The 93,248-nt window shown below is 34.5% G+C and carries 95 protein-coding genes and 1 pseudogene (1 of these 96 only partly in view); 26 read left to right on the top strand and 70 right to left on the bottom strand.

The genetic code is table 11. The features are described from left to right. Positions 1–121: 121 nt before the first annotated feature. The 9 genes from EGI22_RS03990 to EGI22_RS03950 all read left to right on the top strand — a co-directional run bounded on the left by EGI22_RS03990 (position 122) and on the right by EGI22_RS03950 (position 11,306). Positions 122–1,360: an HD domain-containing protein gene (locus tag EGI22_RS03990; protein ID WP_255066565.1), complete on the top strand. Its 1,239-nt coding sequence runs from the start codon at positions 122–124 to the stop codon at positions 1,358–1,360. Between the two features lie 30 nt (positions 1,361–1,390). Next, a complete protein-coding gene (lpxD, locus tag EGI22_RS03985) occupies positions 1,391–2,389 on the top strand; it encodes a UDP-3-O-(3-hydroxymyristoyl)glucosamine N-acyltransferase (protein ID WP_255066564.1) in 999 nt (332 codons plus the stop codon). Positions 2,390–2,393: 4 nt separating this feature from the next. Continuing rightward, a complete protein-coding gene (locus EGI22_RS03980; protein WP_255066563.1) occupies positions 2,394–3,785 on the top strand; it encodes a bifunctional UDP-3-O-[3-hydroxymyristoyl] N-acetylglucosamine deacetylase/3-hydroxyacyl-ACP dehydratase in 1,392 nt (463 codons plus the stop codon). A gap of 185 nt (positions 3,786–3,970) precedes the next feature. Next, positions 3,971–4,762, top strand: coding sequence for an acyl-ACP--UDP-N-acetylglucosamine O-acyltransferase (gene lpxA, locus EGI22_RS03975; protein WP_255066562.1), 792 nt, complete (start codon positions 3,971–3,973; stop codon positions 4,760–4,762). A gap of 2 nt (positions 4,763–4,764) precedes the next feature. Beyond that, complete coding sequence (locus tag EGI22_RS03970) at positions 4,765–5,388, top strand: ATP-binding cassette domain-containing protein (protein ID WP_255066561.1); 624 nt, start codon at positions 4,765–4,767, stop codon at positions 5,386–5,388. 142 nt (positions 5,389–5,530) lie between these two features. Continuing rightward, the gene (locus EGI22_RS03965) at positions 5,531–5,908 is read left to right on the top strand and encodes a hypothetical protein (protein WP_255066560.1); all 378 of its coding nucleotides are present in this window, start codon (positions 5,531–5,533) and stop codon (positions 5,906–5,908) included. 109 nt (positions 5,909–6,017) lie between these two features. Continuing rightward, positions 6,018–9,449: a gliding motility-associated C-terminal domain-containing protein gene (locus EGI22_RS03960; RefSeq protein WP_255066559.1), complete on the top strand. Its 3,432-nt coding sequence runs from the start codon at positions 6,018–6,020 to the stop codon at positions 9,447–9,449. 9 nt (positions 9,450–9,458) lie between these two features. Next, positions 9,459–9,911, top strand: a complete 453-nt coding sequence (locus EGI22_RS03955; RefSeq protein WP_255066558.1) for a DUF4920 domain-containing protein — start codon at positions 9,459–9,461, stop codon at positions 9,909–9,911. 105 nt (positions 9,912–10,016) lie between these two features. Continuing rightward, positions 10,017–11,306 (top strand): dienelactone hydrolase, encoded by a 1,290-nt coding sequence (locus tag EGI22_RS03950; RefSeq protein ID WP_255066557.1) that lies wholly within the window; start codon positions 10,017–10,019, stop codon positions 11,304–11,306. Positions 11,307–11,420: 114 nt separating this feature from the next. On the opposite strand, the gene EGI22_RS03945 is transcribed toward EGI22_RS03950, so the two are convergent. The 11 genes from EGI22_RS03945 to EGI22_RS03895 all read right to left on the bottom strand — a co-directional run bounded on the left by EGI22_RS03945 (position 11,421) and on the right by EGI22_RS03895 (position 18,085). Continuing rightward, positions 11,421–11,666 carry a hypothetical protein gene (locus EGI22_RS03945; RefSeq protein WP_255066556.1) on the bottom strand — a complete coding sequence of 82 codons (246 nt, stop codon included), beginning with the start codon at positions 11,664–11,666 and terminating at the stop codon, positions 11,421–11,423. Beyond that, on the bottom strand, positions 11,663–12,025 hold the full coding sequence (locus EGI22_RS03940; RefSeq protein WP_255066555.1) for a hypothetical protein: 363 nt from the start codon (positions 12,023–12,025) through the stop codon (positions 11,663–11,665). Before EGI22_RS03940 ends, EGI22_RS03945 begins: the two co-directional genes overlap by 4 nt. A 71-nt stretch (positions 12,026–12,096) precedes the next feature. After that, entirely contained in the window at positions 12,097–12,387 is a 291-nt protein-coding gene (locus EGI22_RS03935; protein WP_255066554.1) for a YtxH domain-containing protein, read from the bottom strand. 26 nt (positions 12,388–12,413) lie between these two features. Further along, positions 12,414–12,572: a lmo0937 family membrane protein gene (locus EGI22_RS03930; RefSeq protein WP_255066553.1), complete on the bottom strand. Its 159-nt coding sequence runs from the start codon at positions 12,570–12,572 to the stop codon at positions 12,414–12,416. Between the two features lie 84 nt (positions 12,573–12,656). After that, the gene (locus tag EGI22_RS03925) at positions 12,657–13,163 is read right to left on the bottom strand and encodes a hypothetical protein (protein ID WP_255066552.1); all 507 of its coding nucleotides are present in this window, start codon (positions 13,161–13,163) and stop codon (positions 12,657–12,659) included. 145 nt (positions 13,164–13,308) lie between these two features. Then, positions 13,309–14,199: an MlaD family protein gene (locus EGI22_RS03920; protein ID WP_255066551.1), complete on the bottom strand. Its 891-nt coding sequence runs from the start codon at positions 14,197–14,199 to the stop codon at positions 13,309–13,311. A gap of 13 nt (positions 14,200–14,212) precedes the next feature. Next, positions 14,213–15,046, bottom strand: a complete 834-nt coding sequence (locus EGI22_RS03915; RefSeq protein WP_255066550.1) for an ABC transporter ATP-binding protein — start codon at positions 15,044–15,046, stop codon at positions 14,213–14,215. Positions 15,047–15,053: 7 nt separating this feature from the next. Then, the gene (locus EGI22_RS03910; RefSeq protein ID WP_255066549.1) at positions 15,054–15,818 is read right to left on the bottom strand and encodes an ABC transporter permease; all 765 of its coding nucleotides are present in this window, start codon (positions 15,816–15,818) and stop codon (positions 15,054–15,056) included. Next, positions 15,815–16,216, bottom strand: coding sequence for a low affinity iron permease family protein (locus EGI22_RS03905; protein ID WP_255066548.1), 402 nt, complete (start codon positions 16,214–16,216; stop codon positions 15,815–15,817). Before EGI22_RS03905 ends, EGI22_RS03910 begins: the two co-directional genes overlap by 4 nt. 1 nt (position 16,217) lies before the next feature. Then, on the bottom strand, positions 16,218–17,051 hold the full coding sequence (locus EGI22_RS03900; protein ID WP_255066547.1) for a universal stress protein: 834 nt from the start codon (positions 17,049–17,051) through the stop codon (positions 16,218–16,220). 164 nt (positions 17,052–17,215) lie between these two features. Beyond that, positions 17,216–18,085 (bottom strand): diacylglycerol kinase family protein, encoded by an 870-nt coding sequence (locus EGI22_RS03895; RefSeq protein WP_255066546.1) that lies wholly within the window; start codon positions 18,083–18,085, stop codon positions 17,216–17,218. A gap of 47 nt (positions 18,086–18,132) precedes the next feature. On the opposite strand from EGI22_RS03895, the gene EGI22_RS03890 reads away from it, so the two are divergent. Beyond that, positions 18,133–19,098, top strand: a complete 966-nt coding sequence (locus EGI22_RS03890; protein WP_255066545.1) for an App1 family protein — start codon at positions 18,133–18,135, stop codon at positions 19,096–19,098. Positions 19,099–19,101: 3 nt separating this feature from the next. Here the strand turns inward: EGI22_RS03890 and EGI22_RS03885 are convergent, their stop codons facing one another. The 9 genes from EGI22_RS03885 to uvrB form a co-directional block, all read right to left on the bottom strand. After that, a complete protein-coding gene (locus tag EGI22_RS03885; protein ID WP_255066544.1) occupies positions 19,102–20,070 on the bottom strand; it encodes an MlaD family protein in 969 nt (322 codons plus the stop codon). Further along, positions 20,060–20,821, bottom strand: a complete 762-nt coding sequence (locus EGI22_RS03880) for an ABC transporter ATP-binding protein (protein WP_255066543.1) — start codon at positions 20,819–20,821, stop codon at positions 20,060–20,062. Before EGI22_RS03880 ends, EGI22_RS03885 begins: the two co-directional genes overlap by 11 nt. Positions 20,822–20,828: 7 nt before the next feature. Then, positions 20,829–21,617: an ABC transporter permease gene (locus EGI22_RS03875; protein WP_255066542.1), complete on the bottom strand. Its 789-nt coding sequence runs from the start codon at positions 21,615–21,617 to the stop codon at positions 20,829–20,831. A gap of 32 nt (positions 21,618–21,649) precedes the next feature. Further along, positions 21,650–22,180, bottom strand: a complete 531-nt coding sequence (locus EGI22_RS03870; protein WP_255066541.1) for a heme-binding protein — start codon at positions 22,178–22,180, stop codon at positions 21,650–21,652. A gap of 73 nt (positions 22,181–22,253) precedes the next feature. Next, entirely contained in the window at positions 22,254–22,727 is a 474-nt protein-coding gene (locus EGI22_RS03865) for a Dps family protein (protein WP_255066540.1), read from the bottom strand. Positions 22,728–22,961: 234 nt separating this feature from the next. Beyond that, complete coding sequence (locus tag EGI22_RS24100) at positions 22,962–23,093, bottom strand: Thivi_2564 family membrane protein (RefSeq protein WP_369010864.1); 132 nt, start codon at positions 23,091–23,093, stop codon at positions 22,962–22,964. A 177-nt stretch (positions 23,094–23,270) separates the two neighbouring features. After that, positions 23,271–23,930: a BON domain-containing protein gene (locus EGI22_RS03855; protein ID WP_255066538.1), complete on the bottom strand. Its 660-nt coding sequence runs from the start codon at positions 23,928–23,930 to the stop codon at positions 23,271–23,273. A 181-nt stretch (positions 23,931–24,111) separates the two neighbouring features. Then, positions 24,112–25,131: a 2-hydroxyacid dehydrogenase gene (locus tag EGI22_RS03850; RefSeq protein ID WP_255066537.1), complete on the bottom strand. Its 1,020-nt coding sequence runs from the start codon at positions 25,129–25,131 to the stop codon at positions 24,112–24,114. A gap of 197 nt (positions 25,132–25,328) precedes the next feature. Continuing rightward, entirely contained in the window at positions 25,329–27,353 is a 2,025-nt protein-coding gene (gene uvrB / locus EGI22_RS03845) for an excinuclease ABC subunit UvrB (protein WP_255066536.1), read from the bottom strand. Between the two features lie 186 nt (positions 27,354–27,539). On the opposite strand from uvrB, the gene EGI22_RS03840 reads away from it, so the two are divergent. After that, positions 27,540–28,265: a hypothetical protein gene (locus EGI22_RS03840; RefSeq protein ID WP_255066535.1), complete on the top strand. Its 726-nt coding sequence runs from the start codon at positions 27,540–27,542 to the stop codon at positions 28,263–28,265. 72 nt (positions 28,266–28,337) lie between these two features. Continuing rightward, the gene (locus tag EGI22_RS03835; protein WP_255066534.1) at positions 28,338–28,907 is read left to right on the top strand and encodes a hypothetical protein; all 570 of its coding nucleotides are present in this window, start codon (positions 28,338–28,340) and stop codon (positions 28,905–28,907) included. A 1-nt stretch (position 28,908) separates the two neighbouring features. Here EGI22_RS03835 and dprA read toward each other — a convergent pair whose 3' ends face one another. The 3 genes from dprA to EGI22_RS03820 are packed head-to-tail and all read right to left on the bottom strand — an operon-like array spanning position 28,909 to position 31,740. Next, positions 28,909–30,015, bottom strand: coding sequence for a DNA-processing protein DprA (gene dprA / locus EGI22_RS03830; RefSeq protein ID WP_255066533.1), 1,107 nt, complete (start codon positions 30,013–30,015; stop codon positions 28,909–28,911). Between the two features lie 7 nt (positions 30,016–30,022). Beyond that, positions 30,023–30,331: a MerR family transcriptional regulator gene (locus EGI22_RS03825; protein WP_255066532.1), complete on the bottom strand. Its 309-nt coding sequence runs from the start codon at positions 30,329–30,331 to the stop codon at positions 30,023–30,025. Continuing rightward, positions 30,328–31,740, bottom strand: coding sequence for a leucine-rich repeat domain-containing protein (locus tag EGI22_RS03820; RefSeq protein ID WP_255066531.1), 1,413 nt, complete (start codon positions 31,738–31,740; stop codon positions 30,328–30,330). Before EGI22_RS03820 ends, EGI22_RS03825 begins: the two co-directional genes overlap by 4 nt. 131 nt (positions 31,741–31,871) lie before the next feature. Between EGI22_RS03820 and alaS the strand changes: the two genes are divergently transcribed. The 4 genes from alaS (at position 31,872) to EGI22_RS03800 (ending at position 38,386) form a co-directional block, all read left to right on the top strand. Then, positions 31,872–34,550: an alanine--tRNA ligase gene (gene alaS / locus EGI22_RS03815; protein WP_255066530.1), complete on the top strand. Its 2,679-nt coding sequence runs from the start codon at positions 31,872–31,874 to the stop codon at positions 34,548–34,550. A 132-nt stretch (positions 34,551–34,682) separates the two neighbouring features. After that, positions 34,683–35,315 (top strand): gluconate 2-dehydrogenase subunit 3 family protein, encoded by a 633-nt coding sequence (locus tag EGI22_RS03810; protein ID WP_255066529.1) that lies wholly within the window; start codon positions 34,683–34,685, stop codon positions 35,313–35,315. Between the two features lie 28 nt (positions 35,316–35,343). After that, positions 35,344–37,050, top strand: coding sequence for a GMC oxidoreductase (locus tag EGI22_RS03805; protein WP_255066528.1), 1,707 nt, complete (start codon positions 35,344–35,346; stop codon positions 37,048–37,050). Between the two features lie 232 nt (positions 37,051–37,282). Continuing rightward, a complete protein-coding gene (locus EGI22_RS03800) occupies positions 37,283–38,386 on the top strand; it encodes an OmpA family protein (protein WP_255066527.1) in 1,104 nt (367 codons plus the stop codon). 63 nt (positions 38,387–38,449) lie between these two features. Here the strand turns inward: EGI22_RS03800 and EGI22_RS03795 are convergent, their stop codons facing one another. The 9 genes from EGI22_RS03795 to EGI22_RS03755 all read right to left on the bottom strand — a co-directional run bounded on the left by EGI22_RS03795 (position 38,450) and on the right by EGI22_RS03755 (position 52,022). Continuing rightward, entirely contained in the window at positions 38,450–39,964 is a 1,515-nt protein-coding gene (locus EGI22_RS03795; protein ID WP_255066526.1) for a glutamate synthase subunit beta, read from the bottom strand. Positions 39,965–39,995: 31 nt separating this feature from the next. Further along, positions 39,996–44,543 (bottom strand): glutamate synthase large subunit, encoded by a 4,548-nt coding sequence (gene gltB / locus EGI22_RS03790; protein ID WP_255066525.1) that lies wholly within the window; start codon positions 44,541–44,543, stop codon positions 39,996–39,998. A gap of 295 nt (positions 44,544–44,838) precedes the next feature. Then, on the bottom strand, positions 44,839–46,089 hold the full coding sequence (locus EGI22_RS03785) for a sulfate adenylyltransferase subunit 1 (RefSeq protein ID WP_255066524.1): 1,251 nt from the start codon (positions 46,087–46,089) through the stop codon (positions 44,839–44,841). Between the two features lie 3 nt (positions 46,090–46,092). Next, positions 46,093–46,995, bottom strand: coding sequence for a sulfate adenylyltransferase subunit CysD (cysD, locus tag EGI22_RS03780; protein ID WP_255066523.1), 903 nt, complete (start codon positions 46,993–46,995; stop codon positions 46,093–46,095). A 24-nt stretch (positions 46,996–47,019) separates the two neighbouring features. Then, positions 47,020–47,700 carry a phosphoadenylyl-sulfate reductase gene (locus EGI22_RS03775; RefSeq protein WP_255066522.1) on the bottom strand — a complete coding sequence of 227 codons (681 nt, stop codon included), beginning with the start codon at positions 47,698–47,700 and terminating at the stop codon, positions 47,020–47,022. A 31-nt stretch (positions 47,701–47,731) separates the two neighbouring features. Beyond that, positions 47,732–48,511, bottom strand: coding sequence for a uroporphyrinogen-III C-methyltransferase (gene cobA, locus EGI22_RS03770; RefSeq protein ID WP_255066521.1), 780 nt, complete (start codon positions 48,509–48,511; stop codon positions 47,732–47,734). Beyond that, positions 48,504–50,582, bottom strand: coding sequence for a nitrite reductase (locus tag EGI22_RS03765; RefSeq protein WP_255066520.1), 2,079 nt, complete (start codon positions 50,580–50,582; stop codon positions 48,504–48,506). Before EGI22_RS03765 ends, cobA begins: the two co-directional genes overlap by 8 nt. Before the next feature lie 115 nt (positions 50,583–50,697). Next, entirely contained in the window at positions 50,698–51,603 is a 906-nt protein-coding gene (locus EGI22_RS03760) for a ribonuclease Z (protein ID WP_255066519.1), read from the bottom strand. Positions 51,604–51,617: 14 nt separating this feature from the next. Then, positions 51,618–52,022, bottom strand: a complete 405-nt coding sequence (locus EGI22_RS03755) for an STAS domain-containing protein (RefSeq protein ID WP_255066518.1) — start codon at positions 52,020–52,022, stop codon at positions 51,618–51,620. A 215-nt stretch (positions 52,023–52,237) separates the two neighbouring features. Here EGI22_RS03755 and glgB point away from each other — a divergent pair, with 215 nt between their 5' ends. After that, a complete protein-coding gene (gene glgB, locus EGI22_RS03750) occupies positions 52,238–54,172 on the top strand; it encodes a 1,4-alpha-glucan branching protein GlgB (protein ID WP_255066517.1) in 1,935 nt (644 codons plus the stop codon). Positions 54,173–54,211: 39 nt separating this feature from the next. Here the strand turns inward: glgB and thrC are convergent, their stop codons facing one another. Continuing rightward, positions 54,212–55,522: a threonine synthase gene (gene thrC, locus EGI22_RS03745; RefSeq protein WP_255066516.1), complete on the bottom strand. Its 1,311-nt coding sequence runs from the start codon at positions 55,520–55,522 to the stop codon at positions 54,212–54,214. 12 nt (positions 55,523–55,534) lie between these two features. After that, positions 55,535–56,635: a glutamine-hydrolyzing carbamoyl-phosphate synthase small subunit gene (carA, locus tag EGI22_RS03740; RefSeq protein ID WP_255066515.1), complete on the bottom strand. Its 1,101-nt coding sequence runs from the start codon at positions 56,633–56,635 to the stop codon at positions 55,535–55,537. 221 nt (positions 56,636–56,856) lie between these two features. Here carA and EGI22_RS03735 point away from each other — a divergent pair, with 221 nt between their 5' ends. Continuing rightward, positions 56,857–57,681, top strand: a complete 825-nt coding sequence (locus EGI22_RS03735; RefSeq protein ID WP_255066514.1) for a universal stress protein — start codon at positions 56,857–56,859, stop codon at positions 57,679–57,681. A 65-nt stretch (positions 57,682–57,746) separates the two neighbouring features. Here the strand turns inward: EGI22_RS03735 and rplQ are convergent, their stop codons facing one another. From rplQ to rplC, 29 genes and pseudogenes are all read right to left on the bottom strand, one after another. Continuing rightward, positions 57,747–58,364, bottom strand: a complete 618-nt coding sequence (rplQ, locus tag EGI22_RS03730; protein WP_255066513.1) for a 50S ribosomal protein L17 — start codon at positions 58,362–58,364, stop codon at positions 57,747–57,749. Between the two features lie 93 nt (positions 58,365–58,457). Then, positions 58,458–59,447, bottom strand: coding sequence for a DNA-directed RNA polymerase subunit alpha (locus tag EGI22_RS03725; RefSeq protein ID WP_255066512.1), 990 nt, complete (start codon positions 59,445–59,447; stop codon positions 58,458–58,460). 93 nt (positions 59,448–59,540) lie between these two features. Next, positions 59,541–60,146 carry a 30S ribosomal protein S4 gene (gene rpsD / locus EGI22_RS03720; protein WP_255066511.1) on the bottom strand — a complete coding sequence of 202 codons (606 nt, stop codon included), beginning with the start codon at positions 60,144–60,146 and terminating at the stop codon, positions 59,541–59,543. Between the two features lie 62 nt (positions 60,147–60,208). Further along, positions 60,209–60,604: a 30S ribosomal protein S11 gene (gene rpsK, locus EGI22_RS03715; protein ID WP_255066510.1), complete on the bottom strand. Its 396-nt coding sequence runs from the start codon at positions 60,602–60,604 to the stop codon at positions 60,209–60,211. A gap of 64 nt (positions 60,605–60,668) precedes the next feature. Then, on the bottom strand, positions 60,669–61,043 hold the full coding sequence (rpsM, locus tag EGI22_RS03710) for a 30S ribosomal protein S13 (RefSeq protein ID WP_255035164.1): 375 nt from the start codon (positions 61,041–61,043) through the stop codon (positions 60,669–60,671). A 5-nt stretch (positions 61,044–61,048) separates the two neighbouring features. Then, positions 61,049–61,165, bottom strand: coding sequence for a type B 50S ribosomal protein L36 (ykgO, locus tag EGI22_RS03705; RefSeq protein WP_013408562.1), 117 nt, complete (start codon positions 61,163–61,165; stop codon positions 61,049–61,051). A 27-nt stretch (positions 61,166–61,192) separates the two neighbouring features. Next, entirely contained in the window at positions 61,193–61,411 is a 219-nt protein-coding gene (gene infA / locus EGI22_RS03700) for a translation initiation factor IF-1 (protein ID WP_255047508.1), read from the bottom strand. Between the two features lie 3 nt (positions 61,412–61,414). Next, a complete protein-coding gene (map, locus tag EGI22_RS03695; RefSeq protein ID WP_255066509.1) occupies positions 61,415–62,218 on the bottom strand; it encodes a type I methionyl aminopeptidase in 804 nt (267 codons plus the stop codon). Between the two features lie 5 nt (positions 62,219–62,223). Beyond that, positions 62,224–63,549 (bottom strand): preprotein translocase subunit SecY, encoded by a 1,326-nt coding sequence (gene secY, locus EGI22_RS03690; RefSeq protein WP_255066508.1) that lies wholly within the window; start codon positions 63,547–63,549, stop codon positions 62,224–62,226. A 362-nt stretch (positions 63,550–63,911) separates the two neighbouring features. Further along, positions 63,912–64,355: pseudogene (gene rplO / locus EGI22_RS03685) on the bottom strand (50S ribosomal protein L15); the annotation flags it as partial. 45 nt (positions 64,356–64,400) lie between these two features. Then, a complete protein-coding gene (gene rpmD, locus EGI22_RS03680) occupies positions 64,401–64,580 on the bottom strand; it encodes a 50S ribosomal protein L30 (RefSeq protein ID WP_255066507.1) in 180 nt (59 codons plus the stop codon). Positions 64,581–64,603: 23 nt separating this feature from the next. Continuing rightward, positions 64,604–65,107: a 30S ribosomal protein S5 gene (gene rpsE, locus EGI22_RS03675; RefSeq protein ID WP_255066506.1), complete on the bottom strand. Its 504-nt coding sequence runs from the start codon at positions 65,105–65,107 to the stop codon at positions 64,604–64,606. 10 nt (positions 65,108–65,117) lie between these two features. Then, complete coding sequence (gene rplR, locus EGI22_RS03670) at positions 65,118–65,465, bottom strand: 50S ribosomal protein L18 (protein ID WP_255066505.1); 348 nt, start codon at positions 65,463–65,465, stop codon at positions 65,118–65,120. Positions 65,466–65,491: 26 nt separating this feature from the next. After that, positions 65,492–66,049 (bottom strand): 50S ribosomal protein L6, encoded by a 558-nt coding sequence (gene rplF, locus EGI22_RS03665; RefSeq protein ID WP_255066504.1) that lies wholly within the window; start codon positions 66,047–66,049, stop codon positions 65,492–65,494. 44 nt (positions 66,050–66,093) lie between these two features. Further along, entirely contained in the window at positions 66,094–66,495 is a 402-nt protein-coding gene (rpsH, locus tag EGI22_RS03660; RefSeq protein ID WP_255066503.1) for a 30S ribosomal protein S8, read from the bottom strand. 112 nt (positions 66,496–66,607) lie between these two features. Then, entirely contained in the window at positions 66,608–66,877 is a 270-nt protein-coding gene (gene rpsN, locus EGI22_RS03655) for a 30S ribosomal protein S14 (RefSeq protein WP_255035152.1), read from the bottom strand. Positions 66,878–66,896: 19 nt separating this feature from the next. Beyond that, positions 66,897–67,445, bottom strand: a complete 549-nt coding sequence (rplE, locus tag EGI22_RS03650) for a 50S ribosomal protein L5 (RefSeq protein WP_255066502.1) — start codon at positions 67,443–67,445, stop codon at positions 66,897–66,899. A 38-nt stretch (positions 67,446–67,483) separates the two neighbouring features. Continuing rightward, positions 67,484–67,822: a 50S ribosomal protein L24 gene (gene rplX, locus EGI22_RS03645; RefSeq protein ID WP_255066501.1), complete on the bottom strand. Its 339-nt coding sequence runs from the start codon at positions 67,820–67,822 to the stop codon at positions 67,484–67,486. Between the two features lie 35 nt (positions 67,823–67,857). Next, positions 67,858–68,226: a 50S ribosomal protein L14 gene (rplN, locus tag EGI22_RS03640; protein ID WP_255066500.1), complete on the bottom strand. Its 369-nt coding sequence runs from the start codon at positions 68,224–68,226 to the stop codon at positions 67,858–67,860. A gap of 36 nt (positions 68,227–68,262) precedes the next feature. Continuing rightward, on the bottom strand, positions 68,263–68,517 hold the full coding sequence (gene rpsQ / locus EGI22_RS03635) for a 30S ribosomal protein S17 (protein WP_255066499.1): 255 nt from the start codon (positions 68,515–68,517) through the stop codon (positions 68,263–68,265). Positions 68,518–68,569: 52 nt separating this feature from the next. Then, positions 68,570–68,755 (bottom strand): 50S ribosomal protein L29, encoded by a 186-nt coding sequence (rpmC, locus tag EGI22_RS03630; protein ID WP_255066498.1) that lies wholly within the window; start codon positions 68,753–68,755, stop codon positions 68,570–68,572. 31 nt (positions 68,756–68,786) lie between these two features. After that, complete coding sequence (rplP, locus tag EGI22_RS03625; RefSeq protein WP_255066497.1) at positions 68,787–69,206, bottom strand: 50S ribosomal protein L16; 420 nt, start codon at positions 69,204–69,206, stop codon at positions 68,787–68,789. A 33-nt stretch (positions 69,207–69,239) separates the two neighbouring features. After that, entirely contained in the window at positions 69,240–70,043 is an 804-nt protein-coding gene (gene rpsC, locus EGI22_RS03620) for a 30S ribosomal protein S3 (RefSeq protein ID WP_255066496.1), read from the bottom strand. A gap of 44 nt (positions 70,044–70,087) precedes the next feature. Continuing rightward, positions 70,088–70,444 carry a 50S ribosomal protein L22 gene (gene rplV / locus EGI22_RS03615; protein WP_255066495.1) on the bottom strand — a complete coding sequence of 119 codons (357 nt, stop codon included), beginning with the start codon at positions 70,442–70,444 and terminating at the stop codon, positions 70,088–70,090. A 38-nt stretch (positions 70,445–70,482) separates the two neighbouring features. Continuing rightward, positions 70,483–70,761 (bottom strand): 30S ribosomal protein S19, encoded by a 279-nt coding sequence (rpsS, locus tag EGI22_RS03610; protein WP_255066489.1) that lies wholly within the window; start codon positions 70,759–70,761, stop codon positions 70,483–70,485. Between the two features lie 10 nt (positions 70,762–70,771). Continuing rightward, on the bottom strand, positions 70,772–71,596 hold the full coding sequence (gene rplB / locus EGI22_RS03605; RefSeq protein ID WP_255066485.1) for a 50S ribosomal protein L2: 825 nt from the start codon (positions 71,594–71,596) through the stop codon (positions 70,772–70,774). Between the two features lie 43 nt (positions 71,597–71,639). After that, the gene (rplW, locus tag EGI22_RS03600; RefSeq protein WP_255066484.1) at positions 71,640–71,927 is read right to left on the bottom strand and encodes a 50S ribosomal protein L23; all 288 of its coding nucleotides are present in this window, start codon (positions 71,925–71,927) and stop codon (positions 71,640–71,642) included. A gap of 11 nt (positions 71,928–71,938) precedes the next feature. Then, positions 71,939–72,568 (bottom strand): 50S ribosomal protein L4, encoded by a 630-nt coding sequence (rplD, locus tag EGI22_RS03595; RefSeq protein WP_255066483.1) that lies wholly within the window; start codon positions 72,566–72,568, stop codon positions 71,939–71,941. A gap of 41 nt (positions 72,569–72,609) precedes the next feature. Further along, positions 72,610–73,227, bottom strand: coding sequence for a 50S ribosomal protein L3 (rplC, locus tag EGI22_RS03590; RefSeq protein ID WP_255066568.1), 618 nt, complete (start codon positions 73,225–73,227; stop codon positions 72,610–72,612). A gap of 707 nt (positions 73,228–73,934) precedes the next feature. Between rplC and EGI22_RS03585 the strand changes: the two genes are divergently transcribed. The 4 genes from EGI22_RS03585 (at position 73,935) to EGI22_RS03570 (ending at position 79,743) form a co-directional block, all read left to right on the top strand. Then, positions 73,935–74,981, top strand: coding sequence for an agmatine/peptidylarginine deiminase (locus EGI22_RS03585; RefSeq protein ID WP_255066482.1), 1,047 nt, complete (start codon positions 73,935–73,937; stop codon positions 74,979–74,981). A 134-nt stretch (positions 74,982–75,115) separates the two neighbouring features. Next, the gene (locus EGI22_RS03580) at positions 75,116–77,443 is read left to right on the top strand and encodes a peptidylprolyl isomerase (protein ID WP_255066478.1); all 2,328 of its coding nucleotides are present in this window, start codon (positions 75,116–75,118) and stop codon (positions 77,441–77,443) included. Next, on the top strand, positions 77,440–78,756 hold the full coding sequence (locus EGI22_RS03575) for a peptidylprolyl isomerase (RefSeq protein ID WP_255066477.1): 1,317 nt from the start codon (positions 77,440–77,442) through the stop codon (positions 78,754–78,756). Before EGI22_RS03580 ends, EGI22_RS03575 begins: the two co-directional genes overlap by 4 nt. A gap of 21 nt (positions 78,757–78,777) precedes the next feature. Further along, entirely contained in the window at positions 78,778–79,743 is a 966-nt protein-coding gene (locus EGI22_RS03570; protein ID WP_255066475.1) for a MoxR family ATPase, read from the top strand. A gap of 26 nt (positions 79,744–79,769) precedes the next feature. Here the strand turns inward: EGI22_RS03570 and EGI22_RS03565 are convergent, their stop codons facing one another. From EGI22_RS03565 to EGI22_RS03535, 7 genes are all read right to left on the bottom strand, one after another. Beyond that, positions 79,770–81,443 (bottom strand): DNA polymerase/3'-5' exonuclease PolX, encoded by a 1,674-nt coding sequence (locus EGI22_RS03565; RefSeq protein WP_255066474.1) that lies wholly within the window; start codon positions 81,441–81,443, stop codon positions 79,770–79,772. A gap of 97 nt (positions 81,444–81,540) precedes the next feature. Next, positions 81,541–81,900: a preprotein translocase subunit SecG gene (secG, locus tag EGI22_RS03560; RefSeq protein WP_255066472.1), complete on the bottom strand. Its 360-nt coding sequence runs from the start codon at positions 81,898–81,900 to the stop codon at positions 81,541–81,543. An 87-nt stretch (positions 81,901–81,987) separates the two neighbouring features. Beyond that, positions 81,988–82,335, bottom strand: a complete 348-nt coding sequence (locus tag EGI22_RS03555) for a hypothetical protein (protein WP_255066467.1) — start codon at positions 82,333–82,335, stop codon at positions 81,988–81,990. Beyond that, entirely contained in the window at positions 82,329–82,832 is a 504-nt protein-coding gene (locus EGI22_RS03550) for an LptE family protein (protein WP_255066466.1), read from the bottom strand. The genes EGI22_RS03555 and EGI22_RS03550 overlap by 7 nt, the downstream gene beginning before the upstream one ends. Next, the gene (locus EGI22_RS03545; RefSeq protein ID WP_255066465.1) at positions 82,822–84,135 is read right to left on the bottom strand and encodes a sigma 54-interacting transcriptional regulator; all 1,314 of its coding nucleotides are present in this window, start codon (positions 84,133–84,135) and stop codon (positions 82,822–82,824) included. The genes EGI22_RS03550 and EGI22_RS03545 overlap by 11 nt, the downstream gene beginning before the upstream one ends. 2 nt (positions 84,136–84,137) lie before the next feature. Next, a complete protein-coding gene (gene miaB / locus EGI22_RS03540; protein ID WP_255066463.1) occupies positions 84,138–85,544 on the bottom strand; it encodes a tRNA (N6-isopentenyl adenosine(37)-C2)-methylthiotransferase MiaB in 1,407 nt (468 codons plus the stop codon). Between the two features lie 166 nt (positions 85,545–85,710). Further along, positions 85,711–88,230: a BamA/TamA family outer membrane protein gene (locus EGI22_RS03535; protein WP_255066459.1), complete on the bottom strand. Its 2,520-nt coding sequence runs from the start codon at positions 88,228–88,230 to the stop codon at positions 85,711–85,713. Between the two features lie 20 nt (positions 88,231–88,250). Between EGI22_RS03535 and EGI22_RS03530 the strand changes: the two genes are divergently transcribed. From EGI22_RS03530 to hemL, 4 genes are all read left to right on the top strand, one after another. Beyond that, complete coding sequence (locus EGI22_RS03530) at positions 88,251–88,991, top strand: RNA methyltransferase (RefSeq protein ID WP_255066458.1); 741 nt, start codon at positions 88,251–88,253, stop codon at positions 88,989–88,991. A 164-nt stretch (positions 88,992–89,155) separates the two neighbouring features. Beyond that, positions 89,156–90,997 (top strand): membrane protein insertase YidC, encoded by a 1,842-nt coding sequence (yidC, locus tag EGI22_RS03525; protein WP_255066457.1) that lies wholly within the window; start codon positions 89,156–89,158, stop codon positions 90,995–90,997. Between the two features lie 68 nt (positions 90,998–91,065). Then, positions 91,066–92,718 (top strand): ABC transporter substrate-binding protein, encoded by a 1,653-nt coding sequence (locus tag EGI22_RS03520; protein ID WP_255066456.1) that lies wholly within the window; start codon positions 91,066–91,068, stop codon positions 92,716–92,718. Between the two features lie 3 nt (positions 92,719–92,721). Further along, a protein-coding gene (gene hemL, locus EGI22_RS03515; protein WP_255066455.1) for a glutamate-1-semialdehyde 2,1-aminomutase crosses the window boundary here: on the top strand, positions 92,722–93,248 show its beginning. It continues 772 nt past the right edge of the window; the window shows 527 of its 1,299 coding nt (coding positions 1–527); the start codon lies at positions 92,722–92,724; its stop codon lies beyond the right edge, outside the window.

Below are 93,248 nucleotides of genomic sequence, written 5' to 3'. Positions count from 1 at the left end.
CCTCTTCAAATTTGAAGAGTTTTTTTTTATTAATAAAGTTAAGGTAAAAGTTAATGCCTTAATTTCCCCTTTTTTTTAGAACTTTGTACTGTAAATTTTCTCCAAAACATTTTAATCTATTTTGACAAACAAACGCAAAATATTCAATGATCCAGTTTATGGTTTCATAACTATACCTTCGGATTTTATATTTGAAATAGTACAACATCCATATTTTCAAAGACTTCGTAGGATAAAACAATTGGGTATGGCGGAATTGGTTTATCCAGGGGCCTTTCATTCGAGGTTTCAGCACGCATTAGGAGCTATGCACTTAATGAATGAGGCTCTGAATACTTTGCAAAGCAAAGGTTTGCTAATTATGGAAGTTGAAAAAGAAGCTGCACAAGTGGCGATTCTTTTGCACGATATTGGCCATGGCCCTTTTTCACATGTTTTAGAATATGCTTTACTGAAAGGTGTCAATCATGAAGCCATTTCCTTATTATTAATGGAAGACCTAAACAAGCAATTTGATGGAAAATTAAGCTTGGCAATTGAAATGTTTAAAGGAACCTATAATAGAAGTTTTTTTCATCAATTGATTTCTAGCCAGTTAGACATGGACAGGATGGATTATCTAAATAGAGATAGTTTTTATTCGGGCGTGGCTGAAGGAAAAATCGGAGCAGAAAGAATCATAAAAATGCTAAATGTAGTTGATAATGAGTTGGTTGTTGAAGAAAAAGGACTCCTAAGTGTCGAGAACTTCTTGGTAGCTAGAAGGCTAATGTATTGGCAAGTATATCTTCATAAAACTTCGATTTGTTCCGAAACTATGGTTTTGAAGATTTTCGAAAGGGTAAAAGACCTAATAGCCGATGGAATTACAATTGAAATCCCAAGAAATCTGGAAGTATTTATTAAGGAAAATATAAGTTTGGATGATTTCAAAAACGATAATAAGTATTTGCAGAATTTCATTCAATTAGACGATACAGATATATGGTATGCATTAAAATCATGGCAATCCCACAGTGACCAAACGCTTTCTTTGCTTTGCAAAAATTTGATAGAGCGAAATCTCTTCAAAATAAAAATCGAAGTGGGCCTAAATACAGAAGAAATAGAGAGAGGATTTCTAGAAAAATTACACAATAAAAACATTCCAAAATCTCTCCAAAAATACTACTATAAAATAGGTAATATAAGCAACAGTGGATATGCTTCTCAAAACGAAAATATAAAAATTCTCATGAAAAATGGGACAATATTGGACGTTTCAGAGGCATCGGACTTGCCGACCATCAAGGCTATGAGTAATATTGTCAAAAAAAATTATATTTGTTATGCCAATGACGTATATTTACCGTCAATTTAGTGGCCATATATCTCATTTTAAATAAAATAAATGGAGTTTTCTATAAATCAAATTGCTCTTCTTTTAGGTGGTGAAGTGGTAGGAAATGGCGAGGCCAAAATCAACAATTTTGCAAAAATAGAAGAGGGATCTGAGGGCTGTATTTCATTTTTAGCCAACCTAAAATATGAAAATTTCCTATATTCTACACAATCGACTGCCGTTTTAGTATCTAAATCCTTTGAGCCAAAACAATCTTTTACAAGTAGTTTAATTAAAGTAGACGACCCTTATTTAGCTATTAGTAGTTTAATGGCAGAATATAAAAAAATCACTTCTAAAATAGCTGGAGGAATAAGTGAACAAGCATCCATTGCAGAAAATGCAAAACTTGGTGTTAATTGTTTTGTAGGTGCATTTAGTTTTATTTCACAAAATGTTGAAGTTGGTCAAAATGTTCAGATTCATCCTCAGGTTTTTATTGGTAAAAATGTAAAAATAGGAGATAATACTATACTATATACTGGTGTCAAAATTTACGAAAATTGCGAAATAGGAAGTGATTGCATAATTCATGCTAATGCTGTGATTGGAGCCGATGGTTTTGGTTTTGTGCCTAACGAAGACGGCATCTATCAAGATGTACCTCAGCTTGGAAATGTAATCATAGAAAACAATGTAAGTATTGGTGCCAATGCAACGATAGATAGAGCAACAATGGGTTCTACAAAAATATGTAAAGGTGTAAAGATTGACAATTTGGTACAAATTGGCCATAATGTAGAAGTAGGAGAAAATACCGTGATTGCAGCTCAAACAGGCGTAGCTGGTTCTACAAAAATCGGCAAATCTTGTATTATTGGAGGTCAGGTAGGCTTTGCTGGCCACTTAAAAATTGCCGACGGCACTCAGATTGGAGCCCAAAGTGGTGTTGGAAAAAATATAAACGAGCCCAAAGGAGCCTATTCTGGAAGACCTCTATTGCCTATTAAAGATCACTTGAAACTTTTGGTGAATTTGCGAAGGCTGAATGATAATTTAAAGAAATAAACATATGAATTTAAAACAACATACCATTAATGAAACAGTAGCGATTGCGGGCAAAGGCTTGCATTCGGGTGAGTTTGTAAGTGTTACGCTTAAACCTGCCGCTATCAATCACGGTATTGTGTTCCAAAGAATAGATTTAGAAAACAAACCGCTGATTCCTGCTTTGGTTGACTACGTAGTAGACACCAGCAGAAGTACGGTTTTAGAAAAAGATGGTGGTAAAGTTGGGACCATAGAACATTTAATGTCAGCATTGGCAGGTTTACAAATAGACAATGTTTTAATAGAACTTGATGGTCCAGAACTCCCTATTTTGGATGGTTCGGCTTTACCATTTTTAGAATTAATTGAAAAAGCTGGCCCTATTGAACAAAATGCACTTAGAAATTATTTTTCAGTTCCTGAGGCAGTTCATTTTAAAAATGAAGATAAGAGCATAGAATTAGCGGCATTACCACTGGACGATTACAGATTAACTGTAATGGTTGACTTCAACTCTAAAGTTTTACATAGCCAACATGCCCAATTGCATGAAATCGGTTTATATAAAGAGCATATTGCTCCTTGCCGTACCTTTGTTTTTGTGCATGAGCTAGAGCATTTGGCCAAACAAGGTCTAATAAAAGGCGGTGACTTGAGCAATGCCGTTGTAATAGCTGAAACAGATTTGAGCCAAGAAAGAATTGATGAACTTTCAAAATTATTAGACAAGAAAGTAGAAAGTGAAGGAAAAGCAGGCATAATGAATGACGAGAAGCTGAAGTTCCATAACGAACCTGCTAGACACAAATTACTAGACCTCATGGGTGACTTGGCCTTAATTGGTCGACCGATAAAAGCCCATATATTGGCTGCAAGACCAGGTCATGCCTCAAATGTGGAGTTAGCAAAACTGATTAAAAAACAAATTGCAGCCACTTCAAGTGCGGCTCCTTATTTCGATGCCAACGCCGAGCCTGTTTTCAACGTATTAGATATAGCGAAGCTTTTACCGCACCGTTATCCTTTCCAATTGGTGGATAAAATAATGTCTTTGGATGGAACAACTGTGGTAGGTATCAAAAACATAACAATGAATGAGCCTCAGTTTACGGGTCATTTTCCTGACAACCCAGTTATGCCTGGGGTTTTACAAGTTGAGGCTATAGCTCAAACAGGCGGTGTTTTGGTATTAACTTCGACGGGAGAACCTGAAAAATACTGGCCATATTTAGTTGGAATAGAAAATTGTAGGTTCTACAAAAATGTTTTACCAGGAGACTCGTTAGTAATAAGATGCTCACTTTTGGCTCCTATCAGAATGGGCGTTGCAAAAATGCATGGAGAAGCTTGGGTAGGTAAAAATATGGTATGTTCAGTGGACATGACAGCTAGATTGGTAAAAAAAGCAGTTTAAAAAAAGGTTAAAAAGCAATTAAAAAATACGATAATCGAACGCCAAAAGCTCTTTTATTGTTAATTTTTAAATTTACCAATCGAATATATATAATTACATATATTAATATAATTTGCCTTTAATAGGGCACACAACTTGAGCTTTTCGAGGTTTAGGAAAGCTCAGATAATTAAAACTATTATTCTATGAATCAGCCATTGGCTTATGTACATCCAGGTGCCAAAATTGCTCAAAACGTTGTGATTGAGCCTTTTGTAACCATCCAAAATGACGTCGAAATAGGTGAAGGTACTTGGATAGGACCAAACGTTACCATATTTCCTGGTGCTAGAATTGGTAAAAACTGCAAAATTTATCCAGGAGCGGTGATTTCAGCAGAACCACAAGATTTGAAATTTAAAGGTGAATATTCCACTGCTGAAATAGGCGATAATACTGTAATTAGGGAATGTGTTACTATAAACAGAGGAACTGTAGATAAAAACAAAACCGTTGTAGGTGCTAACTGCTTGATTATGGCCTATGTACACATTGCTCACGATTGTATAGTTGGCAACAATGTCATATTGGCAAACGGTGTTCAGCTTGCTGGGCATATTAATCTTGGCGACTTCGTTTTTGTAGGAGGCACAAGTGCAGTACATCAATTTGTAAACATTGGCCCTCATGCCATGGTTGCTGGCGGCTCATTGGTAAGAAAAGACGTACCACCATTCTTAAAAGCTGCAAGAGAACCATTATCCTATGCTGGAGTAAATTCTATCGGATTAAGAAGAAGAGGGTTTTCGAGTGAAAAAATCGAAGAAATACAAGATATATATAGAATAATCTATCTTTCTGGATTAAACAATTCAGCGGCAATTGACAAAATTGAAATTGAATTGGCCGCAACTGCAGAAAGAGACGAAATCATCAATTTCATCAGAAACTCAGAAAGAGGAATTATAAAATCTGGAACTTCTAAAAACGTAGATTAAGTTTGACGAATATTTCCCTTGAAAATATTGGCAAGAAATTCAAAAACGAGTGGATTTTCAGAAATTTAAGTTTTGAATTCAGTAAAAATGAGCCAATTGCCATCATAGGACCAAATGGCTCGGGAAAATCTACCCTTATGCAGGCAATTGCTGGCATGATACCTGTTAATGAGGGTTTTGTTAGATATTTTGAACATACAATAGAAATTCCAGAAGAAAGCTGGCACAAACTCCTCTCCTTTTCTTCACCTTATCTCGAACTTATTGAAGAATTCACGCTTCAAGAAACTGTAAATTTCCACGTAAAATTTAAGCCATTTATCAATGGGCTTTCAACTGAAGAATTCCTTCAGATTATTGAATTAGAAAATCACAGCAACAAGCCAATCAAGAATTTTTCCTCAGGCATGCGTCAAAAACTTAAATTGGGTTTGTCATTTTACAGCCAAAACGAAATCATTCTTTTAGATGAACCCACTGCTAACCTTGACCAAAAAGGCTTTGAATGGTATCAGAAACAAGTATTGAATGCATTAAACAACAAAATAGTATTGGTATCAAGCAACGAACCTAAAGAATATGATTTTTGTAAAAAGCATTTAAATATTTTGAATTTTAAGAAGTAGTGGTTTAAAAACTATTTTTAAAAAATTTGACACCCGTTTTATAAAAGAATTCGCTTTAAAAACCATTTCGTATTTAGATATATCAATTTTCAAATAAAGAAATCTCAAAACAATTTTATAGATTTACAAAAAATATTTATTTATGTCAATAATCAAGCAACCATTGTTATTTGCCGGTTCAATTGGCGAAAAACATATTTATACATTATACGACTCTGGAGCAAATCTTTCTTGCATAAATCCTGATATGTTAGCTGACTTAGAAACGCCTGTTTCTTTAGGCAGAGTAAGAAAGATAGCAACAGCAGCGGAAGGGCACTTTATTGAAGTTTCTCAAAGAGTAAGTCTAGATTTTTATATGAATGATGTTTTATTATCTGACGAGTTTTTGGTGATACCGGGATTGAGTGAAGACGCAATAATAGGTGCTGCTACGATGCAAAAGTGGAGAATAAAACTAGATTTTGAACACGATATAGCGATTGTGGACCCTAAAGTTGCCAAAATGCAGCTAGTATAAATTGTTTAATTACAAAACTTAAAATATACCATTTTTACTCCATAAACTAAACTATTCTTTGTAAAAACGATCAATATTCCTTAAATTTCATGGTGTAATTTGAAATTTGATGCCAAGATTCCTTTTGTTGCTTTTATTGTTGACGGGTTTTACCAAAGTCTTGGCGAGTCCCTTTGTTTTTATAAAAAACAAAGGACAATGGCCTGAAAATGTTTTATTTAGAACTTCTATTCCGTCTGGGCAACTTTGGATTACTGATGAGGGTCTATTATTTCAACTTTACGAAAAGTCTCCTCACTTTGATTTAAACCGAAATTCTCGTAAAGGTTTTTCTAGCCAAAACATTGAAGTGAAATTTAAAAACACCTGTGTTTTTTCAAAAAAAGAAGTAAAACCCAAGCAATTTTTCAACTTTTTCATCGACAACAACCCCGAAAACTGGAAAAGTCAGGTGCCAGCTTTTGAGGAAGTTTACCTTGACAATATCTATGACGGTATAGACTTTAGAATGTATAGCACCGACCAATCCCTTAAATATGAGTACATTGTAAAACCCGGAGCTGATATCAATCAAATAAAACTAAAATACAATGGAGCAAGTGAGGTAGCGATTGAAAATAAAGAATTGGTCTTAAAAACGGCTTTTGGTTTAATTAAAGAGTTTCAACCTTTTACTTATCAATTATCTGAAAACAAGAAAAAAAAGATTGCATCGGCTTTCAGAAAACAAGATGATTATGTGGCCTTTGAAATAGCGGATTATGATAAATCTCAAACCCTTATTATTGATCCTGAACTAGTTTTTAGTACATTTTCAGGCTCAAACTCCGACAATTGGTCACATTCCGCCACATTTGACTCCAAAGGCAATACCTATGCTGCAGGAACAGTTTTTGGTATAAACTTCCCAGTTAGTTTGAATGCTGCTCAGCCTCAAGCTGGAGGAGCCTCAACTTCTAACAACACAGGCTATCGAACTGATATAGTGATAGTTAAATATTCATCAGACGGGAAAGAAATTTTGTATTCTACTTTTCTAGGAGGCAACGAATCCGAAGTTCCGATAAGCTTGATTGCAAATTCCAAAGATCAGCTAATCGTTTTCGGGACTACTTCTTCTTCAACTTTCCCAGTTACCCGCGATTCATTTGATGAGAGTTTTAATGGTGGCTCAATCCTCAACGGCCCACCTATTACCACCAATATTACATTTTTTTCTGGAACAGATATTTTCGTGACGCTATTGTCTGAAAATGGTGATAAGCTACTAGGCTCAACTTTTGTTGGAGGGAACGAAAATGACGGTATACATGACTACAGAGCCTTGGATATTCTAAACTATGGAGATGAATTTAGGGGGGAAGTTTATGCGGACCAAAATGACAACATCTATGTTGCATCAGTTTCTACATCGTCTGATTTCCCTTTGTTTTCGCCTATTCAAACCAAAAAATCGACTTATGATGCCGTAGTTTTTAAACTTAGCCCTGATTGCAAACAAATGTTATTCAGTACATTTATAGGCGGCAACAATTACGATGCAGCATACGGCATAAGGGTAGACAAGGCAGGTGCTATTTATGTTTGTGGAGCTACACTAAGCAAAGATTTTCCAGTTAGCAGTTCGGCTTTAAAAAAGTCATTAGGAGGCGATACGGAAGGTTTTTTGATGAAAATTGAAAATCAAAAAATAATTTCTGCCACATACGTTGGTACTTCAAAAGGCGACATCGCCTACCTTGTTGACCTTGATTTGGATGGAAATGTATATGTTTTAGGCTCAACCACTGGCGAATATCCTATTAGTGCTGGCGTGTATCAAAACCCAAAAAGTGGTCAGTTTATCCATTGTTTCAGTAATAACCTTTCAAGTTCAAAATTTTCTACTGTTTTCGGAACCGGAAGGCAAATAGGCTATGTGGACATTGTCCCTACAGCATTTATGGTGAATGATTGCGGCAATATTTATGTATCTGGCTGGGGCGGAAAAATAAACTCCGAACATGGCTACAATAAAAACAGCACGACAAAAGGTCTTCCCGTGACGGATAACGCATTCAGCAAAACCACCTCTGGAAATAATTATTACTTTGCCATCTTCGAAAAGGGTTTAAAATCGCTGCTATATGGAACATTTTTCGGATCAACACCTCCTTCCAATTTGGAAGACGAACGAGGAGATCACTTAGATGGTGGAACTTGTAGGTTTGACAAAAAAGGCGTTATTTATCATTCGGCTTGTGTTTGTAAGTCTTTTGATTTTGTTGATTTTCCTCTAAAAAATGCTGTAGAGCCTAATCACAGAAATGGAAATTGTAATATGGCAGCTTTTAAATTTAATCTGGACGGACTAGATGCAAAATTTGATTTAAAAGACGGTTCGATTTTAAACCCTGAACAAGTTTGTGCTCCAGCTAAAATAGATTTCAAAAACAATACTTCGGGTGGCGAAAACTTTGAATGGTACCTTAATAACCAAAAAATCTCCATCGCCGAAAACATAAACTATACTTTTTCAGACTCTGGAACATATAAGGTCAAACTCGTAGCTTACAACAAAATAACCTGCAAAGCGGTTGATTCTACCACCAGATTTTTAAAAGTAAAAGCGTTTAATCATTCCGCCATAGGCGACACGACGGTTTGTCCAGGAGGCACTGTAAGTATGGAAGCCAATGGAGGACTGACATATCAATGGACACCAGCTAATTTTTTTGGAAATAATAAATTACCAAAAGTAAGTACAAAAGTGACCAATTCGCAGGTTTTTGAAGTGGCCATAAGCAATGAAGAATGTACGGTAACTTTACCGGTAAATATTAATGTAGTGAACGACAAAGAGGATTTTAAAGCAAGCAATAATTCGACTATATGCAAAGGAAATAGTATTACTTTAACCTCCACAGGTTTGGCTGAGGAATTTGTTTGGTCGGGCGAAAGCATCGGAGATTCCACTCAAAACTCAATCACAATAAAACCCTCAAAAACAAGTACATATATCGTAAAAGCTATATATCCTGACGGTTGTGTACCGCAAAAGGCAGTAAAAATAACTGTGGATGAGAGTGTAAAACTTGATTTTGATTTTGAATATAAATATGCTTGCAATAAGCCTTCCGAGGTGGTTTTTACCAATAATAGTTCGGGAGCGAAAAGCTATGTTTGGAAATTTGGCAATGAAGCCGCTTTAGAAAGTACGCCCACTTTAACTTTAAAAAACAATCTAAATACCAATGTGCTATTACAAGGTTTTAGTGAGGCATCTTGTGTTTTTGAGTTTTCAAAAAATGTAGACATAAAAGCCTATGACGGAATAATTCCTAATGTAGTTACACCAAATAATGACAAAAAAAATGATACTTTTGTAGTTGGATATCCAGCAGGTACCTTACAGATTTTCGATAATTGGGGTAAAAAAATCTATGAAAACTTCTCTTATCAAAATGACTGGGGAAATAATATCAAAGGTGGAACGTATTATTATTTATTAACGATACCAATTGGCCAAACCTGTAAAGGATGGCTTGAGGTAATAAATTGATCAACAAAAATGAAAAAATTAATTATTTTAACTTTCCTTTCTGCCATCTCACTTGTTGGCTTTTCTCAAAACTATGATTCTTTTGGCAAAAAAATCAAGGCAAAAGGCAGCCAAGAAGCGGCAACTTTGGTAGGTAAAAAAGACTTGGATGCCAAGCCTGTAAAAATTGAAGGTGAAGTAGAATCTGTATGTCAGGCAGCTGGGTGTTGGATGAAAATCAAAACTGCAGACGGACAAACTATGCGTGTTACTTTTAAAGACTATGGTTTTTTTGTGCCTAAAGACATTGCTGGCAAAAAAGTCGTTTTTGAAGGAATACCTGCGGTAAAAAGCACAAGTGTGGCTGAATTACAACATTATGCTGAAGACGCAGGCAAATCAAAAGAAGAAATTGCTAAAATTACCGAGCCTAAAACTGAGCTGACTTTTGTGGCTGAAGGTGTTTTGGTGCCAAAAAATTAATTTATAAAAACCTTAGTGAAGCCTTCTCAGATTAATTTTGAGAAGGCTTTTTTATTTATGAACATTTATTCATGATATTTGTTAAAACAAAAACCTTAAATACAAATGATATCAAAATCGATTTACTCCTTTTTCATTATTCTACTTCTGTTTTCAACAAACGATATTTTTGCACAAAAAACGGAATTTATATACGGAGATGCATTGCCTGACGCACCTGAATTAGCCAAAAGAGGTAATTATAAAGTAGGCGTTAAAACCTTAGAATTTATCAACAAAAACCAAATAGATATTTTAAACTCCAAAAAAGACAATGAGGTATTGTACGACAGGAAACTTAAAGTTGAGGTTTGGTATCCAGCAAATATTCCTGCTGGTCAAATAGAAATGATAAGCTACGATGAAGTTATGGGTTCTTCAAATGATCCGAAAAGGCCTTTGATTCCTTTTCAGTTTAAAGGAAGAGCTTTGAGAGATGCGTCTCCAATAAGCAAAGATGGCAAATTTCCCTTAATAATAGTATCCCATGGCTATTTGGGCTCTAGGTTTTTATTGACCTATCTAACAGAAAACTTGGCTTCTAAGGGATATATTGTAGCGGCAATAGATCATGCAGAATCAACTTTTAGAGATGCCGCAGGATTTCCGAGTACTTTATTGAATCGTTCAAAAGATATCCTTTTTGTGTTAAATCAAATGGCTGAGCTCAATAATACAAAGAATGAATTAAAAGGTCTGATTGATGCTGAAAATACAGGTTTGATAGGCTATTCAATGGGTGGATATGGTGTTTTAAATGTAGCAGGAGCTGGTTATAGTGATAATTCATTGAAACTTTTTGGAGCATTGACTGGTGGCAGTACTGCTCTTGAGGTAAGAATTGGCTCAAATGAGGCTTACCAAAAAAGTATAGATGCTAGAGTAAAAGCAGTGGTGGCTTTTGCTCCTTGGGGAATGGAGCGAGGTGTTTGGGATGCAGAAAGCATGAAAGGATTGAAGGTACCGACATTTTTTGTGGCTGGAAGTCAGGATGATATTTCGGGTTATGAAAAAGGGATAAAAGCAATTTATAATGGCGTAACAAACACCGAAAGGTATTTATTGACCTATATGAACGCCAGGCATAATGTAGCTCCTAATCCTCCTCCGGCGGAGTCTACGCAGCCAGGTTTACATTTTGACGAGTACTATAGATACGCTGAGCCCTCATGGAATGAGCGAAGAATCAATAACATAAATCAACATTTTGTCACGGCATTCTTAGGAATTCATCTTAAAAAAGAAGACAATAACAAATATTTAAATCTTCCGACAAACTCAAACGACAAAACTTGGGAAGGCTTCAAGGCTAGATCTTCTACTGGTTTAGAGTTATTACACGCTTTACCAGAATGATAAATTAAATAATGCAAAAGCAAGATGTATATTATAACAAAAACACCTCATTCTCTTAAAAGTATGAGGTGTTTCATTTAGTTATAGTCTTAAATAAACTTATGTTTAAAATCCCTAAAGTCTAGAACCTAAAAACCTACTTGAAATCCATTTTACTCCAAAACCCAAAACCATGCTCAAAAGATTTCCTTTTATGTTCGGAATAAAAGCCACATCCTGAATTGTATTTTTGATTAAATTTATTGGCTTTAGCTTATCGCCTGCCATTGAAATTTCCTCTTTCAGCAAAAACAAGTCTTCATTTCTGGCATTTTCAAGGTAATAAATCCTCTCTACAAGAGCATCCGAGGCATTTCTCATGGCGTATTTTCATTTAGATTTGTTTCTTCAAGCAGCGTTTTTATAAATTCTACCCTTACTTCTTTTTTTAGTTTTTGGTAAATTCTCGGGAGAATAAAAACACCAAGAAATACGTATAAAATTGAAAAAGCAAAAAATCCATAATAGGTTTTTCCCAAAACCTCGCCAAGCCAAAGTGCTAAAGCAATGTTAATATTGATAAAAAAGAAAAGAATGACAATAATAACCAAAATCCGAGCTACTAATGAAGACATCAAATTGGCGGATTTATCAATTGCCTTTAAACTCAATAATTCAAAAGTTGAATTGCTAAAATTCTGGGCTTTTTCAAAAATTGTTTCTATTGTTATTTCATTCATATTAATCTTGCCCTTTGGCCTCCTGTCTAGAAGTATAAGAAACCTTTGGAAATTACTAGTTTTATTAAAATTCAGCTTTTTGAATTTACATCCACAACTTTATGATCTTTTTTGGAATCTTCAAAATTCATTGTGGCTTTGCTTATCATCTTTTCCACGTCATGGATTGCATTTTGAGATTTTTTATTGACGTTTTCTGCAAATTCTTCCATTTTATTTTTCAATGCGTCTACATAATCCTCTCCTTTATCTGCAATTCGTCTTCTCAATCTAGAGCCTTTTTCGGGGGCAAAAAGCAAACCTACCATAGTTCCTACCGCCAGAGAGGCGACCATTCCTAATACTACTTTTCCTTTGTTCATAATCTTGTTTGTTAAAAAATGTGTTGTTATTTTAAAATTTTCCTTCCTGATATAAGCCTTAAAAGCACAGCTACTATAGCTATTACTAACAAAACATGAATAAGCCCTCCTGCACCATAGGCGAAAAAACCTACAGCCCAAGAAATGATTAAAACGACTGCGATTAGATAAAGTAAATTGCTCATGATATTATTATTAAAGGTGATAAAAGCTGTGTTTTTCTAGAAACGTATTTAAACAAATTCATGGATTTTCGTAATTTGCGAATCTTAATGTTTTCGTATTTTTTTCCCTTTTGATGTTTTTTTACTTTTTGAATTTCCATTCTGGGGATGTGTCTTCGCCCATTTTGGATGGTCTGGATGATCTGGGTTTTCAAAATACTTCAGTTCCCTGCTATTTCGAATATTGTTCAAATCGTGATTCCCTTTGTATGATGCATATTTTGTACGATACATTGCCGCATTTTTATATGGTTTATCCTCGTTTATAACAGCTTTGTAGCCACTATAAAGATTGTAATTTCTGTATTCATATGGCAAAATATCTGAAAATATCCACTTCCGATTTTGCACAAATACATATTTGTGTCTTGGCACGTTATAAAAAATATCAATATCTGGCAAATAATAATAATTTACGTAGTCATTGCCTGCTGGACCCCAAATCGGCTGTGTTGCTATATTAATATTTAATCCAAACTTAACTTGTGCTTTTACTGAATTGGGTTGAAATAAGTAGATTAAAACTGCAATAACTAAAATTATTTTTTTCATTTTCTTAATTACTTTATTTTCTAAAAATCAACACCTTACAGAAATACATTTTCAAAATTGATGTCTATTTCTTACCCTGCAAAGGTGGGAAATTGTGTATTTCCTACGTTACACAATAAAGTATTAATGTTGCATCATTCACACATTATAATGAATCAGGTACAGAAACTGAATTGTCTCTTTTAAATAAATCAGACCATTTCAAATCTCTAAATCTAAACTTTTCAGTTTTTGTTTTATCTTCAATTTTCTCTTTTTTGTCAAAATAATTTCTCAGCAAAAAACTATTTTTTAATGCTTCCATATTATCGCTAAAACCTTTGGAACTTGTTTGGAGATTGTACATTGTGGAATCAAGTGACTGGCTAAAACCTTCGTCGCTCAAAAGCTTATTCAAAGCTCCTTTCTTTGAGTTCATTTTTGTTGAAAACTTCGAAAATTCATCTGAACTATTTGCCAAATTGGACATAGTAACATTAAAGCTTTTTGAAAATTCTTCATCAGATATTATTTTCCTCAGCATTCCGTTTCCATGATTGATTTTATAAGTAAAATGCACCAATTCGTCTGAAATCAAGCTAATATTGGTAACACTAATATTTAATTTTTCCATCAAATCTTCCATATCCATTAATTGTACGGAAGCTATTATACCATTGTTTTTTATAGGCAAATGTCCATGTGTACCTGGATATATCACCAAAACTTTATCACCCACCAAGCCTTCTGAACCAACACTTGCTCGTGCGTCGGTCTTAATAAATTTTTGAAATTTTGAGTCTATTAATAAGTTTACCAAAACTGAAGAATCAGAAATCATCATAATTTCGTCCACTGTACCTATGTTTATACCCGAAAAACGAACATTATTACCCTCTTTTAGGCCATTCACGTTTTTAAAATGAGATTTTAGGTTAAAAGTTGAGCCAAACATGTGTTTTTGTTTTCCCACATAATAAATGGTAATGACCAATAACAGTAAGCCAGCTAAAACCAGCAAGCCCAGTTTCCAAGTATTTCCAGAGTCCTTTTTCATATTTGTGCTTTATTTATTCAAAAAATGACCGAACCCATTCATCCTCACATTGTTCCAGTTCTTCATAAGTTCCCTCCGCCCCTATTATGCCGTCTTTTAAGATTACCACCCGGTTCGCAGTGGATTTTGCACATGCCAAATCGTGGGTAATGATGATAGAAGAAGTATTATATTTGGCCTGAATAGATTTGATTAATTCACTTATTTCTCTAGAAGTTATTGGATCCAAGCCAGTTGTTGGCTCATCATATAGCATCAGTTCAGGTTTCAAAATAAGAATCCTTGCTAAACCTGCCCGTTTTTTCATACCTCCAGAGAGCTCAGAAGGAAATTTATCTATGGCCTTTTCCAATCCTACACTTTCTAATGTTGCCAGTATTTTTTCGTCAATTTCTTTGGAATAATTTCTTTTTGTATGTCTCAAAAAAGTAAAAGCGAGGTTCTCTCTTACGGTCATAGAGTCATATAAGGCACCGTTTTGAAACAAAAAACCAATTCTAAGTCGAATCTTATTTAAACCATCCAAATCTAATTTACAGACATCCTTACCAAAAACATCCAATACGCCTTTGTCAGGCCTTACCAAACCTACTAAACTCTTAATAGCTACAGACTTGCCTGATCCAGACTTTCCTAACACCACTAAACTTTCGCCTTTTTCAAGATGCAAATTAAGCCCTTTGAGTACTTTATTTTTTTTGCCAAAAGACACAAAAAGATTTCTAATTTCTACGACATTTTCAGCAGATTCATTATTTATTGAATTTTCTAATCCATCAGCTTTTTCACTTTTTTGAATAAGCGGAGGAATAATTGTTTTGGATTCTATATTTTTTGAAATGTTCATTATTTCTTTATTTTGTAAAAATCAAATCGGCAATCTGAACTGCCAACAAATCAATAATGAAAATAGAAAGTGAAGCTACCACAACTGCTGAATTTGCTGCCTTTCCCACGCTTTCGGTACCTCGGGAGGCATTATAACCTTGAAAACAACCTACTGAACCAATAACAAATCCGAAAAAGAAGGTTTTTATAATAGCTGGAACGATGTCTTCGAAAGAGAGTGATTCTAATACTTTGGAAAAATAACCGTAAAGATTGACATCTGAATGAATGTTTACGCCTACAAAACCTCCGAAAACACTTACACCATCCGCCAAAACAACCAAAATGGGAATCATAATAGTAGATGCCAAAATCCGTGTAACCACCAAATAATTGAATGGATTTATGGCTGAAACCTCCATAGCGTCTATCTGATTGGTTACTTTCATAGAGCCAAGCTCCGCCCCTATGCCTGATGAAACTTTACCTGCACAAACCAAGGCAGTGATAACAGGGGAAATCTCGCGAATCAATGACAAAGCTACCATGCCAGGCAACCATGATTCTGCACCAAAACTAGAGAGCGTCGGGCGAGTTTGAATAGCCAAAACCATACCCATAATAAAGCCAGTAATAGCTACCAATGGAAAAGATTTATACCCAATAATGTAGCATTGGTGCAAAAATTCTCTCGCTTCAAATGGTGCTTTTCTAATTTGCTTAAAAAACCTTCCAATAAAATGAAAAATCTGGCCTACTTCATCCAAAACTAACTTTATTGAATCTATCATTTTTCTTCATTAAGTTTTTCATCGTGCTCTACTTGATCAGCCAAGTCTGTGTACTCTTTTTGCAATTCCTCTATTTCATGTTCGGTTTTTGTTTCGGCATTTATAACTGCATTGTTTGTTAAATCGTTTGATGAAACTATCTCGTTGACTTTCAAATGCAAAGCAGCGGAAAAATGATTGAATGATTTTTGAATAATAAATAAGCTCAAAAATGATGCACCATGGATAAAATCTCGAATCAATTCATTGACGGCCAATGGATTGAAATCTCTATTGAATAGCCAAAATACCACTAGGATTATAGCTAAAATAAATGAGTAAGTATTGCTCAATACCTCGGTTGCAAAATTTGAGACTTTAGCAAATCCAGAATCTAATAAAACATGGAATTTAGGCATATTAATTTCTAAAAGTGAGCATTATATGGTTTGAATCCTGCAAAAAATGATTAGAAACACTGGTATTGAAAAGTTTCGTAAACATCGATTTATCGTGAATAGCCATAGCCAAAACATCCATTTGGTATCTTTTGATATAGTTTTCCAAACCTTTTATAATATGCAAATGTATTATATCTTCAAATACTATATCTTCCATTTCAAAAACCTGCTCTAGTTTATCAGTGATTTTTTGATCTTTTGATTGAATCTCTTGGTCAAAATAATCTTTAACATGTACAACGGTTGTGGATGTACCCAAAAGCCTATCTAAATCAATCATAAAACTTGTAGCTATCACTTCATTTTCTTTATAATCAGCAGCGTATAAAATTTTACTCGGAAAATCTAAAGACGCTTTCTCAGGTACCACCCAAACCGGACATAAAGCTTTGTGGACAATATTGATTGTTGTGGATCCTATCCATTTATCCAAAAAATTAGAAGCTCCTTTTGTTCCAATTACTATAAAATCAACTTTATATTTCTTTGCAGTGACAAGAATTCCATCTGTAACAAATCCATAATCAACCACTTGTTGCACTTGAACTTCTGGCAAACCAGAATCTTTCAATAATTCCAAAGTGAAACTTTTAAGATTATTAGTAACAACTTCTTCCACAAGCTGAATTGAGTTTGCTATATCATTTGAAATCATATTTTCGAAACTTGCCGGTACTGTAAAACAATGAAGTAGAATAAGTTTTGCATCTAATTTCCGGGCAAGTTCAGCTGCAAATTTTGAGGCATGAACAGCATTTGGGCTAAAATCAGTTGGAAACAGTATAGTTTTCATAAGAATTAAGTATTTGATGAAATATTCTAAATCATTAAAAACCAATAAGTAGGTTTGATATCAGAATAGACGTAAAGGTCAGAATAACCCAGACCTAAAGTGTTACACAACTTTCAGAAATGTTTACATCTTTCTCACATTTTGAAGAAAACAAAAACCTCAATTCAAGGAACCAAAACCTCAATAGCTGATGGCAGTAGTTCAGCATTTATTTGATTTACTTTGCCCATATACTCACCATCGATTTGAAAGTGGACTTTTTCTTCGGAATGCATTGAAAAGTGATCTGTTTGATAAATTTCGGTTTTATTTATATCAAAAACTGCATGTGAAAATATCATTTTGAAAACCTCTTGTAGTGATATTTCTTTAATGACAATGATTTCGAAAAGGTTATCCCTAAGATTTCCAAGCGGATTAATTACTGCACCATTTCCATAGCAGGTGCCATTGGCAATTACCACCATCTCAGCTATAATTTTAATAATCTCGCCATTAATTTTCATTTCTATGTCCATTTTTGGATTAAGCCTCAAAACCTTCAAAAAGTCAAGAAAATAACCCAGAAAGCCTCTTATTTTGCCAAATTTAAACTTTTTCATAGCATATGCATTTAAGCCAATATCACTTAAATGTGCACAAATGTTATTATTGATATTGATCAGATGAATTCTTTTGGTTTTGTTTAGGAGCAAATTATCAAGTGCTACGGTTGGATTTAAATCTATTCCCAACTCTCTTGCGAGACCATTAGCTGAGCCTGTCGGAATAATACCCAAAATCAATTGTTTTTTAAACGCACATTCGGCCACCAATTTCACGGTTCCATCTCCTCCCACTGCCACTAAAATATCAGGTTTTAATCTTCCAGCTTCAATATTTAGAAATTCCTCTAAAAATTCTTTTTTTAAAAGTCTAATTATAGAAATTTCGAAATTTTTGCCAACAAAAAAAGCCTTTATCTTATTTTTCCAATCATAAGGAGTCTTACCTGCGTTAGGGTTTAATACAAATAAAATTTTCGACTTTTTCATAAAAAATAATAAATTGATTTGAAGGTTTGTTTCGTAACTTGCTGAATATGAAACACAAAATAAATATTAAGATTTATCATGGATACGGAAACAGTGACAGCTATTTTGTGTTTGGTCATGTGATGAGTGGTAATCCTATCCCTAAAAGAAAATATAATAAATGCCTTCTTTATAACATCCTACATTTAGCAAGACTTTTTATGGTCAAGCCAATTGCAAATCAACCTGTACAACTCATCTGGAAAGACCAAAAAATAGATTCTGTCACAGAATCAGACGGTTTTTTTAAGTTTGAATGGCATTCTCCAATTCAAGAACTTTCGGGCTGGCAACCTTTAAAAATCAATGTTTTGAATGAAGAAAATCAAATATTAGCCAATGAAATCGGGAAACTTTACATCCCGAATGCTACCCAGTTTGGATTCATTTCAGACATTGACGATACTGTTTTGGTCTCACATTCTGCTCAAACTGGCAAAAAACTGAGGATAATGTTTACCAAAAACCCAAGAAGCCGGAAAACATTTGCTGACGTGGTGAAATTTTACAACCTCCTGGCTGTTTCGCACACTACACCAGATTTGCTAAATCCGTTTTTTTATGTGTCGAGCAGCGAATGGAATCTGTATAATGACCTCAACGATTTTTTCAAACACAACGGTCTTCCAAAAGGGATTTTTCTGTTAAGTGAAATGAAAAGATGGTTTCAAGTTTTCAAATCAGGAAAAACCAAACATTACGGCAAATTATCTAGAGTTTTTAGAGTTTTAGATGCTTTTCCAAATCAGAAATTTGTGCTTCTTGGCGACAATTCACAAGCTGACCCTGCGATATATTCCGAAATAGTTAACAAATACCCGAATCGTATTATAGCCATCTATATCAGAAATGTTCTTCAAAAAAAAGAAAAAATTGCAATAGAAATCCTTCGAAATCTTGATATCCCAACTTGCCTTTTTGCTCATACAGAAATAGCTATTAAGCATGCAAAAGAGATTGGATTGATTGATTAAATTCTATTTTTTCTTCTTAAAAAATCCTCGAAAAAAAATATTATGTTGCAAAGCTTCTAAGTCTTGATCTAGCTTTTTACTGCCTGATTCGAGGTTTTTTAGCGTAGCTTCCATTGATTTAGCCGTTGAAGCATCATTTAACAACAAGCCAACCGTATTGTTTTTTTGGTTGAATTTCTCACTTGCCATTTGCAAATTCTCCGTAAGTTTATTCAATGAACCAGAGGCTACATTTAATTGATTGATGGTAAGTTTTATCTTTTGATACATCAAAGTGTCAGTAGCTAAATCATTTATCGAGTTCCCCTTGGTGTTCATTTTGCCTGAAAAAGCCTGAAGATTTCCTAAAACTTCTTTGCTACTTTCAGACACCGTTTTCAAATTTGCCAATGTTGCTTGTAAATCAGTGGCCGAAACTTGTATCTTGGACGAAAGTGCCGGATCGTTTAATAAAGTAGCCAATATACCTTTTCCAGAGTCAATTTTTCTACTAATGTTTTTGAAATCAGTCGTAATTTCCATCAAATTCTTGTTGTTGGCTTGAAGTGTAGCCATCATATCGTCGGTACTAAGGCCATTTTCTACTGCCAAAAAATCATTCTTTTTTACCTGTGGAGATGCTAAAGTTCCACCATAAATAATTACTATTTTGTTTCCGATTAGACCATCGGAGCCAATTTTTGCCTTGGCATCTTTGTGAATGTGCGACTCAGCATTTAGGTCAATATTCATCGTGACCTCAACATCAGAATCTCCATGAAAAGCAATTTTTTTTACGGTTCCCACTTTTACGCCAGAAAACCACACATTTCCTCCATCCAAAAGGCCATTTACATCATTAAAAATTGCGTGTATAGGGAAAGATTTAACAAAGGTTTTTTTCTGGCCACCGAGTGTCAAAATAGTAATGGCGAATATGATTAAGCCAATAAATATAAAAATTCCAACTATGACCGTTCGTTTATTTTTCATGGGTGAAATTGTAGTTATAAAATGATCGAATGTCTTGATTGTCCATTGCAAAAAGCTCCTCAAATGAGCCTGTTTTCAAAAATTTACCCTCCGAAATCATCGTTACGCGATTAGCTGTCATTTTTGCACATGTCAAATCATGCGTAATTATTATAGAAGTAGTTTGATATTCCTGTTGAACCTGAAGAATTAAATCATTGATATCCAGACAAGTAATTGGATCTAATCCAGATGTGGGCTCGTCATAAAGCATAATTTCGGGATTCAAAATCACCGTTCTGGCAATTCCTATCCTTTTTTTTTGCCCTCCAGATAGCTCAGAAGGCATCTGATTTATTGTATTTGAAAGACCAACATCTTCTAAAACTTTATCAATTGCCATATCTATCTCCTTTTTGGTAATTTCTGGTCGAGTTCTAATTAGCGGAAAAGCGAGATTCTCTCTAACAGTCATACTATCATACAAAGCACTGTTTTGAAACGAAAACCCTATTTTCAACCTTAATATTTGCAGCTCTTTCGGTGTGATTTTGTTAACTTCTTCACCGAGTACTTTCACTAGTCCACTATCTGGTTTTAAAAGTCCAGAAATAATTTTAATTAAAACCGATTTACCGCTTCCTGACTTTCCCAACACTGCCAAATTCTCGCCTTTAAACAAAGTCAAATCAATACCTTCCAGGACAGCCAAATCGCCAAAAGACTTTTTCAAGTTTTTAAGTTCGATCACAGGTGTTTCAGTTGGTTTCATATAGTTCTTACCTTATGGCATTCACCACTTGGACAATCAGCATTTCTTCTATAAAAATCAAAAACATAGCTATCACTACGGTAGCATTCGCGGCTTTACCTACGCCTTGGGTGCCATTTTGAGCAGTGTAGCCTTGGTAGCAACCCGCCACGCCAATAGTAAAACCATAGCAAAGTGCCTTAAATAAAGACGAGTAAATATCCAAAAACGAAATGGTACTAAATGCGTTTTTTATAAAAGCCGTGAAACTTGTCAATTCATTTTGGTGGATGTTTATAAATGCCCCCAACATTCCCATTAGGCCAGTATAAAGTACCAAAATAGGCATCATGAGTGTTGTGGCCGTGATTCTGGTTACCACCAAAAACTTAAACGGATTGGTGGCCGAAACTTCCATAGCGTCAATTTGCTCTGTTACCTTCATAGAACCCAGCTCGGCTCCAATATTAGAACCAACTTTGCCAGCAGCAATAAGCGATGTAACCAATGGAGCCAATGCCCTAACGATGGCAATAGAAATTAGCGATGGTAACCAGGAACTAGCTCCAAAGGTTGACAAGGAAGGTCTGGATTGTTTTGTAAACACGATACCAATAATAAAGCCTGTCAAAGTAACCAATGAAAGAGATTTATACCCAACATTAAAACATTGATTGACAGTTTCTTTCCATTCAAAAGGTGAAGTAAAAGTCTCTTTAAAATACAATCCTAAAAACCTAAAAACATTGGTAAGCTCATTGAAAAATGTGTCAAATTTCTTAGAAATTAAAAATTTATTTAATGACTTCTTTTCCAAAACTTGTGGTTTAATTTAAATTTCAAAATCTCTTATTGTTTATCCCAATTTACACTTACGATGATTTCATTTCTTCTACCAAAAAACTGATAAGGTGCATTGTAACCCAAAAATCTAAAATGCCCGTAATAACTAATAGAAGCTGCTTTGAGTGAATTTTCTAGCTTTTCGGTATAAAGTTTTATGTCTTTGTCAGATGCATAACCGTTAAATTGAATTGCAGCAACATATTCTTCTGTAGTGGTTGAAATGTTTACCTCTTGATTATTAGGCTTTGGCAAATTACTTTTATTAAAGTTCATTGGCATCACAAAACTCATTGAAGAGCTTAAATCGTTGATATCCATGTGAACTGGCGAAGTCATGGCTATTTGAACTTTCCCCACGTTTCCTCCAAAAATATAACCTGCAAGCTTCCTAAAACCTGAATTCCCCAATTCTTTATAAGTTTTGGCTGACGAATTTATTGTAGCCATGGTTACCGAAGGATAATATCGAATTTCAAAGTCTTTTGATTTCTTCACAACATCATAAGCTTGCGTCCTTGAATCTTTCGGAAACATAATATTATAAATTTGGTTTAAAATAACGCAACCTAGAATTATAGTAATAAAAATTAAAAAAGTCTTCATTTTCTTATTCCAAATATCTTCTTAATATCCAAGCGGTAGTTTCATGTTGCTCTATTAATCCTGTCAAAAAATCGGCTGTACCAGCATCGTGGTTAATTTCTTGGCATATTCCGATGTCTTTCCGAATTAATTTAATTACTGATTCATAGTCACTTAAAAGCTCATGCAACAATTCTTTTTGTTCAGGATAAGCATTTGGGTGTTCTTTCAATCTGGTCAAATCAGAAAATTCTTTCATTGTACCAATAACTTTATTTCCCAATTTTGCGATTCTCTCTGCCACCAAGTCAATAGTTTCCTCTAATTCGATGTATTGGGTTTTGAAGAGTCTATGCAATTCCATAAAACTCTCACCAGTAACATTCCAATGAAATTTCCTGGTTTTAGTGTAAAGTATCACCTCATCTGATAGGATCACTTCCAAAAGCTTGACTGTAGCATTTAAATGTTTTTTGTTAATTCCGATTTCTGGTTCCATGATATTTTTTAATTTTTAATAATGATAAAGAAAATTGTATGGATTTTTTTTCGCAATGTGAATTCAGCATTATCAACCAACCTTATTAATCGTGTTAAAATATTATATTTCAATTACTTACACTGCCCTAGAATTACCCAAATGATAATAAAAACGATAACTATTCCGAAGCATCCACTGCCAAGTTTTTTGGCACCGTATCCCGCTATTAATCCTTTAAAAATCTTGTTCATATTATACTTTGTAATTCATTACGGTATTAAAAAGTCCAAGTATTTTGAGAAGCCAAATAATGACGGCAATTACCACCACGATATTGAAAATCTTTTTGATTTTGTTATCCATTGGTATGTAGGTATTGATCATCCAAAGCAAAAAACCAATAACTACAATAATGACAAGAATATTTACAAGTGGCATAATATTGAGGTTTAAATGTGACGTAAAGGTTGGTGATATTCAAATAAAATGTATTACATAATTGTGCTATTTATTTGCATAATTCACACTTAATAAATCTTTTGTGAATAGTTGGTATCACATTTAGTTTAAAACGATTTCGAGGTCGTTTTCAACAAACCAAACGCCTGGAGCACTCCATGCCATTTGAGTAGCTTCCTCTTTTTGATTCCACGACGTCACATTACCTGTCAGGGTTACTTTATGGTCCATAACATCCACATTTATAGCCTCATACTGAATAGACCCATTTCGATTTATTGCACTTTCTATTTCGGCTTTTTCTATTCTATTTGCATTTTCCGATTTGATAGTAAGCTTATTGGAAACTCCTTTTACTCCAGAGAGATTTTTTACTGCTTCTAGAGCAGCATCTCTTTGATAGTTCCAGGTAGTTATGCCCTCTAATGTTACCCAGCCATTTTCAACCTTTACTTGAATTTCGTCTTTTGGAATTTGCCAGTTCCATTTAAAGGAATTTAATATTTCTTTGGCTATGTCATTATCGTCTATTTTAGCCCATTTTGTATCAAAATTTACATCTATCTTTTCGACGACCACTTTTACACCTCTCACGTTTTTAGCTGCATTTTCTGCATGGATTTTTTTAGAATAATTATCAACTGTACCAGTCAAAGTCACTATTCCGCTATTAACAGTTACCCCAATCTCGGCAGCTTGTAATTTCGGTTCCCATTTTAGGGCATTTTGTACATCTTTTTGAAGTTCTTCATTGGATTTCATTTCCTAATTTTTATATGTCAAATAGTTTTAAATATGTAAAGGTGGGTAAAAAGTCGTTTGAAATACTAACACAATTTTGGGTTTTTCTTACACATATACCTCTTTTTGGGCAATGTAAATTTCCAAATCAAAAAACTTATTTTATATTTCGTACTTTCAAAAATCACTTTTAAGTTTCGAATCAAATTTCAATAATTGTTTTTTTGAGGTTAATAATAATTTCATTTCTACTAGTTGGTTCTCTCTCAAAATCAGAAATATTTTGAAGCGTAATTTCAGCAATTTGTCGGACGGCTTCATTTGTAAAAAAAGCCAAATGAGGCGTGATCAACACATTATTAAATGACATTAGGCGTTCTATTGTATCATCTTTGACCACAGTATCAGATAAATCTTTAAAGAAAATCTTTTCTTCGCCTTCATAAACATCTATACCTAAAAAACCCAAATGCCCATCTTTCAAAGCTTCTATGGCATCTAGGGTGTTAATTACGGCTCCTCGGCTTGTATTAATTAACATGGTGCCTTTCAACATCAAATCAAAAGCAGTTTTATTGAAAAGATGTCGAGTGTCGTCAGTAAGAGGACAGTGAATAGAAATAATATCAGACTCTAACAATAGAAGCTCAAATGACTTATATTCAACCCCTTTGAGTTTCATTTCCAAATTTTCTTTTATGTCATAAGCCACTATTTTACAGCCAAAACCCAGCATAATATTGCAAAAAGCCCTCCCGATTTTGCCTGTACCAACTACGCCAACAGTCTTTCCAAAAAGATTAAAACCCATCAAATTTTCAATTGAAAAATTATTCTCTCTGACTCTATTATAAGCTTTATGGGTTTTTCTGTTTAAGGTTTGAATAAGTGCAACAGCATGCTCAGCGATAGCTTGTGGCGAATATGCAGGAACACGCATCACTTTCATATGGAATTTCTCGGCGGCTTCAAGGTCCACATTATCAAAACCAGCACTTCTAAGTGTTATAACTTTGGTACCCAAGAGTGACAGTGCTTCTATAGTTTCTTCGCTAATATCATCCAAAAGCATCACTGAAACTGCCTCATAGCCAGCAGCAAGGCTCACAGTATGTATATTCAAACTCTCTTCAAAATAGGTTAAATCGTGTTTATTTTCAAGATTTGCGTGATCCAAATATTCTTTCTCGTAATATTTTGTACTGAAAATAGCTACTTTCATTGAAATTTGTTTTTCAACAAAATTGAGGTTTTTTACAGCTAAAGGTGTTACACGATTGTTGAAAATTATTGCATAATTCCTACATTTAGAGATTTTCCAGTAGGTATTAAATAAAAAAAATCCCTCAGAAAGTTAAATCTGAAGGATTTTAAAAGTGAAACAATTATTGTTCCATACAAAATATTTTTAACAAGAATCTACACCAACTCCCCTATTCTCTCTTTCAGCTGGTTCATTTCATCTCTGAATCGGGCTGCCTGAAGGAAATCCAATTCTGAGGCGGCTTTTTCCATTTTCTTTTTAGCCTCATTCAGCATTGTTTCCAGTTGAGGTTTGCCCATATAGGCCATCACAGGGTCAGCAGCAATGTTAATTCTATCAGGCTCTACATAATAGCCTTTTGTACTTGGTTTGAAGTCAGCTATAGACGTTTGTTCCATTATAGCTTCCTTGCTTTTAAGAATTGTTGTAGGTGTTATTCCATGTTCTGTATTGTATTCCATTTGGATAATCCTCCGCCTATTGGTCTCATCTATAGCCCTTTGCATAGACCCTGTCATTCGGTCGGCATACATTATCACTTTACCGTTTGAGTTACGAGCCGCACGACCAATCGTCTGTATTAGGGACCGAATATCTCTCAAAAAACCTTCTTTGTCAGCATCCATTATTGCCACAAGAGATACTTCAGGCAAATCGAGACCTTCTCTCAACAAATTCACGCCCACCAAAACATCGATTACGCCCAAACGCAATTCTCGCAAAATTTCAACCCTTTCCATGGTTTTTATTTCGGAGTGAATGTATCTACCTTTTATGCCAACTCTCTCCAAATATTTGCTAAGTTCTTCGGCCATTCTTTTGGTCAAAGTAGTCACCAAGACTCGCTCATCTTTCTTGATTCTACCATTTATTTCATCCAAAAGGTCGTCAATCTGATTCAAACTCGGTCTTACGTCAATCTCAGGATCCAAAAGCCCGGTTGGACGAATAATCTGCTCAACTACCACTCCACCAGCCAAATTAAGCTCATAATCAGATGGGGTTGCACTTACAAAAACCGTTTGTGGAGTTAAATTCTCGAACTCTTGAAAAGTTAACGGACGATTATCTAATGCAGAAGGCAATCGAAAACCATATTCAACCAAAGAAGTTTTACGAGACCTATCTCCACCATACATGGCCCTAATTTGCGGCATACTTACATGGCTTTCGTCAACTACCAAAAGGAAATCATCTTGAAAATAATCCAAAAGACAAAAGGGTCTTTCTCCAGCTTTACGTTTGTCAAAATATCTCGAATAGTTCTCAATACCACTGCAATAACCCAATTCCCTCATCATTTCAAGGTCAAACTCCGTTCTTTCCTGAATTCGCTGGGCTTCCATTACTCTACCATCGCTTTCAAAATACTTGATTTGAGCCACCATATCGTCTTGAATTAACTTGATGGATTCTTGCATCACGTCTTTTCCAGTCACAAAGAGGTTAGCAGGAAAAATTACGATATTCTTTTCATTCTTTATTTTTTTGCCCGAAATGGGCTCAATCATCTGGATTTCCTCAATATCATCTCCAAAAAATATTACTCGGTAGGCAAAATCTGCATAGCCCGGAAAAATATCAACCGTGTCGCCTTTTACCCTAAATGTCCCTCTCGAAAACTCAATTTCGGTTCTGGAATATAAAATTTCTACAAGTTTATATAAAAACTTATTTCGGCTGACAATTTCGCCTACCTCTACTTTTACAATACTTTGCTTAAATTCATTCGGATTACCTGCACCATAAATACATGATACAGAAGCAATTACTACAATATCTCTTCTACCAGACATCAAAGACGAAACCGTTGAAAGACGCAATTTGTCAATCTCCTGATTGATCATCAAATCTTTCTCAATATAAGTATTTGTGGAAGCTATAAAAGCCTCCGGCTGATAATAATCGTAGTAAGAAATAAAATATTCAACCGCGTTTTCAGGAAAAAACTGCTTAAACTCTCCATAGAGCTGGGCCGCCAAGGTCTTATTATGACTCAAAATCAGAACTGGCCGGTCTATTTGCTGGATTACATTGGCAATAGTGAAAGTCTTTCCACTACCAGTTACACCCAAAAGCACATTGGCTCGCTCGCCTGATTCTATAGACTTCACCAATTGTTCTATAGCCTGAGGTTGATCACCTGTAGGTTTGAAATCAGAAATTAAAGAAAAACTCATTTTATCAATTATTTAATCAAAGATACTTCAATAAGGCATAAACAAAAAATTAGCGTAAAAAGGCTAAAAATTTTAGCTGTAATATTATACCAACCATTATGATTGTAAAAGAATCCATTAAGAATGAGAAACATCATAGTAAATTTGTCGTTTACTGTTTACCTTCGAAAATCAAAACACAAAAACATGAAAAAGTATTTATTTAGCTTAGTGTTTTTTGCAGTTTCAATTGCAAATGCTCAAGAGAAAAATCTTAAAATTTTTAAATTCCAACCATTTAGCTTGATTACTGGTTCAATGAATTTTAATCAAGAAATATTTAATAAATCTCAAACCAGAAGCACGGTTTTCGGCATTGGCTTACGGTATGTAAATAAGGATAATGAGGTTTATAATTACGATAATTTTGGCAATTCCACGCCATATACACAAACCAATAAATGGCAGGGAGCCACTGCTTCGGTGGATAGAAGATTTTATGTACCTGGTTTTTTCTCAGGTGATAAATATACTTTTATAAATGAAAAGGCAAAGTTCGGTGTGTACCTATCGGCTGGGTTAAAGTTAGAATATAACATAAATAACTATGACAACAGCAGTTATATATATATTCCTGACACCACAAAATTAAATTCCACTTATAAACTTTCAAAAAACACCGGAAAAGTTTCATATTTGGGAATTATGCCAAATATGAATATCGGAATGCAATTTACACTATTTCAAAACCTTTATATTGATACCTACATAGGTGGAGGAATAAGATTTATAAGTAAAAAAATCAGTAATGAGGTAAATGATGGCCCAGCTAATGGCTATAATTATTATGTAAATTCAAACGCAATTGAGACTTTCGTAATAAAAGAAGGCGTTCAACCCAACTTTGGTTTTTCTTTGGGTTTAAATTTTTAATTTTTTTAGGGATTTAGCAATCGATTTTCTTTCAAAATTAGCTAAATTGCTTTTACAAACCCTAATGATTAAATGATACAAAATCTGAAAAGATTTTCAGACTATTTGCGTGATGCTGCAAGCCTAAAAATGATACTTTTGGCGTTTATAGCTCAAGTCATTTTTGCGGTTTTTATAATTCCGTATTCGTCTTCATTGATAGATCCTTTAAAAACCCAAACGCTTTTTGAATTGAGGTTTGGTTACAATTCTACTCAGACTTACGGGATTTTAGAAGCCATAGGGCTAAAAGGCAGAAATGCACTTTTGGTGTATTGTTTATTGATAGACCTATTGTATGCCATAGTATATAGCATATCGTTCAGTATGCTTTTGAGCTTGTTTTTTAGAAATTCATTCTCAAAAAATCACTATTTCCAATGGTTCAATGCCTTCCCTTTTCTAATCGGAATTGCAGATATTTTTGAAAACTTAAGCTTGGCTTTTATTACGATAAACTATCCAGAAAAAATTGACTTCGCTGTAAAGTTAGCCTCGTCTTTTAGTTTGATGAAATGGGGATTTATGCTCTACAATCTCTTGCTGTTATTGACAGGCTTATTTGCCTGGGTTTTAAAAATAATGGTGAGCAGAAAAAGATAAATTACCTCAACTTAAATTTCTTTCCTGGACTTTGTTTCACCATATCCGCAAATTCAAGATTGAGAAGAATACTCGCCAATTTGTTTGGATGAATCTGCGAATGCCAGCTAAGATCATCAATTAGCATTTCGCCATTTTGCATTAACAGGCTCAATACCTTACTTTCATCTTGAGTATATTTCGATAAATCCAAAGGTGTTTTTTCAACTACTTTGGTTTCATTTTCAGCATCCCACTTCATCCATTCCACAAAATCAGGGACACTTGTAAAAATCTGAGCTTTATTGTTCGAAATCAAATAATTTGGACCTTCTGAATATTTCTGAAAAATTCCGCCTGGAATCGCAAAAACCTCTTTATTATAATTGTTGGCATACTCGGCAGTTACCATAGAGCCACCTTTTCTCGCGGATTCCACCACAATAGTGGCATCACTAAGTGCAGCTATTATCCTATTTCTAGCGACAAAAAACGAAGGTTTGGTTTGCGTTCCGAAGGCCTGCTCAGATATTAGCAAACCTGTTTCTTCAATTTCTTTAGCAGTTTTTTTATGTAAACTAGGGTAAACCGTTTCTAAGCTATTGGCCAAAACACCCACTGTAGAAAGGCCATTTTTCAAGGCAGCTTTGTGTGCCGCAATGTCAATACCATATGCCAAACCACTTATTATCTGCACATTATACTCTTTCAACTGAGTCACTATTTCCTCTGTAGATTTTTTACCGTATTCTGACGCTTCCCTTGTGCCGACTATTGCCACAGATTTAGGATAATCTAATTTTCCTTTACCTTTAAAATATAGCAAAGGAGGAGCTTCAAAGATATTTTTAAGTTTTTTGGGGTAATCAGGATGTTTGAAACTCACAATCCTGATATTGTTTTTTAAGCTTTCTTTTACAATAGTTTCAGCTTCAAGAAAACCTTCTTCATTCGCTTTTATTTTGTCTATGGTGATTTTGCCCAAATTAGGAATTTTCAAAAGTTTGGCATTCGGTGTTTCGAAAACCTCTTTTGCAGAGCCAAAAGAATTCAGCAATTGCTTAAACAATACCCCACCAACTCCGTCTATTTTGTTTAGGGCGATTTCATACACCAAATCGTCATGCATAGATTTCTTATTCTATTCCTTCTTTAATAAATTCTAGGGTTTTTCTAATCTCTTTTAATCGCTCTATTACCTCACTATTTTTGTTTTCGACCACTTCCTTTGCTTTCAATTTCTCCTTCGCACCCTCAATCGTAAAACCTTCTTTCTGTATCAAATCCACGATTTTCTGGAGTTTTTCAATATCTGCGTGGCTATATTTTCTGTTTTTACCAACTTTCTGAATATTCAACCTAAACTTACGCACATAAAAATCCACGCTCGTAATCGGAATCTCTAATTGTTGGGCAACTTCCTCAGTACTGAAAAATAATTTCATTTAACGACAACAGATTTTTTCTCCAAATCTACAATTATTTGTTGGAGTTCTGCAAACTTTTTAGGGTCTTCGTCGAAATTGTTTAGTGCCAGATATACTTTTTCTAGAGATTTCATTCCCTGTAAAATTTCTGCTCCACTTTTAATTTTATTGTTTGAAATATCTAATTCATCCACCTTCTGCAAATTAGAAAAACACTGCGGAATATCTTCTAACAAATTAAATCCAAGGTCAAGATGCTCCAAATTTGAAGGCAAAGCAGCTAAAGAGGTAAATTTATTATGATGTGCGAAAAGCACTTTTAAGCTATCTAATTTCTCAAATCCTGCGGGTAATTGCCAAAGTCTATTATTCGAAATAGCCAAAGTCTGAAGTTTTTTCAACTCAATGAAACTGTTGGGTAAAAAACGAAGGTCATTATGATATAAATCTAAAATTTGAAGATTCTGAAGTTTTGAAATTGATTCAGGCAATTCATCTATTTGGTTGTTATAAAAATTAAGTAGCTCTAAGTTTTTGAATTTCTTAAAATTCATGTTTTTAGAATCAGACAAAAAATTATTAGCAAGATGTAAATCTTTTAAATTTCTATTTCTTTGAATTTTTTTCGGAAAAATGAACAAATCATTATCGCTTAAATTCAACAATTCTATTTGCCTATTTCTCTTTATTTTTATTGACTTTTCTGATAAAAGGTTTTCTGAAAGAACAATTCTCTTAAGTTTAGGGAAATCTTTAGGATTAAATTTAAAACTCTCAAACTCATTTTTACTCAGATCCAATTCAGTAATATTTTTAAATCTGTTCAATCCTTCGGGCAATTCTTTTAGCCCAAAACCCACCAATTTCAAAACCTTTAAAGAATCACTTTGTGAGGCTAAAAAATCAACTGCACTTTTCTGGAGACCTTGATTTTTGCTTTTATATTGATTAATTCTAACTCCTCCTGAAAACTCATGTTTTTGATAGGGCTCAAAAAACAATTTATTTTTTAAAAGTGCATTTTCTATAATTCTATTAAATACTATTATATCAGTCTCTTTCCTTACTGGTTGATATTCAAAATCAAATGTAGTTTTTTCACCTACTTTAGAAATATTATGCTTTCCTAAAAAATAATAAATACTATCAATTTTATTTTCTGCAGTAACATTAGCTCTATAAAACAAGGAAACCTCATCTTCATATCCAGAAATTCCTTTTTCTTTTAAGAAACCCATCTGGATCAATTTTAATAATCTGGAATTATTTCTCCAGATTCCCTTTTTCATTTCCTCTGTCTCTTTTACTTTTGATTCTTTTGCTTTAAAAAGTTCATACTGACTTTGATTTTCTAAAAAGATAATTTTCTGAGAATATCCAGTTAAAATCGAAAGGAAAAGTCCAATGCTGACAAGTAGTGTTTTCATAATAATTGTTTTAGAAAATAAACTTAAAACTAAAATATTAGTTTTAAAAGAATATTACAAGATTTATTCTTAAAATCACTAAAAAAGCCTAATTTTGCACCTCTTTTTGTATAATATTTATAAAGATTTTTATGACCTCGCACCAGATCAGGAAAGCATTCTTAGATTTTTTTGTTTCAAAAGGCCATTTGATAGTGCCTTCTGCCCCATTGGTGGCTAAAAACGACCCAACCTTGATGTTCAACAACTCAGGCATGGCACAGTTTAAAGATTTTTTCTTGGGCAATGGCACTCCTCCTAAATCTAGAATAGCGGACACACAAAAATGCTTGCGAGTTAGCGGAAAACACAATGACTTGGAAGAGGTAGGTTTCGATACTTATCACCACACCATGTTTGAGATGTTGGGCAACTGGTCTTTTGGCGATTATTTCAAAAAAGAAGCCTTAGCTTGGTCTTGGGAGCTTTTGACTGAAATCTATAAATTACCCAAAGACAGAATTTATGTATCTGTTTTTGAAGGCGACGAAAAAGATGGTGTGCCTTTTGATCAAGAAGCATTTGATATTTGGAAAGAAATTCTAGGTGATGATAGCCGAATTATTTTAGGCAACAAAAAAGACAATTTCTGGGAAATGGGCGACATTGGCCCTTGTGGACCTTGTTCTGAAATACACATTGACCTTAGAGATCAAGCCGAAATTGACCTAAAAGGTGGAAAAGAATTGGTAAATGCCGACCATCCCCAAGTTGTGGAGATTTGGAACAATGTATTTATGCAGTTTGAGCGTAAAGCCGATGGTTCACTCTTAACCTTACCAGCCAAACACGTAGATACCGGAATGGGCTTCGAACGTCTTTGCATGGCTATTCAAGGCAAACAATCCAACTACGACACAGATATTTTCCAAAATACCATAAGCGTGATTGAGGAAATGTCTGGTAAAAAATATGGCGTAAATGGAACTCTTCGCTCTGATAACTATGTAGATGTGGCCATGAGAGTAATCTCAGACCACTTAAGAGCAGTTAGCTTTGCAATAGCTGATGGACAATTGCCTTCAAACGCAAAAGCAGGTTATGTAATTCGCAGGATTTTGAGAAGAGCTGTTCGTTATGGTTATTCTTATTTGGACTTCAGAGAGCCATTTATGTGCAAATTGGTACCCGTTTTAGCTACTCAGTTTGAATATGTTTTCCCAGAATTACAAGCCCAAGTAGATTTTGTCACCAAAGTAGTAGAGGAGGAGGAAAAGACATTCTTAAGAACTTTGGAGTTGGGACTAAAAAGATTAGAGATCATTTTTGCTGACCAAAAATCCATTTCCACAAAAGTTTTAGACGGAAATACAGTTTTCGAGCTTTCTGACACTTTCGGTTTCCCTGTTGACCTTACAGCACTGATAGCAAGGGAAAAAGGTTTCTCAATAGATGAAGAAGGTTTCAAAAGTGCCTTGGCCGAGCAAAAAGCCAGAAGTCGCAAAGATGCTACCAAAGAAGCTGCTGATTGGATAGAATTAGGAGATGTAGATGGCGTAGAGTTTTTGGGGTATGATTTTGAGGAATCTCCAGCTCAGTTGATGAAATACCGCTCTGTAAAAACTAAAGCAGGCGATGAGCTTCATATAGTTTTAGATCAAACGCCTTTTTATGCCGAAATGGGTGGACAAGTGGGAGATACTGGAACTATAACTTTCGAAATTGAAGGTAATAATTATACATTGGATGTTATTGATACAAAGAAAGAGAACGACCTTTTTGTGCATATTACAAAAAATGCCAAATTGGTGGATGTTTTAGAAAAATCAAACTCCCCAATTAATGTATTTGCAAAAATTAATAGTGTTCGTAGAAAAGACATCGAAAAAAACCATTCTGCTACTCACTTGATGCTTTCAGCCATGAGAAGTGTGTTGGGCAGCCACGTGGTTCAAAGAGGTTCTTATCAAAACGATGAAGTTACACGATTTGACTTTTCACATTTCTCTAAAGTTACAGACGAGGAATTATTAAAAATAGAAGACATTGTAAATGAGAAAATAAGAGAAAATATTGCCTTAGACGAAAAACGCAATGTGCCTATAGATGATGCTGTAAATATGGGGGCAACAGCTACTTTTGGTGAAAAGTATGGCGATTTTGTTCGTGTTATTACTTTTGACCCTAATTTCTCCCTTGAACTTTGTGGAGGTACACACGTACCAGCAACAGGCGAAATTGGCTTGTTTAAGTTTACATCTGAAGGCTCAGTTTCGGCAGGTGTTAGAAGAGTTGAAGCTGTAACAGGCAAAAAAGCTTTAGAAATGATGCGTTCGCAAGGCGAGACTTTAGACCAAATCAGAGGCTTATTAAAAAGTGCGGTAGATTTACCAAAAGCAATCGAAGCTTTGATAGAAGAAAAAAATCAGTTGCAACGCAAAATTGAAAGTTTGGAAAACGAAAAAATCCAAGTTATCAAAAATGAGCTTTTGACAAAAGTAAAACAGAAAGATGGTGTCAATTACTTAGCCGAAAAAGTTGAACTTGGGTCGGTTGACAACCTTCGCCAATTGGCTTATGATCTCAAAAAACAAATGGAATCTCCGATTATTATACTTGGTGCAGTTATTAACGGAAAGCCGAATCTGGCTATTTTAATAGATGAGACTTTGGTACAAAGCAAATCTTTAAATGCAGGCAACATAGTAAGAGAAGCAGCCAAAGCCATGAAAGGTGGTGGTGGTGGTCAGCCGCATTTTGCTACTGCTGGTGGAAGCGATGCCGGAGGATTGTTAGAAGCCATTAAAAAAGCATTAGAAATTGCCCTATAAAATTGATATTTTACAACAAAATTGTTATATTTTAGTTAATTATTGAAATTGAGTCTATTTTTCTTGTAAGGCCTAAAAATCCTTATTATTTTTAGACTTTCTTATTATTTACAACCTTTAATAGATATTAAATTGAAAAGAAGAGACGCATTGCAGAGGGTTGCCCTCATGATGGGAGGAGTAGTATCAGCTCCAACACTAGTTGCTATTTTGGACGGTTGCAAGTCTAACACCTCTACTACTGCTTCTGGTTTTAGCTTCACCAAAGATTACCAATCTTTAGTTTCAGAAATAGCCGAAGTTATTATTCCTAAAACTGACACTCCAGGTGCTAAAGATGCTGGCGTGGGACCATTCATAGAGCTTATGTTGAAAGATTGCTACACTGAAGAGCAGCAAATACACTTCATGAAAGGCTTAGACACTGTCGAAGCAGAATCTAAAAAATTAGGTTCAAACTTCGTGGCTCTTCCTGCTGAAAAGAAATCTGAGGTTTTGAAAATAATGATTGAAAAAGCTAAAGAAGAGGGTGAAGCAAATAATAAAGCTAAACAAGTAGATTCAGAGTCAGGTTTGGTAAAAGAAAACACAAGTAAAAAAGTTGAGCCACCTGTTCCTTTCTTTAGATTGATGAAAGAATTAACAGTGTTTGGTTTCTTTACTTCAGAGCCAGGTGCTACACAAACCTTAGATTTTGTGCCGATTCCTGGCAGATACGATGGCTGCATCAAGATGGAACCAGGACAAAAAGCTTACGCTATTTAATTATTAATCAACCTATTAAATATAAAAAATGAATTTACAAGGTAAAGGTACAGAGTCTGTAACATACGACGCTATTGTAGTGGGAACAGGTATTTCTGGCGGATGGGCAGCAAAAGAATTGACTGAAAAAGGATTAAAAGTATTAATGATAGATCGCGGTAGAGATGTTAAGCATATCCAAGATTATACTACTGCTATGCAGGAGTCTTGGGAGTTTGAACACCGCGGAAGAGTAACTCAACAAGTAAAAAAAGATTATTGGGCTGGATTCAGAACTGGTTATACTGCCAACGAAGAGCACAGACACTTTTTTGAAAAAGATATTGAAAACCCTTATGAGGAAACGCGTCGTTTCGACTGGATCAGAGGATATCACACGGGTGGTCGCTCATTGCTTTGGGGTCGCCAAAGTTACAGATGGAACGAAAAAGATTTCACTGCCAATGTAGAAGAAGGTGTAGGAATCGATTGGCCAATCAGATACAAAGACTTGGCACCTTGGTACGAATACGTAGAGAAATTTGCAGGTATATCGGGTTCAAAAGAAGGTTTGGATGTTTTGCCAGACAGCCATTTCCAGCCAGCTATGGAACTTAACTGCGTAGAACGTGAAGTAAAAAAAGGCATTGAAAGCAAATTCCCAGGTAGACATTTGATAGTTGGTCGTGTGGCACACTTAACTGCCCCTACTGAAGAACAAACTGCTTTGGGTCGTGGAAAATGTCAGTTCAGAAACCGTTGTATGAGAGGATGCCCTTATGGTGCATATTTCAGTAGTCAATCAGCTACTATTCCTGCTGCTCAAAAAACAGGTAATCTTACCTTAATCAATGACAAAATTGTTTACCAAGTAATATTTGACGACGAAAAAGGTAAAGCAACTGGTGTAAGAGCAATAGATCAAAATACTAAAGAAGAAGTAGAATACTTCGCAAAAATAATATTCTTAAATGCATCAGCAATCAATTCAGCTTGGATAATGATGCAATCAAAATCCAAAACTCATCCAAATGGATTAGGTAATGAGTCGGATCAATTAGGTAGAAACCTAATGGACCATCACCTTGGAGTTGGTGCTAGCGGTAAGTGGGATGGTTTCCAAGACATGTATTATTATGGACGTAGACCAAATGGTGTTTATATTCCAAGATTTACAAACTGGGGCAATGACAAGCGTGATTTCAGCAGAGGATTTGGTTATCAAGGTGGTGCATCACGTGGACGTGGAGTTGGTGAAGCTGAGTTTGGAGCAGATTTCAAAAACGGTATGACACAACCCGGAGATTGGAACTTTAACATCGGTGGATTTGGGGAAACTTTGGCTGACCCAAATAACAAGTTTACACTTACTGACAAAAAAGATCAGTGGGGCTTACCAATCATCAACTTTGATGCTGCTTGGGGTGATAATGAGTGGAAAATGCGTGAAGCAATGATGAACGAAGCTGCCAACATGTTGGAAGCTGCGGGATTGAAAGACGTAAGAACTTATCATGACAAAGAAAAAGCACCAGGTATTGGTATACACGAAATGGGCTCTGCAAGAATGGGTAGAGATCGAAAAACTTCGGTTCTGAATGCCAACAACCAAGTTTGGGGAGCAGAAAACGTATTCGTGACGGATGGAGCTGCTATGGTTTCTTCATCATGTGTGAACCCTTCCCTAACTTATATGGCACTTACAGCCAGAGCAGCTGACTTTGCTGTAAATGAGTTAAAGAAAATGAATCTGTAACCATCTGATTTGTAATAGATCTCGAAAAAGCCACCTTTTGGGGTGGCTTTTTTTATAGGTTAAATTTGGAATGCATAATGTAATAAGCATTTTTAAATCATTTTTGCTTAACTCAGTAAGCAATTTGTGGTCTTAAATTTACATAAATGAGCATTTTAATTTTTTAGAAAATAAAAATTCCCATTTTTATTAAAAAAATCATTTTTTCAACTAAATTCATAGTCGAAATTCAATGCTGTTAATAATTCTCAATCAAACTTTAAAACACAATACAGAAATGCGTTTAATTACTAAGTTCACATTTGTTCTATTTGTTTTTTTATTCTCAATTTTCAATTCCTTCTCTCAAGGCAAAGTATCTATTTCTGGTACCTTTTGGGATGATAATACAGGTGTTGACCTCAAGACTTCTGTTTATGGTATAAACAAAGGCAAAAAAGAAAAATTAGCGGAAACGGACAAAAGCCAAAAGTTTAATTTTGACCTCAAAACATATACTGATTCGTTAATCTTTGAGAGTGAAGGATATTCTGCGGTAAAAATTCCAGTTCATTTCGATGGGGAATTCTTGAAAACTTCCTTTGCATATTTAGGCATAACCACGAAAGGTATTATTGCTCAGATAACCTACAAAGATTTGTTTATATTTTGTTTACCAGAAATTCATAAAGAAAATATTAAGTATGAATTATATACATTAAAAAAAGATAGTCTTTTTTGGAATACGGATTTCTCTATATTAATACAAAAATCCCAAAGTTCTATATATCCCTTACTTCCAAAAAACATGGATAATACCTTTAAAGTATTTGCTAAAAACAAGCAAGAGAAAGTAGTATTAGAAAAAACTTTAAAACCCAAAAAAGGTATAAATTTCATAGATATAAACATTTATCCAAAAAATGAAATTTCTCTTACACCTAAGAATATAGAAAAAACAATTGGAAATATATCTACTTCAATAGTAAAAACTGATAAAATTGAACTTTCATATCTTCCTTACAATTCATTCGGTTTTCGCACATTATTCTTCGACCAAAGCAAATATGAACTTAAATCAGAAAATAGAATGGTTTTGGATAGCCTTGCCATTTATCTCATGCACAAAAACGATGCTAAGGTAAAAATTGCAGGATTTACTGACAACATTGGCAATGAAAACCTCAACACCATTTTAGCAAAATACCGTGCCCAAGTAGTAGGAAATTACCTAAAAACAAAAGGTGTTTCATCAAACCAAATCCAATTAAATTGGGAGGAACAAACCAAAGAATCCAGCCAGGAATCAGAAGACTTGAATAAATATAGAAAGGTGGTAATTAGTGAGATGGAGTGATTCCAGATATCAAAAAAGCCACCCAAAAGGATGGCTTTTTCTATAAAAACTTGACATTAAATTTTAAATTCCAACGTAATCTGCCGTTATCATTGGCATAGCTTTGGCTTCAAGAAGTGAATGGCCCATAAGGAACTCATCAACGGCTCTTGCCGCTTCTCTGCCTTCTGATATTGCCCAAACTACCAATGACTGTCCACGACGCATGTCACCGGCTGCAAATACCTTTTCTACAGAGGTTTGGTAGTTTGTAGCATCTACATTTCCTCTATTATCTAATTTAACGCCTAATTCTTCTAATAAACCCGTTGGTTGAGGATACAAGAATCCAGCAGCAATCAAAGCCAACTCGGCTGGATATATTTTCTCTGAACCTTCAACTTCTTTCATTACCATTCTACCTTTTTCCAAAACCCACTCAATGTTTACCAACTTTACTGCTTTTAGGTTTCCGTTTTCGTCTCCTATAAACTCTTTGGTGTTCACCGACCAAGAACGCTCACAACCTTCCTCATGTGATGTAGAAGTACGCAACATCATTGGCCATTGTGGCCATGGAGTGCTTTCGTCTCTTGTAGCAGGTGGCATTGGCATAATCTCTATTTGTGATACAGATTTTGCATTTTGACGGTTTGAAGTACCCACGCAGTCAGAACCCGTATCGCCTCCACCTATCACAAATACATTCTTTCCAGTTGCCAAAAGGTCACCGTTTTCATATTTTGAACCCGTATGGTCTAAAGTATGATCAACAGTTTTACTATTGTCTGCAGCCACTCTTTTGTTTTGTTGGCTCAAAAACTCCATCGCAAAGTGTATACCTTTCAAGTTTCTGCCTTTGATCTCAATATCGCGTCCGATTGTAGAGCCACCAGTAAGTACAATCGCATCAAAATCTGCTAAAAGTTTCTCTGTTTTGTAGTTTACACCGACATTAACTCCAGTTTTGAAAGTTATACCTCCCGCTTTCATCACCTCCAGACGTCTATCTATAATATTTTTATCCAATTTGAAATCAGGAATTCCGTATCTTACAAGACCTCCAACTTGATCAGCTCTTTCGAATACTGTCACGTGATGACCCGCTTTGTTGAGTTGGGAAGCAGCCGCCAGTCCAGCTGGACCGCCACCTACAATCGCCACTTTTTTATCTGTGCGTTTTTTAGGTGGAGTAGGCACTACCCAACCGTTTTCAAATGCTTTCTCAATGATAGATTTTTCTATATATTCTATCGCAACAGCCGGTTTATTGATACCCAAAACACAAGAAGACTCGCAAGGTGCTGGGCAAATTCTTCCCGTAAACTCTGGAAAATTATTGGTTGAACTCAAAAGCTCATAGGCATACTGCCAGTTGCCATCATAAACGGCATCGTTAAACTCAGGAATAATATTGCCCAAAGGACAACCATTATGACAAAAAGGTATACCACAGTCCATGCAACGAGCAGCTTGATCTGTAGTTTGAGCTGCATCATATCCTAATTCAACTTCTTTGTAGTCTTGTTTTCTCTCGTTTACATCTCTTTTTTGAGATGCCTTTCTTTCAAATTCTAAAAAACCACTTGGTTTTCCCATAATCTAAAAATATTTATTTGAAATTTCTTAATTAAGCAGCTACTGTTTCAGCTAACTTTTTCATTATAATTCTTTTGTAATCAGTAGGATAAACTTTCACAAATTTTGCGATTTCATTTTCCCAATTTGCTAAAATATATTTTGCAACTTCACTCTTGGTGTAATTGAGGTGTTTACTTATCATATCTTTCAATAGGATTAAATCACTCTCTTCTAGCCCTTCAAGATTTACCATTTCGGTATTGCATTTCGAAGCAAAGTCTTTGTTGACATCATAAACAAATGCTAAACCTCCACTCATACCAGCCGCAAAATTTTTGCCTGTCTCACCTAAAATTATGGCAACGCCTCCAGTCATGTATTCACAACCATGATCGCCGATACCTTCTACAACTACTTTAGCACCGGAGTTTCTTACACAGAAACGCTCTCCTGCCATACCATTTATAAATGCCTCACCTGAAGTAGCACCATAGAATGACACATTACCAACAGCCATATTCTCAGAAGCTTTGAAAGTCGCTTTTCTATCTGGGAATACTATTAACTCAGCACCGCAAAGACCTTTTCCAAAGTAATCGTTGGCATCGCCTTCTAATTCAAACCTAAGTCCTTTGGTAGAAAACGCTCCGAATGATTGACCGGCAGTTCCTCTGAATTTATACGAGATTGTACCATCCGGCAAACCATCTCCTTTGTATTTCTTAGAGACTTCGTTAGAGAGCATTGCTCCTATCGTTCTGTTCAAGTTATTTACCGTGTATTCTCCTGTTACCTTAGTTTGGTTTTCAAGAGCCGCTTTTGCATCAGCTACTAATTGCCAGTCCAAAACACCTAAAATACCATGGTCTTGCTCTTCTTGTTTGTACAATGCTACTGTTTCGTCAGCCTCTTCTTTATAAAGAATCTTTGAAAGATCAAGATTTTTGATTTTCCAATGATTAAGATTTGACTTTTTCTCCAACATCTGTGATTGACCAACCATTTCGTCAATAGTTCTAAAACCTAGATCTGCCATTATTTCACGCACTTCCATTGCTAAATATTCAAACATATTGACAACGTGCTCAGGCTTACCAGTAAACAAAGCTCTCAATTCTTTGTTTTGGGTAGCAACACCAACTGGACAAGTATTTAGATGACATTTTCTCATCATAATACAACCCACAGTAACAAGTGCAGCTGTTGCCACTCCGAATTCTTCAGCACCTAAAAGTGCAGCTATAACGATATCTCTACCTGTTCTTATTTGGCCGTCAGCCTGAACAGTTATTCTACCTCTAAGTTTGTTTTTAACTAATGTTTGATGCGTTTCGGCTAAACCCAATTCCCATGGCAAACCTGCATGTCGAATAGATGATAATGGAGAAGCACCTGTTCCTCCATCATAACCTGCTATTAAAACCACATCTGCATGAGCTTTTGCCACACCAGAGGCCACTGTTCCAACACCCGCTTCAGAAACCAATTTCACAGAAATACGAGCTTGTCTATTGGCATTTTTTAGGTCATATATCAACTGTGCAAGGTCTTCAATAGAATAAATGTCGTGGTGAGGAGGAGGAGAAATTAGTCCAACTCCTGGAGTCGAATGCCTTACTTTTCCTATCCAATCGTCCACTTTATGACCTGGCAACTGTCCGCCTTCTCCTGGCTTAGCACCTTGGGCCATTTTTATTTGAAGCTCTGTAGCATTGCTTAAATAGTAAGATGTTACACCAAATCTACCTGAAGCTACCTGCTTGATACTCGAGCTTAGATTATCGCCGTTTTCACGAATAGCATATCTGATTTCATCTTCACCGCCTTCACCTGAGTTAGATTTTCCGCCAATGCGGTTCATGGCAATAGCCAAAGTAGTATGAGCCTCCCAAGATATTGAACCAAATGACATGGCACCGGTTGCAAATCTTTTCAGAATATTCTCTATCGGCTCAACTTCGTCAATACTTATAGATTGACTATCTTTAAACTTCAACAAACCACGAATGGTCATAGCTTGTTGGGTTTGGTCATTCATCAGTTTTGAGTATTTTTTAAATATCTCATAACCTTTGTCATAGTCTTTTTCTCCAACTCTTGTAGACTGCTGCAACAAATGAATAGACTCAGGATTGAATAAATGCTTCTCTCCTCTTTGTTTCCATTGGTATACGCCACCAACTTCAAGTCTTTTTACACTTTGAGCAGTTTGATTCGGGAAAGCCAAAGTGTGGCGAATCAGACATTCCTTAGCGATTTCAGCCAAGCCCAAACCTTCTATTCTTGATACAGTTCCTGTAAAATATTTATCTGTAACTGATTTATTTAATCCAATACATTCAAAAATCTGTGCTCCTCTATAGGATTGCAATGTCGAAATTCCCATTTTAGAGAAAATCTTCAATAATTCTTTATCAACTGCTTTCGTATAGTTTTTAAACAATTCATCATCTGTAAACTCTCCGTCTATCATGCCTTTTTTGTTCATATCGGCGATAGTCTCAAAAGCTATATACGGACAGATACCAGAAGCACCGTAGCCTATCAAAGTTGCAAAATGATGTGTTTCCCAGATATCTCCAGATTCAACCAAAATTCCAACTTTACCTCTGATACCTTCACGAATCAAATAATGATGTACAGCAGCTACCGCCAAAAGAGAAGGAATTGGTGCATGATCTGAGTCTATAGCTCTATCTGAAAGTATTATAATCTCAAAACCGTCATTTATAGCATCTTCCGCGTATCTACAAATTCTTTCTAGAGCAAACTCAAGTGCTTTAGATGGATTATCGGCATTTGCATTAAAATATGTATTTATAGTTTTTGCTTGAAAACCCTCATAATCGACAAATCTCAATTTATCAAATTGCTTTATCGTCAATACTGGCTGTTCCAATTGTACTTGACGACAATGTTTTGGAGATTCCGTAAGAATATTATCCGCAGAACCGACAAAAGATATCAAAGACATAATAGAACGCTCTCTAATAGAATCAATTGGCGGATTGGTTACCTGAGCAAACAGTTGTTTGAAATAATAAGAAATATGCTGACTTTGGTTTGACAAAACTGCCAACGGCGAGTCAATACCCATAGAACCAATGGCTTCTGCACCAGAAGCAGACATCGGTACCAAAATCATTTTTAAATCTTCAGAAGTGTAACCGCTCGTAATTTGACGTTTCAACAAAGACTTTTCGTCATAATTGGTATATGGTCTTATAGAATGAGGCAACTCCGAAATTCTAATTTTGTGCTCATCTAACCATTCTTGGTACGGTTGACGCGAACAAATATCTGCCTTAAGTTCTTCATCAGGAATAATTCTTCCTTGTTCCATGTCCACAACGAACATTTTGCCTGGCTGTAATCTACCTTTTGAAATTACCTTAGATTGATCCACATCCAAAACTCCAGCCTCAGAGGCCATAATAACTGTATCGTCATTCAAAACCCAGTATCTCGAAGGTCTAAGACCGTTTCTATCTAATGTTGCACCTACGATTTTACCATCTGTAAATGAAATAGATGCTGGGCCATCCCAAGGTTCCATAATGCTTGAATGATACTCATAAAAAGCTTTACGAACAGGATCCATATGTTCGTTTCCATCCCATGCTTCAGGTATTAGCATCATCATTACATGCGGTAATGAGCGACCTGATAGGTATAAAAGCTCTATAGCATTGTCTAATTGTGCTGAATCCGAATTGCCTTTTTCACAAATAGGCAAAATCATTTGCATTTCTTTTTCAGTAAAAAACTCTGAATAGAATGTAGATTCTGCTGCTCTAATCCAGTTTACATTACCTTTTACAGTGTTTATTTCACCATTATGTGCAATATATCTGAAAGGCTGAGCAAGCTTCCAAGAAGGAAAAGTATTGGTAGAAAATCTTGAGTGAACAATGGCGAATGCTGATACAACATTCTCGTTTTTAAGATCTGGGAAATAATATTTCAATTGATCTGTGGTCAATTGTCCTTTATAAGAAACTGTACTAGACGAGAGTGAGCTAAAATAAAACTGCTCTTTTGTACCGTCTACTGACTCATGAATCAATTTTGAAGTATATTGTCTAAAAACATAAAGCTTTCTTTCGAAAGTGATATTGTCTTGAAGTTCGTCAATTTTAGCAATAAACATTTGCTCTACCCAAGGTTCAACAGCTCCAGAGCCTTCACCTAAGGTTTCGTTTTGCGTAGGAACTTTTCTGTAACCAAGCAATTCAAACCCTAAACTTGCAACCTTTCTATTTAAAATATCCTTACACTCTTCTCTTTTCTTTTCATCATATGGAAAGAAAATCATACCTAAGCCATAATTACCTAAAGCTGGCAAACTAAAGCCTAAATCAAGACATTCTTCGTAAAGGTATTCGTGAGGGATTTGTAACAAAATTCCTGCACCATCACCTGTGTTGGGATCGCAACCACAAGCACCACGGTGATCCATACGCTCAAGCATATGAATAGCATCTGCTACTATTTGATGTGATTTTCTTCCTTTTAGGTGAGCTCTGAACCCAATACCACAGGCATCGTGTTCAAATTCGGGCAAGTAAAGACCTTGATTTTGATCGATTTCAGTCATAGTTTCCTAGAAATAAATTTTTATTGTACCCTTGTATTTTAAATGTAAATTCGCTCGGTAAAAGTATCAAAAAACAGATAAAATAAAAGCTTTTTTTTAAGCGGGAATAAAGTATAATATAAAACCCGCAACGCAATTTAATAATTTTTTGAAAGGTCAAATGTACATTTTACCAAATTTTATAAATGCAAAAATATTTTGTAATTATATTGATAAATTGTATTGAAATTATACAATTTGACCATAAAAAAAGACGACTAAAGTCGTCTTAATTGTGAATTATTATACCCCTAAACTATAATACAAATCCTACACCTACCGTATTATTATTGAATTCGTCAATAATAATAAAAGCACCATTGGCAGGATTGGCTTCGAAATTATCTGAAAAAACAAATCCTCCCAGTTTAAAAGAAACAACACCAATCTGATTTAGATTTAATTCGTCCACATTTTCGGACTCTTCAAAAGTAGAGATTTCAAGCCGTGAATTTATTGCAGAAATCTTTGCTTTTACACGATTTACACCATGTTGAATCAAATACGTTTTACCAATTTTCATGGCATCTGTATCCATCCAGCATATTTTAGCATCAATTTGCTTCTTCAGTTCGGGTTGCTCCCCAACTTTTACAAGCATATTTCCTCTGCTAATATCAATATCATCTTCCAAAGTGATTACAACAGACTCGGTTTGATGAGCAGAATTTAAAGATAAATCATACTTTAAAATTTCTTTAACCTTACTAATTTGCTGACTTGGCAAGGCAGTTACCAAATCGCCTTTATTTATTTGACCTGAGGCAATTTTCCCAGCATATCCTCTAAAATCATGGTATTCTTCGGATTTAGGTCTAATAACTTGTTGAACAGGAAATCTAAAAGGTAAAACCTCAGCATCAATATCTTCAGGTGCTATTCCTTCTAATATTTGCAATAAAGAATTGCCTTCGTACCAATTCATTTTTTCTGATTGTGTCACTATATTCTCACCATAAAGTGATGAAATAGGAATAAAAGTAATGTTCTGATTGGGTTTTCTTACTTTATCGGAAAGCTCAAAAAAATCACTTTTGATCTCGTTGAATCTATTTTCGTCATAATCCACCAAATCCATTTTATTTACTGCCACCACAACATTTTTTATTTCTAAAAGTGAAGAAATATAAAAATGCCTTCTGGTTTGCTCTCCTACCCCATTTCTTGCATCTATCAAGATAATAGAAACAGAAGCATTTGAAGCTCCAGTAACCATGTTTCTGGTATATTCAAAATGGCCTGGAGTGTCTGCAATGATATATTTGCGAGTAGGCGTATTAAAATAAATATGTGCTACATCAATTGTAATACCTTGCTCTCTCTCGGCAATTAATCCGTCTGTTAGTAAGGATAAATCCACAAAATCAAGACCTTTTCTTTGGCTGGCAGTTTTCAAAGCCTCTATCTTATCTTTGGTGATAGACTGAGTCTCAAACAACAAACGACCTATCAATGTACTTTTTCCATCATCCACAGAGCCTGCGGTTGCGATTCTTAATATATCCATAATTTAAAAATATCCTTGTTGTTTACGTTTTTCCATTGCAGCTTCCGAGCGTTTATCGTCGATTCTCGCACCACGTTCCGAAATCTCGGCCTCTAAAATTTCTTCAATAATTGTATCTATGTTATCCGCTTCTGACGAAACCGCCGCCGTACATGTCATGTCTCCTACTGTCCTAAACCTTACAATCCTTTTGTAAGGGACCTCGTCCTGACTTTTATTAATAAATTCAGAATCAGACCAAATCATGCCGTCTCTATCAAAAACCTCTCTTTCGTGTGCAAAATAAATAGAAGGAATGGCTAAGTTTTCAGCTTTAATATAATTCCAAACGTCTAATTCTGTCCAGTTTGAAATCGGGAAAACTCTTACGTTTTCGCCCATTTCAATTTTTCCATTAAGCATATCAAAAAGCTCAGGTCTTTGTTTTTTTGCGTCCCATTCGCCAAAATCATTTCTAACTGAGAAAATACGCTCTTTAGCCCTTGCTTTTTCTTCGTCTCTTCTGGCTCCACCAATGCATGCATCAAACTTAAACTCTTCGATAGTATCTAAAAGTGTCACGGTTTGCAAAGCATTTCGGCTAGCATATTTACCTGTTTCTTCTTTTGCTTTCCCTGCTTTTATAGAGTCTTCCACATTTCTTACAATAAGCTCAACGCCCAATTGCTTTGCCAATTCATCTCTAAAACTTATCGTTTCAGGAAAATTATGCCCAGTATCTACATGTACCAAAGGAAATGGAATTTTGCCTGGAAAAAATGCTTTTTGAGCTAATCTAACCAAAGTTATCGAATCTTTACCTCCAGAAAAAAGTAGAGCTGGTTTCTCAAATTGAGCTGCAACTTCTCTCAAAATAAAAATCGCTTCGTCTTCTAAAGCTCTCGGAAATTGTTTATTTATATTCATATTATTTCTAAAAATCTAAGCAAATTATTTTACGGCGTGCAATCCGCACTCTTTTTGGGATTCTTCCCACCACCATCTACCAGCTCTCGGATGCTCTCCTACTTCAATAGCTCGCGTGCAAGGTTGGCAACCTATACTTACAAAGCCTTTTTTATGCAATACATTTTGTGGAACATTGTTTTCTTCTAAATATTCTTCCATTTTAGAAGCAGACCAATGAACCAAAGGATTGAACTTATGAATATTGTTCCCTTCATCAAACTCCCAAATGGCCATACTACTTCTATTTTCGGATTGTTCAGCTCGTAAACCAGTTATCCAAACCTCATTCCCTTTCAATGCTCGTTTCAATCCTATTATCTTGCGGATATTGCAGCATTCCTTACGGTTTTCAACTGATTCGTAAAAAGAATTGAATCCTTTTTCTTTTACCAAAGTTTCAACTTTTTCATTTTCTGGAAAATAAGTTTCAAACGACTTTTTATATCTAGCTTTTGTTTTGTCCATCAACTCATAAGTTTCTGGAAAAAGTCTGCCCGTATCCAAAGTAAAAACTTTAATATTTATGTTATTTTTAAAAATAGCATCAGTTATAACTTGATCTTCTTGCCCGAAAGAAGTAGAAAAAACCACTTTCCCCGGAAATTTCTTGCTTACAAATTTCAAAGAATCTACTAAATCAAACCCTTCTAATATTTCAATCATATTCTTAAAATAAAATGCAAAATTAAACTATTTAAGAAGCTAATTCTACTTCTAAACTGATTTTTGAATAATCCATTTGACTATATTTACTGTAATTCACAACTTCACCAATAATGATAATGGCAGGATTTGATAAGTTATTTTCAAAAGCCATATTCGCCAATTGCCCCACTTTCCCTATTACCATTTTTTCTTTAGCTGTACTTGCATTTTGAATAATACAAACTGGTATTTCGGCTCTATTTGCATCAGCATACTGTTTGGCTATAAATTCCAACTTAGACATAGCCATCAACAAAATGATCGTAGAATTTGATTTTACGGCTAATTCTAAGTCCTTTGCAAAACTTTTGTCAGATTTATGGCCTGTTATTACCCAAAAACCATCGCTAACTCTCCTATCTGTCAAGGGAATCAAGAAATTTCCACCTGAAAAAACAGATGAAATACCTGGAACATAAGAACACTTGATCCCTCTCAATGTTGCAAATTCTATTTCCTCCATTCCACGTCCAAACACAAAAGAATCTCCACCTTTTAGGCGGACTACATGTCCTTTTTCATAGGCTTTTTCGGCAATCAAAAAATTGATACTGTCTTGCGTAATTCCTTTTTTATGCCCTCTTTTACCAACATATATTTTTTCACAAAGTGGGTGACAATATTCCAACAATTCCTCATTGGCCAAAGCATCAAAAAGTACCACATCCGCATTTCTCAAAGCGTTGATCGCCTTTAGTGTTATCAGTTCAGGATCACCAGGCCCAGCACCGACAAGCGTCAATTGAGGTATTTTATTAAGATTAGGCATTGTTTAATACTTCTTCTTTTTTCAAATTCTCCCTTCTTTTCTCTGTTTCTTCACAGAAAAGGTTCGCATCATTTATATAATCCAAAGCGAAATCTTTACTAGGTTCTACTTTGTTTAATCTTAAAATTTTCTCTTCAAAATTAGCATCAAAGTTTTTAGTAAACTCCGAAATCACTTTCATTTGGGTATTACAATTGACATCAATATCTAAAAGTAAAGCCTTTGCTGCATTGACCTGAGCACTGTATGCCAAATAAATGGCATCCGCCCATTGGCTTTTTCCAAACACAGCTTTTGCGTCCTCTAACTTTTCTTGAGCTTCAAGAAACAATGTGCCCACCAAGTCTATCATTACTCCCGCACATTCACCAATTCCTATGGCCGTTTCAAATGAAACTTCTTGCCCCCAATCCACAAAATCTGTAGGAACTAAGCTATCTAAACTTGCCAAAGGCTTCAATAATTCATAGAAATAGTTTTTGCCTTTTCTTTCAAAAAAATCATTAAAGTATTCTCCTTCAATTCTAGTTTCCTGATAGTCTCTAAACAATAGCCTTAAAACATCAGGACCCCTTTTCGAAGGCACTTTAATCACTTTTTCCGCAGCTCTGCCATATCCATCTCCCAAAGAACCACCACCTAACAAAACTTGTAGTGCAGGCAAAACTTTCTTATCAGCAGATTTTAATGAACTACCATGAAAACCAATATTGGCCATTCCGTGCTGTCCACACGAGTTCATACAACCAGATATTTTGATTTTAATGTCATTATTTTTAACCAAGTCTGGGAATTCTTGGTCAATCACTTTTTCAAATTCATAAGTAATACTAGTACTATCCGAAATTGCCAAATTACAAGTATCAGTTCCAGGACAAGCAGTAATATTTGCAACGCTATTTGCCCCAGGATTTGCCAATCCAATTTTATTTAGTGTGTTAAAAACAAAAGGCAAGTTAGCTTTTGGTACATTTCTAAACATCAAACCCTGATTTATAGTGACACGAATATCGTCTCCAACAAATCCACTTAAATCCGAAACCAAAGTTCTAGAATCATCGCTCGATATATTTCCTAAAGGAATTCTAACGTAAACACCAAAATTCCCTTTTTGCTTCTGTTCGAAAACGTTGGTATTTTTCCAAAGTTCAAACTTTTGCAAATCTTCAGGTAATACTTCTTTAATTTCTACTTTCTCATTTCCATCAAAACCTGCAGTTTCAATTTCAAAACTTGTATTTTTTAAAGCTTTCTGCTCTTCTTTCACAAGCTCCATAAAAGTATCAAAGCCAATTTTTTGAACTAAAAACTTCATTCTGGCCTTGCTCCTAGAATTCCTTTCACCATGTCTATCAAAAACACGTAATACTGCTTCAATAAATGGAATTAGTTGATTTTCAGGCAAAAACTCATAAGCTAAATCAGCCATGCGAGGTTGAGCACCCAATCCACCTGCCACAAAAGTTTTAAAGCCTCTTTTTCCATTTTCTATTTTAGGCAAAAAACCCATGTCATGTATAAATGCCAAAGCTGTGTCTTCTTCAGTATTGGAGAAAGACATTTTAATTTTCCTGCCCATTTCTTGGCAGATAGGATTTCTTAAAAAATATTCAAAAACTGCCTGAGCATAAGGAGAAACATCAAAAGGCTCATTTGGATCAATACCAGCTGTAACAGAAGCTGTAACATTTCTTACAGTATTCCCGCATGCTTCTCTTAAGGTTACATTATCTTGTTCAAGCGTATGCCACAATTCAGGCGTACGATCTAAGCTCACAAAGTGAATCTGAACATCCTGACGGGTTGTTAAATGCAGATTTCCAGTGGAATATTCATCAGATACGTCAGCAATCCTCTTCCATTGCTTAAAAGTCATTTTACCATAAGGCAATTTAATTCTTATCATTTGAACTCCTGACTGCCTTTGGCCATAAACACCTCGTGCTAATCTAAGACTTCTAAATTTATCCTCATGGATTTCACCCTCTTGAAAAAGTCTTATTTTTCGCTCTAAATCTAAAATATCTTGTTCAACAAGGGGATTTTCTAACTCTGTTCTGAAACTCTTCATTGATCGATTCCAATTATTTTTTTCAAAGATATTTATTACTCTACTAAATTCATAGACTTTATAGGTTAATAAATTTCAAAATTGTTTAATCAATAATAAAAATTATATAAAATACTTAAATAATGAAATTTTTACCCTCTTCTGCAAGGGCAGTTTGAGAAAAAACCGCTTTTGCTTCTTCAAGAAAAAGCTCCTCGGTTTTGTATCTGGAAGAAAAATGACCAATTACTAATTGCCCAACTTTGGCCAAAGTAGCTATCTGAGCAGCTTGTGCCGCTGTAGAATGAAAAGTTGCTTGAGCTCTATTTTCTAATTCTGTGGTAAATGTTGATTCGTGATATAATAAATCTGCATTTTTTACATATTTAACTACAGATTTGTCGAAAATTGTATCTGAGCAATAGGCAAATTTCTTTTCGTTTGACCCTTCGGTTGTGTATTCAGAGTTTTTATAAACTTCTCCATTTAGCTCATCATTCACATCAAATCCATCTTTTAATAATCGATAAAAAGGAATTGGGAAGTTTGGAGGAAGTTTGTCTGCAATTATTTTCCGTTTACTATTCTTTTTAGTAACCAAAAAACCAGTGCATTCAATTCTGTGTTTTAATGGAAAGGAATCAATTTTAATTGTATCATCTGAAAATATTTCCTCAAATTTTTCAGAATTAGTCTGAACAAATTCTAGTTTAAAGTTGAGAATAGATCCAGAATATTTTAATTGTTGCGTTATTATTTCATTTAAACCTTTAGGACCAAAAACCGTTAGCGTTTCCTTCCTTTTCTGCATATTCATGGTACTTATAAGCCCAATTAAACCAAAATAATGGTCGCCATGCAAGTGGCTTATAAGAATGTATTTTATCCGAAAAGACTTGATTTTATACTGTAGAAGTCGATATTGAGTACCCTCACCGCAATCAATAAGTATCAAGAAATTATCAATAGCAAGTGTGAATGCTGAAGGATTTCTTTGCAACTGCGGTGTCGCCGAACCAGTACCTAATATTCTAAATTCCAATCTTTTTTTGTTTTTCAATAATCACTCTCCCCATCCATACCAAACTCATCTTCCTGCTCGTCTTTGAAATCATTTTCTAACTCATTCATAAAAACTGCATCTATAGCCTCTTCTTGACTTGGTAAAATGAGTAAAAAATCTTCTGCTTGCGTCGAAATTGTGTCAATTAAATTGTCGTCGGTTGTTACTAAAACCAATAAACCTGATTCATTTTTGCAAATCTTTTGGACTTTATTAAACAAAACAATACCTGCCGAAGTAAATTCTTTTACACTTGTAAGGTCAATAATAAAGTTAATCCTACCTTCTGCAGAATACATTCCTGCAATATTTTTCTCTATTTGTGAAGCCAGAGTAGCATCAAAATCTTCGCTTTCTGGCTTGAAAACCACATATTGTTCAATTTTTAAAATCTCCATTTTATTATTATTCTAATTCAAAGCACAAAAATACTTGAATTCATTTATTTCTACTAAAAGTTTAATTAAAAGTATTCTATTAAATTTTTCAAAAAAAGAAAGTAAAACCTATTAAAAAACTACTATCTTACCTTTTTTTAATGCTAAATCAAAATTGTATTTTGGAAAACAAATATTATTTTAAAATATTGTACAAAAATTGAAATTTAACCTATATGAGCAAAAAAAAGCAAGCCATTCCTGAAAAAATAGAATTTAAAAATGTCGAACCCTTCTCTTTACTAACTGATTTTGATATAGGTTTGTTTAAATCTGGAAGGCATTTCAGATTGTATGAAAAACTGGGCTCCCATGTAAGGGCAAATCAAGATGTTGAAGGAACTTATTTTTCCGTTTGGGCACCTAATGCTCAGTCTGTTTCCGTAATAGGTGATTTTAACGGTTGGAATAGAGAAAGCCATCAGCTTTTGCCTCGATGGGATGGCTCTGGAATATGGGAAGGTTGGATTGCAAATATCGGCAATGGTACAGTCTATAAATATTTCATAGATTCAAATATTGGTGGGCAAAAACTAGAAAAAGGTGACCCATTTGCTTTAAAATGGGAAGAATCACCAAAAACAGCGTCTATAGTTTGGGATACATGGTATGAATGGGATGACAGCGATTGGATGAAAAAACGCAAAGCAGCCAATAGCTTAAATGCTCCATGTTCGGTATATGAAGTTCACATAGGTTCTTGGAAAAGAGACCCTAATGACCATGATAGAAGACTGACCTATAGAGAAATAGCCGACACTTTGGTTCCATATGTAAAAGAAATGGGCTTTACACATGTAGAGTTCATGCCTGTTATGCAACATCCTTACGAACCTTCTTGGGGATATCAAATTACAGGTTATTTTGCAGCAAGTAGTAGGTTTGGCTCACCGCAAGATTTTATGTATTTGGTGGAGCAATTACACAAAAACGACATCGGCGTAATATTGGACTGGGTTCCTTCTCACTATCCAAATGATGCCCATGGAATTTACAGATTTGACGGTTCAGCTCTCTACGAACACGAAGATCCACGCCAAGGATACCATCCAGACTGGAAATCTTACATTTTCAATTATGGAAGATATGAGGTTCGCTCATTCTTAATAAGTAACGCCTTGTTTTGGTTAGATAGGTACCATGCTGACGGATTAAGAGTAGACGCCGTAGCTTCCATGCTATATCGTGACTATTCGAGAAATGATGGAGAGTGGATTCCGAATGTATTTGGAGGCAGAGAGAATCTTGAAGTAATTTCATTATTCAAGGAACTGAACGAGGAAATCTATTCTTCTTTCCCTGACACGCAAACCATTGCTGAAGAATCTACTGCTTTCCCTGGCGTTTCTCGCCCTACATTTATGGGTGGTTTGGGCTTTGGAATGAAATGGATGATGGGCTGGATGAATGATACACTTAGGTATTTCTCAAAAGACCCAATGTACAGAAAATGGCACCAAAACGACCTTACTTTCAGTACAGTTTATGCATTCTCTGAAAACTTTATGTTGCCACTCTCGCATGACGAAGTTGTTTATGGCAAGCATTCTTTACTCAATAAAATGCCAGGCGACGAATGGCAAAAATTTGCAAATTTAAGGGTCTTGTTCAGTTATATGTTTACCCATCCAGGCTCAAAACTGATGTTTATGGGTGGCGAGTTTGGGCAATCAGAAGAGTGGAATTTTCTTAAAAGCTTAGATTGGCATTTATTAAATTATGATAGCCATAAAGGTGTAAATAGATTAGTTCAAGATCTAAACAAAGTGTATAGAGCAGAGCCCGCTCTTTTCGACAAACAATTTAGCCCGGATGGTTTTGATTGGTTAGACACAACTGATACTGATAATTGTGTAGTTTATTACAGAAGAAAAGGTTTGAATGATGAAGTTTTAATACTTCTCAATTTAACACCTGCTCCAAGGCACAATTATAGAATTGGAGTTCCTAAAAACAAACAATATACAGAGATTTTCAATTCCGATAAAACTGAATATTGGGGATCTGGAATGACAAATAGTGATATTAAAACCGAAGATATTGCTGCTCATGGATTTGCCCAGTCCATTAATATAACATTGCCGCCTCTTGCAGCGATTATAATAAAATAGAGAAATAAATAAGGCTTTGGTTTCCCAAAGCCTTATTTATTATATTAAATTCTCCTCTAAAAAAGCTTTAAAAAGCTGATAGTCATTTTTAAGCTTTGTAGAAATTTTAGTTTTCTCTAAAAGCACTTCCAACCTTTCAGGTATTTCTGGCGTAAAGCCTAAAATAGATTCCATCTCAGGCAAAAACTTAGCATAATGTGCTGTGGACAAAAACACACCTACATATTCAGAATTATTTTCTTCCAAAAACTCTTTTAAGCCTAAATATGCAATAGCAGAATGTGGACATGTCAAATATTCAAATTTTGAATAAATTTCTTTAACAGCTTCACGTGTTTGATTGTCATCAAAAAATGTCCCTTTTACAACCTCTCTCATTTGATTCAATTCGCCATTAAAAATGGCAGACATCCTCGGGAAATTACTCGGATTTCCAACATCCATCGCATTCGAAATAGTAGAAATAGAAGGAGAAATAGGGGTATATATTCCAGATTCTAAATATTCTGGCACCACTTTATTTACATTGGTAGCTGCAATAAAAGTATCAACTGGCATTCCCATTTTCATTGCTAATAAGCCCGCAGTAAGGTTTCCAAAATTACCAGAGGGCACAGAGAAAACGATTTTCTTGCCTAATCTTTTCATTTGGGCATAGGCGGCAACATAATAAAATGACTGGGGTATAAGTCTTGCTATATTTATACTATTAGCGGAGGCTAAATTAAAATTAGCTCTCAAATCTTCATCAAGAAAAGCTTTTTTTACCAATGCTTGACAATCGTCAAAAGTGCCATCAATTTCGACAGCTTGAATATTCTTACCTAAAGTAGTTAATTGTTTTTCTTGTATATCACTTACCTTTCCTTCAGGATAAAGAATCGTGACCGAAATATTATTACTTTCAAAAAAACCTTGAGCAACAGCTCCACCCGTATCTCCAGAAGTGGCTACTAGGATATTTATAGTTTTCTCTGATTTTTTTAAGAAATAAGACATTACCGCTGCCATAAATCTTGCTCCAAAATCTTTAAAGGCCATGGATGGTCCATGAAATAACTCTAAACAGTGAATGTTTTCTGAAATACCAATAACAGGAGCAGCAAAATCAATTGATTTTTCTATTATTTCTTTAAGGTCATCAGCAGATATCTCCTCTTTTAATAAAGTATAAGAAATCTCAAATGCAATTTCTTGCAATGACAACTTTTCAACAGAATCCCAAAAAGTCGATGGTAAAGTAGGAATAAAACTTGGCATATAAAGTCCATTGTCAGGAGGTAAACCTCTGAAAATAGCTTCTTGAAAATTTACATCTTCACTTAAATGATTAGTACTATATAAATTCATATTCGTCGATAATTAGTTCATCATAGCGACAAACTGATCGAATAAGTAATTAGAATCATGAGGCCCTGGTGCCGCTTCTGGGTGATACTGTACAGAAAATGCTGGTTTGTTTTTCAATGAGATACCTTCAATAGTATTATCATTCAAATTTAAGTGCGTTACAGTAACATTTTCATTTTTATAAGCTTCTTCAGGAATAACCGCAAAACCATGATTTTGAGAAGTAACCTCGCATTTGCCCGTTATAAGATTCTTTACCGGATGATTTAGCCCACGGTGACCATTATGCATTTTATAAGTACCGATCCCTACCGAGCGACTCAATAGTTGGTGACCTAGACATATTCCAAACAAGGGTTTATTTTCTTCTAAAAGGCCTGAAATGGTTTCAACGGCATAATCCATAGCACCTGGATCTCCTGGGCCATTCGAAATAAAATAGCCATCAGCTCCCCACTCTTGTATTTCCTTTATGTCAGTTTTCGCATTAAAAACTTTCACATAACAATCTCTTTCAATAAAATTTCTAAGAATATTTCTTTTACAACCATAATCAATTACTGCAAGTTTATATTTAGCCTCTGGATTTCCTAAAAAGTAAGGTTCATTGGTGCTAACCAAAGAACTCAACTCAAGACCTTCCATTGAAGGACATTCATTTAAAACCTTTGACAGCTCTTCAATATCCTCCGATTCTGAAGAAATAATACAATTCATCACGCCAGCATTTCTAATATGCCTAACTATTTGTCTGGTATCAATATCACAGATTCCAACAATCCCATTTTTTTCAAAATATTCTTGAAGAGAGTAGTCTGCGGTAGTTCTAGAATAATAATGATCAGCATAGGCATTACAAATCATACCCTTGATTTTTATACTGTCAGATTCTTCTTCAGTGTCCAACTTCACTCCATAGTTTCCTATGTGAGCCGTGGTATTCACTATAACCTGTCCAAAATAAGAGGGATCAGTATAAATTTCTTGGTAACCGGTCATACCTGTATTGAAACAGATTTCACCAACTGTAGTACCAATTTTACCTAAAGCTTTGCCTTTAAAAACGGTGCCATCTTGAAGTAATAAAATGGCGTTTTGGGGAATGAAAGTCATTAAAATTAAGTTTTCCGATTAGATAAGATTATCGGAATACAAAGTTAAATCAAAATTTCAACTTATCTAACAAATACCTTCATAAGTATACAATTTATTGATAAATTACCAAAAATCATATTTTAAATAAGAGCTAAATCATTATTTATTGTATTCACTTTTAATATCTTTACATTAGGAGATATCTAAAAATATAACCAAAACTTAAAGACGCTAATAATATGAAAACAATTATTGTAACGACAGATTTTTCAAAAGGAGCTGAAAACTGTGTAAAATATGCTAAAAAATTAGCTAATTCTTTTGATTCTAAATTGATTTTAGTTCATGCCTACTCTCCCCCTATTATAGACCCTAACATTCCAATTGGTATGTTGGAAGAAACTTTTAAAGATACAGTCGATAATTTAGAACAAGTTTTAAAAAAAGAAGTGGAAGATGCAATTTCAGAAGGTTTAAATGCTGAATACAAACTATCTTTTAGTGATTTAACAAGTATAATAAATGATATTACTGAGATAGAAAAAGATGCTGTTGTAGTAATAGGAAAAACGGGACATAAGACTTTCCTAGATAAATTAATTGGCTCTACTGCAAATCATTTGATTGACAACATCCATGTTCCTCTCATTATGATTCCTGAGAACTATGAAGGTGAAATAATGATGAGGCTAGCCTACGCTTCCCAATTAGAATATGATGAAGAAAAATTTATTGAAAAAGCAATCTCCTTTGCTAAAAAATCTCCGTTAGGCTTGGATATTATTCACATTAACGAAAAAAATGAATTAAATATAAATCCAGATGAACGGTTCATTAAAAGTATTGAAGCAAAATTTATAAACGAAAAAATTCAAATAATTCAGTCTGAAAGTGATAGCTTAAAAGAAGGTCTAAATGATACAATTAAAAAAGAAGGGATTTCGCTAATTTTTCTTACAACACATAAAAGAGGTTTCCTTTCAGGATTATTGAATCCGAGCAAGACAAAGCAAATAATTAGTAGTTCAAATATTCCAGTGGGAGTATTTAGTTTTGATGATTAGGAAAAACAATATAAAGCAAAAAAGGAGCTCTTTGAGCTCCTTTTTTAATTTCAAACTATTATGTCTTACTTCTCTTCTTCTGTACCTTCAACATCTGGCGTTTCAGGAGTCTCTTCCGCAACTTCAGTAGCTGACTCAACAACTACCTCCTCAACAGAAGCTTCAACAGCTTCGGTAGCTGGAGCCTCATCTTCTACTACTACAGCAGAAGGCTCTTCAGCAGCAACTTGTGCAGCTATTTCAGAATCAGATTTTTTTGATTTACCTCTTCTAGAACGTTTAGCTTTAGCTTCTCCCTCTTCAACATTAGAGCTTACCAAATTATCATTAAAGTCAACCAATTCAATTAATGCTACTACAGCATTATCACCTTGTCTTTGTCCTAATTTAATAATTCTAGTATATCCTCCGTTTCTTTCTGCAACTTTCTCCGCAATATCGCTAAAAAGAATTTTAATCGCTTCCTTATCTTGTAGATAAGAAAAAACAGTTCTTCTTGAGTGCGTATTATCAGTTTTAGATTTGTTAATCAAAGGCTCAACGTATACTCTCAAAGCTTTAGCCTTAGCCAAAGTAGTTTCAATTCTTTTTGCTTTAATCAAAGAAATTGCAAGATTAGCCAATAAAGCGTCTCTATGTGATTTTGTTCTACCTAAATGGTTTACTTTTTTACCGTGTCTCATTTTGTTTTATTGTCGTAAGTAACGGTTTGAAAACACTTTCGCAGATATGTTTTCCACCTATTACGAGTATTTAAAATTAATTCTGCGAAATTATTATTCTTCGTCTAATTTGTATTTGGCTACATCCATACCAAAGTGCAACTGCTTGTCAGCAATTAATTGCTCTAACTCAGTAAGTGATTTTTTACCAAAATTTCTGAACTTCATCATGTCAGCCACTTCCAATCTAGCTAAATCACCTAAAGTACGGATATCGGCAGATTTAAGACAATTGTAAGCTCTAACAGACAAATCTAAGTCTTGTAATGATGTTTTAAGAAGTTTTCTCATGTGTAAGAATTCTTCATCAACCATATTATCTTCCTCATCTTTCTTAGAATCGAACACCATGTTTTCATCTGTAAATTTAAGAAAATGCTGAATCAAAATATGAGAAGCCTCCTGAAGAGCCTTTTCTGGATGAATAGAACCATCCGTTTTAATCTCAATAAGAAGTTTTTCGTAGTCAGTTCTTTGCTCAACACGTGTATTTTCTACACTGAACTTAACATTTTTGATCGGTGTGTAAATTGAATCAATCGAAATAAATCCAATTGGCAAATCGTTTGCTTTATGCTCCTCACTAGGTACATAACCTCTTCCTTTATCAACAATAATTTCAAATTCTATTTCTTTTTTAGAATCTAATTTTGCAATTACTAAATCAGGGTTAAGAACCTCAAAACAAGAAGAAAACTTGCTAATTTCACCAGCAGTTAATTCGGTTTGATTTTTTACTTTTACGGTTATCTTATTATCTACAAAGTCCGAAATCTTCTTAAATCTTACTTGTTTAAGATTTAAAATTATTTCAGTCACATCATCCACAACACCTTCAATTGATGAAAACTCATGAAGAACACCAGGAAATCTTACCGAAGTTATTGCAAAACCCTCAAGTGAAGACAACAATATACGACGAAGAGCATTGCCTATGGTTACTCCATATCCTCTTTCGAGTGGCTTAAACTCAAAAAAACCATGAAAGTCGTCCGCTTTTTCCATTACGACTTTATCGGGCATTTGAAATGCTAAAATTGACATACTGTGCTGTATATTTTCGTTAACGAAATAAATATGGGATTATCCCATAATATATTAAAGAAACCACCTCCGAAAAGAGGTGGTATGTAATTATTATTTGTTGTACAATTCGACAACAGCCTGATCGTTAAAGTTCTCAGGAACTTGATCTCTATCAGGATAATTGATAAACACTCCAGATAAATCAGCTGTATTGAATTCAATCCAACCATATTTTTTGGCAGAGTTTATACTTGCACTTGTTGTAATATTTTCAAGTGATTTTGACTTCTCTCTTACTGCAACAGCCTGACCTGGTTTGATTAAGATTGAAGGAATGTTAGTAATTTCACCGTCAACAACTATATGTTTGTGAGCTACTAATTGTCTTGCTGCTCTTCTAGTAGGAGCAATTCCCATACGATAAACCACATTATCAAGCCTAGCTTCACATAACTTAATTAAGTTAGCACCAGTTTGACCTTCTTTTACAGCAGCTAAATGGAAAATTCTTGCAAACTGACGCTCAAGCATACCATAAGTGTACTTTATTTTTTGTTTTTCTTGAAGTTGCAAAGCATATTCAGACTTTTTACCTCTTCTACCTCTACCATGCTGTCCAGGAGGGTAATTCTTTTTTGCTAAAGCTTTGCTTGGGCCTAATATAGCCTCTCCAAATTTTCTTGAAATCTTAGATTTCGGACCTGTGTATCTTGCCATGTTTTAAAAATAAATTGTCAAATAATTAGCCCCAATGTCCAAACTAATATTTGTTAAAAAAATTAAACTCTTCTTCTTTTAGGTGGTCTACATCCGTTATGAGGTAGTGGAGTGATATCAAATATATTAACCACATCGATACCTACACTTTGAACCGTTCTCATTGCTGACTCTCTACCTGAACCAGGGCCTTTAACATAAATGTCTGCTTTTCTCATTCCCAAGTCATAAGCAACTTGACAACAGTTCTGAGCAGCCATTTGAGCTGCATATGGAGTGTTCTTTTTGGAACCTCTAAAACCCATTTTACCTGCAGAACCCCATGAAATAACTTGACCTGTACTATTTGTAACAGATATGATAATGTTATTAAATGATGCTCTAATGTGTACCTGTCCGTAAGCCTCTACAACTACGACTCTTTTTTTTGCTTTATCTTTTCTTTTAGCTTGTGCCATTTTTGATAAAAAAACTTAAATTAAGGCAGGAACACAAAATGTACTCCCCTGATCCAATTAAATATTATTTAGTTGCTTTTTTCTTGTTAGCGATAGTCTTACGCTTACCCTTTCTAGTTCTCGAGTTATTTTTAGTCTTTTGACCCCTTAAAGGTAAACCTTTACGATGTCTTAGACCTCTATAACAACCGATGTCCATTAATCGCTTAATGCTAAGAGTAACCTCTGAACGTAAAGCACCTTCTACTTTAAATTCATTAGAAATGATAGCACGAATCGCATTAGCTTCATCGTCTGACCACTCTCCTGCTTTTTTATCAACAGAAATATTGGCTTGCCCTAAAATATTTTTCGCAGTACTGCGACCTATACCGTATATATAGGTAAGAGAAATTTCACCCCTCTTTTTGTCCGGAATATCAACACCTGAGATCCTCATAAATATTAACCTTGTCTTTGTTTAAATTTAGGATTTTTCTTATTAATTACGTAAATTTTACCTTTACGCCTGATGACTTTACAGTCTTCACTACGTTTTTTAACTGATGCTTTAACTTTCATTTTATTTAATTAATATATTAAAACCGATTATTTGTATCGGTAAGTAATTCTTGCTTTAGATAAATCGTATGGAGACATTTCCAATTTTACCTTATCACCTGGTAAAATTCTAATATAATTCATTCTCATCTTTCCAGAAATATGAGCAATAACTTCATGCTTATTTTCCAGTTCAACTCGAAACATGGCATTAGATAAAGCTTCCACTATTACGCCGTCTACCTGAATATTTGATTGCTTCGCCATTTTTTATATAATCTCTAAATTCTTTTCTTTCAGTACTTTTTCTATAAACTCAAAAGTAGTAAGTATTTCACATCCTCCTTTCGATACAATAATTGTGTGCTCAAAGTGTGCTGCTGCTTTTCTATCTTCAGTTCTAATAGTCCAATTGTCGTTTTCTTGAACTACAAACCTTTTACCTAAAGTAATCATTGGTTCTATTGCTATCACCATTCCTACTTGTAATTTAGGACCATTTCCTCTTTTACCAAAATTAGGCACCTCAGGAGCTTCATGCAAATATTTACCAACTCCATGACCCACTAACTCTCTAACTACTCCATATCCTAAACCTTCTGTATAACTTTGAATACTATAACTCACATCTCCAATTCTACTACCAGGTTTAACAGCATAAATTCCTTCAAAAAGAGATTGTTTAGTATCTTTCAATAATTGCTTTATTTCAGGTTTTACATTTCCAATCATATAAGTATAAGCACTGTCAGCATGATAACCATTCTTATAAACTCCACAATCAATAGAAACAATATCCCCTTCAAGAAGTTCCCGGTTGCTTGGTATTCCGTGAACTACAACATCATTTACCGAAATACACAAAGTGGCAGGGAAACCATTATAATTTTTAAAAGATGGCTTACCGCCATTATCCAAAATATATTCTTCAGCAATCTTATCTAAATCCTTGGTTTTAACTCCTGCTCCAACAATCTTAGCAACCTCAGCATGAGCTTTACCTAAAATAACTCCGTTTTCTTTAATAATTTCAGCCTCTTCAGCACTCTTAAGATAGATTACCCTTTTCGACATTATTATTAATTACTTACTAAAGAAGTTTGTCTACCTTCAATTCTTCCTGACTCCATCAAACCTTCATACTTTTTCATTAGCAGATAACTCTCTACCTGTTGTAAAGTATCCAAAACAACACCTACTAAAATTAAAAGGGAGGTACCACCAAAGAATGAAGAAAACATTTGTGTCATTCCAAACAAACTAGCAATTGCAGGAAAAATAGCAATCATTGCTAACAAAATAGCTCCAGGCAATGTAATTCTATCTAAAATATTAGCAATAAAATCTGAAGTAGGTTGCCCAGGCTTAATACCAGGAACAAAACCACCACCACGTTTCATATCATCAGCAATCTGATTAGGATTAATTGAAATGGCAGTGTAAAAAAATGTAAATGCTACGATCAATACCAAATAGAGTAAATTATATTGCCAAGAGGTCGGATCACTAAAAATAGTGTTAACATTTTGAGCAAAATCACTTTTTTCAGCAAATAGTGAAGCTACAAAAGCAGGAATAAACATCAAAGCTTGTCCAAAAATGATAGGCATTACTCCTGAAATATTCAATTTAAGAGGCAAATACTGTCTTTGACCAGTAACGGTTTTATTACCAACTATTTGCTTAGCATATTGTACAGGCACTCTTCTTACAGCTTGCGTCATAGCCACCGCAAACAACACAACTAAGAATAAAGCCACTATTTCTATAATAAAGAATAATATCTGACCATTGGCTCCTCTAGCATTAGCTTCTCCAATTATAGCACCAGGAAAACGAGACACTATCCCAATCATAATAATCATTGATATACCATTACCAATACCCTTTTCAGTAATTCTCTCTCCTAACCACATACTCATCATGGTACCAGCAACTAAAATAATTACACCAGCTATATAAAACAATCCTTGCGGAATCGTGATAGCATCGGTAGGTATAGTTGTTTTTAAATAAGTAAATCCTTGGGTAGCAGTAACTGCTATAGTTAACCATCTAGTAATTTGATTTAACTTTCTTCTACCTGACTCACCTTCTTTTTGAAGTTTAGAGAAATAAGGCAATGCTAAACCCAATAGTTGAATAGCAATGGAAGCAGATATATATGGCATGATACCTAAGGCCATAATGGATGCTTTACTAAAAGCACCACCAACTAAAGTATCCAACAAACCTAATAAACCATTACCATTTGTTAGATCTTGCAATTTTGAAGGATCAACACCTGGAAGAGTAATATAAGAACCAATTCTGAAAATAACTATAATAAACAAAGTAGCTAAGATTCTATTTCTTAGCTCCTCTATTGACCAGATGTTCTTAAATGTACTAATTAATTTTTTCATAAAATAGGGAACAATTATTCTGGACGACCACCATTTAATTTGTCTTGAAGTACTTTCAACTCATCCCAGTTTCCATCAGCAGCAAGTTTAGCTTGCTCTGCCCAAGTTGCAGGATTATGTGAGGCAAAATTACCACCAGCATTATTTAATATTTCTTGTACTTCTTCAGCCGAAGTTTCTGACAATTTTAAGAATGTCTCAATACCTCCAGCTACTAAGAGCTCAGAAATTTTAGGGCCAATTCCTTCAATTTTTGTCAAATCATCACCTACCTTAGTTTTTTTTGCTTTAGGAGCAGCTACAACATCTGTCACAACTTCAACAACCTCATTTGAAATCGATGAAGAAGCAGATCCTTTACTTACAACAGTAGCCTTTCCTCCTAAGTTTTCAATAATAGAAATAGCTGATTTTGAAAAAGCATTTACACTTACATCAACTTTTGAAGTCAATTCGCCTCTTCCTAAAACTTTAATCAAATCAGTTTTTGACATTAAACCATGCTCCTTTAAAAAAGCAAGATTAATTAACTTAACTCCAGTTTTCTCAACTAATGATTGAATAGTATCTAAATTAATAGCTTTATATTCAATTCTATTAATATTATTAAAACCGAACTTAGGAACACGTCTTTGCAATGGCATTTGACCTCCTTCAAAACCTCTTTTTGCACTATAACCTGACCTAGACTTAGCACCTTTATGTCCTCTTCTAGCAGTACCACCACCACCTGAACCTTGACCCCTACCTTGTCTTGTATTATTTCTTACCGAACCTTCTGCAGGTTTTAAAATTTCTAATTTCATTTTGTTTTTAATTTACGCAGTATAAATACTACTCGGTTATCCCTATTAACAATTCTCTACTCTAATTAAATGATTTACTTTTCTAATCATGCCATCAATAGCAGGATTCGTTTCAATCTCTACAGATCCACCGATTTTTCTTAAACCCAATGCTTGCATTGTAAGCTTTTGTCTTTTCGGTCTCTCAATTAAACTTTTAACTTGAGTAATTTTTACCTTAGCCATCACTAAAATTATTTATTCGGTAATTAACCGTTGAATACTTTATTTAACTTAATTCCTCTTTGTGCAGCTACTTCGTGTGGTGCTCTCATCTTCAAAAGGGCATCCAAAGTCGCTTTGACAACATTATGAGGATTCGAACTACCTTTAGACTTAGCCAATACATTATGTACCCCAGCTGCCTCTAAAACGGCACGCATTGCACCACCTGCTATTACTCCAGTACCAGGAGCCGCAGGCTTAACAAATACAAATCCACCTGAATATTTACCTTCCATTTCGTGAGGTACTGTACCATTTATAATTGGAACATTTACCAAATTTTTACGTGCATCTTCAATAGCCTTTGAAATAGCATCTGTAACTTCATTTGCTTTTCCTAAGCCCTGACCAACTGCCCCTTGACCGTCACCTAAAACAACGATAGCTGAGAAGCTAAATCTACGACCACCTTTAACAACTTTAGCAACCCTATTTATGGCTACAACTCTTTCTTTAAGTTCTGATTCGTTTACTTTAATTGCTTTCATTTAAATAGTATTAAAAGTTTAGTCCAGCTTCTCTAGCACCTTCGGCTAAAGCTTTAATGTTACCATGATAAAGATAACCACTACGATCAAATACACATGCATTCAGACCTAGTTCGGTAGCTTTCTTGGCAAGGCTAGTACCAACTTGTTTTGAATTATCAATATTCAAAGATTTAAAACCTAGTTCTAATGAAGAAGCAGCAACTAAAGTTTTCCCAGCTATATCATCAATTAATTGAGCATATATACCAGTATTACTACGAAAAACCGATAACCTAGGTCTTTCTGGAGTACCTGAAACTTTTTTTCTTACTCTCCACTTTATTTTTTGCCTTCTTTCAGACTTAACACTAGACATATATTATAAAGTTATAAATTTCTATATTATTTTTTACCTGCAGTTTTACCAGCTTTCCTTCTGATAACCTCTCCAACAAACTTGATTCCCTTTCCTTTATAAGGCTCAGACTTACGTAACGATTTAATCTTAGCAGAAACTAAACCTATCAATTGCTTATCAATACCTTCTAAAGTAATAATCGGATTCTTACCTTTTTCCATTCTGGTAGCAACACTAATTTCAGAAGGCACTACCAAATAAATATTATGTGAATAACCTAATGACATATCAATAATGTTACCATTATTAGTAGCCTTATATCCAACACCGACAAGCTCAAGTTCTTTTTTGTAACCTTCAGATACACCGACAACTAAATTACTCAATAAAGACCTATAAAGACCATGAAGAGCTTTGTGCCTCTTTTGTTCTGATGGACGCGTAACAGTTAAGACACCTTCTTCAATTGATATTCCCATATCAGGATCAATTTTCTGAGTCAAAGTCCCTTTACTTCCTTTCGCTGTTACTAAATTATCAGAATCTACACTTATTGTAACTCCTGAAGGGATTGAAATTGGTTTTTTACCTATTCTAGACATTTTAAAACGTTTAAGGCTTCAACGATTGAAGCGGTCAACAAAAATTAATAAACATAACAAAGAACCTCACCTCCAACATTAAGAGTTCTGGCTTCTTTATCGGTAACTACTCCTTTTGAAGTAGACAAAATGGCTATACCTAAACCATTCAATACACGAGGTAACTCAGTAGACTTCACATATTTACGAAGACCTGGCTTAGAAACTCTTGAAAGATTTATAATTGCCGATTGTTTTGTAACTGGATTATATTTCAATGCAATTTTTATAACACCTTGAAGACCATTGTCCTCAAACTTATAACTTGCAATATAACCTTTGTCGTAAAGAAGAACTGTAAGTTCTTTTTTAAGATTTGAGGCAGGAATCTCAACGACTCTATGCCTAGCTTTAATAGCGTTTCTAATTCTGGTAAGAAAATCTGCTATTGGATCCGTTGTAATCATTTCTAATATTAATATTTTTTGGATGCCTTAGCCAACATTAGACAGTATCATAAGCATGACTTCTCTAACTGGGCTGCAAAGATAGTAATTCTAAATAAGAAAAAAAAATTTTTTACCAAGAAGATTTGGTAACTCCAGGAATAAAGCCTGAATTGGCCATTTCACGGAAAGTAACACGGTTGATACCGAACTTCCTCATATAACCTTTAGGACGGCCAGTAAGTTTACATCTATTATGCAACCTAACAGGAGAGGAATTTTTCGGTAGGGCGTCTAAACCTTTCCAATCTTGAGCTTCTTTAAGGGCCGCTCTTTTTGTAGCAAACTTAGCTACTAATCTTTCTCTCTTCCTTTCTCTAGCTTTTATTGACTCTTTTGCCATAACTCTAAATTATTGCTTATTATTTATTTTTATTCACAAACGGCATACCTAACGCTTTCAATAACTCATAGCTTTCAGCATCTGTTTTTGCAGAAGTTACAAAAGTGATATCCATACCTTGGATTTTTGAAATTTTATCGATTGAAATCTCAGGAAAGATTATCTGCTCAGTTACACCAAATGTGTAATTTCCACGACCATCAAAACCTTTGTCACTAATCCCTTGAAAGTCTCTTACTCTAGGCAAAGCAACTGAAGTAAGTCTGTCTAAAAATTCATACATAATAGTAGATCTTAAAGTAACTTTAGCTCCAATCGGCATTCCCTCTCTTAATTTAAAATTAGAAACCGCCTTTTTTGATATAGTTGGAACTGCTCTTTGTCCCGTTATAGTTGACAACTCTTCAACGCTACTATCAACCAACTTTTTATCACCAGTCGCAGCACCAACACCTCTATTTACAACAATTTTTAACAACTTTGGTACTTGCATTATAGATTTGTATTGGTATTTCTCCATCAAACCAGCGACTACCTCTTTTTGATATTTTTCTCTTAACCTTGCCATTTTCTTAATTTACGTGGATTACCGACCCACTTTAAATATTAAATAAATTTACCAGACGCTTTAGAGAATCTTTGTAGATTTCCAGCATCATTTAATTTTCTACCAATCCTAGATGGCTTTCCTGTAGAAGGATCGACAACTAATACATTGCTAATGTGTATTGAGCCCTCTAGTTCTTTGATTTCGCCTTGAGGATTCTGTGCATTTGGTTTGATGTGTTTTTTAATCATATTTACACCTTCAACCACTACACGGTTTTTCTTAACCAAAACTTCTACAATTTTACCTCTTTTTCCTTTAGAGTTTCCAGCAATTACTTCAACAGTATCACCAGATTTCACATGTAGTTTTGGTTGTTTATTAAATTTCCTTTCCATTGTAATAATTTAATTACGATTTTTATTTTCAGCTATTAAAGTACCTCTGGAGCAAGTGAAACGATTTTCATAAATTGCTTCTCTCTAAGCTCTCTAGCTACAGGTCCGAAAATCCTTGTTCCTCTAGGCTCGTTTTGGTTGTTTAATAAAACAACTGCATTTTCTTCAAACCTAATATATGAACCGTCTTTTCTTCTAACTTCTTTTCGAGTTCTAACAACAACAGCTTTTGAAACAGTACCTTTCTTCATATTCGAAGACCCGAGAGCTGCTTTTACTGTAACAACAACTTTGTCGCCCACAGATGCATACCTCTTTTTTGTACCACCAAGTACTCTTATTACCAAAACTTCTTTAGCCCCACTGTTGTCAGCCACATTGGCTCTTGATTCTTGCTGTAACATTTTATTGCCTTTTACTTATTTTAAGAATACCTTAGATTATTTGGCTTTTTCTATTATTTCCAATAATCTCCAGTTTTTGCTTTTGCTCAATGGTCTCGTTTCCATGATTTTTACAGTGTCGCCGATACCGGCTTCATTGTTTTCATCATGAAACATAAACTTTTTAGTTTTGATCATGAACTTTCCATATTTTGGATGCTTCACTTTACGAAGCACCTGGATTACTCCCGACTTTTGCATCTTGTTGCTTGTAACAACTCCGATACGTTCTTTTCTTACTTGTCTTTCCATTTTCGGATAAAATTAATGGTTTCAAAAACCATGAAATTTGGATAATGATGTATTACTTTGAACTACTAAGGGCAGTCGAAAGTCTTGCAATCGTTTTACGAGTCTCAGTAATTCTCTTAGGATTTTCGATAGGCGTAATCGCATGAGCAAACTTTAACTTTAGCAATCTATCTTTTTCTTCAGATATTTGTTGTTTCAACTGATCCCCAGTAAAACCACTTAAATCATTTTTTTTCATCTTCTTTATTATTTGAAGTATTTTATTTAGACTATACTTCGTAATCTCTACGAACTACAAACTTTGTTTTTACTGGTAATTTTTGAGCCGCAAGTCTTAAAGCTTCTTTCGCTAGCTCTAATGAAACACCTGAGGCTTCAAATAATACTGTACCTGGATAGATATTGGCTACCCAATATTCTGGAGCACCTTTACCTTTACCCATCCTTACCTCTAATGGCTTCTTAGTTATAGGTGTATCAGGGAAGATTCTTATCCATACTTGGCCTTCACGCTTCATAGCACGAGTAACACCAATACGAGCCGCTTCTATTTGTCTTGCAGTAATTCTACCCGGCTCAAGACTTTTTATTGCAAACGAACCGAAAGCAATCTCATGACCTCTGGTAGCTATACCTTTGATCCTGCCTTTCTGTTGCTTACGAAATCTAGTTCTTTTAGGTTGTAACATAACAATATTGTTTAAGGCACAATGCCATTAAATTTAATTTCTTTTGGGACCGTTTGATCTACCGTTATTATTCCCAGTTTTCTTCCTTCTAGCGTTTCTGTCACCATCATCATCTCTACGACCTTTGCCTTGATGACCGCCACCACCCATAGATGATTTTTTACTATCAGCTGACTCAGTCGCAAGAGCGGCAACAGAAGTTAAATCTCTTTTACCGAAGACTTCTCCTTTAAATACCCACACTTTGATTCCTATCAAACCGTAAACAGTTAAAGATTCTGAAATTGCATAATCGATATCAGCTCTTAAAGTATGCAAAGGAATTCTACCCTCCTTATACATTTCAGAACGTGCCATCTCAGCACCACCCAATCTACCTGACAATTTAATTTTGATACCTTGAGCACCAACTCTCATAGCAGATTGAATCGCTTGCTTCATCGCTCTACGGAAAGAGATTCTAGCTCTAAGTTGTTGAGCAATAGTCTCACCAACTAATTTAGCATCAATTTCAGGTCTTTTGATTTCAAAAATATTGATTTGAACATCTTTTTTAGTAAGCTTTTTAAGCTCCTCTCTAAGTTTGTCCACCTCGCTACCAGCCTTACCGATAACCACACCTGGTCTAGCTGTATGTATTGTAAGTGTAATTCTCTTAAGTGTTCTTTCAATAACAACTCTCGAAACAGAACCTTTCGGGATACGAGCGTTAATATATTTCCTGATTTTATCGTCTTCAACGAGTTTCTCAGCAAAATTTTTACCACCGTACCAGTTGGACTCCCACCCTCTGATGTAACCTAGTCTAAAACCTACAGGATTTACTTTTTGTCCCATTTTAACTAATTAATATAATTCTAATTTCTAAGTATCTTTACTTATTAAACTGATTGATTTTCTAAACTATCCACAACGATTGTAATATGCTGAGAGCGTTTTCTAACTCTATAAGCTCTACCTTGCGGAGCTGGACGAAGTCTTTTCAGCATTCTTCCACCATCAATCATTATTGTTTTCACATATAGATCTGCATCTTCTATTTTAGCGTCCTCGTTTTTGTTTTGCCAGTTGGCGATTGCCGACATTAAAACTTTTTTAAGAACTGGAGCCGCTTGTTGAGGTTGAAAAGAAAGTATACCCAATGCTGTGTTTACTTTTTTGCCTCTGATCAAGTCAGCTACCAACCTAGCCTTTCTAGGTGAAGTTGGAAAATCATTTAATTTTGCTACTGCTTCCATTTTTTATTCTTTTTAAAGGGGTAATACCCCTCGGAATATTATCTTTTACCTTTATCTTTTTTATTCACGTGGCCTCTGAAGTTTCTAGTAGGAGCAAATTCTCCCAACTTGTGACCAATCATGTTATCTGTAACATACACAGGAATGAATTTATTTCCATTATGTACAGCAAAAGTATGTCCAATAAAATCAGGTATAATCATAGACCTTCTTGACCAAGTCTTGATTACAGACTTTTTACCTGAATCATTCATTACGACGACTTTATTTTCTAGTCTAAAATCTACGTAAGGTCCTTTTTTAAGTGAACGAGCCATCTATTTTGTATTATTTTGTTCTTCGTGAAATTATTAATCTATTCGAGTATTTGTTTTTCGATCTAGTTTTCTTGCCTTTTGCAATTAAACCATTTCTAGAACGAGGGTGCCCACCAGAAGCACGACCTTCACCTCCACCCATAGGGTGATCAACAGGGTTCATAGCTACACCTCTTACTCTTGGCGTTACACCTAACCATCTCTTACGTCCAGCTTTTCCAAGCACAACATTCATGTGATCTGGGTTGGAAACAGAACCTACAGTTGCAATACATGCACCTAGAACCATTCTCATTTCACCTGAAGGCATTTTTAAAGTTACGAACTTACCGTCTTTCGCAAGAACCTGAGCGTAAGTACCAGCACTTCTTGCCAACTGACCACCTTTTCCAGGTGTTAACTCTATATTATGAACAATAGTACCTAAAGGCATATTCTTCAAAAGCAATGCATTTCCAACTTCTGGAGCTACTTTCTCTCCAGAAACAATTTTTTGTCCAACACCTAAACCTTGAGGAGCGATAATATATCTTTTCTCTCCATCTTCGTATTTAAGTAATGCTATTCTTGACGTACGATTTGGATCATACTCGATAGTCATAACTTCAGCCACCATATCTTTCTTATCTCTTTTGAAATCGATAATACGATACTTTCTTTTGTGACCTCCACCAATGTACCTTGCTGTACGGTGTCCTTCGTTGTTTCTACCACCTGTTTTTCTTATGGCTTCTGTTAGACTTTTCTCTGGTTTACTTGCTGTAATATCAGAAAAATCTGGAGCTATTCGATGTCTGGTGCCGGGTGTAACCGGATTTAATTTTTTAACTGCCATTTCTCACACATTTGCAGCCTATTATAGGCTATACTTTAATAAATTATAATTCTGCGTAAAAATCAATTAGGTCTCCGTCTTTCAAAGTAACTATTGCCTTTTTGAAAGTACTAGTTTTACCTGAACTCAATCTTGATTTAGTCATTCTTGACTTTTTCTTTCCGATTTGAGTAATTGTATTTACTTTATCTACTGTAACACCGTACATTTTCTCAACAGCCGCTGCTATCTCGATTTTATTGGCATCACGACCTACTTCGAAAGTATATTTCCCTTTGGAAGTCAGTAACTGTGTTTTCTCTGTTATTTTTGGTCTTCTTAAAACGCTCATTTCTTTAAAAATTAATCATTTAAAATTGATTCCAAATGAGAAACTGTACTCTCAGCCAATAAAATGACGTCTGTATTGATTAACTCATACGTATTTACAGAATCTTTGTCTACAACTTTAGTTCTAGGAATGTTTCTTGCTGATAAATAAAGGTTGTTTTCTCCTCCATTTACAACAAACAAAGTCTTTTTGCCTGTAAGGCTCAAGGCATTCAAAAATTCAATGTAGCTTTTTGTTTTTGGCGAATCAATCGAAAAATCTTCGATTACCATTAGGTTATTTTCAGCAACTCTTGCAGACAATACTGACTTACGTGCCAAAACCTTTATTTTCTTATTTAATTTGAAGTCGTAATCTCTTGGACGTGGACCGAAAACAGTACCACCACCAACATAAGTAGGAGATTTAGCTGAACCGTGTCTTGCACCACCTGAACCTTTCTGACGAACCAATTTCTTAGTTGAACGAGATATTTCAGCTCTTTCTTTAGACTTGTGGGTACCTTGACGTTGATTTGCTAGATAGTGTTTAACATCTAACCACACTACGTGTTGGTTTGGCTCGATAGCGAAAATTTCATCGCTAAGGTCAACAGACTTACCTGTTTCTTTGCCTTCTTTGTTTAAAACTTTTATTTTCATTTCAATTAGCTATTTTTTCGATGTCGTTAGCTATCGACCTTTTATTTATGTAACGTAATTATCGAATTCTTTGCACCAGGTACTGAACCTGACACTAGGATCAAATTTTTGTCAGGAAAAAGTCTTAAAACTCTAAGGTTTTGAACAGTAACATTTGTGTGCCCCATTCTGCCCCCCATTTTAATTCCTTTAAAAACTCTCGCTGGGTAAGAACAAGCACCAATTGAACCTGGGTGTCTACCTCTGTTGTGCTGACCGTGAGTAGATTGACCTACACCACCAAATCCATGTCTCTTTACAACACCTTGAAATCCTTTTCCTTTCGTTTTTCCACTAATATCAACATACTCACCTTCAATGAACACGTCTTCTATTCTAACTGTTTCTCCTAGTGTAAACTCTTTCTCGAATTCTTTGAATTCAACTAATTTTCTTTTTGGAGTAGTATCAGCTTTTTTAAAGTGTCCCATAAGAGCTTTTGTCGTACGCTTCTCTTTCTTCTCTCCAAACCCAAGCTGTACAGCTTTGTAACCATCATTCTCTTCAGTTCTGATTTGAGTTACTACACATGGACCTGCTTCGATTACTGTGCAAGGCACAGCTTCTCCATCTTTGAAGATGGTAGTCATTCCAATTTTCTTTCCAATAATTCCAGACATAGTCTTTACTTTAAAATAATCGCTAAATTTAACCAAATTTGAATCGGGCTGCAAAAGTACGCATACATTCACATAAATCCAAATTATTCTTTTTTCAACAACAGAGGTTGGTAAACGAACCAACTTGACAAGCACTGAGAACCTTTTTAAGGGTAAGGCATTTTTAATTATGCAGGAACATGCCTTGTTTCCTCTTAGTGATTCCAAAAAAAATTAAACGCGAATCGGAGACTGCCTATAAGTGAAATTCACAGTCGTAATTAAAATGGTTTCGAATGACACCGACTTCTTTTAATTAATGATAAGGAGAATCCTCCGTCGAATTGAGGTGCAAAATTATACAAATATTTGACAATAAAAAAATAATTACTAAAAATTTAAGAAAAACTTTATTTTACTTCAAAAAACAGGTAACTCATAAAAATTATTTAAAGTTGTTTTCGGATTTCAAAGTCCATTATTAATCAAAAAGTATTTTACTAGAGAATCCAAAAAAAAAAAACAGTCGAAAAATTCAACTGTTTTTAACCTATCATTTATTCAACCACTCTTAAAAAACGATTCGTTTCCGAAGAGATTTTTTCAAAATTTAAAATAATAAAAATCCTGTATTTTTTTATTTTTCACAAAAGTAATTCTTTTTTAAAACTGAAAAAACAAAAAAAAAGAAATTATTTTTGCAAATTAATTGAACATTTATTGAAAATATGCGAAATCCTAAGAATGAAAACTTCTATTTTCCAGCTGAATGGCATCCTCACGAGGCTACTTGGCTGAGTTTTCCAATTAATAAAGAAACATGGGAAAATCGATTTGAGAAAATATACCCTTCTTATTTAAAATTTATTTCTACAATCTCAAAAAGTGAATTGGTAAAAATAAATGCAAATAATGCAGAAACTATATTGCAAATTGAAAAACTATTTGAAAAATTCAAAATTGACACAACCAATATCCGCTTATATAATCACGCCACAAACGACTCGTGGTGTAGAGATCATGGGCCAGCTATTTTAATAAATAGAAATAACTCCGAAAGATTAATTATTGATTGGGAATATAACGCATGGGGAGGAAAATATCCGCCATTTGATTCAGACAATGGTATCCCTAAGAAGATTGCAAAACTACTTGAACTGCCATATGTAAGCCCTGGAATAATAATGGAAGGTGGGTCAGTAGAGTTTAACGGCTCGGGATCCGTCATGACCAGCAAGTCTTGCCTTTTGAATAAGAACCGTAACCCAAGCTTAGATCAGAGTCAAATAGAGAACTATTTGTGTACTTTTTACGGTGTTAATCAAGTATTATGGATAGAAGATGGCATTATTGGTGATGATACTGACGGACACATAGATGATACCGTTAGATTTGTGGCAGAGGACAGGATTATAACCATGATAGAAAAAAACAAATCGGATGAAAACCATTTAATTCTTGAAGAAAATCTGAAATTGTTAAAAAAAATGAGATTGTTAAATGGAAAACAATTGGAAATAGTGGAAATTGAAATGCCAGAGCCCGTTATAGATAATGGAGAAAGGTTACCTGCGTCTTATGCTAACTTTTGCATTACCAACAAAAACGTAATTGTGCCAACTTATAGATGCAAAAACGACGATAAAGCTTTGAATCTAATACAAGCTTGTTTTAAAGACAGAGAAGTAATTGGCATTGATTCCACAGATATTATTTGGGGATTAGGCAGTTTCCACTGCCTATCTCAACAGGAGCCAAAGGCAACTTTGGTTTAATTTTGAAACTCAAAAAATAAAACACTAATTTTTTAGTTAATATTTTTAAGAGTACTTTTAGAAAATTGAGTATGAGGCAAAATTAAGAAACCAATTATTAGGACAATTTTGCTTTTCATTTTAGAAAACATATAATGCTTTATAACAGATATAAATATATTCTTGGATTTGTGATTTTGGGGGCTTGTTCAAAACCAGTTTTACAAACTGCTAAAATTGAAGTTCCAGCGGAAGTTATTGAAAAAACTTTAGACCCAATAGTGATGGTAGCAAATGACGATACTTACACTAGGTCAGAATTTGGAATAGATTTTGAAAATTCAATAAATTTAGATTCTGCAACTAACGATGAGTTGATAAATGAGGTTTTGAAAAAAAAGCTTTTCATTTTAGAAGCAAAAGCTTTAGGAATGGATACAACGGATAATTTTGAAGAAGAAGTAGAAACTTATAAGAGAATAGAACTTCAAAGTTTTTTAGAAGACAAAAAAGCCATTAATGCATTAGCCGAAGATGCATATAGCAAATATCAGAACGAAATTAACGCATCTCATATTTTTATTCCTCTTTCGTGGTATGCATCTCCAAGCGATACCCTAAAAGTGTACAATGAACTCACAGAATTAAGAAAATACGCTCTTCATAAAGACAATTTCGCAATTTTAGCGAAGGAATGGTCCAAAGATCCCAAAACATCAGATAATGGAGGGAACTTAGGTTGGTTTTCTACTTTTCATTTAATATTACCTCTAGAAGATGTTGCATTTAAAACTCCAGTTGATTCTATTTCAATGCCAATAAGAACAAAGGCAGGGTACCATATTATAAAGGTTAATGGAAAAAGAAAAAATAGTGGCTATGTAAAGGTTCAACAAATTTTAAAATTTTTCAATAAAGACCTTAATAAAGAGCAATTTGACCAATTTTACAATCTTTTAGATTCTCTTCAAAAAGAAATATCAAAAGGAGCTAATTTTGAAGAGCTGGCGATTAGATTTTCAGATGATATTAATTCAAAACAAACACTTGGTATTCTTCCAGTTTTCGGAATTGGAACCAGAGAGGAGTCCACCTTTGAAGAAGCTGCTTTTAATCTCAAAATTGGTGAGGTATCAAAACCTGTAAGATCTAGCAGTGGTTTGCATCTCATAAAGCTTTTGGCTAAATATGCTCCGGACACCAAAGAGGTTTTTATTAAAAAGAATTTAAACAAATTCACTACAGACTCGAGAGCTGAGTTCCTGCAAAATAAACATTTGGAAGAACTAAAAAGAAAATACAATCTTGAAATAAATCAGGAAATACTTACCCATTGCTTAAATTTTTCAGACAAAAGGATATTGAACCGTGAATGGGAAACACATAGTAGTGATTTAGACAGATTTGTACTTTTCACTATTAAGGAGCAAAAATACTTTGCAGGTGATTTTTTCAAATATTTAATGGAAAGGCAAACCTTTGATAAATGGAGAGCAGAGGAAACTCCAGTTCAAATTTTTAGAATGTTTTTTGATAAATATTTAAAAAAATCCTTGACCGAATTTGAAGAATCACAATTTTCTACAGGCAACAATGACTTGAGTAGACTATTTAAAGCCCAAAGAGACAATTTATTGTATTCTAAGTTTTACAATATTAATGTCATTGAGAAATCGTTAGATGACACTACTGGACAAAGGAAATTTTATGAAAACAATCCTAATCTATTTGGTATAAAAGAAGAAGGGAACATGTCAGTAATTAGCTTTAAGGATTCTACAGTCTATCAAAAATTTAACATAGCTAGACAAAATCAGAAACCTTACCAACTCTTTAGAGGGATTAGACCAATTTACTATTACAAAAACCAATATGAGTTAGGACAAGACGAAAAAAGAAAAATGATGGGACTTTTGACTATTTTAAAAAAGAACCAAGGTTATATTGTTGAGGTGGGTGGACATATAGACAATAATGAAGATGAAAATATATCGGAGTTAAGAATTAAGCAAATCGTTGATTTTTTAGTTGAAAATGGATTACCTTTGACGCGAATTTTGGAGGTAGACTACAAAAACAACAAGGTTCAAGACAGATTTGATTGGTCAAAAAATCAAAGGGTAAGTTTTCAGTTTTTCAGCAATTATGAGTCTGATTTGGTTAAAGTTTTCAATTCAAAAGACAGTGATGCCATTGTTTTTAAAACTTTAAGGATAGGAAGAGAAGAGTATGAAAAAAAAATAGGCCAAAAATGGGAAAACCATACAGGAATTCAGAAAATTGGAAATAGACTTGAAGAGTTTTCGTTGAGAACCAATAACTATCAAAAAAGTTTTAAAGATTATAAATACCAAGTTATTGAAAAGTATCAAGAATATTTAAGTCAGTCTTTAGAAATAAAACTGATGGCAAAATACCGAGTAAGTCTAGATAAAGCAGAGTTGAATAAGTTAATAGAGGAAGTAAAAAACAAAAATAAATGATTAAAAGATTATTAGTGGCTTTGATAGCCATTCCGTTTTTCAGTTTTGGTCAATCCACCAATATTGATAAAATAGTAGCAAAAGTAGATAATTTATACATTCTTAAGTCGGAAGTTGAGTCAATAGTTGTTAGAAGCAAACAAGAAGGACAAGAGATGACTAAATGTCAAGCTTTGGAGAGTTTGACAATTCAAAAACTATTGGTAGCAAAAGCTGAAATTGACTCAGTAATTGTAGATGAAGACATGGTAAACAGCCAGTTAGATGCAAGAATGGGAGAAATGATAAGGGCATATGGAAATGAAAAGAATATTGTCCAGCAGTTCAGTAAATCAATAGAAACTTTAAAGTCTGAGTTAAAAAGCCAAGTTAGGGAGCAGTTGACTTCTGATAAAATGAGAAATTCAATAACTGAAAATGTAAATGTGACACCGTTAGAAGTTAAAAGATTTTTTAATAAAATTCCAAGCGACAGCTTACCCATGATACCTACCGAAGTAGTTCTTTCACAAATAGTTAGACTTGCTCCGGTAACTAAGGCAATGAAAGAAGAATTAGTGGAGAGACTGAATGGCTTTAAAAAACGAATTGAAAATGGAGAGAGTTTTGCAGAGCTAGCAAAGGAATTCTCGGAAGATCAAGGCTCCAAGGTACAGGGTGGAGACCTTGGCTGGGCAAAACGAGGTCAGATGGTGGCCGAGTTTGAGGCCATGGCTATGACACAAGATTCTGGAGTTGTTTCTAATGTAGTAGAATCAGAGTTTGGCTTTCACATAATTCAAACACTTGACAAACGAGGTCAAGAATATAGAGCCCGACATATATTGCTAAGACCGGATTATAGTAGATTGGATCTAACAGAGCCCAAACGTTTTTTGGATAGTTTAAAACATCAAATAGATATTGATAGCATAAGTTTTGAAAAAGCTATAAAATTATACTCTCAAGACAAAAACACTGCTGACGCTGGTGGAATAATAATAGATCCTGAAACTGGAGCTAGCTGGCAATCTGTGGATGTAAGTATGGAACCTAACTTATATTTCACAGTTGAGCCTATGAAGCTTGGCATGATAAGTGCACCTATGAACTTCAGAACTTATGATGGTAAAACAGGTATGAGACTTGTAAAAGTTAAGCAAAAAAAAGAGACTCATCGTGCTAGTATGAAAGATGACTATGAAAAATTAAAAACCTATTCTATGAGTCAAAAACAGAATGACGCTATCGAAAAATGGTTCAAAAATGCTTTATCTGAAGTTTATATTAATATTGAAAAAGAATACGAAGCTTGTAAATTATTTGAAAATTAAACCATTATTAATAAAGTGCAATTGAAAAAATACAGTTCGGACGTTGAGGCAGCTGATGCTCTAAAAAACACATACCAAGAGCTAACTAAAGAAATTGGAAAGGTTATAGTTGGACAAGAGGAAACAGTTAAATTATTATTAACTGCAATCTTTTGTCAGGGACATTGTTTATTGGTAGGTGTACCAGGTTTAGCTAAAACGCTTTTGGTTCAGACCATTGCTTCAGCCTTGGATTTAAATTTTAACAGAATACAATTTACGCCAGATTTAATGCCATCTGATATCGTTGGCTCTGAAACATTAGATAACAATCGTAATTTCAAATTCATCAAAGGACCTGTTTTTGCCAATATCATTTTGGCAGATGAGATTAACCGTACTCCTCCTAAAACGCAATCTGCCTTATTGGAATCAATGCAGGAGTATTCGGTGACTGTAGCGGGCGAAAGACATGCTTTGAATAAGCCGTTTTTTGTTTTAGCTACGCAGAACCCAATTGAACAAGAAGGCACCTATCCCCTACCCGAAGCACAATTGGACAGATTTATGTTTATGGTTAATTTGGATTACCCGAGCTTTGAACAAGAATTAAATATTGTAAAAAACACTACTTCTGACAAAAAAACTCAAGTAAACAAAGTACTTGGAGCGGAAGAAATTATTGAGTTCCAAAACTTAGTTAGAAAAGTTCCTGTGGCAGACAATGTAGTAGAGTATGCAGTGAAATTAGTACATAAAACCCGTCCCAATATCGATGGAGCATCTGAGGAATCCAAGAAGTTTTTAGAATGGGGAGCTGGACCAAGGGCTTCGCAAAATTTAGTATTAGCTGCTAAATGTCATGCTTTAATAAATGGAAAATATTCGCCTGATATAGAAGATGTAAAGGCTGTAGCTTTTCCTGTGCTACGACACAGAGTGGTTCGAAATTTCAAGGCGGAAGCTGAAGGTATCAGCACTGAGGAAATTATCAAAAAATTAATGTAATAGAAATAAGGAACGCCAAGCGTTCCTTATTTTTTTGAGAATACTTTCAATATTTCTGAAGTACTTAGGCAATTTAAGGTCATCTCTTTTGGAAGGCCACCTTTTCGAGCAACCTCAACTCCATATTGCATATCATGAATACCTTTCATTTCATGGGCGTCAGGATTAATACTTATCATTACATCTTTGGAAAGGCAATAATCAATCCATCTCCAGTCAATATCAAGCCTGTAAGGGCTCGCATTTAGCTCCATCACTACTCTATTTGCGGCACAAGCATCAATTATTTTCTTATAGTCTAAAGGATAGCCTTTGCGAGACAACAATAACCTTCCTGATAAATGTCCTAAAATATTGGTATATGGATTTTCAATCGCTTTTAATAACCTGAGCGTAGCTTTTTCGATATCCATATTTAACACTGCATGAACTGATGCAACTATATAATCAAAAGAAGCCAAAACATCGTTTTCATAATCTAAACTTCCATTTATTAAAATATCAGACTCAATGCCTTTAAGAATTCTAAAGTTTTGATATTGAGCATTTAAGGCGTCAATTTCCTTATGTTGTTTTATGACAGTTTCTGGCCAAAGTCCAGAAGCATAGGAAGCAGTTTGACTGTGATCGGCTATTCCAAAAAACTCAAAACCAAGACTTTGACAATAATCCGCCATTTCCTTCAAGGTGTGTTTCCCATCAGAATAGGTAGAATGATTGTGAACTGTACCTTTTAAGGAATCCCAAGTCACTAGTTCTTCATTTTTGTGTTTTTCTATCCATTCAAATTCATTCAATCCTTCTCTCATTTCTGGTACAATCCAATCATAGCCAAATGTTTTGTAAGCTTCCTTTTCCGATGTAAAAGAGATTTTTGATAAATGACTTAGTAGCGTAATTCCTTCTTCATTTTGAAATTTCAGATGGTTTTCATCCGAGTTTTTCATCAATTGTTTGTTCACAAAATCTTTTGAAGCAACTTTTTCAATTTCTATTGGCACCTGAAAATCTTTATAAAAACCTCTCCATGCACTCGGCGAGGAAAGTTTCATTTCTTGTTTGAATGTTGATTCATCAAATTTTAAACCTCCAAAACCATCTTTAATAACCATAAACTGTAATAAATCAACAGTTTCGCACCTTCTAATTACTTGGCCGACTTCATAGACATCAGGGTAGCGTTTTTTTATTTCTTCTAATATCGCATTACTTAAAAATGCACCTTTATCCATTCTAAGTTTCCCTTGTTGAGCTTGGATAAATGCCAAGGATTCCAAAATAGCATCTTGGGTTTTCTGTCCAAAACCTTTGGTTTCAGCTATTTTATTGTTTTCACAGGCTATTTTAAGGTCGTTTATATTGTCAATTCCTAAATCTTTCCAAAGCGTTTTAATCTTTTTTACACCCAAACCTTTTACTTTGAAAATATCAAATATACCTTCTGGCGTAATATCAATTAAACCTTGAAGTTCAGATAGTTGACCAGTTTTAACAATTTCTTCGATATTCGCACTTAAGACTTTTCCAAAACCACGAATCTGCATTACTTCCTTTTGGCTCATTTCGGAAATTGGATTTTCGAGCCTTTCTAAAGTAAATACACTAGCAATATAAGTCTTGGCCCGCATCTCGTCTCTATCGTGCAAATCAAGGAGTTTGCCTGTTAGTTGAATAATGTCGGCTATATCAGAATTTGTCATTAGAATAAATTTTAAAAATTGAAACTCAAATTAAGAAAAAGTGCAAAAAAAAAGATACCCAAACGGATATCTTTCAAATATTTTCTAAAGTGAAACTTTATTTTGCTGGTACTGTTGGTGTTCCTTGTGGAGCCGTTGCTGGTGCTGTTGGAGCAGGAGCAGTTGGCAACGCTGGTGCAGATGTAGCTCTTTCTACGTTCACATCACTGTCAGTAGTTGCCGCAGAACCTACAGTTTTGTATATAATAACTGTACTAAGTGAAGCTACTAACAAGAAAGCAAAAAAGCCCCAAGTCATTTTTTCTAAAATATCTCCAGTTTTTTGAACACCGAACATTTGTGTAGAACCTCCTCCAAATTCAGAAGAAATACCACCACCTTTAGGATTTTGAACCAATATCACGATGATAAGTAAAATAGCTACCAATATCATCAATACAAGAATAGTTGTTATCATTTTTATTTATGTTTTCTTAAAGAGCCGCAAAGTTAGTGTTTTTTGATTAGTTTCAATAATATTTTCTTTAAATATTGAGTAGGTTTCTTAAATAAATTTAGGTTTGGGTTTGTTTAAAAAATCCAATAAAATACTTTTTTGATCAAAACTATTCAGGTTTACCTGATTTTTGATGCCATTTGCATCATTAGCTGTTTCTTTATGCTCAGGTTCAAAATAATGCTTAAGGTTGTATTTATATTGAATTGATAATTCCTCGCCTTTTTTCCAAAGATCTTGATTAAAAATATCAGGTTGGTAGTTCAATAATAAAATATGGGGCAAATCAAAACTTGGAAATTTCTTGCAAATCTCTAAAAGGTAATCAACATCTTTGGAGTCTTTGGAACCCTTCTTTTTTATAATATTATTAAAAATATTTACCAGTGCTACCATGACGACGCTGTTGCATTAAAAATATTTAAAACCAATTGATCCAAAATTTTAGGCACTAAAGTGGTCTCAGCTTGTGTTAATGAGGTTTCTTGCGAAAAATCCTGATAGAAACTAAATTCTTTTTCGAAATTTTTCTGTTCATCAATTTTATCTACAAATCTTACTTCAACTGTAATAGTAAGTCGATTCATAGCTGCTTTATCGCCAGCAGTAGCAGATACTGGACTTTGTTCATACGAAATTACCGAACCTTCAAGATGCAAATCACCATCCGTGTTTTTAAACTTCAAGTTGGTGTTTCTTTGATAGTATTCTTTGAGTTTATCACTAAAACTCAAGCTCATATTTTGCGGACCACCCGCAGCTGACATCGTGAAATTCTGAATTGAAAACGTTTTATAATCTGGCGAAAGTGATGCACTGTTGAATTTGTAAATTCCACAGGAAAGCATAGTCAGTAAAAACGGAAGAAAAAAAAACGAATATTTAGTCCTCATCTTCAATATCGTATTGTTTAATTTTCCTGTAAAGTGTCCTTTCTGAAATACCTAAGCTCATAGCTGCATACTTTCTTTTGAAATTATTTTTTTTCAAAGCTTTAATTATCATATCCTTTTCATTTTTCTCTAAAGAAAGTGATTCTTCTTCGGTTTCATGACTGATATCTTCAATATTCTCTCTAGATTTCTGATAATCATCAATCTTAATAAAATTTTCGCTTAAAGGCTGGTTATAAACAGGATAAACAGGTTCATCTTCATTTACGGTAGGTCGTGAATAAACCATTGGAGCCTCTGAAGCCATATCTTTAAATAAATCGTGCTTTAAGCTTTCATTTACATTTTCAAAATTACCACCATTGGACATTGTACTATAAACGAGTTTTTTTAACTCAGTGATATCTTTTTTCATATCAAAGAGGACTTTATATAGCAATTCTCTTTCAGAAAAGTCATTTAAGCCTCCTAAATCTTTTGCTCCAAGTAAAGCAGGTAAACCTGAACTTTGGCTTTTGGGAAGGTATTTTTCGAGTATTTGACTATTGATAATTCTCTCGTTTTCGAGAATAGTAATCTGCTCAGCTATATTTTTTAATTGGCGGATATTTCCTGGAAATCTAAAAGCTCGCAACAAAGCTTTTGCTTCTTCGGTTAATTCTACGGGCTCAATGTGGTTTTTTTCCGCAAAATCACATGTAAATTTAATAAATAGCAACTCAATATCAAATCCTCTGTCTCGCAGAGGCGGGACAACAATTGGCACAGTATTTAACCTGTAAAACAAATCTTCTCTAAATTCTCCTTTTTCAATGGCATTTTGCAAGTTAACATTAGTAGCTGCAACAACTCTGACGTTGGTATTTTTCACCTTGGAAGAACCTACTGGAATATATTCGCCGTTTTCAAGTACTCTTAACAGCCTGGCTTGTGTACCCAAAGGAAGTTCGGCTATTTCGTCAAGAAATATTGTGCCGCCATTTGTAGTTTCAAAATAACCCTTCCTATCATCAATAGCTCCTGTAAATGAACCTTTTACGTGTCCAAACAATTCTGAGTCAATGGTTCCTTCTGGAATAGCACCGCAGTTTATGGCAATAAATGGTCCATTTTTCCGATGACTTAGTCCATGAATAATTTTTGAAAAAGATTCTTTTCCACTTCCGCTTTCGCCGTTTATTAAAACTGTAAGGTCAGTTGGAGCTACTTGTATAGCTATATTTAATGCATAGTTTAGTGATGGTGCATTTCCAATTACACCAAATCTATTTTTTGCATTTTGTATTTCGTTTGTGTTTGTCATATTTAGTCTACGATTTCGCCAATCAATGTACCTGTGCTGCAGCTATTCACCATAACATTTACATATTGGCCTTTTTCGTAGTTTTTTCTAGGGAAAACTATCACTTTATTTTGATCATTGCGACCTGCAAAGTCCATATTTGATTTTTTAGACTCTCCTTCTATCAAAACTCTATGAACTTTTCCTACCGATAAATTATTTCTTATTCCCGAATGTTGTCTTTGTTTATCAATTATTTCGTTCAATCTTCTCTTTTTAACATCTTCTGGCACGTCGTCAACTAATTTTTTAGCGGCAGGAGTACCAGGCCTTTCCGAATAAAAGAACATATAACCATAATCAAACATTACCTCATCCATTAGACTTAAGGTAGCTTGATGGTCTTCTTCGGTTTCAGTACAAAAACCTGCAATTAAGTCATGAGAAACGCCACAATCTTCGCCTAATATCTCTCTGATTTTAGAAATTCTTTCCAAATACCATTCTCTATCATAGGTTCTATTCATTAAATCCAATATCCTAGAACTTCCACTTTGTGCTGGAAGATGGATATAATTACATACATTATCATACTTTTTAATGGTATACAATACTTCGTCTGTAATGTCTTTGGGATGAGAAGTAGAAAACCTAACTCTTAACTCTGGGTTTATTTCAGCAACAGCAGAAAGTAAATTTGCAAAATTAAAATGCTCCTCTCCATTAGTCCATTTATAGGAATCAACATTTTGTCCAAGAAGTGTTACTTCCTTGTAACCTTTTTCGAAAAGCTCTTTCGCTTCTTTTAAAATAGAATGAGGGTCTCTGCTACGCTCACGACCTCTGGTGTAGGGAACCACACAAAAACTACACATATTGTCGCAGCCTCGCATGATCGAAATAAATGCAGATACCCCGTTAGAATCTATACGAACAGGAGAAATATCAGCATACGTCTCTTCTCTTGATAAAAACACATTAATGGCTTTATGCCCTTCATTCACCTCTTCAAGCAAATTTGGCAAATCTCTGTAGGCATCAGGCCCGACTACTAAATCCACCATTTTTTCTTCTTCCAAAAACTGCGTTTTCAGACGCTCAGCCATGCAGCCTAATACACCAATTTTAAGATTTGGATTAGTTTTCTTATTATTATTAATAGTGTTAAGCCTATTTCTGACTTTTTGTTCTGCATTATCTCTAATAGAACAGGTATTTATCAATACCAAATCTGCCTCCTCCATATTTGAGGTGGTAGAGTAGCCATTAGTCCTTAAAATAGAAGCCACAACTTCGCTATCAGCAAAGTTCATTTGGCATCCATAACTCTCAATATATAGTTTTTTAGTTCCAAGTACATTTTCATTAATAGATAACTTTGGTTCATCTAAATCTTCCTTCAAGGCTCCGCTGATACTTTCGGCAATCATATTTAATTTGTTATTAAGAATAAATGCAAAATTAACAAATATGACAATATGTCAGTGTTAAAATTTCTTTATTTTTTGGATAAAACCACATAGGCGATTTTTTGAAAAAATTGGTATTGTAGATTTTTTAAAGTTGAATAGAAGAAGTAGTCGCAAAGAATTTTGTTTAAAAAGGGTATCCAATTCCAAAATTCCAGTTTAATCCATATTGCTGTTTTCTTTTTAGGGAGAAATCATCCAATACAAACCTACTTCCTAACTCACGACTTGGGTCAAGTACTTTTATCCCCCAATCAAATCTAAAAAGGAAATAAGACAAATCCCAACGTACGCCGAATCCCGTTCCGACAGCTATTTCTTTATAAAAACGTTTGAAATCAAAATTTGCACTATTGTATTTGGTAGGCGTATTTGTTTGATACCATTTCCAAACATTACCTGCATCTAAAAAAGCTGCAAATTGTATGTCGCCAGCAAAATGCAATACTTTAACCCTATATTCTAGACTCGATTCTAAAAGAATATCGCCAGGTTGTGGAATAGTATTCCCAGCAGCGGTTGTATCAGGTTTAGAGGAGCCAGTACCCAGTGTTCTCGGTGCCCAAGCTCTTACGGAGTTACTTCCTCCTATAAAAAAATTCTTGTCATAAGGCATCGAACGATTTGATCCGTAGGGATTCGCTATACCAAGGTTAAAACGATAGGCATAACTACTTTTTGAATTTATATTTATGTTTCGTCGATAATCTGCATTAATTTTTACAAATCTGAAATAAGCCCGGACGCTATCCACAGAATTTTCAGCTTGTTTCAAGGGAAATACTTTTTCAACTATACCTATTTGGTTTTTGTTATCTAGGAAATTCAAAACTGTGCCCCCTGATTCAGCAAAAAACCTAAAAAACTTAGACGAAGAAAAAGGCTTGCTTAAGTTTTGATTATTGTAAACAAAATTTGAATTTAAAGATGACACAAACTGTGGGTCGAATGTAATCTTAAGATTATTTCCTTGACTTTGCAAAGCCAACAAACTATTATAAAACTCTCTACCTGATTCGTTATTGAAGTAAATCGTATTTATTAAATGAGCATCTAAAACACTGAAGTAGATTTGTGCAAACTTACTTAACTGTATAGAATGATTTGTATTTAATTTAAAATTCAGCCTTTTACCCCAAAATGGTTCTGAATAATTGTATCCAATACCAAGAATCGTTCTTGGATTTTTTAAGTTTAGCTGATTAAGATGATTTTGAAATGGCCAAAGTGTTGGAAGTGTCAAGTTCAAATTAAATCCCAATTCCAAACTACCCCGAATTGGTTGATTAGAGGTATTGATAGGCGAAGGCTGTCCTTCATAGGATGTCCTAAGGGACCCTTCAAAGATTTCAAGTTTTTTCAATAAATTCCTAGCTGTAAGTGAAATAGGCACTCCAAAACCAAAAAAAGTTGATCCATCATTGTAAATATTATTGATGCCAGGACTGATTCCAAATGTATATTTCTCAAGCAAAGGAGCAAAATATTCTAAGGAGAGTTGACCTGGGGATAGCGGCTTTATCTGCGAACTGGCAAATGCAAATTGATTATAAAGTGCAATTTGTCGTTGAGTTTCAACAATATCTTGAATTCGGTAAATAGCTCCCGGACTTGAAATGATTCTTGGACTTATGATATTTAAGGGTACATTCCTATCTAATCGGATAAATTTTACACCATTATAAAAAACTGTGTCTGGCTTATAGAAACTTTTGTTGCTATTTGGGTCGAATGCTTTAAAAATCACTTCCTCAACTCTGTACTGCTGGTGGTAAGTATTTACATCTGGATTTTGTATCTCTATCTGTAAATTGCCATGTTTTCTTTCAAAAAACAATTTCTCGTCTCCTTCATAATTACTGGCTCCATGAGAAATAAACTTGTTGTTGAAATTATAATATCCATTATTTTTAAGCATTTGCTCTATCCTGAGTTTCTCAGCTGAAACTTGTCTTAAATCAAAAAGACTTCCTTTTTCAACCAACTGACCATCCTCTGTGGCTTTGATCAAACTATCTAACACAGGGTCGTTTACAATGTATCTTACTGTATCAATAATATAAGGCGAATTTTCTTTTATTAAATAACTTACTTTAACTTTCCTATTTTTACTTGTCGTGTCAAACTTATAACTTACTTCTGCTTCCCTGTAACCAATATCAAACAAAAACTTCTTCATCTTATCAGCAGTTTCGGCTACATTAGACGCTGATATAAGCACTTGTTTTTCCCCAATATTTCTCCAAAACCAACCATTCCTTTCTTGTAGATTTTCTTGATATCGCTCTATTTTCTTTTCCAATTTTTGAATATTCCTTGGCGAAACCACAGCTGCAGACTTAAGAGTAGTTAATTTCTGAGTGGCAACTGCTAATTTCCCTTCATTTTTGGTGGCATTAAAGGCATTAGAACCAAAATTATACCACCATACTCTTGGAGTAATTGGCAATTCAAGGGGTTTTGAATTTTCTTTTTGAGAGAAAGGAATTATCTGTTCGAGTTCGTAGTCAAGTACTTTTTGATTTCCTTTAAAATCATTTCTCCACAAAATATACTTATTATTGTCAACTGGTATATTATTTTTACAAGAAAAAAGCATTCCTTGCAAAAACACCATCATTAATAAATATATTATTCTTTTACTCAATCTTCGACCCAAAATTTGAAATGATTTCTAAACAGCAACAAAAATACGTTCAATCTCTTCATAATAAAAAATACAGAACGGAATATAGTAGATTTTTGGTAGAAGGCGAAAAAGGTATTCTTGAAATTATAAACTCTGATTTCGAGATAGAGTATATATTTTGTAGTGAAAATTTAAAATTAAAGATAGATTCGGTTCGTAAAAACATAAAGGTTAATATTTGCAAAGAGGAAGAAATTTCCACAATTTCTACATTTAAAAACAACAATACTGGTGTAGCTTTAGTACATCAAAAGGCCAATTCCCATTTTGATTTAAACTTAAAAGACAATGTTGTATTAATATTAGATAACATCAAGGACCCAGGCAATCTCGGCACAATAATTAGACTTGCCGACTGGTATGGCATCAACAATATTTATTGCTCCCAAGATACCGTTGAATTTTATAACCCAAAAGTTATAAGCTCCACAATGGGCTCATTTACAAGAGTTAATGTTCACTACATTGATTTATCTTCTACCTTAAAAAAACTAAAAATGCCAATTTTGGGAGCATTTTTGGGAGGAGAAAATATCCAAAAATATAAATCTGAAAGTCAAATAGCTTTGATAATTGGAAGCGAATCCCATGGCATAAGTCCTGAAATAGAACAGTTTGTAACAAAAAAAATCACCATCCCGAGAATAGGTAAAGCGGAATCGCTTAATGCGGCTATTGCCACTGGAATTATCCTTGACAATATTTTTAGAGAAGTATAAAATGCATGGAAATTTGAATGGAAATTATGCCCAAAAACCATTAAAATAGCAAAATTTGAATTTAAGGGTAAATATTACCGTTCTTAATTTAATTCGGAATTGATTCTTTTTAATAAAGTTTTTTTACGAATTTTGCGGAAATTTTATTAACAATATACTCCTAAATGGAAAAATTAGACAAGAATTATATCATCGGTTTCATATTACTTTTTTTGATGTATGGAACTTATATTTATTTCAATCCTACGGTTCCGCCAGCACCTGAAGCTGCAAAAACAGAGACTGCGAAAAAATCTTCAATACCGAATGCTGCTACACCAAGTCCAATTTCGTTGGCAAATGTTGCAGTAAACGATTCTCTTCCTGAAAGATTAATCACTGCTGAAAACGATAATTTAATCGTAACTTTTTCGACTAAAGGAGCTAAAATCAAAAAAGTTGAGCTTAAAAACTACAAGACCTACAAGGCTTTTGAGAATAAGCAAAACGAAAAAATGGTATTGTATGATGGCGAGAATTCCATATTAGATTTTATTATCCCAACCAATTCGGGTGATCTTAGTCTTAATAATTTGAGTTTTGGCACCTCCTCTGAAAACATTAAAGTAAGTGGCGAAAACACTGGAAATATAGTTTTTACGAGCAATTATAAAGGTGGAAAAATAGAAAAAACTTTTAGTTTGACTGGAACTGGTTTTGAAATCAACCAAAACTTAAAAACCGAAGGATTAACAAGTGAGTTAAAAAATGCTCCAACTACATTGGCTTGGGAAAACCAAATTCAAATACTTGAAAATGATCTAAATGAAAACCGTAAAGCATCTCAAATAAATTATTTCGATAAAGATGAAAACTTTGAAGACCTCGGACTTGGAAGCACGTCGGACGCAAAAGAAGATGCAGAATTACCTGTAAAATGGTTCTCATTTAAACAAAAATATTTTACCTCAGGAATTATTTCAGAAAATGGTTTTTTTGAAAAAAGCAGTTTTGAGTTGAATACGCCCGTTTCTGATAGTTCTATTGTAAAAATAGGAAAAGTAAATGCACAAATTCCTTTTGCAGACATTAGCCAAAATAAATCGAGTTTAAAATATTATTTTGGACCAAACGATTTAGATGCATTAAAACTTGTTGGCAATGATTTTCAGAAAAACCTTTATCTGGGATACGATATAGTTAAACCAATCAACAGATACATATTCGTTCCTCTGTTTAATTGGGTAGAATCATTTGTGAGCAATTATGGTCTTTTGATTATTTTGGTGGTCTTAATGATAAAAATCACACTGACACCATTAATCTACAAATCTTATGTAAGTTCAGCTAAAATGAGAGTATTGGCACCTGAAATAAATGCCATAAAAGAAAAAGTGGGTGACGACGCAGTGAAAGTTCAACAAGAAACCATGAAGCTTTACCAACAAGTTGGCGTGAGTCCATTGAGTGGTTGCGTTCCGCTGGTATTACAAATGCCTATTTTGATGTCGGTATTCTTTCTTTTTCCTAACATGTTGATGTTTAGGCAGAAAAGCTTCCTTTGGGCAAATGACCTCTCTACCTATGATTCCTTAATTAGTTGGGGATTCAATCTTCCAGTAATAGGACATCACATAAGTCTATTTGTAGTATTGATGACATTATCAAGTTTGGCATTTACCTACTATAATAATCAGGTAACACCAGATCAGCCGGGTCCTGTAGACATGAAAAAATTGTCTTATATATTCCCTTTGGTGTTTTTCTTTGTATTGAATAGCTTTCCTGCGGCATTGAGTTTTTACTATTTAGTTTCCAATGTTGTCACCATTGCCCAGCAATTAATCGTAAGGAAATTTATTGATGAAGATAAAATATTGGCTATACTTGAAAAGAATAGAAAAAATTATCAAACCAAACCTCAGAAGAAAAATAAGTTCGGTGATTTTCTTCAAAAACAACTCCAAGCATCTGAAGAAATGAAGAGACAAAGTGCAGAATTGAAAAATTCACGCAAAAAGAAATGAAAAACTGCTCTACAATTTTTAAATTTGTAGAGCATTTTTTTTACCAAAAGGTTTTACTTCAATTATAAATGAAAAAAACAATAATAATTATTGTCTGTTTCGTCACTAATGGATTTGCTCAACTGAATGACCAAGCGTATCTAATAGAGTATAAAAAAGCTGTGCAGCTTTTTGCTAATAGCAATTACGAGCAGGCAGGACAAAAATTCAATCAGCTGGCTTCGAGGAATTATTCCAATCCTATGGTACCTTATGCATATTTTTACAATGCATTAAATTCCAAAAACAAGGGCAACTTGTATCAAAGCAGAATAATTTTCAGAAACTTATTTGAAAGTTTTTATGATTGGGACAAAATTAACGAAGCTAGGATATTGTATGCAGACTTAAACTTCTCTGAAAATTATTTCGAAGAAGCACTTAAAAGTCTTGAAACTATCCAGGACCCCGCATTTGATTCCAAAAAAAATGCAATGCTTAAAACTTACATTCCAAAAATAAAAAGTGTTTCAACCCTAAAGGAATTGTATTTTAAATTTCCTAGCCAAAAAATTTTAGCGGAAAACCTCGTTGAAAAAATACAATCCAACAGATACAATTCTAAAGATGATTTGGAAATATCTGATATGTTAACCAATAGATTTAAGTTATCTGATAAAAAAACTGGTGGTTCAAAAAAAGAAACCCAAAAGTATGAAACCGCAGAGGGTTCAATTGATTTTGGTGTCTTATTGCCTTTTAATTTAGGAGAATCTGAAGAAAACAGAACATCAAATCAGTATGTTTACGATTTGTATGAAGGTATGAAAATAGCTGCAGAGCAATTGGTAAAAGAAGGAATGGATTTAAATCTGCATGCTTTTGATGTTAAAAAAACTAAATATGATTTTCAAATTCTTGAGAAAAGAGACGGTTTCAAAAATTTAGATTTATTTTTTGGCCCACTTTATCCAGAACCCAACAACGAAGCCAAAACTTATGCTGCCTCGAATAAAATTATTCAAGTGCATCCCTTATCGAACAATTTGTCATTACTAAAAGATGAAGGAAAAGTATTTTTAATGCAGCCATCATATACCCAACAATCAAAAAAAACGCTGGATTATGCACTGAGTTTAAATAGAAAAAAAAGTGTTAGTATATATTTTGGCACATCGAGAAAAGATTCACTTTTTGCAAGTATTTACAAATCTGAAGCTCAAAAGAGAGGCTTCACTATTACATCATTTAAAAAATACTCTGGTAAACTTAGTAAACTTAGCCCAGAAGCTGGTCATATATTTTTGGCGACAGATAATAACGATGGAGTAAAGTTCCTACAAAGTATGACTTATAGTAAAATTGAGCCTGAACTTATTTGTACAGCCACGTCTTTTTCTTGGGACAGAGTAAATTCGGGATCTTTTGCCGAAAATGTTTCGTTTATATATCCAGAGTTCGTGGCCAAAGACAAAGAAACAGTTAGAAATTTTGAAGATATTTATTTTGAAAAGATGGGTGCTTCTCCTTCATATTATAGCTATGCTGGATATGACATGGTGCTGTTTTTTGGAAAAATGCTTAAAAACGGAAAAGATATATTTGATTTAAATATTGACTCTGGCCAATTCACTGACGACTACCTTTTGGGTGGATTTGATTTTAGCGGAAAAATAAAAGAAAATGCAATCGTTCCAATCGTAAAATACAAGGGTGAGGCATTTGAAGAGATTTATAGATAAAAAATGAAAAATAAAAATAGTTCTAAGCTTTTTGAAGAAGCAAAAAAATATATCCCTGGAGGTGTAAATTCTCCAGTTAGAGCGTTCAAATCAGTTGGTGGAAATCCAAGATTTATAAAAAGAGCAAAAGGTGCATATTTGATTGACGAAGACAACAACAAATATGTGGACATGATTAACTCTTGGGGTCCAATGATTCTGGGACACGCTTTCGGACCCATAGAAAACGAGGTCAAAAAAGCTACCAAATCATCTTTTTCCTTTGGTGCACCAACCGAAAAAGAGGTTAGAATGGCCAAACTTATCTGTGATTTGGTTCCATCTGTAGAGATGGTAAGGATGGTAAACTCAGGCACGGAAGCCACCATGTCAGCAATTAGACTTGCAAGAGCCTACACGGTCAAAGACAAGATTATTAAGTTTGAAGGCTGTTATCATGGACATGGTGATGCATTTTTAATTTCAGCTGGAAGTGGAGCTTTAAGTATGGGCCACCCTGATAGCCCAGGGGTAACCCAATCTACTGCAAA

It is taken from the genome of Lacihabitans sp. LS3-19 (assembly GCF_024343575.1).
Lineage (GTDB): Bacteria > Bacteroidota > Bacteroidia > Cytophagales > Spirosomataceae > Leadbetterella.
The sequence above is the reverse complement of the archived record's forward strand: the minus strand, read 5'-3'. Positions and strand labels throughout refer to the sequence as shown.

Bases quoted from the DNA above. Each gene is read 5' to 3' on its own strand.
- lpxD (WP_255066564.1), top strand. From the start codon at position 1,391: ATGGAGTTTTCTATAAATCAAATTGCTCTTCTTTTAGGTGGTGAAGTG.
- EGI22_RS03980 (WP_255066563.1), top strand. From the start codon at position 2,394: ATGAATTTAAAACAACATACCATTAATGAAACAGTAGCGATTGCGGGC.
- lpxA (WP_255066562.1), top strand. From the start codon at position 3,971: ATGAATCAGCCATTGGCTTATGTACATCCAGGTGCCAAAATTGCTCAA.
- EGI22_RS03965 (WP_255066560.1), top strand. From the start codon at position 5,531: ATGTCAATAATCAAGCAACCATTGTTATTTGCCGGTTCAATTGGCGAA.
- EGI22_RS03960 (WP_255066559.1), top strand. From the start codon at position 6,018: ATGCCAAGATTCCTTTTGTTGCTTTTATTGTTGACGGGTTTTACCAAA.
- EGI22_RS03955 (WP_255066558.1), top strand. From the start codon at position 9,459: ATGAAAAAATTAATTATTTTAACTTTCCTTTCTGCCATCTCACTTGTT.
- EGI22_RS03950 (WP_255066557.1), top strand. From the start codon at position 10,017: ATGATATCAAAATCGATTTACTCCTTTTTCATTATTCTACTTCTGTTT.
- EGI22_RS03945 (WP_255066556.1), bottom strand. From the start codon at position 11,666: ATGAGAAATGCCTCGGATGCTCTTGTAGAGAGGATTTATTACCTTGAA.
- EGI22_RS03940 (WP_255066555.1), bottom strand. From the start codon at position 12,025: ATGAATGAAATAACAATAGAAACAATTTTTGAAAAAGCCCAGAATTTT.
- EGI22_RS03935 (WP_255066554.1), bottom strand. From the start codon at position 12,387: ATGAACAAAGGAAAAGTAGTATTAGGAATGGTCGCCTCTCTGGCGGTA.
- EGI22_RS03930 (WP_255066553.1), bottom strand. From the start codon at position 12,572: ATGAGCAATTTACTTTATCTAATCGCAGTCGTTTTAATCATTTCTTGG.
- EGI22_RS03925 (WP_255066552.1), bottom strand. From the start codon at position 13,163: ATGAAAAAAATAATTTTAGTTATTGCAGTTTTAATCTACTTATTTCAA.
- EGI22_RS03920 (WP_255066551.1), bottom strand. From the start codon at position 14,199: ATGAAAAAGGACTCTGGAAATACTTGGAAACTGGGCTTGCTGGTTTTA.
- EGI22_RS03915 (WP_255066550.1), bottom strand. From the start codon at position 15,046: ATGAACATTTCAAAAAATATAGAATCCAAAACAATTATTCCTCCGCTT.
- EGI22_RS03910 (WP_255066549.1), bottom strand. From the start codon at position 15,818: ATGATAGATTCAATAAAGTTAGTTTTGGATGAAGTAGGCCAGATTTTT.
- EGI22_RS03905 (WP_255066548.1), bottom strand. From the start codon at position 16,216: ATGCCTAAATTCCATGTTTTATTAGATTCTGGATTTGCTAAAGTCTCA.
- EGI22_RS03900 (WP_255066547.1), bottom strand. From the start codon at position 17,051: ATGAAAACTATACTGTTTCCAACTGATTTTAGCCCAAATGCTGTTCAT.
- EGI22_RS03895 (WP_255066546.1), bottom strand. From the start codon at position 18,085: ATGAAAAAGTCGAAAATTTTATTTGTATTAAACCCTAACGCAGGTAAG.
- EGI22_RS03890 (WP_255066545.1), top strand. From the start codon at position 18,133: ATGAAACACAAAATAAATATTAAGATTTATCATGGATACGGAAACAGT.
- EGI22_RS03885 (WP_255066544.1), bottom strand. From the start codon at position 20,070: ATGAAAAATAAACGAACGGTCATAGTTGGAATTTTTATATTTATTGGC.
- EGI22_RS03880 (WP_255066543.1), bottom strand. From the start codon at position 20,821: ATGAAACCAACTGAAACACCTGTGATCGAACTTAAAAACTTGAAAAAG.
- EGI22_RS03870 (WP_255066541.1), bottom strand. From the start codon at position 22,180: ATGTTTCCGAAAGATTCAAGGACGCAAGCTTATGATGTTGTGAAGAAA.
- EGI22_RS03865 (WP_255066540.1), bottom strand. From the start codon at position 22,727: ATGGAACCAGAAATCGGAATTAACAAAAAACATTTAAATGCTACAGTC.
- EGI22_RS24100 (WP_369010864.1), bottom strand. From the start codon at position 23,093: ATGATCAATACCTACATACCAATGGATAACAAAATCAAAAAGATTTTC.
- EGI22_RS03855 (WP_255066538.1), bottom strand. From the start codon at position 23,930: ATGAAATCCAATGAAGAACTTCAAAAAGATGTACAAAATGCCCTAAAA.
- EGI22_RS03850 (WP_255066537.1), bottom strand. From the start codon at position 25,131: ATGAAAGTAGCTATTTTCAGTACAAAATATTACGAGAAAGAATATTTG.
- uvrB (WP_255066536.1), bottom strand. From the start codon at position 27,353: ATGAGTTTTTCTTTAATTTCTGATTTCAAACCTACAGGTGATCAACCT.
- EGI22_RS03840 (WP_255066535.1), top strand. From the start codon at position 27,540: ATGAAAAAGTATTTATTTAGCTTAGTGTTTTTTGCAGTTTCAATTGCA.
- EGI22_RS03835 (WP_255066534.1), top strand. From the start codon at position 28,338: ATGATACAAAATCTGAAAAGATTTTCAGACTATTTGCGTGATGCTGCA.
- dprA (WP_255066533.1), bottom strand. From the start codon at position 30,015: ATGCATGACGATTTGGTGTATGAAATCGCCCTAAACAAAATAGACGGA.
- EGI22_RS03825 (WP_255066532.1), bottom strand. From the start codon at position 30,331: ATGAAATTATTTTTCAGTACTGAGGAAGTTGCCCAACAATTAGAGATT.
- EGI22_RS03820 (WP_255066531.1), bottom strand. From the start codon at position 31,740: ATGAAAACACTACTTGTCAGCATTGGACTTTTCCTTTCGATTTTAACT.
- alaS (WP_255066530.1), top strand. From the start codon at position 31,872: ATGACCTCGCACCAGATCAGGAAAGCATTCTTAGATTTTTTTGTTTCA.
- EGI22_RS03805 (WP_255066528.1), top strand. From the start codon at position 35,344: ATGAATTTACAAGGTAAAGGTACAGAGTCTGTAACATACGACGCTATT.
- EGI22_RS03800 (WP_255066527.1), top strand. From the start codon at position 37,283: ATGCTGTTAATAATTCTCAATCAAACTTTAAAACACAATACAGAAATG.
- EGI22_RS03795 (WP_255066526.1), bottom strand. From the start codon at position 39,964: ATGGGAAAACCAAGTGGTTTTTTAGAATTTGAAAGAAAGGCATCTCAA.
- gltB (WP_255066525.1), bottom strand. From the start codon at position 44,543: ATGACTGAAATCGATCAAAATCAAGGTCTTTACTTGCCCGAATTTGAA.
- EGI22_RS03785 (WP_255066524.1), bottom strand. From the start codon at position 46,089: ATGGATATATTAAGAATCGCAACCGCAGGCTCTGTGGATGATGGAAAA.
- cysD (WP_255066523.1), bottom strand. From the start codon at position 46,995: ATGAATATAAATAAACAATTTCCGAGAGCTTTAGAAGACGAAGCGATT.
- EGI22_RS03775 (WP_255066522.1), bottom strand. From the start codon at position 47,700: ATGATTGAAATATTAGAAGGGTTTGATTTAGTAGATTCTTTGAAATTT.
- cobA (WP_255066521.1), bottom strand. From the start codon at position 48,511: ATGCCTAATCTTAATAAAATACCTCAATTGACGCTTGTCGGTGCTGGG.
- EGI22_RS03765 (WP_255066520.1), bottom strand. From the start codon at position 50,582: ATGAAGAGTTTCAGAACAGAGTTAGAAAATCCCCTTGTTGAACAAGAT.
- EGI22_RS03755 (WP_255066518.1), bottom strand. From the start codon at position 52,022: ATGGAGATTTTAAAAATTGAACAATATGTGGTTTTCAAGCCAGAAAGC.
- glgB (WP_255066517.1), top strand. From the start codon at position 52,238: ATGAGCAAAAAAAAGCAAGCCATTCCTGAAAAAATAGAATTTAAAAAT.
- thrC (WP_255066516.1), bottom strand. From the start codon at position 55,522: ATGAATTTATATAGTACTAATCATTTAAGTGAAGATGTAAATTTTCAA.
- carA (WP_255066515.1), bottom strand. From the start codon at position 56,635: ATGACTTTCATTCCCCAAAACGCCATTTTATTACTTCAAGATGGCACC.
- EGI22_RS03735 (WP_255066514.1), top strand. From the start codon at position 56,857: ATGAAAACAATTATTGTAACGACAGATTTTTCAAAAGGAGCTGAAAAC.
- rplQ (WP_255066513.1), bottom strand. From the start codon at position 58,364: ATGAGACACGGTAAAAAAGTAAACCATTTAGGTAGAACAAAATCACAT.
- EGI22_RS03725 (WP_255066512.1), bottom strand. From the start codon at position 59,447: ATGTCAATTTTAGCATTTCAAATGCCCGATAAAGTCGTAATGGAAAAA.
- rpsD (WP_255066511.1), bottom strand. From the start codon at position 60,146: ATGGCAAGATACACAGGTCCGAAATCTAAGATTTCAAGAAAATTTGGA.
- rpsK (WP_255066510.1), bottom strand. From the start codon at position 60,604: ATGGCACAAGCTAAAAGAAAAGATAAAGCAAAAAAAAGAGTCGTAGTT.
- rpsM (WP_255035164.1), bottom strand. From the start codon at position 61,043: ATGAGGATCTCAGGTGTTGATATTCCGGACAAAAAGAGGGGTGAAATT.
- ykgO (WP_013408562.1), bottom strand. From the start codon at position 61,165: ATGAAAGTTAAAGCATCAGTTAAAAAACGTAGTGAAGACTGTAAAGTC.
- infA (WP_255047508.1), bottom strand. From the start codon at position 61,411: ATGGCGAAGCAATCAAATATTCAGGTAGACGGCGTAATAGTGGAAGCT.
- map (WP_255066509.1), bottom strand. From the start codon at position 62,218: ATGTCGAAAAGGGTAATCTATCTTAAGAGTGCTGAAGAGGCTGAAATT.
- secY (WP_255066508.1), bottom strand. From the start codon at position 63,549: ATGAAAAAATTAATTAGTACATTTAAGAACATCTGGTCAATAGAGGAG.
- rpmD (WP_255066507.1), bottom strand. From the start codon at position 64,580: ATGGCTAAGGTAAAAATTACTCAAGTTAAAAGTTTAATTGAGAGACCG.
- rpsE (WP_255066506.1), bottom strand. From the start codon at position 65,107: ATGAAAGCAATTAAAGTAAACGAATCAGAACTTAAAGAAAGAGTTGTA.
- rplR (WP_255066505.1), bottom strand. From the start codon at position 65,465: ATGTCTAGTGTTAAGTCTGAAAGAAGGCAAAAAATAAAGTGGAGAGTA.
- rplF (WP_255066504.1), bottom strand. From the start codon at position 66,049: ATGTCTAGAATAGGTAAAAAACCAATTTCAATCCCTTCAGGAGTTACA.
- rpsH (WP_255066503.1), bottom strand. From the start codon at position 66,495: ATGATTACAACGGATCCAATAGCAGATTTTCTTACCAGAATTAGAAAC.
- rpsN (WP_255035152.1), bottom strand. From the start codon at position 66,877: ATGGCAAAAGAGTCAATAAAAGCTAGAGAAAGGAAGAGAGAAAGATTA.
- rplE (WP_255066502.1), bottom strand. From the start codon at position 67,445: ATGGCAAGGTTAAGAGAAAAATATCAAAAAGAGGTAGTCGCTGGTTTG.
- rplX (WP_255066501.1), bottom strand. From the start codon at position 67,822: ATGGAAAGGAAATTTAATAAACAACCAAAACTACATGTGAAATCTGGT.
- rplN (WP_255066500.1), bottom strand. From the start codon at position 68,226: ATGTTACAGCAAGAATCAAGAGCCAATGTGGCTGACAACAGTGGGGCT.
- rpsQ (WP_255066499.1), bottom strand. From the start codon at position 68,517: ATGGAAAGACAAGTAAGAAAAGAACGTATCGGAGTTGTTACAAGCAAC.
- rpmC (WP_255066498.1), bottom strand. From the start codon at position 68,755: ATGAAAAAAAATGATTTAAGTGGTTTTACTGGGGATCAGTTGAAACAA.
- rplP (WP_255066497.1), bottom strand. From the start codon at position 69,206: ATGTTACAACCTAAAAGAACTAGATTTCGTAAGCAACAGAAAGGCAGG.
- rpsC (WP_255066496.1), bottom strand. From the start codon at position 70,043: ATGGGACAAAAAGTAAATCCTGTAGGTTTTAGACTAGGTTACATCAGA.
- rplV (WP_255066495.1), bottom strand. From the start codon at position 70,444: ATGGAAGCAGTAGCAAAATTAAATGATTTTCCAACTTCACCTAGAAAG.
- rpsS (WP_255066489.1), bottom strand. From the start codon at position 70,761: ATGGCTCGTTCACTTAAAAAAGGACCTTACGTAGATTTTAGACTAGAA.
- rplB (WP_255066485.1), bottom strand. From the start codon at position 71,596: ATGGCAGTTAAAAAATTAAATCCGGTTACACCCGGCACCAGACATCGA.
- rplW (WP_255066484.1), bottom strand. From the start codon at position 71,927: ATGAGCGTTTTAAGAAGACCAAAAATAACAGAGAAAACACAGTTACTG.
- rplD (WP_255066483.1), bottom strand. From the start codon at position 72,568: ATGAAAATAAAAGTTTTAAACAAAGAAGGCAAAGAAACAGGTAAGTCT.
- rplC (WP_255066568.1), bottom strand. From the start codon at position 73,227: ATGTCTGGAATTATTGGAAAGAAAATTGGAATGACTACCATCTTCAAA.
- EGI22_RS03585 (WP_255066482.1), top strand. From the start codon at position 73,935: ATGCGAAATCCTAAGAATGAAAACTTCTATTTTCCAGCTGAATGGCAT.
- EGI22_RS03580 (WP_255066478.1), top strand. From the start codon at position 75,116: ATGCTTTATAACAGATATAAATATATTCTTGGATTTGTGATTTTGGGG.
- EGI22_RS03575 (WP_255066477.1), top strand. From the start codon at position 77,440: ATGATTAAAAGATTATTAGTGGCTTTGATAGCCATTCCGTTTTTCAGT.
- EGI22_RS03565 (WP_255066474.1), bottom strand. From the start codon at position 81,443: ATGACAAATTCTGATATAGCCGACATTATTCAACTAACAGGCAAACTC.
- secG (WP_255066472.1), bottom strand. From the start codon at position 81,900: ATGATAACAACTATTCTTGTATTGATGATATTGGTAGCTATTTTACTT.
- EGI22_RS03555 (WP_255066467.1), bottom strand. From the start codon at position 82,335: ATGGTAGCACTGGTAAATATTTTTAATAATATTATAAAAAAGAAGGGT.
- EGI22_RS03550 (WP_255066466.1), bottom strand. From the start codon at position 82,832: ATGAGGACTAAATATTCGTTTTTTTTTCTTCCGTTTTTACTGACTATG.
- EGI22_RS03545 (WP_255066465.1), bottom strand. From the start codon at position 84,135: ATGACAAACACAAACGAAATACAAAATGCAAAAAATAGATTTGGTGTA.
- miaB (WP_255066463.1), bottom strand. From the start codon at position 85,544: ATGATTGCCGAAAGTATCAGCGGAGCCTTGAAGGAAGATTTAGATGAA.
- EGI22_RS03530 (WP_255066458.1), top strand. From the start codon at position 88,251: ATGATTTCTAAACAGCAACAAAAATACGTTCAATCTCTTCATAATAAA.
- yidC (WP_255066457.1), top strand. From the start codon at position 89,156: ATGGAAAAATTAGACAAGAATTATATCATCGGTTTCATATTACTTTTT.
- EGI22_RS03520 (WP_255066456.1), top strand. From the start codon at position 91,066: ATGAAAAAAACAATAATAATTATTGTCTGTTTCGTCACTAATGGATTT.